We start from the raw sequence: 106,877 nt of genomic DNA, 5'->3' as shown, positions 1-106,877 counted from the left end.
CATTTTGCGCGGTGGCTGTGAATTAGAGTTTCAGTGAAAAGCTGGGCCCACAGCGCTGGCATTAGCGGATATGTGCTTCGAGATCCTCGACCAGGCTTTTGCCGTAAAACGTGATCTTGCGAACGCCTCCGCTTGCCTTGTCCTTGACATCGATCTGAAGTCCGGTTGCGAGCAGCAGGTTGCGCCTGCGGGCATCGGCAATGGCGTTCCAAGGGATCAGGATCGGATCATGACCGATTCTGAAGACAAGAACCGGCACCATATGAAGGCCGGTCTGGGACAGCGTCAGATTCAGGCAAGTCCGATAGTTGCAAAGCAGGCCGAATGTTGCGCTTCGCCAATGCCTGGTGTCTCCCGTCGCCGGGCCCGCGGCGGGATACTGGCGGGCCAACCGGGCCCAGCCACCCAGCCGGGACACCAAAAAGATAACGACGGACCAGAACAGTCCGAAGGCGACCAGGAAGCCGGGAACAATCAAGACGGCAAGGTTGATATTGGACACGGATTATCCCCTGTGAAAGGCGTTGCGGACCGTGGCCGGACAAGAAGGAGACAGGAACCTTCGGCATCCTTCAATTCATACGGCAACGGCGGTTAGCGTCAGGATTGCCAGAATAATCACGGGCAGAGCTGCAATTGAAGCAATTGTTCCCAACATCGGTCTTTCCTTCTTTGGAGTTCGACACGACTAACATGGTAAACAACTCATCATATTCGAGTGATGAAAGTCACTAATCTGCGGAAGATACCGGTTGGTTGTGTATTTATTATTTGCAATTTACGCAAAAATCACAATACCGATAGTATATTTTATGTCTATATTTTTGTAGAGATAGTTAGCGCTATTTTTTTATTTATATTACTTGCCTTGAAAATCTTTGGTTGCTTTCGGGTGCGCCGGAATGGTTGGAGTGTCTGGAAACCGTTCCCGCGCATCGCGGGCTTTCGCCGCTCTCCTCCCGGTCTGGCAGCCCTTTCGGCCTAGCCATCCGGTGCGGGCCGGATTTCCGGATTGATGTGATAGCCGGGGCCGATGGTGAGCGCCTTTTTCGGCAGGACCTTGGGAGCGACAGTGCTTTTCAGGCCCTTTTCGTGGCGCTCGATTTCCTCGCCCGACTGTGCGTCGATGACGTGCAGAACGGCTAAATAGGTGTGCTCAGCCTCGACACCGGTAAGCGACGGCGTCTCGAAGCTGTAGTTCCGCTTACCCTCGGACACGGTGTCTTCAATCTCGATTTTACCGCCTTCCGGATTTTCGAACTCGGCAATCAGCCGGGTGCCGGCTGGCAGCGGCTTGACCAACCCGACAGTGATCCCGCTTTTGATGTCGGCAATCCTGTAATTGTAGATGAAACCGCCGCCGGTGATCTCTGCGTAGCTGGCATTTTTAAGAACGGACTGATTGTAGAAATAGACCGTGCCGAAGACGGCAACGCAGTAAACGGCGGCTGCCGCACCTGCCAGCTTTACCCACACGGGTATGGCTTGTGTCGATCCGGAGTGTCTCATCACGCGCCCCCACGCTGCTGATGACCTCCTTAAAAATGACAGGTATGTTGTGGATTAACAAGTCAAAGTTGTCCGGGGCTGCGCGGCCTCTGCTCCGGAAAACCAAGGTTGCCGCCGATCAGAAGTTGCCGGCCTTCCGGCAACGGGCCAGGGTCGTTTGGTTGCGTTAAACGCCAAATGTGAACGTGAACTGCCTGCCGTTCAGGTTGCCGGTTCCCGTACCCTTGGTGCCGGTCGACACAAAGCGGAAGGGACCGCTTGCGCCGTCGTTGCAAGTGAAGGTGCCCTCGCCGTCGCGGTAGGTCACATAAACGAATGTCCCCGTGCATGTGCGACCGCGGTTGCTCTTGATTTCCAGTGTTCCGGAACCGTCGGCATATCCGGTGGCCGTGCCCTCGAACTTTTCACGGCCGTCGGTGGACTGGCCCTTGACGGCAGCGGTGACAGAACAACCGGAGCAAAGGGCGCTCAACAATGTTATGGAAATGAACTTGCGAACAGAAATCATGGTTTTTCTCTTAAGTCACCGGAATCATTTCAGAATTCATTGCTTGTGTCGCATGGAAATCTTTTCGCGATCAAGTGGAAATATGTTCCGGTTAAAACCTCCGGGGGAAGTTTGCAGCGTACATCAAATGGGTGCGATGTGGATCCCGCAACCGGAAAAGGCGTGAACAAAACTCATTCAAAACTGTCGTAACATGCCCCGTTGTCCGCCAAGAGGCTTTGCAGGATGCCGAGGCCCTTGGCGGTTTCTTCCCGTGTCAGCGGGTTGGTAACGCCGATGCGTACCCGGTGGTAGACCGTGCCGGAGCGGCCGGACTTGAACTCGTCCTCGTCGTCGATCAATACGCCTGCGGACGCAGCGGCCGCCTTGAACGTGCCGGAAAGCCAGGGTTCGGGAACCTTCAGCCACAGGAAGGGCGAATCCGGAGATGCGATCAGGTCGTGGCCGCGGAGATAATGGCGGACGAGTTCATGGCGGGCCGCGATTTCATCGCGGATCTTGCCTCGGAACTCGTCGGCAGCGCCGGATAACACCAGCCGGGCGGAGAGTTCCGAGAGAAGAAAGGACACGCCGCCTGTCAGCATCTTGTGGGCGGTATAGACCCGCTGTGCGTGGGAGAGCGGGCTGGAGACCCAGCCGCCGCGTACGCCCGCAGTCACCGATTTCGACAGCGAGCCGACATGAAACGTCCGCTCCGGCACAAGGAACGCGAACGGTGCGAGATCCGTGTCCCGGAGCGAGCCGTAGACCTCGTCCTCTATGATCCAGAGGTTGTTCTGCCGCGCGACCGCCGCGATTTCCTCGCGCCGCCGCTGGCCCATCAGTCCAAGGGTCGGGTTGTGCATGGTCGGCATCACGAACAGCACCTTGGGATGCTTCTGGGCGCAGACGCGCGCAAGGTCGTCCGGCAGCGGTCCCTCGTCATCCCGGGCCACCTGAACCGGTCGGCGGCCGGTCAGGGCGGACCCGCGGGAAATCGAGCTGTAGGTGAGATCCTCAAAGGCGATCTGGTCTCCCGGGGCGGTCGTGGCGGCAATGATCGACATGATTGCCGCCTGGGCGCCGGTCGTGGGAACAATGCTGCCTTCCGGCGGCTGCCAGCCGCTGCGTGCGAGCCATTTCCGGCCCGCCTGGCGCCAGCTGTCCGGCACGGAGCGGGTGTAGCTGGCAATCTCGTGGGGTTTTTCCTGCGAGATCTCGGCAACCAGCGGGCCGATCACGGCCGCCTGACCGATCTCCGGTGCGGAGGTGCTGTCGAACCGGATGGCTTCCGGCGCGGGAACGGAGATCCGGGTTCCCGAAAAAGCGATGTCCTTCGGCACCATCATGGCCGCCTGTACCCAGGAGGGGCCTTCGCTGCCTGAGGGGGGAGCTGCGGCCGGCTGGCTGGAATCGCGGTCCAGATCGGGCTTGCTGTCTTCGGCAAGAGGCGCGGTGGGCGCGCTGCCAAGCACGAATGTGCCCCGTCCGACCTCGCCGCTGACGAGGCCGCGCTGGCGGATCGTCGCGTAGGCGCGGCCGATCGTGCCGACAGTCACGCCAAGGTCATAGGCCAGGTCGCGCTGCGGCGGCAGCTTGGAGCCTGCGGCAAGTGTGCCGGTGGCGATGTCTTCGGAAATGCGGTCCGCCAGCCGGAGGTAAAGCGGGCCCTGTCCTTCGGGAATCTCTGGGTGCCAATTTGTCATGGTGACAATTTTGTATATTGCATCTCAAAAGGAGTCAATTCATATGATTGTCACGCTACAATGCGTTTGATTGTGGCGATTGTGACCCAAATGAGGTGTTGATATGAGTTCAATAGAGACAATAGGCGGGCGTCCGGTTTCCCGGTTGAGTTTCCGTGGCCCGCTGTGGAGGACCATCTTCGCAAGACTGGGTTTGTGGATGCAAACCGCACGGACGCGCAGGCAGCTTCTGGAACTGAGCCCGGCGGAGCTGAAAGACCTGGGGTTGACCAGTGAAGCGGCGCGCGCGGAAGCCTGCCGGCCCTTCTGGGACACCTGCGTCTATAACCGGAGTGGCCGCTGATGGAGGGAACTGACAGCTGCCGTGCTTTTGGCGAACTGTTTGCCCTCAAGGGTCGCTGAACGTGCGTTGCGGGGGAGGCAAGGCCGCGGTCTCATGAATGGCGACTTCGCCGTCTGCATTCATGAGGCCGTGACCTGGACACCGGATCCCGGATTTGCCGCCAAGGGCGGACAGACCGGGTGAGAGCAGGTTCACGAATGAACCTGGACCTATGCCGGACACGATGCAGCCCGTGTCCGGCATTTTTCATTGTTTCAGGCCAGCCGCGAGGGTGGTCAGACAGCGCCGGTGTATTCGCCGCGCGCCGGATAATCGTTCTTCTGCACGAAGTCGAGCGCGCCGATCATTTCGGAAAAATGCGGGCGGACGAAGGGCATGGTCTGGACGGAAGCGAAATAGAGCGTGCCGTCGGGCTTAACCAGAAAGACGCCCGGCTCGGAGAAGAGTGCCGGCTCCTCGATGCCGATGGAGGTGGTGCCGCGGCTGGTCGAGATGAAAAGACCCCACTCCCGGGCTTTTTCCAGGGACAGGCCATAGCCGAAGCGCAGCTCCGGATAACCGACCTTGTCGGCCATTTGGCGGGCACGGTCCTGATCATCCGAGGAAATGGCAATGGTCTTGACGCCCTTGGCGGCAAAATCCGGGGTCAATCGGCCGAGTTCTTTCAGATAAGTGGCGCAGATCGGGCAATGCAGGCCCCGGTAGAAGACGACGAGCGTAGCGAATTCGGCGCCGTCCGTTGAAAGGTCGAAGGGGCCTGCGTCGAGGGTGTCGACCGTCAGGCCGGGAACCGGCTGGCGTGGGATGAGCATTGTTATCCTCATTCAGGGTCAAGGTAGGGGCTGGGCAACGGATTGCCTTGCGGATGATCTTAATGTAGTGAACTTCTGCTGAAGAAAGGTCCTGAAAAGATGATCGGGAGTACGGAAATGCTGGCGCCATATCGAACAACCTTCAATGGCAAGCTCGACCGTTTGTCTTCGCTGATCGACCGCCTGCGGGTGGATGTCTCCTTTGCCGCGGTTGACGACACGGGAGTGGGAGATTCAAATTTCCGGATCTATTCGGATCAGGACCGGGCCCTGCGGCTGGTGTTCTATCCGGGCAACGAGAACGGTAGCGCCGATCTTGCGACAATCGCAGCCGAGCCAAACGAGAAAACGCTGGTCGCAGCGCGCATATCCGTTTCCGGGATCGGCAAGCAGCTGATCAACGCGCTGCCGCGCTGCATTTCCGTGCCTTTGGCGCAGGAGCCATTTCTGACGGCGGTGGCCGATCCGCTGATCGAGGAAGCGGCCCATCCGAGATGCGGCGGCCAGGCGGCCTTCCAGCGTCTTTGTGAAGTGGTGGTGATCCGGTTGCTGCGGCGGGCCATGGAGGAGGGGACGGCCGATGCCGGACTCCTGAACGGTCTCGCTCATCCGCGCATCGCCGCCGCCCTGGTCGCTATCCACGAAGCGCCCGGAGAAGCCTGGACGCTGGAAAGGCTGGCCGATACGGCGGGAATGTCGCGCACTCAGTTCGCCGTGACCTTCAGGGATGTCGTGGGCGTGACGCCGATCGGCTACCTGGCTTCCTGGCGTCTGGAGATTGCCCGGTCCGAGCTCGAAGCCGGGCAGCAGGTCAAGTCGGTCGCAACCCTCTGCGGTTTTTCAAGTCCGGCGGCTTTTTCCAGGGCCTTTTCCAAGCGGTTCGGCGCGCCGCCGAAACAGGCCCGTATCGAACCCCGGTGGCTGGAGACCTGAACACCGGCGGGTGCGCCGAGCGTCACCGATGCGACAGGTATCAAGCCGCCGCGACGTCTTTCAGGAAGGCGTCAATGCGCGCGTTCAGCCGGGCATTGATGCTGTTGATCCCGGACGACGCTTCGTGGATGTCATCGGCGGACTGACGGGCTTCGGCGGCGGTGGACAGCAGGTCTGAAACATTCTCGGCCACTTGTTGGGTGCGCGTCGCCGCCTCGTTGATGTTGTGGCTGATTTCGTTGGTGGCTGCCGTCTGCTCTTCCACGGCCCCGGCGATCATCGATGTGCTGGTCTGTACGTCCGTGATGATGCGGGAGATATCGGCCATGGCTCTGACGGTCGTCTGGCTGGACGACTGGATGGCCTTGATCTGGCCGGAAATTTCCTCCGTCGCCCTGGCCGTCTGATTTGCAAGCGATTTTACCTCGCTCGCGACAACGGAGAAGCCTCTGCCGTGCTCGCCCGCGCGGGCTGCCTCGATGGTCGCATTCAGGGCCAGCAGATTGGTTTGTTCCGCAATCGCCTGGATCAGCGCGATGATTTCGTCGATCTTGGCACTTGCCTTCGCCAGTTGGTCGACATCCTCGTTGGTGTGCCGCGCGCTTTCGCTGACCAGTTTGATCTGGTCCGATGTCATGTTCACCTGTTCGGAGATTTCATTGATCGAACTGCTGAGCTGATGCGTGGCGGAGGCAACGGTCTGGACATTTTCCGACGACAGGACCGAGGCGTTGTTGGCCGCCTCGGCCTGCGCGCTGTTACGGACATTCACATCCCGCAGTTTTTCGGCGGTGTCCCGGGCGCAATTGATCGTTCCGTTGGCCGTCTCCAGAAGACCGACAATGTCCTGTCTAAATGCTGCAATGGTTTTCTCGATGCCTGCCTGCCGTTCGGCCTTGATCGTGTTTTCCGTCTCCACGTCCGCCTCGAGCTGGTGGCGGGCCTGGGCATTGTCCTTGAAAACCAGCAAGGCACGGGCAAGCTCGCCGACTTCCGTCTTGACTTCGGTGAATGGTATCTCGCGGTCATAGAGGCCACGGGCCAGATCGCCGGTCGCACGCGTAATGGCGCCGAGATTGCGGGCAATGCTGCGGGTTATCAGGAAACTGGCAACCGCCAGGATCAACAGAGTTGCCAGGACTGCAGCAAGGATCAGCCCGGAAATGAGCGATTGGGTTGAAGCCAGGGACGACTTGATCGCCTGGGCGTTGGCGGTGGTTTCCTCCAATTGCGCGGTGAGGGCCGCCTCCAACTGCGTGTAACTTGCGTTTACGCCTTCCTCGAACCCGGTCAGCGTGCTTTCGGCTTCGGCCAGAAGCACGATCCTGTCTTGAAGTTCCTGCAACAGGTTTCCGGTTGCCGTGCTGAAATCCGGATCGAGATCTGCGTCGCCCAAAAGACCGTGAAGCTGGGACAGGCCCTGGTCGATCGAAGTCAGATAGGAGACATCGGAAAGCGAAAGCAGCTTTTGGATGTCCCTGCGGGCATCTTCAAAGGCCAGTGCGACCTGAAAGACGGCGGTCTGATCGTCGAATTCCAGTTCCTCGGAAATTCTGGAGGCCGTTTTCGAAATGGCGTTGCTGACATCGACAATGTGTCCGGACGGACTGTCGATACCGGCCTTGCCTTCTTCTCCAACTTCAACGGAAAGGCGGTCCCTGTAGCCGAGTTCCCGAAGTGCGGAATTGTATCCCTCGATGGCCTCAAGATAATCGGTGTAGGCGCTGCGTACGGGCTTGGGAGCATCGACGCCTGAAAATACATCCTGAGCGTCGGTGATCCTGTCGCCGAGCACCGGCAGCGCGCTGGCCTTGCGTTCCGCCCGAAGGGCCTGCTCGGCAACGCGCAGGGCAAGCGTACGCCGCTGGAAACCGGCAAGCCTTGCGTAGGATTCATTGGCTTTCTGATAATCCGACGTGGCGGTTTCAATCACCCGGCCGGAAACAAGGTTGGCAGCACCGATGAAGGTCAGGCCTGCGACCGCTCCCAGGGCCAGTATCGTGACCCTCAGTTTCAACGTCATGCGGTCGAGCAGCTTTGTCCTGTTCATTATGAACCCCCATCAGTCGGAACAAGCCGGATCAATGATGGTGATTTTTGACAGGAGGTGTGAAGAACCAATTAAAACATATGAATAAGCATATGAGTTTGCTGGTTGCGGGCCTTTGATACTGCAATCCAGTGCTGGAGGCCCACAACGGCGTGTTTTTTGCCACTTGTGTCGCGGCCCTAGTTGCCCGTTACGGATTTCTCCAGTGCGGAAAGTTCGCTGGAAATGTCCTCGGCCTTGCGCTCTACCAGGGTCTGCGCGTCCTGAAGACCAAGATTGTAGCAGTGGTTGCCGGCAGTCTTGAGCAAAAACTCCACAAGTTGCTCGGCATCCATGTTGCCGATGTCCAGGTCCAGTTCTTCGCGGACGAATTTCTGAACCTGGCGCCCCAGTGCGGCACGGTCCTGATGGGAAAGTTCAATCTCGGACATGCCGTTCTCACCTTCCTGTGTCAGTCGAGGGGATATTCGCTTTTGCCGGCTTTGTGGCAGCGAGTTGCCCTCAGGCAGCAATCTCGGTCAGGCTTTCGAACAGCAGACGGCCGTCAAGACCGCCGTTGAGCGGTTCGATCAGGTTTTCCGGATGCGGCATCATGCCGAGAACGTTGCCCCGGGCATTCGTGATGCCTGCAATGTTGTTGATCGAGCCGTTGGGGTTGGTGCCGTTGGCATAGCGGAAGACAACCTGACCGTTGTCCTCGATGGACTTCAAGGTGTTCTCGTCGGCAAAATAGTTGCCGTCGTGATGAGCAACCGGGCAGCGCCACACCTGGCCTTTTTCGAACTTCGAGGAGAAACGGGTCGCGTTGTTCGTGGTTTCCATCATCACCTCCTTGCAGACGAAGGTGAGGCCTGCGTTGCGCATCAGGGCGCCCGGCAGGAGGCCGGTTTCGGTCAGGATCTGGAAGCCGTTGCAGACACCCAGAACCGAAACGCCGCTATCGGCCTTGGCGACCAGATCCTTCAGGATCGGCGAGCGTGCCGCGATTGCACCGGCGCGCAGATAATCGCCATAGGAAAACCCGCCGGGAATGACGACCAGATCCACCTCGGGAAGCGTGCTTTCCGTATGCCAGACGCTTTGCGGACGCGTGCCGGTGATCATCTCCAGGGCATGGAACATGTCCCGGTCGCGGTTGGAGCCTGGGAAAACGATGACGGCGGTTTTCATGAGAACAATCTCGCAGGTTCAGAGCAGAACAAGAACAGCGGCAGCGGCCGCAAGAGCTGGCACCAGGATGAAGACCACGGCCTTGACCGCCATGAAGGTGATTGCCTTGCGTGTGTCTTCGTCCATGGCCTTAGACCGTCTTACGCGATCTCGATTGCGTAATTCTCGATCACGGTGTTGGCGAGCAGCTTTTCGCACATCTGCTCCAGTTCCGCCCGGGCCGCGTTCTTGTCGGAGCCGGTCAGTTCGACGTCGAACACCTTGCCCTGGCGGACGGAGCCGACATCGCCAAATCCGAGGCCGCCGAGCGCGCCTTCAATGGCTTTTCCCTGGGGATCGAGAACACCGTTTTTCAGGGTGACGATCACGCGTGCTTTCATGAGTTGGGTCCCCGCACCAGTTTGCAGATTCTTCGGTGACAAACAGTTTGGGGCCCCCCATACACGAGGAGCCCCGAATGTGAAAGTGCTGTGTGCAGAAATGCCGCGAATTATCGCAGCCGGCGGACCGTTGTCCGGTTCAGGAAACGCTTGAGGTTCGCTTTTGCCTTTGCGCGGGACTTGGCAAACGAGGCGACCATCGACCCGCGGTCGTTCTGTATGAGGAGACGCATGGAGCCGTAGACATAGCCCTTGTCCGTCTTGAAGCGGGTGGCAAGGTCAAATCCGGAATAGGTCTTGGTGACAATACGGCGCTCCGTCGTGAAACGCACCTCGCCCTTGGAGGCAACGTTGATCACGTTTTCAAGGGCGTTCATCAGTTCCTTGGAGAGCAGGCCCTGGCGAATGGCTGTTTCAACGTCCCCGTTGATTTTCATCGGGCCGACAATCACCGCTTCAGGCGATTTGCAGACCGAAGGTGAGCAAAAATAGATGGCCTTGGTGCCGTTTTGCCTGGCGACCCAGCCTTTGGGTGCAAAGCTGGAAGTGAGACTGCCCGGCTTCAGTCCGGTGGACTGACAGGCTGCCAGGAGACCGCAGATCAAAATGACCGATGCGGCCTTTGCAATGGAATTGAGCTTAAAAGACATAACGCCCCCTTGTGGTACAAGAGGGCGTGATAATTGGTAGTTTTAACGATATCAATCGTGACGTTGCGGCCGGTCTGGCCGATTGTGTCCCGTCTGTGTCGTTATTGCACCAGCTTGGGGCCGGTGCCCTGAGGACGCTCCGGGGCGACCATGATGCCGAGCCGCCTGGCGACTTCCTGGTAGGCTTCCAGCAGGCCGCCCATGTCGCGGCGGAAGCGGTCCTTGTCCATCTTGTCGTTGGTCTCGATGTCCCACAGGCGGCAGCTGTCCGGCGAGATCTCGTCGGCAACGACGATGCGCATCATGTCGCCTTCGAAGAGGCGGCCGCATTCGATCTTGAAGTCCACCAGGCGGATGCCGACGCCGAGAAACAGGCCGGAGAGGAAGTCGTTGACGCGAATGGCAAGCGCCATGATGTCGTCGAGTTCCTGAGGGGCCGCCCAACCGAAGGCGGTGATGTGCTCCTCGGCGACCAGCGGATCGTTGAGCTCGTCGTTCTTGTAGTAGAACTCGATGATCGAGCGCGGCAGCTGGGTGCCTTCTTCCAGGCCCAGACGCTTTGCGATTGACCCGGCGGCAACGTTACGCACGACGACTTCGAGCGGAATGATCTCCACTTCGCGGATCAGCTGCTCGCGCATGTTCAGGCGGCGGATGAAATGCGTCGGAATGCCCATGGCATTCAGATGATTGAAGATATATTCGGAAATCCGGTTGTTGAGCACGCCCTTGCCGTCAACAATCTCGTGTTTCTTGTTGTTGAAGGCGGTCGCATCGTCCTTGAAGTGCTGGACCAGGGTTCCCGGTTCCGGACCTTCATAAAGAATCTTGGCTTTACCTTCGTAAATGCGACGGCGGCGGTTCATGTGCAATACCGTAATGTTTAGAGAAGCGTCCAACGGGGTCCAGCTTACCTTAGTGTGATTTTCAGCGAGGTCCGGTGCTGTCGACCGGCCTAGGCTATCAGGCTGCAGGCCCTCGTGTTGCGGCGCGGAACTTACCCGAAGCGGACAAAAAGTACAATCGTCTGTTTTTCGACCTGCCGGGAGCCTGTTATGCTTTTGACGCAGGGGCGCAGTATCTGCGTTGATTTGCGTCGCACTCGGGGATATGCAAGAGACCAAATCAACCCCATATGGGGAATGTTGCATTAGCGCAGTTCAGGAGACGATGAGTATGAGCACATTCGACAAGCGCGAACAGGGATTTGAAAACAAGTTCGCGCATGACGAGGAGCTGCGGTTCAAGGCGACCGCACGGCGCAACAAATTGCTGGGTTTGTGGGCTGCCGGTTTTCTGGGCCATGAAGGCGATGCGGCAGAAGACTATGCCAAGCAGGTGGTGCGCGCCGATTTCGACGAGCCGGGCGATGAAGATGTCTTCCGCAAGATCCGCGGCGATTTCGACGCCAACAACGTCGACCAGTCCGACCACCAGATCCGCCGCACCATGGACGAATTGATGCACAAGGCTGTCGAGCAGGTCCAGAATGAAGGCTGAGCGGGTTAATCCGCGCCGGAATTCAGAACGCCCGCCGGAAACGGCGGGCGTTTTTTGTTTTTGAGCGTCGTCTCAGTCGAGCCGTTTCATGAAATAGGCGAAGGACATCATGCCCTCCGGCCAGGGGCCGTGGCCGCTTTCCAGGTTGATGTGACCGGCTTCGCCCGCATCCTGAAAGGTCGTGCCCCAGATTTTGGCAAGTTCCTGTGCGCGTTCGTAATCGCAATAAGGGTCATTCCGGCTGGCGACCAGATGGGCATGGAAGGGCAGGGGATCATGGGGGATCGGCTTGAAGTCGCCGCCGTTAAACTCCTTCACCAGTCCATCCCGGTCCCAGTCCGACGGGGCGACCAGATAAGCTCCCTTGATCTTGCCCTTCAGGGCATGGGCGCCATGCGCGACCAGGATGCAGCCGAGGGAATGGGCGACGAGAACCACGGGCCTCGTTGCTGCGTCCACTTCTTTAACGAGCGTTTCCAGCCATTCCTTCTTGCTCGGGCGGTGGAGTTCGGCCTGCTTGACCACGCGCGCGGTCGGCATCTTGTCGCGCCAGCGCAGCAGCCAGTGGCCCGGCAGCGTCTTGCCGTAGCCGGGAATGAGCAGGATGTCCGTTTCTGAGATCTTCATGCTGCGACCTTAACCGATCTGTTTCCATTGGTCATGAAAGCGGGCCGTAAAATCCGTGTTTCAGGGAGCGCGCCCAGCCGGGCCGGCCGTTTTTCTCCGCCTCGCGGCTGGCCGCGTCCCAGTCGTAAGCAAGGATCTTTTCCAGGAAGTTCCAGGCGCCCCGGTTGTTGGTCATGAGCGCATAGCGCGCATGCGGGCTGCCGGCTTCCATGACGTGGCGGTGCGGATGATCGTCTTCGTAGGAGGGCAGGCCGACGCTGCCCGGATTGAGGATGATCTGTCCTGTTGCCTGAAGCCGGATGACCCTGGGAATATGGGTGTGGCCGCAACAGACGACGGGCGCGCCTTCGCCCTTGAGCTCGGCCAACAGGGTCTCTTCATCCGGCAGGTGTCCCTTCGGCCCCTCGACCTTCTCCGTCAGGTAGCGGTCATCGTTGTCCGGCGTGCCGTGGCACAGGAACACTTCGTCGCTGAGGCGGATGGTGGCCTGGCTGGTCTTCAGCCAGTCGAGGCTTTGCGCCGACAGGCGCCCGGACGCGAAGGCATCCGTCGGTCCCATCTTCTCCGCCGGGCTTTCAATCAGGATGCGGTCATGATTGCCACGCACGGTCGGCCAGTTCGTCTCGCGCAGGATCGCGGCGGTTTCCTCTGGCCAGAGCGGACCGGAAAGGCAATCGCCGAGATTGACGATGACGTCGGGGGCTTCCAGCTTGAGATCCGCGAGCACGGCCTCAAGCGCCAGGACATTGCCGTGAATGTCCGAAACGACAGCAATTTTCATGGTTTAAAACACTTTTTTGATCTAGCTATCCTGCCGGCCTATGCGGCCGAGGTGGGTGATCTTGAAGCCTTCCGGGCTCTTCAGGCCGTAGCCCAGAACCCGGTCGAAGGCAATGTGGGAAGCCCAGATGACCGCGATGGGTGAAATCTTCTGAAAGGCAGCGGGAGACTGGCCGAACCTGTCGAGACAAAGGCCAAGGACCATCAGCAGTACCGGGCCGATGTAGGCGTGGCCAAGGTTGTAGACGAGTGCGCCGGTTCGCGGTCCCGCCAGATAACCGAACATCGACAAGTCGGGGGCCAGGAAGAGCAGAAGGAACAGCCACCAGGAAGCACCGGTCCAGGCATAGAGGGCGAGCGTTGCGAGGAAGATGAACGACGCTTCCGCCTTCAGCCATCCAACAAGAGACTTTTCGCCGGTCATCAGAGGATCTCCTGCTCAGGAAAGTCGGGAGGCCTGGTCTTCCGCAAATTGTTGGTGAAACCCAACAAACAACCTCACCCTGAGGATGGCCGAAGGCCCGTCTCGAAGGGGGGGCAGCAAACTCTCTGAGTTGCCGCCCATCTTTCGAGGCTTCGCTGCGCTTCGCACCTCAAGATGAGGTGTGAAATTGCAAAGTCAGCATTGGTCCAAGCCGGAAGGCTTAGGCCTCCCCGAAGACCCGGTTGAAGATCACGTCGACATTCTTGGTGTGGTAGCCGAGGTCGAAACGGTCGCGGATCTCTTCTTCGGAGAGATACTTGCGCACGTCCTCGTCTCCCAGAAGTTCGGTCAGGAAGTCGACGGAGGCGGCGCCCGCCACCTGGTAGCTGTCCCAGACCTTCATGGCATTGCGCTGCACGAGGCGGTAGGCGTCCTCTCGGGAGGAGCCTGCCTGGGTGAGGGCCAGCAGAATGCGCTGGGAATGCACCAGGCCGCCGAGGCGGTCCATGTTGCCGATCATGCGCTCCGGATAGACCATCAGCTTGTCGATGACACCGGTGAGGCGCACGAGAGCGAAGTCCAGGGTAACCGTCGCATCCGGTCCGATCATGCGCTCGACGGAAGAATGCGAAATATCGCGTTCGTGCCACAGCGCTACGTTTTCCATGGCCGGAATGGAATAGCCGCGAACGAGGCGTGCAAGGCCGGTCAGGTTTTCCGTCAATACCGGGTTGCGCTTGTGCGGCATGGCTGAAGAGCCCTTCTGGCCCTTGGAGAAGAATTCCTCGGCTTCCAGAACTTCCGTGCGCTGCAGGTGACGGACTTCGGTGGCAACGCGCTCGATGGAAGAGGCGATGACACCGAGGGTCGCGAAATACATGGCGTGACGGTCGCGCGGGATCACCTGGGTGGACACCGGCTCGGCTTGAAGGCCCATCGCCTTGGCGACATGTTCCTCGACGCGCGGGTCGATGTTGGCGAAGGTGCCGACGGCGCCGGAAATGGCGCAGGTGGCGATTTCCTCGCGGGCGGCCAGAAGGCGCGTCTTGCAGCGGTCGAACTCGGCATAGGCCTCGGCCATCTTCAGACCGAAGGTGACGGGTTCTGCGTGAATGCCGTGGGAGCGGCCGATGCAGACCGTGTCCTTGTGCTCGAAAGCGCGGCGCTTGATGGCGGCCAGCAGCGCGTCCATGTCGGCGAGCAGGAGATCGGTCGCCTTGACGAGCTGCACGTTGAAGCAGGTGTCCAGAACATCCGACGAGGTCATGCCCTGGTGGACAAAGCGGGCATCCGGGCCGACGATTTCGGCCAGATGGGTCAGGAAGGCGATGACGTCGTGCTTGGTCTCGCGCTCGATCTCGTCGATGCGGTCGATGTCGAAGGTGGCGCTGCCGCCTTTTTCCCAGATCGTCTTGGCGGCTTCCTTCGGAATGACGCCGAGTTCGGCCAGCGCATCGCAGGCATGGGCCTCGATCTCGAACCAGATGCGGAATTTCGATTCCGGCGACCAAATGGAGACCATGTCAGGGCGGGAGTAGCGCGGGATCATCTGAGAAAGGACCTCGTGATGTTGGAGAATCTGGCTGCGGAATAGCAGAGGGGGGCGGTCCCTTCAATGCGGCAGTGCGGTTTTTGCTTGCGAGCACGCGCGACAAGGTGAATTTTACGGATCTTCGCAGGTGGGACTCTTGAGGACCTGGAGGCAGAAATGACGATCTGGCGTCCGGCCAATTCGATCACGGTGAAAGCGCTTGCCCTCATCTGGCAGGACGACGCGCTGCTTCTCAGAAATATCCATGACGACAGCGGACGGGTGACGGGAATGCGCCCGATCGGAGGGACGGTCGAATTCGGCGAACCGTGGCGCGACGCCTTGTTGCGGGAATTCCTGGATGAGCTCGGCGCGCGGATCACGCTGCTCGACGATTATTTCGTGATGGAAAACATCTTTGAACATCACGGCGTCACCGGGCATGAGGTCGTGTTCCTGTGCCCGGCGCATTTTCAGGACAACAGCTACTATCGCATGGACACGATCGTCTATGACCTGAGCGAAGGCGGGACCGGAACCGCCAAATGGGTCACGCTGGACGAACTGGCCGCCAAGCAGCTCGAGCTTTACCCGTCAGGGCTTGAGGCACGGCTCAGGCGTGTGAGCAGCCGTCACCGCACCGGCCGCTTCGTCAGCTGACGCCGTCACGACCCGTCATCGTTCATCTTTTCTTGAGAACCGCCATGCAGGGATGGCTGCGCAAGCATGAACCCTATCGAGGTTTTGAGGTAAAGAATGAACTTTAAGTCTGTTTGTTGTGCGGTTTTTCTGATTTCGGCATCCGGCGTTCTGCCGGCTCATGCAACGGAAGTGGATTTTCAAAGGTTCATGGCGTCGCCGTCTGGTGCCGCAGGGCTGAGCGCCGCCATTTCTAGCCTTGGCGCCTGCGCAACGACGCCGGCCTGGTCGCTCAGCTACGACCCGGACATCGGCGCCGACAATCCCAACCACGTCTACGTGGGGTGCCAGTACGACCCTGAATGGGAAGAAGGGGACGATCTTTACGACAAGGGCATCCTGGCGAAGTTCGTGGATTACGAAGGCGTTCTTTTCCTGCAGAGCCTGACGCAACTTCCCTAGGGTCAGGACCCATTAATTTGGATGAAATGGTAGGGATGAATTTGGTCGGATACGAGGCGCAAAGCTGCAGGAAACCGTCCGGTTTCCAAAGGTTTGCAACGATGTTGCCGGGCGAATTCACCCTATCCCGAAGGGACGCAAAAACGGCTTCGATCTGCGGCGTCAAACCGCTCAACCGGGCAAGAAGCCCGCTTTTCGCGCTTTTCCTTGCAGTTCATTGCCGCTTGTTGCGCCATTTCAGTCAAATTAATGAGTCCTGACCCTAGTCCGTTTCGCCGTACTCCATCCGCTCGTCCGCCTTTTCCTCGGCCATGTAGAGGTCGAACTTGTCCTGGTCGAGGCGCAGGCGGACGGCAAGGATGTAGACAGCCGTTGCCATCGCTCCGACGACAAGGATGTCCGGTCCGACGTCGATCAGACCCGCGCCGCCGCCGAAGGAGCCGAGATAGGACAGGAGCACCAGTCCGGCGAGATAGGGGACGAGCCAGGCCGCTTCGCGCCAGTCGAGGCGGTCGAAGCCACCCTGCATGCTGCGGAAGAGCATCAGCGCGAAACCGATGGCAAGGCAGATGCCGAGATGCAGCATCGTGTTCCAGCCGCTCCAGTAGATGATCAGGCTGGCGACGACAAAGGCCAGCGTGCCGGTGACCGGGGCTGCGGGCAGCACGAAGGCACGGGGCGCATCCGGCAGCAGGCTGCGGAAGGCCAGAACCGCCACCGGGCCAACGACAAAGGACAGCACGATCGAGGAGGTGTTGAGCGAAACCACTTCCCGGAACGGCAACAGCACGAAGAACAGCGCGGCGACGAAGAAGTTCACCAGCAGCGAGAACAGCGGCACGCCCCGGTTTGACAGCGCTTCCATGAATTTCGGGAAGAGGCCGTTCTGCGCCATTGCCAGGCCCAGGCGGGCGTTGGAGCCGACGGAGACAAGTCCGGAGGCAAAGCTGGAAATGCGGGCGCTGGTGTCCAGGATGCTGACGATCCAGAGCGCCCCGACAGCCGTTGCCAGTGCCGCCATGGGCCCGAGTTCGCCCGGAAAGCTCAAGGCGGCCCAGCCGTTTTCGAGTTGCGTTTCCTTCAGGGCTCCAAGGAAGGCGAGCTGCAATCCGCCATAGATCAGCAGGCAGACAACCAGGCTGACGACAAGCGCGATGGGCACGTTGACCTTGGGATTGCGGGCTTCGCCGGCCATGTCGATCACATGGCGGAAGCCGATCAGCGCGAAGATGACGCCGCCGGTGGAAATGGCCGACAGGATGCCTTTCAGCCCCTCGGGCGCAAATCCGCCATAGGCGCTGAAATTGTCGTAGCGAAAGTCGGACGTCAGGATGACGGCGGCAAGCAGTCCCGGAACCACGATCTTGAGCCAGGTGAGCGCCGTGTTGATGCGTGCGAAAAACTGGACGCCAAAGGCGTTCAGCACCGTGAACAGGAACAAAAGCAGGCAGGCAACCGCCAGCCCGGCCACGCTCAGAAGTCCGTCCGAACCGTAAAGCCAGGGGGCGAGGCTCTTGGAATAGCGCAGCACGGCTTCGACCTCGATGGTCGCGGTGGTGTTGTAGCCGACCCAGGCGGTCCAGCTCATGGTCATGGAGACGACAGAGCCATGCGAGAAATGCGGCACCCTTCCGATGCCGCCGGCAACGGGCAGGATGGTGGCGATTTCGGCGAAGGTGGCGGCCAGCAGCAGCATGGCAAGACCGCCGATGCCCCAGGCGATCAGCGACGAGGGGCCGGCTTCCTGGGCGGCCAGCAAGGGCGCGAACAGCCAGCCGGACCCCAGAATGCCGCTGATGGCGATGAAGGTGAGACTGAGCAGCCCGATGCTGCGTTGCATATGCGCCAAGACGATTCCCCCCGGTCAAGTCGGAGGAAGCTTAGCCGAGGGAGTGTCTCAACGGGAAGACGTATGTGGCGGAGTTTCCCCTGTTCCAGGCGTTCTGGGGTGAACGGGGAGCAAGGAGCCCAGCCTTAGGCATGCCGCTCGCGCGGCTCCTCCGGATGAGGCGTGGGTTTGACGCGCACCAGGCGGACTATCAACTCGCTCTTCCACATCCTGAGGAGCGCACTTGTGCGCGTCCCGAAGGATGGGCCGCGAGCGAGTAATCAAGCCTCTTCCGCTGCCTTCCTTATCGCGGAAATGTTCCCCGCGTAGCTATCAACCGTGCCGCCCTTGAAGACCGCGGAACCGGCCACCAGAACGTTGGCACCGGCAGCCGCCACCAGCGGGGCCGTTTCCGGGGTGACGCCGCCGTCGATTTCCAGGTCGATCGGCCGGTCGCCGATCATGGCCTTGAGGCGGCGGGTCTTTTCGACTTGCGAATGGATGAATTTCTGCCCGCCGAAGCCCGGGTTGACCGTCATGACGAGGATCAGGTCCAGCCGGTCGAGCACATATTCAAGAACGCTTTCCGGCGTCGCCGGGTTCAGGGAAACACCGGCCTTCTTGCCGAGGTTGCGAATGGCCTGCAGCGAGCGGTCGAGATGGGTCGTTGCTTCCGCGTGCACGGTGATGATGTCCGAACCCGCCTTGGCGAAGGCTTCCAGATAGGGGTCGACCGGCTCGATCATCAGGTGGGTGTCGAAGACCTTGTCGGTGTGCGGGCGGAGCTTGGCGATCACGTCCGGGCCGAAGGTGATGTTCGGCACGAAGTGACCGTCCATGACGTCCAGATGGATCCAGTCGGCGCCGGCCTCCACCACGTCGCGGACTTCCTGGCCGAGTTTGGAAAAATCGGAGGCGAGGATCGAAGGGGCGATTTTGATGTCGCGCGGCATGGCGTTCTCCCGGACAGGCCTGAACGGTTAAAGAAGGACCGTTCCTGATAGTTCAGCCGCGCTAACACTTCTCAACAGCGAGAGCAAGATGCCGCATAGCCTCTCAATCGGTTTAGGGTGTCAGAGCCGCCCGGTTATTGCCAGATATCGGCGGTCCGCTCCTTCGAAGCCGAAGCTCTCCATCTGGATCAGGATGGCGAAGACCGGCGGCGCGTCGTCCGGGAAATGGGTGAGGACACGCTCGATCCGGTAACCGAGCGGGCAGTTTCGGCTGTTCGGGAGGCTCTTGTCATCGTTGAGAAGGCGGGTGACGCCGCCACGGACCATGGTCAGCCGGAAGCCTTTTGTGTCGGCGCCATAGCTCTCGCATCTGCCCCCGGGGAGCGGATATTCGGAGAGGGCAAGTTCAAACGGTTCATCGCCGGACAGGAAGGGCAGGCGGGGTGCAACGTTCATCCTGTGCGGATCGGAGCCCAGTTCCGTCGGCGGGTTCATTCCGACGATCCGCCCCTTTCCGGCAATAGCCCTGGCCTGGAGCAGCGGCTGGGCCGCCGACCGGTTCTCGGCACGCGTTGCCGCCAGTGCCCTGTCGCCCTGTTCCCCCAAACCGGCTTCGGCGTCGGTCCGGAACCGGAAAGGCGAGGGGGCAACCCAGGTGTCGCCGATCACGTCGACAACGAAGATCTCCGAATAGGGAAAACCCGACCCGTCCTGAATGCCGTACTGCTCGAAGGCGAAGGTGGTGCCGTCCCTGGAAAAGCCGAGGACCTGAAGGTCCGCCGTGTCCGCTGCCTGCGCAATCGGAGCGAACCACAGGATAGCCAGAAACGTGGCGAAGCTCCGTGTGGCAATCCTTGGCAGCTTTGCGAGACGGGAAGGGATTACTGACATATTCTTCCTCCGACTGAGTTCGGGACCGACCAAGACAAGCATAACGGGAAACAAAATTCAGGTCTGCGGCGTCACAGATTTCACGTTTTGCCGGCAGAAGACGCGCACAAAGGGTTTCAGCATCATCGGCAGCATGTAGATCGGAAACTGGCCGACAGCAAACCAGAGCCAGGTGAACTCCGGCAGGGTGCCCCCGAAGGCGGCTACCATCAGTCCCATGTTCCTTGTGCCGCAGGTATGGGCAATCGCATAGGCGTCTTCCCGGCTGGCAGGGGCAAAAATCAGGAGGGACAGGGTTATCTGGAGGAGTGCGAGGCAGAAGGTGAGCGCGGTCAGGCCAAGGGTGAAGAACGGTTTGTCCGCGAAACTTGCCGCCACGCCGTCCATGGCGGCGATGGCAAAGAAGAGCAGCAGCAGCACGTTCAGCCCGCTGATATGAAGCGTGCCGCGCGACAGGCGCTCCTGACCGGCCAGCTTGCGGAACAGGGTAGAGACCAGAAACGCGCCGGCGAGCAGTAGCGAGAGCTGGGCCGCCAGGCCGCCGACGCTGAGCGGCAGGGACGGCCCCAGCATCAGTTCGCCGATGAAGGGGGCCGTCAGCGGCGTGATGATGAGGGCCGCCACGGAGAGGGCCAGGCTCAGCGTTCCGTCGAGGCCCAGCAGGTAGATGAAGGCGGGCGCGGCCATCACCGGCGGCGCGGCGGTCGCGATGAAGAGAGCCAGGACCACGTCGGGGCCGAAGGCATGCAGGTCGGTGACTTCTATCGCAAGCCAGGTCAGGAGCGGCGCGCCGAGCATCATCCAGACGAGGGCGGCGACCAGCAGCGCGGGACGTCTCAGCCGCATGCGGATGGCATTCTGGTCGACACGCAGAAAGGCGAGCGTCAACAGGCTGAAAACGGCCAACGTCAGATAGGGGCGCAGGAAGGCGGACAGGGCCGGTAGTGCCATGCCGATGAAGATACTCACAGCCAGGGCAGCGGTGCCGTGGCGTCCCGTCCATGCCAAACCTGCCCCGATCACTCGAATCATCTAAAGTTGTCTCCTGAAAAATTCATTCGGCAGCAGGCGTTGCGTTTCGATCGCGGGACGGCGTCCGGCCGCGCTTCAAGGTTTCACATCCCATGGCTGACCCGGCTTCGACTGGAATGGGCAAGACGGCGGAGACTAGCCCGCTTTTCTCGTTGCCGCCAAGCCTTTCAGTCTCCGTTTCGATGGCCGGCAACTGGCTGGTCACGCAAATGTGGTCACAGGCGGGATTTCACGGGCGAGGGAGCTGAGGGCTTGGCAGGCAGGCAGGTTCACGCTTTCGATGTCATGGTTCTCGGTGCCGGGATCGTCGGCGTTTGCACGGCGCTTCACTTGCGCCGCCTTGGCCTCGACGTTGCCCTGATCGACCGGAAGCATCCGGGGGCGGAGGCATCCTTCGGCAACGCCGGGATCGTGCAGCGCAACGGCTTTGTGCCGTACGCGGTGCCAAACCGTCTTCAGGATCTGGTTCCCATTCTTTTGAAACAGTCGAGTGCCGTCTCCTATGACCTCGGAACGGTGCTGCGCCTGCTTCCCTGGATCCGGCGGTATCATGCCTGCAACAGCGGGCGTGGAATTGAGGCCTATTCCCGGACGATCGCACCTTTGAGGGCCTTTGCCGTCGAAGAGCACCTGGAACTTGCCAGAACGACCAACGCCGACCGGTTCTACCGCCAGGGCGGCTGGCTGCATCTTTTCCGCTCGGAAACCTCCTTTCGCCATAGCGAAACGGAACGGCTTTATGCGCGCGTTTTCGGAGTGTCCTATGACGAGTTGAGCGGCGGCGACCTCGCCAAGCTCGAGCCTGGGCTGAAGCTGCCGTCCCTGAAAGCGGTGCATTGGCCCGAGAGCTGTTCGGTGAGCAATCCCGGGGCCGTCGTCGATGCCTTCTGGCGGGGGTATGTGCAGGAGGGTGGTGGTTATTTCCGCGGCGATGCCGGCAAGCTCCGGCGTGAGCGCGGTGGATTCTCGCTTGAGGGCGAGCGCGGAGAGGTCTTTGCCAGGAACGCCGTCATTGCCCTGGGGGCCTGGTCAGCCGACGTGATGAAGGGGTTTGGGGAGAGCTATCCGCTGGCCGTTCAGCGCGGCTATCACATGCATTACCGGGCCCTGTCCGGCGCGTCGTTATCCCGCCCGGTTGTCGATGTCGAAAACGGCTTCACGCTGACGCCGACAGACAACGGTATCCGCCTGACGACCGGGGTGGAACTGGCCGGGCGCGACCTGCCGCCCAATCCGGGGGTGGTCAAGCTGGCCAGGCGGCGAGCGGAAGAGCTCTTTCCCCTCGGCCGGCCATTGCAGGACACGCCGTGGATGGGGTGCCGGCCCTGCCTGCCCGATTCCCTTCCCGTTGTCGGTGCTTCGCCGTCCGTTCCCGGGCTGTGGCTCAATTTCGGGCATGCCCACGACGGCTTTACCCTCGGGCCGGTGACGGGCCGTCTGCTGGCCGAAAGGATCGCCGGAAAGACACCGCTTCTGGATATCGCCGGTCTGGCGCCAGCGCGCTTCATGGCGTGAGGGCGGGGCGAGAGCCCGGCCTTTCAGCTTTCACGCAGGGGCAGGGCGACCGTGTCCTTGACCGTGTTGACCACAATGCGCGACTGCACGTCGGACACCAGGGTGTTGTCCAGAAGCTTTAACCGGAGAAAATTGTCGTAGGTTTTGATATCATCGGTGACGACCTTGATCAGGTAGTCGACGGCACCCGTGATACGCTCGCAGGTGACGACCTCAGGCCAGTGATGGACCAGCTTGTCGAAGGTTTCCATGTTTTCCCGGCTGGGAACCGCAAGCTTGACGAAGGAATAGGCGACGAAGCCGAGGCCGACGGATTCCCGGTCTATGATGGCGGTAATCTGGCGGATTATGCCCTGTTCCTTGAGGCGTTTGATCCTCCGCCAGCACGGGGTCTGGCTCATGCCCGCTTCCTTGGCCACCTCGGCGATGGAGAGCGAAGCGTCCCGCTGCAGAACGCGCAGAACGCGGATGTCGGACGGGTCGAGAAGATATTTATCGGTCATCGGTAATTTTAGGAATTTTTATGCTGCCTCTGGGTGATTGGGGGTGACGATAGCACAGAAATTGCCGGAGAAAAGGATGATATTTATCTGACGTACTAGGTTGCCCTGAGGCGCGGCCGCACCAAGTGCCTTATGAGGAGGAAATCGGATGAATGTGCATATGCCAACAGTGACCCTGGAGGACAAATATGTCGCGACAGAAGGACGGGTCTATCTGACCGGCATACAAGCGCTTGTCCGCCTGCTGCTGGACCGGGCCCGGCTCGACCGGCAAGCCGGCTTGAAGACCGGCGGTTTCGTGTCCGGTTACCGCGGTTCGCCCCTGGCGGGCTACGATACGGAACTGATGCGCGCGCGCAGGCATCTTCGCGGCTACGATATCGTCTTCAAGCCGGGCGTGAACGAGGAGCTTGGCGCCACCGCCGTCTGGGGCAGCCAGAAACTGCGCGGCGAAGGCGGCGTCGGTCGGCCGACCGAATATGACGGCGTTTTCGGCGTGTGGTACGGCAAGGCGCCGGGAGTCGACCGGGCAGGCGATGCCCTGCGGCAGGCCAATGCCTCCGGTACCGACCGCAATGGCGGCGTGCTCGCCCTTGCCGGCGACGACCATCTTGCCAAGTCCTCCATCCTGCCGGCGCAGAGCGAATTCTATTTCGAACACGCGGAAATCCCGGTACTCAACCCGGCCGATATTCAGGACGTGTTGGACTTCGGCCTGCACGGGCTGGAAATGTCGCGGTTCACCAGTCTGTGGACAGCACTGATCTGTATCGCCGACACGATGGATGCGTCTGCGACCATCAACGTTTCACCCGACCGGCTGCGTCTGGTGCGGCCGCTCGACGATGATCCGCGCAAGGACTACCACCAGAACCGCGACCTGCTGCTCGGCAACCGTCTTGAAACGGAACGTCTTGTTCGCGAACTGCGTATCCCGGCGGCGCAGAATTATGTGCGCACCAACGGGCTCGACCGGGTGACCTTCGGCACGCGCCAGAATGTGAAACTCGGGATTGTCACGTCCGGCAAGGCCTATCGCGACCTGCTGCAGGCACTGGATCTGATGGGGATCTCCGAGGACTTTGCCAAGTCTCTTGGACTGGCCGTCTACAAAGTCGCCCTGACCTGGCCGATGGAACCGCTGGGCCTCAGGGATTTCGCCCGCGGCGCGGAACGTCTCCTGGTCGTTGAGCACAAGCGGGCCTTCATGGAACCGCAGATCAAGAATATTTCCTACCACTGGCCGGAAATGAGCCGTCCGGAAATCTGGGGCAAGCGCCGTCCCGACGGCACGCCCTTCCTGTCGGACCTCCTGGAAATCTCGGTCGCGGAGCTGATCGAGGGGCTGATGGCCTGGCTGCCGGCCGAAGTCGTTTCGGAGGAAATGCGGGCCGTCGCCAGCCGGATGACCCGTCAGTCCATGTGGGCGCAGGGCCATGCGGAGCGGGCCGCGCGCATTCCCTACTTCTGTTCCGGCTGTCCGCATTCGACGTCCACAGTAACGCCGGAAGGCTCGCGCTCCATGCCGGGCATCGGCTGCCACGCCATGACCGAAATGGCAGGCCGCACCACGGAAGGCCAGATCGCCATGGGCGGTGAGGGCGTGCTCTGGGTCGGCCAGCAGCCCTTTTCCGGCGACAGCCACGTCTTCGCCAATGTCGGCGACGGCACCTACTTCCATTCCGGCATTCTGGCGATCCGGCAGGCTCTGGCCTCCAACGTGCCGATCACCTACAAGATCCTCTACAACGACGCCGTCGCGATGACCGGCGGCCAGAAGGTCGATGGTCACTTGTCGGTGCCGCGGATCACCCGCCAGCTCGAGGCTGAAGGGGTGGAGCGGATCGCGATCGTTTCGGAAAACCCGGAGAGCTACGGCAGCTGGGCACCGATCGCGCCGGGCACGAAGGTTCACCATCGTGACGAGCTGATGGACGTGCAGGAGGAACTGCAGTCCTTCAACGGTGTTTCCGTCATCGTCTATGACCAGACCTGCGCCGCTGAAAAGCGCCGACGCCGCAAGCGCGGCCAGTTCCCGGATCCGGACATGCGCCTGTTCATCAATGACCGGGTCTGCGAAGGCTGCGGTGATTGTTCGGTCCAGTCCAACTGCCTGTCGGTGGAACCGCTCGCGACGCCCTTCGGTGAAAAGCGGGTGATCAACCAGTCGAGCTGCAACAAGGACTTCTCCTGCATCAAGGGCTTCTGCCCGTCCTTCGTCGAGATCGATGGTGCCGCCCTGAAGAAGCCGAAGAAGGCCGATGTCGATGTCGATACCCTGGTCCGGGAGCTGCCTCAGCCGGCCCTGGCGCCGCTTGATCGCACCTGGAACACGCTGGTCGCCGGCATCGGCGGGATGGGCGTGACCACGATCAGCGCCGTGCTGGCGATGGCTGCCCATATCGACGGCAAGCAGGCCTCGACCCTGGACATGACGGGTCTTGCCCAGAAGGGCGGTCCGGTGACCTCCCATGTCCGTTTCGCCGCCAGCGACCGGTCGATCGAAGGCCCGCGCGTTCCGGCCGCCAGCCTCGATCTGCTGATTGCCAGCGACATGGTTGTTGCCACCAACGCAGACCAGCTTGCGCTTGCCCACCGCGGCAAGATGCTGACTGTCGCGAATACCAAGGTTGCTCCGACCGCCGAATTTGTTCTGAAGCAGACGCTGTCCTTCGACGAAAAGCGGATGGACGCAGCGCTGCGCGAAGCGTCCGGCACCTACCTGGCCATGAACGCGGCCGACATTGCCGAGAAACTGCTGGGCGATGCCATCTATGCCAACATGCTGCTGGTCGGCATGGCGTTCCAGAGCGGGGCGCTGCCGATTTCCGACTATGCGCTTGAGACGGCTCTGGAGCTGAACGGGGCAGCGGTCGCAAACAACATCAAGGCCTTCAGGGCCGGCCGGGTTCTTGCGGCCAATCCCGAAAGGCTGCTGAACTCCCTGCCGGTGGAAGAAAAGCCCCGTTCGTTCAGCCTGGACGAGAAGATCGCCTTCAATGCGGACGAACTGACGGCCTACCAGAATTCCGCCTATGCAGACAGGTATCTCGATCTGGTTGCCAGGGTGAAGGCCGCCGACGAGGCGCACGGGTCTGGCACCATGCGGCTTACGCAGACCGTTGCCGATATGCTTTTCAAGGTCATGGCATACAAGGACGAGTATGAGGTCGCACGGCTTTATTCCGATCCGGCCTTCAAGCAGAAGATCGCGCAGCGCTTTGAAAACCCGCGCAAACTCAAGGTCTATCTGGCACCGCCGTTCCTTGCCCACCGCAAGGACCCGAAGACGGGCCGTCCGGAAAAGATCGCCTTCGGCCCCTGGGTGTTCAACGTCTTCAAGGTGCTGGCCGGCTTCAAGGGCGCGCGCGGCAAATGGTACGATCCGTTCGGCCGGACGGCCGAGCGCAAGGCAGAACGCGCGCTGATTTCGCAATACGAGGGCGATATCGCGGAGATCCTGAACCGCCTGCCGGATGGCAACTACGGCCTGTTGGTGGAACTGGCCCGTGTGCCGGACCTCGTGCGCGGCTTCGGACCGGTGAAGGAAACCAATCTGGAGAAGGCGGCCGACAAGCGCCAGCAGCTGCTCGATCAGCTGACCAAGCGCGACGACGGCGGCAGCGACGATGCCGATGCCTCCAAGGATTTCCTGGCCGCTGCCGAGTAAGCCGCACCGGGACAAGTCAGAAACAAGAAAACCGGCGCGTTTCGCGCCGGTTTTTCTTTCACCAAAAGACTTTGCTTCAGCAGGGGGAGCCGCTGATATAGCGATGGCGGCGCTGCTGTTCACGAGCTCTCAGGCCATTGTCCGCCAGAACATCGCATAGGAGGCAGTGCGGCAGCTGCTTCAGGCTTCCGTGGCGCTTCCACGCAGCCAGGACCGTGTAGATGGCGGCGAAGAGTTTCGGTTTTTGCGGTGCGGGCGTGTGACGGGAGGGCAGGGGAATCACCTGATGGGACATGACATTCTCCAATAAAAAAATAATCCGCTTTCTTTATTTGGGGAAAAAGAGACGGAGTTCAATATAGAAAGAGAATTATTTTTTTATCTGGAATATGGCTGTTTGCTTGATGTTTCTTGCACTTAGCGGCAATGAGCGAAGGACACAAATAACGGGAAACGCAATCCTCCCACTCGCCTTGCCGATGAAAAGTCATCAAATTCGGCCATTTTCCAATCACCGGAATCTGCCGGAATGACGATTGATGACGGGGCTGGGCATGGCGTCCGGTGGAAAACTTTTTTGGGAAATTTGTCCGAAATTTCCGGAGCGGAAGGCGACCTGCCGGAAAAGGCTCTTTCTGAAATAAATTATTGTTTTCAGTGCCTTGTGGTGATTTTTGGGCAATTAAATACAATTGTCGGCAAGTTTTAGAAAAAGACGAATACATTCTGAAAAAACGCGTTTCGCTCTTCTTTAATTCTGCGGTCCATTCTCGCTAGCACTGCCGGATCGGCACAAATTGAGAGCTGGTATCGAATATGACAGAAGCGTTGAAAACAGAACTGGTGAACTTCTCGGAGCTGAACGGCGAAGCCGGAAATGCCCGGAAGGCTGAGCTGGCGCGTCATGTTGCAACGTTGTTCGCTCTGACTTCCGATCGCTGCTCGGACGAACAGGTCGATATCTACGACTCGGTTCTGCTGCGTCTCGTCGACATGGTCGAGGCGGAAGTGCGCAGATATGTGGCCGAGCAGATGTCGAGCCTGCGCCGGGGACCGGAGGAAACCATCCGCCGTCTTGCGGATGATGACATCGAGGTTGCCGAGCCGATCCTTCTCCGATCCACTGTCCTGCGCGATGCGGACCTGACCAGGCTTGCCGAGAAACACGGAAACGCGCATCGATTTGCGATTGCGCAGAGGGAAGTGCTTTCCGAGGAAGTGACGGATGTTCTGGTCAAGCGCGGCGACCTCAAGGTCAAGCGAAAGGTTGCCGGCAATGACGGCGCCAAGCTTTCCGAAGCATCGGTCTCCACGCTGATCAGCGATGCTGCCTCGGATGCGACCCTGCAGCTCTTCTTGAGTGACCGTTCCGACCTGGCGGAAACGCAAATTGCCAGCCTTGTCGCGGTCGCCAGCGAGGAAGTGCGAAAAAAGCTCCTTGCGGCGGGTCAGAAACAGGAAGCTGAACGCGTCGTCGAGGCTGCGGATATCGCGGCTCAGCGCATGTCGAATCAGTACTGGCTCGGCCGCTATGATTTCGAGACAGCGCGCAGCCGCGTGCTGCTTCTCGCCAAGCGGGGCATGGTCAATGAAGCCGCGTTGCGCCGCTTTGCCTCGGAGGACAGATTTGCCGAGGCGGTCGCCACCTTCGCCTGGCTGGTCCGCTGCGGTGTGGAAGAAGTCAGCCATTGGATGGTGCGCCCGGACCCCGAACCCTTCGTGGTTCTGGCAAAGGCATCCGGCCTGACCTCAATCACCGTCGGCTCTCTGCTGGCCATCGGCCCCTGGCGCCATCGACTTACACCGGAAACCCGCAGTGATGCGATGAGCCTTTTCGAGCGCATGACCGTCGCCGAAGCCCGGCGCAAGATGGCCCACTGGAACAACACCGCCGTGAACTGAGGTGCAGCCTCTGTCCAGATTAACAAGTTGACCCGGCTTCAAGGCCGGGTCTTTTTGCGTTGAGCTGAAATCAGCCGGAGCGATCGCAGTTTCCGGACCGCAAACCGCTGCTTCTTTCCATCTCGCCCGATCCATGCTTAAGACATGCGCGGAGATTTGTCGCGACAGCGGTGGGGCAGATATGAGCTTTTCGCAAAACATTTTTTGCCGTCTCTTGCCGGGGGGGGGACACGCCCGGGCGGTATTCATAGTAGTTGCAGTTGCCTTCGCATTTTCCTTTTCATCGCTCGAAATGACATCCCCGGTCCAGGCTCAGGGAATTTCGGGTTTGTTTTCCTTCGGTGGGGATGGGGGAGAAACCGCAGCCGAGCAGCAGGGGAGCAGTCAATCCGCGGAAGACACCGACCCGGAACAAGGCGACGACGAGGCGGAAGCGGTGGAAACGCTCGACGCCTTCTTTCTGGACGCACTGAAAGCCCGCGACACCTTCAAGTCGATCGTCAGGGAAATTCCGACCATCCACGAGACCGTGCTTTCCGTCCTGAAGATGCACGGCGAGGATGAAGGCCTAGGCTGGATGCCGGCCGCGCTGGTCAATATTGCGCTGGCGGTCGTGGCAGGGCTGGCGGCGATGTCGTTGCTTCAACGTTGGGGGCGCCATCAGTTCGCGGCCCTGTTCCGGCCCGATGCCGACACCCGGGCCGACAAGATCATCTATCTTTTCTCGCGCGCGTTCCTGATGCTCGCCGGTGTGGCGGCATTCGCCATCTTCTCGGCACTGGTTTATCTTTCTGTCGATACCGGATTGCAGGCGGCCAGTCAGACCGCGCTTGTGGTGTTGAGCGTCATTTCCGTATTTCTCGTTCTGCGGATCATCTGGCTCAACGTGCTTGCCCCCGACGCGGAAAGCCACCGGTTGGTCGCGCTTCAGACACAGGAAGCCCGCAGCCTTTACCGTGCGCTGCTCCTCGGAGGCGGCATCTCTCTGACGGCGATCGGTTTCTGCCTGTGGATGGAGCGCCTCGGACTGTCGGACAAGGCGCACAAGATTGCGCTTATCGCCGCCTCCGCGATCGGCATGCTGATCCTGATCGCCATCGCCATTGCCTTCCGCAAGACCGTTGCCCGTCTGATCCGCGGCAAAAAAGGCGAGAACGCATCCTCATGGCGCCTCGTGCTGGCAAGCCTTTGGCACTTCATTGCGATTGTCTACTTCGTGTTCGCCTGGGCCATTTCCTCGGTCCGGATCCTGCTGGACCTTCCCGATGCGACCGGACTGGTGGGCGCCCCGCTTCAGGTTCTGCTGATGGCGGCGGTCGCTTATGGCGTGCTCATTCTGATTATCGACAAACTGTTGCTGCCGCGCATCGACACGGAGGATTCCAAGACCAGGATCGCGGAAGACATACGCCGGGCGGAAGAGCGTGAAGGCAGCGAGGAAGACCCGGAAAGCGCAATGGCGCAGGCGCATGCGGAGGCCGCAGAACGGGAAGCAAGACGGTCCCCCTTCCGGGATCTGCTGGATCGCGGCGCAGCGATCCTGGTCGTCTTTGCCTCCCTCGGGGTTCTGGCATCGTTGTGGGGCATTTCATTGGGCCGCAGTTCGCTTGCCGGTTCCTTCGCCGATATCTTCCTGGTCCTGTTCCTTGCCTATATGGCCTACGACGCAGTGAAGATCGTCATCGACCGTCAGATCGCCCGCGAGGCGCCTGCGGAAAAGGACGAGGAAGCCGAGGTCGGCGGAACGGGCGAGAGCCGGATTGCGACGTTGCTGCCGATCTTCCGGAACTTCCTGCTGATCACCATTGTAGTGATCGCATCCATGGTGGTTCTGTCCGAGCTGGGCGTGAACATCGCCCCGCTCTTCGCCGGAGCCGGCGTGGTCGGCCTTGCGGTCGGCTTCGGCGCGCAAACGCTGATCCGGGACATCTTTTCCGGCGCGTTCTACCTGATCGACGATGCCTTCCGGAAAGGCGAATACATCGACATCGGCAGTGCCAAAGGGGTCGTGGAGAAAATCTCGATCCGGTCGATGCAGCTGCGCCACCATCGCGGTGCCCTGACGACTGTGCCCTTCGGGGAGATCCAGCACGTGGAGAATTTCTCCCGTGACTGGGCAGTGATGAAACTTGCCTTCCGCGTCACTTACGACACGGACGTGGAAAAGATGCGCAAACTCATCAAGAACTTCGGCAAGGAGCTTTTGGAAGACGAATATTACGGTCCGATGTTCCTGGCGCCGCTGAAGTCGCAGGGCATCATGTCGATGGAAGACTCGGCCATGATCGCCCGGGTCAAGTTCACCACCAAGCCGGGCAAGCAGTTCGAGTTGCGCAAGGTGGTCTATGCCGGGCTCAGGGATCTGTTCGAGAAAAACGGCATCAGGTTCGCCCATCGCCAGGTGACTGTCCGGGTTGCCGGTGCCGAAGACGAGAACGGGGGGATTTCTCCTGCGGTGGCGCAGGCAGCGGCCGGGGCGGCTGCTTCCGCGGGAGCATTTGACGATATGGATGGCAACGGCGGCGGTCCGGAAGAGCAGATCTGACCGGCCGTTGCTGCTACAGTAACCTCCCTGGGTCTCCGGAACAGCGGCGAGCATGCGTTGTTCCGACGCGGCAAGGGAGGAACCGATGCTGAAGACGTTCGTTGTTGGGGCCAGCCTGTTGACAGGACTGCCGGGTGTGGCGCTCGCCGGTCCGATGCAGGACAAGGCGCAGCAGGCTGAGGCGGCCCTGGGCAAGAAAGACGGCGGTCTTGCGATCAAACTGATGCGTGAGGCACTGTTTCAAACCTGGAAAGAAGCTCCGCTTGCCATTCCGACCGCCGTTTTCGTGACCGCACCGGCTGACGGTTATGGCATCTACACGGCACGCGCCGACAGCGTGTTTGCCATCGGCGAGCCGTTGCTGGTCTACCTTGAGCCGGTCGGCTTCGACTGGAAGCAGGAGAACGGGCTTTTCAGGTCCCTGCTCACCGTCGATTTCGACCTGTCGTCGCCAGACGGCACGGTTCTGGCGGGACAAAAGGAATTCGGCCGTTTCGATTTCAAGAGCCATGTTCCGAACACCGAATATATGGCCAACCTGACACTCCGTGTGAATGGTGCACCAGCCGGCGACTATGTGCTCGACCTGACGGTGAACGACCAGATCGGCGGCGGTTCGGCCAGGGTGAAGATACCGTTTTCGTTTCAATGAGGCGTGCGGCCGGGTTGGCCGGCTCTGCCGACAGTCAGTAATCGGCCCAAAAATCCGGTTGCGGACCATGGACCTGCTGCCGGAAATCCGATATCGCTCCTGCCGATCAATCGGAACGGGTAGCGGATGCGGATCGGATTTGAGGCTGGGGCCATCAACGAGCGCGGCATGAGTGTCGCGCTTTACGACTATGCGCTCGGCGCGCAGGCGTTACTCGGCCACGAGGTTTTTGTCTTCTACAGTGAGGCCAGCAGCGTACCCGCGGTTGTCGACAAGTTCAGGCAGAACCTCACTCTGGTTCCCGTGCCGCCCTCAGCAGGCGGCCTTGCCGTCAGCGCCCCGCTGAAGCTCGATTTCTGTTACTACATCCGGGACGGGCGTGTCCGGCCGACCAGTATTGCGGCCGACCGCACGGGCATTCACGCCGTGTTCCGGCACTTCGAGCCTCACGGCGATGTCTATGCCTATGTGTCGGACTGGCTGGCCGGCTGGATGACAGGGGGCAAGGCCCCGGCGGTGCCGCATATCGTGGACCTGCCGGAGGCGGCCGGATCATTCCGGCAGGAGTTGGGCATTCCCGGTGATGCGTTCGTCGTCGGCCGCTACGGCGGCTACGACCAGTTCAACCTCGAATTCGCCCATGAAGCAGTCGGTGAAGCGCTGACGAAAAGGTCGAACCTCCATTTCCTGTTCGTGAACACGGAAAAATTCATCGACCATCCGCGCGCCCTGTTTCTGCCGCCGGTCGTTGCCCCGCAAGACAAGGCGCGCTTCATCGCAAGCTGCGACGCCGGGCTCAACGCGAAAAAGATAGGTGAGAGCTTCGGTCTCGCGATTGCGGAATTCCTGATGTTCGGGAAACCGGTGTTCAGCTGGGCGGGCGGCATGGACCAGAACCACGTGGCCATGAGCCCGAAAAGGGAATGGATCTACCGCACCCGGCGCGAGCTGGTCCGGTTGCTGACGGGCTATGCGCCTTCGGTGGCAGACAGCGATCTGGCGCGGGCATCCGTTGCCTGCTACCGGCCCGAGCCGGTCATGAAGCGGTTCGAGGAGGTGTTCCTGTCCGGCACCTATTCGACTGACGGGCTGCAGTTGTCGGAGTTGTTCAAGGCAAAGCGGTTTTTGCAGGAAAAAGCGATGCGGGCGAAATTCCGGCTCTGGAAGAGCCTATGAGGATCAGGACGACATGAAGCTTTACGACTGCTTTGTCTTTCACAAGGAATTCGATCTCCTGGAAATCCGACTGCGGGAAATGGGCGATCATGTGGACCGCTTCGTTCTGGTGGAGGCCAACCAGACCCAGAGAGGCGGGCCCAAGCCCTACTATTTCGACGAGAACCGGGAACGGTTCGCCCCTTGGGCGGACAAGATCATCGATCTGCAGATTGCCTTTCCGGAAGAACTGCCGCCGGCGCTGGGCGTCTACAAGAATCGGCGCAAGAAGGACTGGGAACGGGAGAACTACCAGCGCAACTGCATTGCACGGGCACTGGAGGGGCTTGATGGCGACGACCTGGTCCTCCTGTCGGACGTCGACGAAATCGTGCGCTCAAGCGTTCTTGAAAAGGTGCTGAAGGAACGGCTCTACAGGGGCAGGATGCTGGTCTTCGAACAAAGCCTTCACAAGCATCATCTCAACCGCGTCGTGCCGGGCAAGACCTGGCTGCTGGGCTCGCGGATGATCGAGAAGAAGTATTTCACGACACCGCAGCAGCTGCGCCGCACCAAGGCCAGGATGACCAAGAAGTCCTACATTCCGGACTTCCTGACACAGCCGTTCCTGAGAATCCGCAACAACAACCTTTCCGGGATCAGCCGGCCGGTGAAGATCATCCCCGATGCCGGCTGGCACTTTTCTTCCATGGGCGGTCTTGAAGCTTTCAGGACCAAGCTGGATTCGGTGGTGCACGGCCAGACGGTCGACACCAGCGACATCGCCCGGCTCTACGAGCGGGAACTGCAGGGAACGGAGCTTGTCCCGCTAAGTGGCCTGCCCGCCTGTGTGAGGGACGGGCGGTTCGATCACATGCTGGCAATGGAAACGGCGGAAGGCTGAGCACCTCCGCTACTGACCGTTCGTCAGTCCCGCCCGGATGAGTTCGTCCCGCTGCAGGCATCCGGGGCAGACGCAAAAGAGCCCGCAGTGATGCGGGCTCCAGGGTTTTCCGGTTGCTTAGTTTTCCAGGAACCTTTTTGCGTCAGGCAGCAGTTTCATCAGCAGGAAGTAGGCGACACCTGCAGGCAAGAGGCTGGCGTACCAGGACACGGCCGAGAAGGTGAGGGCTGCGGCAACGCCGATGCCCATTGCGATGACAGCGGCCCAGTTGATGCCCTTGTACGGTCCGTCCGGATCGTAAAGCTTGTCGAGATCGAGCTCCTGCTTGCGCAGGATGAAATAGTCGACGACGAGGATTGCGAAGATCGGGCCGAGGAAGGCGGAGTAGGTCTGGATGAAGAGATTCAGACCGGCCGCGGATTCGTCCTTCACCAGTTCCCAGGGGAAGGTCGCGAATGCCAGGAGACCCACGATCACCGCCGAAGTCCGGAACTTGATCTTGAAGACGTCCATCAGGGCATAGGCGGGCGGGACGACATTGTTCAGGATGTTGGTCGTGACCTGCGCAAAGGCGATGAACAGCAGGGTGATGACCAGAAGCGGCTTGTTGTCCACCGCGCTTGAGAACACCTTGATCGGATCCACTTCTCCGGTGGCGCCTGAAACCATCAGGCCGATCAGTCCCATGAACAGCGTTGCGGGCAGGATGGAGTTTGCATAGATCGCCACCTGACGCAGCGGCCCGACATTGCGACGCAATTCGCGTGAATAGTCGGACACATTGAGCATCATTGTGCTGTAGATGCCGAGAAAGAGCATGGTTGCTCCCCAGAACGGGGCACCCCAGGTGCCTTCGACGTCAACAAGGTTGGCCGTGATCTCCGCGCCGTATTTGTTGATGACGCTGAAGAACATGTAGACCAGCGAACCGATGATGAAGACCGAGCCGATGTTCTCCAGCCATTTGATGCCGTGGAACCCGAGCACGGACAGGCCGATCTGAAGCAACTGGAAGCCGATAAAGAAGACGACCATGTTGTCGTAACCGAACAGGGTTGCGGAGACGAGATTCAAGGCTCCGGCACCGATCCAGCTCTGAAATCCGAACCAGACGATCGCAGGCACCGAACGCACCAGCGCGGGAATTCTTGTTCCTGTGAATCCGAACGCGGAACGCGCCTGGACCATGAAGGGAATGCCGTATTTGTGGCCGGCCTGCCCGTTGATCATCAGTGCGATGCCGATAACGGTACAGCCAATGGCGATGGCAACGAATGTCTGCAGCAGGTTGAGGGTACCGACGAGGCCGGACCCGATCGTGAATGTGCCGATCGATACGCAGCCGCCAAGCCAGGCGAACAGATAGGACCACGGGTCCATGATCCGCGTTTCCTGCGGAGCAAGGCTTTCCTCCCCGATCGCCTTCTCCTCAATATGGGTGACATGGTCATCGTGCGGGATTGCCGCCATGTCGGTCAGGGTGTGGGACTCTGTCATTTTCTCCTCCCAGAGCTTAAGTCTACTTCACGTTGGGGAATGCGTATGCATTGATCTTGCTGGTCTTCAGGCCGCTGCCGACGAGGGCCTCGATCATGCGTGTGGCGACACTTACGCCGTCGATGACCGGAACCCCGGTCTCCTGGCTGAGCCACTCGGTGAGATCCGCCATGCCGGCGCAGCCGAGCACCACCGCTTCGCAATGGTCTTCATCGATGGCGCGCTGGACTTCAGCCAGAATCCTTGCGCGTGCGTTTGATCCGGGCTCCTCCAGCGCGAGGACCGGGATTTCCGCGGAGCGAACGCGCCGGCATTGATGCGACAGGCCGTAGCCGTGGATCAGGCGCTCGATCACGGGCACCGAGCGCGGCAGGGTTGTCACCACGGAAAAGGACGTTGCCAGCATGCTGGCGGCCTTCACCGCAGCTTCGCATATGCCGAGAACCGGTCCGGTCGCCGTCTCGCGGCAAGCGCCAATGCCGGGATCGTCGAAACACGCGACAACGATGCCGTCGACCCCCTTTTCCTCCGCTTCCCGGACGCAAGACAACAGTCCAGGCAGGCTCATTGCCTCGTCGAAATGGCCTTCGATGCTCGCCGGAGCTCCGCTCGCGGTTGCGCCCGAGATGACGACACCGGTGCTGGCAACCCTTTCTGCGGTCGCGACGATCTTGCGCGTCATCGATTCCGTAGAGTTCGGATTAACGATCAGGATTTCCATTTTGCTCCTCCTTGTCATCAAAAATTGTTAACAAACTTTGTTTACAAAATAAAGGAAATTTTTTTCCGAGGATTGTCAACATCTTATGACTTCACTAGATCAGGTTGGATCTGAGCGGCACGTGGAGGTTTTGATGAGCGACTCGCCGGAGCAGACGATCGTGTCCGCTATTGTCAGCGCGGTGTCGGAGCAGCGCCTTCCGCCAGGTGCCAAGCTTGGGGAGCAGGAGCTGAGTGAAGTCTTCTCCTGCAACCGGGCGAACGTGCGCCGGGCCCTGGCAACTCTTGCCGCGCTACGGATCGTGGAACTGCGCCCGAACCGCGGTGCCTTTGTCAGCTCGCCGACACCCAAGGAGGCGAAGGATGTGTTCCAGGCGCGGCGGGCGCTTGAGCGCACTATCGCCCGTCAGGCTGCCCTCAACGTAAAACCGGCTGATATCGAAGAGCTGCGCCGGGATGTTGCGGAAGAACACCGAGCCCATGCCGACGGCAACCAGCCGCTTGCGCTGCGCCTGTCTCGCGAATTTCATCTGAAGATTGCCCGCATTGCCGGAAATTCCGTGTTGGAGGAGTTTCTTCGGGAGCTCACGATGCGGACAACGCTGATCATCAGTCTCTATTCGAAGGATCAGAACAAGAGCTGCGCCGAAGACGAACATGCAGTGATTGTCGACACGCTCGAGGCCGGCGATGCCGAGCTTCTGGTGCAGCGCATGGACGAGCATCTCAGGCACATTGAGGCAGGCATCAGCTTCAAGACCAGAAAAGAGCCTGTCTCCAACTTGCGGAACCAGCTTCTGGCGTGAGGCCTTGCGCAGCCCGTTGTCTGCATCGGAAGGTCGCGAGGGTGCTGGTGTAATCTGAGGCGGATGCAGCCTGCCTCTGTACTTTGGGCCTGGCTCTTTCATGAATATCACTGGCCGAAGGATTTCACGCTCAAGCACAAGCTGATGCTTGGTGACGTTATGTCGACGCTTTTGTCCTGGGGCATTGCGGTCTTGTCGGTGATTGGGGGCGCGATTGCCGCAACACGCAAATTTTTCGTTGGCGGCCGCGCTGCCGCCGTCGTGTTCTGGTTGACGGTCAGCATTGTGCTGACGCTGACAACGCCATATGTCCCGAAAACTTGTTTTCAGGATATCGCTGGCGGTTATTCGTGCGACACGCGGGATTTGGTTTTCAAGTTCCTGGTCATGCTCGTATCGCTGGGCTATCTCGCGATACCGGGACTGGTGATCGGAACCAGATTTTCACGCAAGCGGTATCGGCCGTTGATCAGGTAATCACCCTGTCGACGTTTCCAAAGGCAAAGTTTCAAGCCCGTTTCTGCTTCTCTGCCGCTCGATGGGCTCTGCCAAATTCATTCCAACAAACCGCCTGCTCTGTACAAGAGCGGCGTATCCGGACAAATCCGTGTCGGATTTGAACTCCGCTCTTGCCAATGGCTGCGAAACCATATAAAGATATCTTTATATCGACATCGATGGTTGAGCGCATGACAGACGAACCGATCCTTTCCGTTGACGAAACCCTTGCCGCCCTCAGGGCGGTTGGCGAGGCGACCCGTCTGCGGCTGATTGCCCTGCTGGCTGAGAGCGAGCTGACGGTGAAGGATGCGACGGCCATTCTGGGCCAGAGCCAGCCGCGCATTTCCCGCCATCTGAAACTCCTTGCCGAAGCTGATCTCATCCAGAGGTTTCCGGAAGGTTCCTGGGTCTACTATCGTCTGGCCGACGGTCCGGAAGGGGAACTTGCCCGCGCGCTTGTCGACCGCATCTCGAAGGACGATCCGGTCCTGGCGGCCGATCAGGAGCGCTTCCGGGCGATCCGCAAGGCCAAGGCTGAAGAAGCTGCCGCCTATTTCGCCGCCCGCGCTCTGACATGGGACCAGGAGCGGTCGCTGCATGTGTCCGAAGAGGATGTCGAAGCGGCCATGCGCAAGGCGCTGGGGGGCAAACCGTTCCATTCCTTCCTTGACCTTGGAACGGGAACCGGCAGGCTTCTGGAGGTCTTCGCAAGCCAGTACACTTCCGCGCTCGGCATCGATGCCTCGCACGACATGCTCGCGGTCGCCCGCGCCAACCTTGCCAAGTCCGGTCTTGCCAATGCGCAGGTCCGTCATGGCGACGTCTATGCGCTCAATGTGCCACCGCGCTCCTTCGATTTGGTCGCCATTCACCAGGTGCTGCACTTCCTGGAAGAACCGGCCCGCGCATTGGCGGAAGCCGCCCGGGCGCTGCGCCCCGGCGGACGCCTGCTGGTGATCGACTTTGCTCCGCATGAGCTGGAATTCCTGCGCGACAAGCATGCGCACCGCCGGCTCGGATTTTCCCATGACCAGATGGAACGCTGGCTGGAAGCTCTTGATCTCGATCTGGAACAGGTCACCGACCTGGTTCCGTCCGAAGACACCGACAACAACCTAACCGTTACGCTGTGGCTTGCCCGTGACCGCCGGATTGTTACCGATCTGCCGGCACGCGACACGTCCCGAGAGGTCGCCTGACATGACTGCCAATTCCTCCCGCCGGTCCCATTCCGCCGCTTCCTCGCCGATCACGGCCTCTTTCGAGTTCTTCCCGCCGAAATCCGACAAGATGGCGGAAACGCTCTGGAACACCGTGCAGCGCCTGGAGCCTTTGAGCCCCTCCATGGTCTCAGTGACCTATGGCGCGGGCGGGTCGACCCGCGAGCGGACGCACAGGACCGTTGAACGGATCCTGAAGGAAACCGATCTGGCTCCGGCTGCGCATCTGACCTGCGTCGGGGCGTCCACGGATGAAGTCGATGCGATCGTGAAAGACTACTGGGATCTGGGCGTGCGCCATCTGGTGGCGCTGCGCGGTGATCCGCTCACCGGCATCGGTTCGCGCTACGTGCCGCATGAAAACGGCTATGCCTATGCCTCCGACCTTGTGGCGGGTGTGAAGAACATCGCCAATTTCGACATTTCCGTTTCCGGCTATCCGGAAAAGCATCCGGAAAGCGGAAGCTGGCAGAGCGAGATCGACAACCTGAAACGCAAAGTGGACGCGGGCGCGGACCGGATCATCACCCAGTACTTCTTCGACAACGACCTGTTCGATGACTACCTGGACCGGATCGCTGCTGCCGGGATCAATATCCCGGTCATTCCCGGCATCCTGCCGATCCACAATTTCGAACAGACGATGGTGTTTTCGGCCAAATGCGGCACATCGATCCCGCAGTGGCTCGCCCGGCGCTTCGCGGGCCTGACAAACGATCCGGAAACGCGCAAACTGGTCGGTGTCTCGATCGCCTGCGAACAGGTCATGGATCTGGTGGACCGTGGGATCAACGATTTCCACTTCTACACCATGAACCGTGCGGACCTGACCTATGCCATCTGCCACATGCTCGGCATGGGCCGGCCCCAGCCGGAAGATCTGGCTGCCTGACCGGGTGATTGGATGAAGTCTGTTGCCGAGCTGCCCGGCCGATGACGCCTGGCCTCGGCAACGGTTTCACCCGGAAGAAAAGGAAGGGTGTTAGACATGGCAAGTATCAGCACGACCAACAACGTGGTCTCGGCCGCGCATTCCCTGTTAAGGCAACTGGGTTTCAACCTGCGTGCCATCGACAGGGGCGAGGGCAGGATCGTGCTCGTCGCGCAGAACGACGAACACGAAATCCAGGGCAGCTCGGCAATAGAGATCCTCGGCCTTCTCACCGTCTATCAGGCGCGGGATGGCGATTTCAGCAGCAGCGGCGACGCGGATAGCGAGCGCATCAAGGTATGGGATGCCTTCGACGAGATCGCCGGCTCCGAAAGCTGAGACACCCCTGTTCCGAACCAAACGAATTTGCACCGGCGTCAGCCTGCTCAACCACAAAAGACATTTCCGGAAGGACCCTCCCGTGATCAAGTCAGACGCTTTCGAGCGCCTTCGCGACCTCGCCAAGACCCGCATCCTCGTGCTCGACGGGGCCATGGGTACAGAGATCCAGCTGCTCAGGCTGGATGAGGCCGCCTATCGCGGGGCGCGGTTCGCCGATTGGCCGCGTGACGTCAAGGGCAACAACGACCTCCTTAGCCTGACCCAGCCGGACGCCATCCGGAAGATCCATGTCGACTACCTGAAGGCAGGCGCCGACATTATCGAGACCAACACCTTCTCCTCCACCACCATTGCCCAGGCCGATTACGGCATGGAGGAACTGGCCTATGAGCTGAACTTCGAAAGTGCGAAGCTCGCCCGAGAGGCCTGCGATCTGGTCACGGCCGAAGATCCGTCCCGCCCGCGCTTCGTGGCCGGCGCCCTCGGCCCGACCAACCGGACCGCGTCGATTTCCCCCGACGTGAACAATCCCGGCTACCGCGCTGTTTCCTTTGACGATCTGAGGATCTCCTACGCGGAAGCGGCGCGCGGACTGATCGTGGGTGGCGCCGATATTCTGCTGGTCGAGACCATCTTCGACACCCTCAACGCCAAGGCGGCGCTGTTTGCCATCGACGAAGTGTTCGAGGAAACCGGCAAGATCCTTCCCGTGATGATCTCCGGGACAATCACCGATCTCTCGGGCCGCACCCTTTCCGGCCAGACGCCGGAAGCCTTCTGGAATTCCGTCCGCCACACCAATCCGCTCACCATCGGCCTCAATTGCGCCCTTGGCGCCAAGGAAATGCGCGCCCATGTCGACGAGCTCGGCCGGGTTGCCGACACGCTTGTGTGCGCCTACCCGAACGCGGGCCTGCCGAACGAATTCGGGGAATATGACGAGAGCCCGGAACATATGGCGGGCCTCATCGAGGAATTTGCCTCCGCCGGACTGGTGAACATGGTCGGCGGCTGCTGCGGCACGACGCCTGCTCATATCCGGGCGATTGCCGAAGCTGTTGCGGACAAGAAACCGCGCGAGATCCCGGTGATCGAAACGCATATGCGTTTGTCCGGGCTTGAGCCGTTTGTGATCACCAGGGAAACCAACTTCGTCAACGTCGGCGAGCGTACCAACGTCACCGGTTCGGCCCGTTTCCGCAAGCTGATCAAGGAAGGCGATTACGGCACCGCACTGGACGTCGCCCGCCAGCAGGTGGAAAACGGTGCCCAGATCATCGACATCAACATGGACGAAGGCCTTCTGGATTCCGAAGAGGCCATGGTCACCTTCCTCAACCTTGTGGCTGCCGAGCCGGATATCGCCAGGGTTCCGGTGATGATCGACAGTTCCAAGTGGACCGTCATCGAGGCCGGCCTCAAGTGTATCCAGGGCAAGGGCGTGGTGAACTCCATTTCGATGAAGGAAGGCGAGGAAGAGTTCATCAAGCATGCCAGGCTCGTGCGCCGCTACGGCGCGGCGGTCGTGGTCATGGCGTTCGACGAAAAGGGGCAGGCGGACACTTTCGAGCGCAAGACCGAAATTTGCGCGCGCTCTTACAAGATTCTGACCGAGAAGGTGGGCTTCCCGCCGGAAGACATCATCTTCGATCCGAACATCTTTGCGGTCGCGACCGGCATCGAGGAACACAACAACTACGGTGTCGACTTCATTGAGGCGACGGGCTGGATCCGCGAAAACCTGCCGCACGCCCATGTTTCCGGCGGGGTATCGAACCTGTCGTTCTCCTTCCGCGGCAACGAGGCCGTGCGCGAGGCGATGCACTCGGTGTTCCTCTATCACGCCATCCAGCGCGGCATGGACATGGGCATCGTCAACGCCGGTCAGCTCGCCGTCTATCACGATCTCGACACGGAACTGCGCGAGCTTTGCGAGGACGTTGTGCTGAACCGCCGCGACGATGCGACGGACCGCATGCTGGAAGCCTCCGAACGCTGGAAAGGCGAGGGCGGAAAGAAACGGGAAGCCGATCTCACCTGGCGTACCTGGGGTGTCGCCAAGCGGCTGGAGCATGCGCTCGTCCACGGCATCGACGATTATGTCGTCGAGGATACGGAGGAAGCCCGTCAGGCCTTCGACCGACCACTGCACGTGATCGAAGGTCCGCTGATGGACGGCATGAATGTTGTCGGCGATCTCTTCGGCTCCGGCCAGATGTTCCTGCCGCAGGTGGTGAAGTCCGCCCGCGTCATGAAGAAGGCCGTCGCCTATCTGATGCCCTTCATGGAGAAGGAAAAGGAAGAGCAAGGCCTCACCGGCCAGTCGTCGGCCGGCAAGATCCTGATGGCGACGGTGAAGGGCGATGTGCACGACATCGGCAAGAACATCGTCGGCGTCGTGCTTCAGTGCAACAACTTCGAGGTGATCGACCTCGGCGTGATGGTGCCTGCCGCCAAGATCCTGGAAACGGCCAAGCAAGAAAAGGTGGACATGATCGGGCTTTCCGGCCTGATCACGCCGTCGCTCGATGAAATGTGCCATGTCGCTGCCGAACTGGAGCGTGAGGGCCTGGATGTGCCCTTGCTGATCGGCGGGGCAACCACGTCCAAGATCCACACGGCGGTCAAGATCCACCCGAACTACGAACGCGGGCAGGCGATCTATGTCACCGATGCCGGCCGGGCGGTCGGTGTGGCTTCCAAGCTGATGAGCGAAGGCGGCCGCACGCCCTATTTTGCCGAAGTCCGCTCCGAGTATGCCGATATTGCAGAAAAACATGCGGCAAGCCGGGGCAGCCAGCAGCGCACGCCGATTGCTGCGGCCCGTCAGAACGCCTTCAAGTGCGATTTTTCGGGTCACCCGCCGGTTGCGCCGAAAAAGCCGGGACGGACCGTCTTCGATGACTTCCCGCTGGAAGAGCTGGTGCCGGTGATCGACTGGACGCCGTTCTTCGCCACCTGGGAGATCAAGGGCCGGTATCCGCAGGTCCTGACGGACAACCGTTACGGCCCGGCGGCCAAGGCGCTCTACGACGACGCGCGGCGTATGCTCGACGAGATCGTGGAGAAAAAGCTCCTGACCGCGCGCGGCGTTGCCGCGCTCTGGCCGGCCAATGCCGTCGGCGACGACATCCGGCTCTTCACGGATGAAGGCCGGAGCGAAACGCTCGGCACGTTCCATACGCTGCGCCAGCAAATGGCAAGGACCACCGGTGGCCGCGCCAATGTTGCCCTCAGCGATTTCGTGGCGCCGCTGGAAAGCGGCCTCAGCGACTGGATCGGCGGATTTGCCGTGACCTCGGGCCATGGCGAGAACGAGCTGGCCGCTCGTTATGCGCGGGAAGGGGACGATTACAACAAGATCCTGTCCCAGGCCCTGGCCGACCGGCTGGCGGAGGCCTTTGCCGAAAAGCTGCATCAGATCGTACGCAAGGACCTGTGGGGCTATGCCGCCGACGAAACGCTGTCGGTCGAAGACCTGATCTCCGAAAGCTATCAGGGCATCCGGCCGGCGCCCGGCTATCCGGCCCAGCCGGACCACACGGAAAAGGATACGCTGTTCCGGCTTCTGGACGCGGAGCGCCTGACCGGCATTCAACTCACCGAAAGCCGGGCGATGCTGCCGGGGTCTTCGGTCTCCGGGCTTTATTTCGGTCATGCGGACAGCCACTATTTTGGCGTCGGCAAGATCGAAAAGGACCAGGTGGCGGATTACGCCGTCCGCAAGGGCTGGGATCTGGCCTATGCCGAACGCTGGCTCGCCCCGATCCTGAACTACGATCCGGCCCGGATGGAAGCGGCCGAATAAACCAGGCTTCGTCTTCGGACGTTCCGGAACAAAGGGCCTCCCGCCTTGTCATGGCGGGAGGCCCTTTATTTTTGCACGCATTAACCAAACCCGGAAGAATGAGATTAAATTTGCGATATGCACCCAGTGCGCTCTTGAAAAGTGCACAATGTGCGCTATCCTTCAATCATAAGGAGCGAGGCGCTGAAGTTTCTCTCTCGCCAAAGGAGAATTCGAATGACTGTGCACACGGCAAGGATTTTTCTCGTCAGGCACCGCCAGGACTACAACCGGGACCGGCTTCCCTGGCTCCCCGCAAGGCTGTACCGCAGCTTCAGGGAAGCTTTCCCGAGCCTTCAGGAACGCAATCGCGCTTTCTGAAATCCGGGCCAAGCCCGATACGGCCCCAACAAAAAGCAGATACCTTCAAATAGACGTGCGGAATGCCCCTAACGTCTACCCACTTCACTACAAAACCCGGCTTCGGCCGGGTTTTTTGCGTTTGTCCCTCTTGTGGGACCGCCCCCTGAGCTGGTGAACTCCGGCCGCACAGGAACCCGCCTTCGCGAATACCCTCATCCTGAGGAGGGCCAATGGCCCGTCTCGAAGGATGATGATGTCGGGACAAGGCAAATCGGCTTCAAGCGGCGGGGAAAAGCTTCTTCAGTTCGGCTTCCCCCATGGGCGAGATATGCACGATCCGGCTGTCCTTTTCCCGCCGGAGCCAGTTCCGTTCCATGAAGCTGTCAAGCAGCGCGGCGCCAAGGCCGCCGGCCAGATGGTTGCGCCGCTCGCTCCAGTCGAGACAGGGGCGGCATAGCGGACGGCGGCTCGACGAAAGGGCTTCCAGGTCGATGCCGATCCCGGTGACGAATTCGATGCCTTCTCCTGTCAGGGCAAGACCGCCCTTGTCCGAGGAGACCGTCAGAAAACCGCGAGCTTGCAGGCTGTCAAAGATCCTGACCGCCATGTCACCGGCCAGATGGTCATAGCAGACACGGGCGGCCCGCATTTGCGGATCCCTGGGGCCTGTGCGCGTGCGCAGGTGACCCTTGCGGGCGGCGAGACCCATGAGGGCTTCCAGCACCGCGCCTACCTCCGGACCGGCGAGCGTGAAATAGCGGTGACGGCCCTGCTTGGCCTGGGCCAGCAATCCGCCTTCCATGAGCTTTTTCAGATGTGAACTGGCTGTCGGACCGGTAATGCCCGCCTCGGTTGCCAGTTCGCTCGCCGTCAATGCCTTGCCGCTCAGGAGCGCACTCAGGATGTTGGCACGGGCCGGGTCGCCGATCAGCGATCCGATCCGCGCAATGTCTGGCCCGTCTTTCATTGGGTATCTTCCATCAGGTAACTTCCATGGTTCGATCTGCATCGAAGCATTGTTGTCGCGGAGCATGGCACAGAGAAGGCCGCAAGGCTACTGACAGACAGTTGACAAGGACCAGACATGATTACCTGTTTCATCCGATACCACATCGACCCGACAAAACGCGCGGCCTTCGAACAATATGCACGCAACTGGGGGCGGGCGATTCCCCGCTGCGGAGCGGATCTGATCGGTTATTTCGCACCACATGAAGGCTCCACGACCCTTGCCTATGGGGTTTATTCCATCGAAAACCTGGCCGCATACGAAGCTTACCGCGCGCGGCTCGCCGCCGATCCCATCGGGCAGGAGAACTATACTTTCGCCCAATCTGAGAAATTCATCTTGCGGGAAGACCGCACCTTCCTGAAACTGGCCTCCGCACCGCATGCCATGGGAGAAAGTGTCAGATGATTGCCGTGATTTTCGAAGTCATTCCGCATGCGGACAAGAAGCAGAACTATCTCGACATGGCCGCGGAAATGCGGCCTTTGGTCGAACAGATCGACGGCTTCATTTCCGTCGAGCGTTTCCAGAGCATCACCAATCCGGAAAAGCTGCTGTCCCTTTCCTTCTTCCGCGACGAGGACGCCCTGAACGAATGGCGCCGGCTGACACAGCACCGCAAGGCCCAAAAGGCGGGGCGGGGCAGCTATTTCAAGGACTACCGCCTGCGGGTCGCCCATGTGATGCGGGACTACGGCATGGACGAACGGGATGAGGCTCCGGACGACAGCCGTGAGCTGCACGGATAGGGCGCGATCTGATTTTTATGCAAAACCGGACATTCGAATTCGCGCTCCTGGGCTGCCTCGCTTTCCTGTGGGGCTCCTCCTACATGTGGATCGGCCTGGCGCTGCCGACCATTCCGCCCGCAACGCTGATTGCGATCCGGGTTGCATCGGCCTCCGCCGTGCTTCTGGCGGTCCTGGGGCTGCGGGGCATTTCCTTGCCAAAGGACGGCCACAGCTGGCGGCTGTTCTTCATCCAGTCACTCGTCAACAGCACCGGCCCCTGGCTGCTGCTGGCCTGGGGGCAGCAATACGCAGGGACAGCGGTTTCCAGCGTACTCAATTCCACCTCGCCGCTCTGGGTTTTCGTTATCTCGACGGTGTTTCTGGGCAGCGGTGAGCGTCCCGGCCCGCGGCAGCTGGCGGGGGCGCTTGCCGGGTTTGCAGGGATCGTGCTGATCGTCGGCGTCGGAGCTCTTCAGGATATCGGCCGGAACCTGGTGCCTCAGCTCGCGGTCTTTTTCAGTGCGGCGCTCTATGGAATTGCCGCTCTCAGGGGACGCCACCTGACCGAATACCCGCCGATCGTGACAGCCACCGGAACACTCATCTGTGCCAGCCTCGTGCTGGTGCCCCTGAGCCTGATCGCCGACCGGCCCTGGACCCTTTCTCCAAGCCTTGGAGGACTTGGGGCCGCGGTGGTGCTCGGGATCGTCTGTACGGCGCTGGCCTTCCTGATCTACTTCCGGCTGCTGACAACGCTCGGAGCCCTCGGAACGGCAAGCCAGGCATACCTCCGCTCCGGCGTCGGCGTGTTTCTCGGTGTGGTATTCCTGTCGGAACGGCTGGACCTTGAAACTTTTGCCGGGATTTGCCTTGCCATTTTCGGGGTGGTTCTGATCAACTGGCCACAGGCACGCAAGCCGCAAGCAAGTGTTCGAACAAGCGAGGAGAGGTCATGAGCGTTCTGACCGTCTATGAGGCAGGGTCCCGGCCCTCGAGGCGCGCCAATCCGGACTATTTCTCCGGCACGGTCTGGCAGGAACCCGTGATCGAGGCACCTCCGCCGGCCCGTGTCCGGGCGCTCAAGGTCACCTTCGAGCCGGGAGCGAGAACCCACTGGCATACGCACCCGCTCGGCCAGACCCTGCAGGTTCTGGACGGTGCGGGTTTTGTGCATGTGTGGGGGCAGGACAAACTTTCGATCCTTCCCGGCGATGTCGTCTGGATCCCGCCGGGCGTAAAGCATTGGCACGGGGCGGGACCGGACACCGCGCTCGTTCATCTGGCCATCCAGGAAGCGCTGAACGGTTCGGTTGCAGACTGGCTGGAGCCGGTGGATGAGGCGACCTATGCCGGGAAGCTGCAATCCCGGCGGTGAACCGGGGCCGGAAAACCTGCGGAGCGTTCAACCGCCGACCGGCAGGCGGACTTCCGCTTCGAGGCCATGATCGGGCAGGTTCTTCAGCGTGATCGTGCCGCCGTGAGCGTGGATGATGGAGCGGGTGATCGCCAACCCCAAACCGATGCCGCCCGTCTCCTCGTTTCGGGATTCCTCCAGCCGAACAAAAGGTTCGAAAACGTCCTTCAGGCGATCCTCGGGAATGCCCGGTCCCTTGTCGCGGATCCGGATGGCGACCTCGCCGGCGGAAAGGGCGGCGGATATGGAAACTGAATCGCCATAACGAATTGCGTTTTCGACGAGGTTTCTGAAGGCGCGCTTGAGCGCCACCGGACGGCAGGGCAACACGATCTTTTCATCGAGCTGCAGCGAACAGTCGTTCCCCATGTCCTGCTGATCGCTCGCAATTGCCTCCAGGATCGCGCCGAGATCGGCGTTTTCGGCCCGTTCCGCCTGAGATTCGTCGCGGGCAAAGCGCAGGGCGGCCTCTGTCATGGCCGCCATTTCCTCAAGCGTCTCGATCATCTTCTCGCGGTTTTCATCATCTTCGATAAACTCGGCGCGCAGCCGTAGCGATGTGATCGGCGTTCTGAGGTCGTGACTGATGGCGGCCAGCATGCGGGTGCGGTCGCGCACGAAGCGGGTCAGCCGATTCTGCATCTCGTTGAAGGCGGTCGTCAGTGCCCGCACTTCCCTGGGACCGCTGGGCTGGAGCGGTTCAAGATCCTCGCCCCGACCCAGTTTTTCGGCGGAAACGGCGAGGTTTTTCAAAGGGCGTGTCACCCGGCGGACGGCAAGCGCGATAATGGCCGCTGCCGCCAGCGCGGTCAGTGCCAGTTGCACCAGCAGCGGCAGAAACGCGCCGGGGGGCGGGCGGTAACTGGTGGCGACGTTCAGCCAGCGCCCGTCGGACATTGGGATCGACAGGGAGAGATCTTCCGCCCGGTTCAGGATCTTGCGCAGGTTCCTGGGCCGTTCATCCCTTGGGACGGAATGCCAGTGCCTGTCGTCGTCATGGTGTTCGGACCACTCGCGCGGACCCCGTCTTTCGTCCGAGTGAAGGTTTAGATGGGCTTTTTTGCCACCCCCGAGGCGGTCGTTGAGAAAACCCTGCAGACGGCGTTCGAATCGCGATTCTCCCGGTTCGGGCGCCAGCGGCGTGGTTCCCAGCCAGAAGACCGCGAAGCGGCTGCTGCTGGCTTCCAGAATACGGGTTTGCAGGGGAGGGGGCGTGTCCTCCAGAAGACCGGCCACCGACACCGCGCGCTGCAGAAGATTGTCGCGGGCAACGGCGACCAGCGCGATGCGACGTTCGTCGTGAAAAATCCAGATGCTGAAGGCCTGCGCCGCGATGATGGCCGCCAGCAGCAGCAGGATAAGCTGCGAGGCCAGCGATTGCGGCCAGAGGCGGCCAAGAACGGCTCGGGTGCGGTCGGCAAGCTTCATTCGGCCTGATCTTTCACATCGGCGGTAAACATGTAGCCGCCGCCCCAGACCGTCTTGATCATCTTCGGATCTTTCGGGTCCGCTTCGATCTTACGGCGCAGGCGCGAGACCTGGTTGTCGATGGACCGGTCGAAGACGGCAGGCGTCCGTCCGGTGGTCAGGTCCAGCAACTGATCCCGGTTCAGCACCATGTTCGGCCGCTTCAGAAAGGCGCACAGCAGCTGAAACTCGCCGCTGGAAAGGGCGACGGCGGTCCCGTCCGGATCAGTCAGATCGCGCCGGGATACATTCAGCGTCCAGCCGTCGAAATGCAGCATGTCCTGCTCAATCGGGTCACGCTCCTTCGGCACCTGCGACGTGCGGCGCAGGACCGCGCGGATACGGGCCAGCAGCTCGCGCGGATTGAACGGCTTGGTGACATAGTCGTCCGCGCCGATTTCCAGGCCGATCACCCGGTCGGTGTCATCTGCCATGGCTGTCAGGAGGATGACGGGCAGGGAGTCTGTTTCCACAAGATGGCGGCAGAGCGACAGACCGTCCTCGCCGGGCATCATGATGTCCAGCACGACGAGATCGACGGACGCCGCCTTCAGGGCCTTGCGGGCATGGGCGGCGCTTTCCGCCGTCGTCGCGCGCAGGCCGTTCTTGACGAGGTAGCGGGCGAGGGTCTCGCGGATGTCGCGGTGGTCATCCACCACCAGGATGTGCGGGCTCGGATCGCTCACGCCAGTCTCCACTCTTGCCGGCCGGGACTCGCATCGCCTGTAACAGCCGGGAACATTCTGTTTCGTTTACAAAAATAGTACCGGAGAGCAACCGGCGCGAACGGAACTTGTAACAAAGTGTGTCGGCAAGGCCCAGCGGGACACACAGTGACAATTCCGGCGCTGGCCACTGGTATTCCTGCGACAATTGCCACCTACCTTCATCTCATCAACGAACCAAGGAGTTGTTGGAATGAAACCGTTCAAGACAATTGCAATTGCCGCCCTGGCTGCCGGCGTCGCGGGAACCGCGCTGACGGCCGGCCTCACCGCCTCGGCCCAGGACGGGCCTGCAAACGGGGACGGGGGGCAACAAGTTCAACAGAAACCGGGCTTTCAGGTCGCGCAAATGGGCGGACCGGGTTTTGGCCCAGGCTTCGGACCAGGTGGCGGCCGTCACGCGGAGCGCCTTTTTGAACGTTTCGACGTCAATGAAGACGGTGTGATCACCGAAGCGGAAATGGACGAGGTCCGGACAACCCATTTTTCTGAGACCGACAAGGACGGCAACGGCGAGATCAGCCTGGAGGAGTTCAAGGCCGAATTCCTGACCCGCTCCAACGACCGAATGGTTCGCGCCTTTCAGTTTCTTGACCGGGACGGCGACGGAACCGTGACCGCCGAGGAAGCCGACTTTGCCGCGAACCGGATGTTCAACCGTCTGGACCGGGACGGCAACGGTACGGTTGAGCGTGTTCGCGGTCCGCGCGGCATGATGGGCCAGGGCAGTGACGACGAGCGTGGACCGCGCGGTATGATGCGCCACGGCGACGACGACGATGACCGTGGACCGCGCGGTATGATGCGCCAGGGCGACGACGACGATGACCGGGGACCGCGTGGCATGATGGGTCGGGGGCACGGTAATGACGATAACGACCGGGGACCGCGTGGTGGCCAGCGGGGTGAACGTGGTGGCCATGGTCCGCGCGGTTGGCAACACGCGGAACGCGGCGAGCACGGGCCGCATGGAATGCACCCCGGCCGGGGTGGCCACGGACGGATGTTCCTTGAAATGTTCGATACAGACGCTGACGGCAAAGTGACGCGCGAGGAATTCGACGCCAGGCGGACCGAGTTGTTCGCCCTGGCCGACACCGACGGCAGCGGCTCCTTCACGCTGGCGGACTTCGGCCCCCTTTGGCTGGCGGTCAATGAAAGCCGCATCGTTCATATGTTCCAGCGTGCCGACGCCGATGGCAGCCTTGGCATAACCGCGGAAGAAGCCGAAAAGCACATGGACCGGATGATGGACCACGCCGACCGCAACCGGGATGGAGTCATCACCGAGGCCGATTTCAAACACGGAAAACGTGGCTGGAAACACAAGGGCTGGGGCAAGCATCACCGCGGTTGATGGTCTGCCGATGCATATGAAGTGACAGTTGAAGCAGATTTCCGGTCCTGACCCACAGTTTGGGCCGGATAGAGAAAGGGAGCCGTGCCCGCTACGGCTCCCTTTTTGCGTCTGTAGCATGGCGCGGCAACGGATTTTTGCCGATACAACCGGAGAAACTGCCGTTACAGGAATCTCAAGATTTTCCGGCAATAGTCGCCATGGTAATTGTGAGGGGACTGTTATGGCCAAACCGGGATTGAAAGATTTTGTGTCCGCGAAGATCGTTGACGGTCGTGTCACTGAAGACGACGTCATCACTCTGCGCCGTTACATTTATGGCGACATGGCGGTTTCCCTCGAGGAGGGGGCAGCGCTTTTCCGGCTGAACAACGCCGACTTGAACTATGCGGACACCTGGTACGAACTGTTCCCCGAAGCGATCGGTGACATTCTGGTCCACCAGGCTGTTCCGGAAGGCTATGTATCGGAGGAAAACGCCGACTGGCTTATCGAGCAGGTGACCGCCGACGGTCACATCTGTACCCGCACCGAACTCGATGCAGTCCTGCATGTTCTGGAAAAAGCGAAACAGGCTCCGGAACGTCTGCAGCATTTCGCGCTTCGTGCTGTCGCGAATTCGGTTATTTCCGGTGAAGGCGCAACCCGGTCCGGCGCAGAGTTGAAACCCTGCGTCATCGCAGACGGCGAAGTCGAGCTGCTTCGCAGGGTCCTCTATGCAGGCTCCGGCAGCCGCGGTATCGCGATTTCCAAAGACGAGGCGGAAGTCCTGTTCGATCTGAACGATGCGACCGTCGAAGCTGAAAACGCCCCTTCCTGGTCGGAGCTGTTTGCCAAGGCGGTTGCGAACTACCTGATGGCGATGTCCGGTTTCACACCGCCTTCCCGCGACGTGGCGCTTGCCCGCGAGGACTGGCTGAACCAGCCGGGTGGCTTTGACGGTGGGCTTGGCGGCTTCTTCAGGAAGATGTTCAGCGGTGGTATCGGTGGGGTGCGCGATGTTTATGAGGAACGGGATCCGTTTGCCGAACGGGGAGCGGCCATGGCCGCTGAAATTGCCGCCAATGAGGTGGTGACGGAAGACGAAGCCAGCTGGCTGGTGAACCGGATCGGCCGAGACGGCATTCTTCACGAAAACGAAAAGGCACTGCTTCGTTTCATCCGCGAGGAAAGCCCGAACATCCATCCCGCGCTTCAGCCACTGATGGAAAAGATCGGCTGACGGGAACCTCCGTCCATCCGGTCCAGCCAACGGTAATCCGCCGGCGATTGTCAGTACAAGTCTGCAGCTTTTCGCATGCCCCGTTGAATCGTCATCGCACATCGTTAAATGAAACAGGGTTTCAGTCCCGAAAAGCGATTGCGAAAGGAGCATCTCCATGGGCATCGGAGTTTTCCGGTTGAGGGTGCCTGCCGTTGCGGGAACACCCGTTTCGAGATCTCGTCCGCTCCGCTGATCACGAGCGCCTGCCATTGCCGTGGCTGCCAGCGCATGAGCTCAAGCGCCTATTCCCTGACGGCGATCATGCCGGCACCGGCGTTCAAGGTGGTGGCTGGAAATCCGGTGAAGGGCGGGGCGCAAGGACCGGATGCGAACCATTATTTCTGCCCCGACTGCAAGACCTGGATGTTCACGCGCATTCCGGGCTTCGACCAGATCGTCAATGTGCGTTCCACGCTGCTCGACGATCTGAGCTGGACCGAGCCGTACATGGAGACCATGACCTCGGAAAAACTGCCCTGGGCGCGGACACCGGCCAAACGCAGTTACGAGAAGTTTCCGGAAATGGATGAATTCCAGGGGCTTATGGCCGACTTCGCCAAAGAGGAAAGCGCCTAGGTTTTATCTCGTGCCTGCGCGGTTGACCCGGTAATTGCGCAAAAACTGCACAAGTCCTGACATGGGTCTGCGCTTGTGCACGTCATCAAGGGGCCATGAAACGTCAGGCCCCTTTTTCCTTGTCCGCGGCGGGTTTTGCGCTTGCCTCTCTCATATTGGCCTATGAACCGCTTTGCTGGCTCATCGGCTCCTGGATCGATCCGTCCTACGCCTCGACCGGTGCGGTCTATCTCTTTGCCATTGCGGCATTGCTGGTCTGGTCGCTGACCAGTTCCGCTGAACGCTCTTCTTGCCACAGCAGTACGCTGGCTGTCCTGCTGTTGGCCACTTCCGCCCTGATGCGTCTTGCGGCCCAGGTGCTGGCGGTCAATGTGATCGGCGGGGTTGCGCTCGCGCTCGACGTCTTCGCACTTGCAACGCTGCTTCGAACCGGCGAGCGGAAGCGCCCGGTGTCGCCTTTCTGGCTGTCGGTCCTGTTCCTGTTCACGCTGCCGGTCGAGCGTATCGTACAGCGGCTGCTCGGATACCCGCTGCAGGAAATTTCAGCCAAGCTTTCCTGCGCCGGGCTCGGTCTTGTTTTTCCAGACCTGTCCTGTTCCGGCATTCGGATCGAATTGTCCGGCCGCGATGTTCTGGTGGACTTGCCCTGTTCCGGAACGTCCGGGTTGATGCTGGCGCTCGCCTTCACGGTGATCCTGAGCGCGGTCTATCGGCCGAGGTTTTCAACGGCAACGCTCTGGATATTCCTGACACTCGTTTTTGGCATCCTGGGAAACGCTCTGCGCATCGGCCTCATCGCCATCGGGCTTGCGCATCCCGATTATGCGTTCGGCACCGATGTCATGGCGGAGCCGGTCCACAGCCTCATAGGGTACCTGACGCTTTTCTTTTCCCTGTTGCCGGTGCTTGTTTTCTACCGCCCGAACTCCGCCCGGAAGCGCCTGGAAGTGAGGTATCTTTCCTTTCGGCAGGTCTCGCGGCGCGACCGGAACATGGCGGCACTGGTTTTTGTATCTCTGGCGCTGATCATCGTCACGCTGCCACGGCAGGCACTTGACGTGTCCTCTGCCGCCGAACCGGCACCATTACCCCTTTCACTGGCCGGCGAGGCAGGCGTCAAGGAAGAGCTGCTGCCGATCGAAGAGCGCTACTTCCGGCAGTTTGGCGGGCATGCCCGCAAGCGGCGCTACGGGCCCATGGCGCTGACACTGGTCCAGACCACATCCCCCCTGCGCCATCTCCATGCACCGGACGATTGCCTGCGCGGCCTCGGCTATGACGTCGACTTCCTCGGAACGCGCTTCACCCCGGTGCCGACAGCGCTCTATCGCGCTCGCGCAAAGACCGGCGAAGCCTGGCAGGTAGCCGTCACGTTCGTTTCAGACCGGGGAGACGTCACCCACAATATCGCCGAAGCGATCTGGCTGTGGCTGCGAATGCCGGGAACCTCCTGGACCAGCATTCAGCGCATCACTCCATGGAGCCTTGCGGAGCACGACCGGACGGCTTTCGAAGCCGCCACGCTGGCCGCGCTCGACCTTTCACCAAACCCAGCACCGGAAGGAGAAATCCGATGAAAGTCCTTGTCCGTCTGCCCGCAGTCTGTTTGTCAGCGGCAATAACCGCCGCCGCCACGTTAATGGTTCCCGCGCAGGCCAAAACACCGGATGTGGAGGATCTGTCCGGCACAGTCCTGGCCAGGGTTGATGGCCGCGATATTCGCCTGCCGCTTCTGAAGGCCGACTATGAAGTCGCGATCGAAGGCGATGTTGCCCATGTCTCCGTGACCCAGACGTTTTTCAATCCGGCGCCCGATCCCCTGCACGCCACATATCTGTTTCCCCTGAACCAGAAAGCAGCGGTCCACGCCATGCGCATGGATCTGGCAGGAAGGACAATCGTTGCCCGTATCAGGGAGAAAAGCGAGGCCAAGGCGGTTTTCGAGAAAGCGAAATCCGAAGGCAAGGCTGCCTCGCTTCTGACCCAGCATCGGCCGAACATGTTCACACAGGATATTGCCAACCTGCTGCCGGGACAGAAGGTGAAAATCACGCTCGACTACGTGCAGAACGTACCGAAGATCGATGGTGCCTACGAACTGGTCGTGCCGATGGTGGTCGGCCCCCGCTATGACGGCCCCCAAAAACAAGACGGCGGGGTTGTTGTTGCTCAGGCTCGCGGGGAGGATCCTGAAACCGGTGCTACCGCACGGATTGCACCGGATGCGGATGCCGTCTCGGGATCGCTGGTAGACAGGCTTCCGGACTACCCGAAAGTCATCGGCCAGGACGCTCCGGCCGGGATCGACGAGAACCGGGTGTCGCTTGCCTTGTCGCTTCAGTCTCCCATCCCGGTTTCAGCCGTCTGGAGCGACACCCATTCCCTCGCCATCGACGGCAACGAGAGAAAAAAGTCCATACGGTTCCGGGAAGGCCGGGAGGTCGACAATCGCGATTTCGTGCTGCGCTATGAACTGGCCTCGGAAAAACATGTTGCCGCAGGCGTGACCTCTTTTTTCGATGTCGAGAATGGTGGTTACCTGTCGTTGATGATCGAGCCGCCGAAGCTGCCCGCCGAGGACATGATCGGCCAAAGGGAAATGGTCTTCGTTCTCGACACCTCCGGCTCCATGAGCGGATTACCGATGGCAGCTAGCAAAACCTTTATGAAGGCGGCCATCAAGGCGCTGAGGCCGGACGATTATGTCCGCATCCTGCGCTTCTCCGACAATTCCTCCCAGTTCGCCTCACGTCCGGTTCTGGCAACGGAAAAGAACAAGAGGGCCGCCCTCGACTTTGTTGCCGGACTGAGTGCCGGCGGGGGCACGGAAATGAATGATGCCATAAACGCCGCCTTTGACATGCCGCAGCCAGACAACACCACCCGGATCGTGGTCTTTCTCACCGACGGTTATATCGGCTTTGAACGGACAGTTATCCAGACCGTCAATCAGCGTATCGGCAATGCCCGCATCTACGCTTTCGGCGTCGGCGATGCCGTCAACAGGTTCCTGCTCGACGCAATTGCCAAGGAGGGAAGAGGGTATGCCCGGTACGTGCCGGTGGGTGGGGATGCGCATGAGGTCGCAGAGAGTCTGGCGGCGAAGCTGAAATCACCGCTTCTGACCGATATTTCCATCGACTGGAACGGTCTTGCGGTGACGGACCCGGCGCCGGCAAGAATTCCGGATCTCTTTGAGGGCGGTGCCGTGCGGGTTCTGGGCCGCTACCGGACTGGCGGCAAGCACCGGATTCATGTTGTCGGCAAGGTCAATGGACGGACAGCCAGGATGCCGCTGGATATCGATCTTGCTGCCGAGAAACAGGATCTTGCAGAAGCGCCGAATGCCCTTCCGCTGATCTGGGCCAGGGAGCAGATCTTCGACAAGAACCGGGCCTATACGATCGGCGGCAGCGAAGATGAAACCCTACGCCGGGAGATCACGCAGCTTGGCCTGGCCTATTCGCTGCAATCGCGGTTCACCTCCTTCGTGGCGGTATCGGAAAGCCGGGTGAACGACGACCCGGCCTCGACAAGGCACAGGAACATTCCCCTGCCGCAGGTCTCCAACGTTTCCGGCAACGCCTATCCTTCGCTCAACCTCAGCGGCAGTTCCGCACCGGAACCTGAAGGTATTTTCGGACTTTTGATGGTTCTCATGGCTCTGGCTGCGCGGTTCCGCAGGGCCATTGCCGGGTATGTCCGTCTTGTCCGGACGAGGATTGCCGGGTTCTTCGCGGTTTCGACGGCAAGCAGGACGGTTGAGACCGACCGCTCGCTGCCTAAAGCCCTGCGCAAGGACGGCTGGTGGCTGGAAACGTGATGCGGCCTCAGTTAAAGCTTACCCTTTCACGATCAGGACTTTCAGGAATATGCCCTTGCAGAACAAAACCATTCTTGTCGTTGACGACGATCCGCATATTCGGGACGTGATCTGTTTCGCCCTCCAAAAGGCCTCCTATCCTTTCGAGACCGCGACCAACGGCAAGGAGGCGATCGACAAGGCGCATCTGTTTCAGCCCGCCCTGATCGTGCTCGACATAGGCCTGCCGGAGATGGACGGTCTCGATGTATGCCGGTATCTGCGCCGGTCTTCCGACGTGCCGATCCTGTTCCTGTCGGCACGTGACGACGAGATCGACCGGATTGTCGGCCTGGAGCTCGGGGCGGACGATTATGTGACCAAACCCTTCAGCCCGCGCGAGCTGATCGCGCGGGTGGGGGCCATTCTCAAACGCTTTGGGGCTTTGCAGGCGCCTGCCGCTCAAACCGAGCCATCGGCTTTGAGTTTTGGCGTTCTGACCCTGGAAAAGGACCAGCGTTTGGTGTCCGTCAAGGACGATGCCGTGACACTGACCGCAATTGAATTCGACATTCTGGCGACGCTTCTGGCGCGCCCGAAAATCGTCTTCACCCGTGAGAAGATCCTGGACAGCGCCTACAAGGACAACATCCACGTGTCCGACCGCACTATCGACAGCCACATCCGCAACATCCGCGCCAAGCTCGGGGCGGCCGGTTGCATTGATGCCATCGAAACCGTGCACGGCGTGGGGTTCCGGCTGGGGGCCTGCGAAGGCGATATCAATTGAAACTGTTGTCCCGTTCCTTCCGTGACCGATGGCGCCCGCCGCTCAGCCTTGTGGTGGCGCTGGTGCTTGGCATCATGCTGCTGGTGCCGCTGGCCGGGATTGCCTTCTTCCGGGTTTACGAGAACCAGTTGATCGAGACGACCGAGGCCGAGCTGATTGCCCAGTCGGCCGCGATTGCCGCCATTGCAGCGGAGAGGCTTGAGGAGGCCGGCGTCCGAAGTCTGCCCCTTGGAAACACGATCGACGGACCTTTGCAACGGTCCTACAACGGCAGCCCGGCGGATCGATATGTGACGGGCAACTGGACCCCGATCCTGACCACGCTGGATCTCAACAAAACGCCCATCCTGCCCGGGCGTCCGGCGGCTGAAGCTGCGCAGATCGAACCGCACCCTGCCTATTTCGACGTTGGCAGGCAACTCGATCCTATTCTTCTGAAGACCCAGAAGCTTACGCTGGCGGGGTTCCGGATTCTTGATTTCAATGGCGCGGTGATTGCCGGCAGGCAGGACGTCGGTCTGTCTCTTGCACATGTCAATGAGGTTCGGGAAGCTCTGGCGGGGCACTATGCCAGCGCCTTGCGGGAACGGGTGATCGACAATCCCCAGCCGATCTATTCGATCAGCCGCGGTACAAGCGTTCGCGTTTTTGTCGCCTTGCCGATTATCGTGGGCGACAGGGTCGCGGGCGTCGTTTACGCTTCGCGCACACCCAGCAACATCCTGAAGGAGCTTTTTCTCAAAAGGGAAGCCTTGTTCTGGGTGGTTGCCTTTGTGCTCGGGGCAACCTTTGTCGTCGGGCTGATCTTCGTCCGTGCCATTTCCGGGCCGATCAGGGCGCTGACGCAGCGCTCGCTCAAGATCGGGAACGGGGATCGCGAAGCCCTGAAACCACTTGCCATTCACGGCAACAGGGAAATTCACGCGCTTTCGGAAAGCATGCTGGAGATGTCGCGCAAGCTGTTTGAGCGCAACGATTACATCTCAACCTTCGCCAATCACGTCACCCATGAGCTGAAGACGCCGCTGACAGCGATCCAGGGTGCAGCGGAACTGCTCAAGGACAGCGATGGCGAACTGACGCGGGATGAGAGTGCGCGGTTCCTGGAAAACATTCTGAAGGACACGGAGCGGGCCTCGCTGCTCCTCAACCGGCTGCGGGATCTTGCCCGGGCCGATAGTGTCGAGATCGGCGGCAGTTGCCGCTTGTCGGAGGTCGTCGGAAGCCTGCGTGGCCGCCACGAGATCCTGGACCTGGACTGCCCGGACGATTGCAGGTTGCCGCTCTCGGCGGAAAACGCGCGGATCGTTTTTGAAAACCTGATCGACAATGCGCAAAAGCATGGAGCGGACCGGGTGGTCGTGACCGTAGCACGGCCGGAAGACGCGCTGGCCATCCGGGTGACCGACAACGGCGAAGGCGTTTCGACAGGCAATGCGGATCAGATTTTCGATCTTTTTTTCACCACCCGGCGGGAAAACGGCGGCACCGGCATGGGACTCGGGATCGTGCAGGCACTGCTCAAGGCCCACAAGGGCCGGTTACGGCTGGTTCGGGAGGTCGAAACCGGTGCCTGCTTTGAGCTGGTTTTTCCGTCCTCAGGGGCAGAGGAGTAGGGGGCTTTGCCGCCTTCATCTGCCGAATTCTCCCGCCAGGTGATCGATCAGGGCCCGGACCTTTCGGGTCAGATGACGGTTAGGCGGGTAGAGGGCATAGACGGCAAAAACGTCTGTCTGATAATCCGGCAGAACCCGTTCGAGCCGGCCGTTTTCCAGCGCCTCTTCAACGGCATAGAAGGGGGACCGGGTAATGCCGAGGCCTCCGATGGCGAGTTGGGTGAGAGCACCGGGAGAATTCGTCTGGACGGCGCCGTTCAGGCGGATGACATGTTCTTCGTCGTTAGACCTGAACCGCCAGACATTGACTTCCAACTGGTTGCTGTCGGTGAGGCAGACATGGGTGGTGAGCGCGCGGGGATGCTGTGGGCGGCCATGCCCCTCCAGATAATCCGGCGATGCGCAAAGGACGAGCGGCATGTCGACAAGCTTGCGGGCGATCAGCGTGGAATCCCGCAGGGCACCGATGCGGATCGCCAGATCGAAACCCTCCTCGACCAGCGCCACGCGGTTGTCGGTCAGCTTCATGTCGAGTTCGAGTTCCTGATGTTGCCGCAGGAACGGGGCGAGCGCCTGGGAAAGCCGCGTGCTGCCGAAACCTGTCGGTGCGGTGAGACGGATCGGGCCTGCCAGGGCGCCCTGGCGTTCGCGCACCAGCGAGTCCAGTTCATCCAGCTGCTCCAGCACCGGCCGGCAACGCTCCAGGTAGGCGGAGCCGACATCGGTCAGCGAAACGCTGCGGGTGGTGCGGTTGAAGAGCTGGGTCTGCAACTCGCTCTCCAGGTGCCGGACATATTTGCTGACGAGTTTCGTCGAGATACCGAGCCGCCGCCCCGCCGCGGTGAAGGAATTTTCCTGAGCAACGGCCATAAAGGCGCGGATGGTTTCAATCTTGTCCATGGGCGTGTGCCTTGAGAATATTTTGTCTTCAATTTGTACATAATAATTGAATGAATTGGGCGATTATTTCCAGATCGAGTTGATGACACATTGCGGGACATGGGCCGGGAACAAGAGTTCCGGTGCCACAGGAAATTTGGATCTAGAGGAAACCGCAATGTCCAAGGCCATCCGCATTCACAGCTTCCCGCTCTCCGGTCACTGCCACCGGGTCGAGCTTTTCGCCAAACTAGCCGGCATCGACCACGAAACGGTATTCGTCGATCTGGCGGCGGGCGAGCACAAGCAGGCGCCTTTCCTGAAGCTGAACCCGGCGGGCAAGGTGCCGGTGATCGAGGATGATGGAGCGGTTATTGCCGATTCCAATGCGATCCTTGTCTATCTGGCTCGCAAATACGCCCCCGACTGGCTGCCGGCCGATCCACTGGCGGAGGCCGGGGTGCAGCGGTTCCTGTCGCTTGCGGCCGGAGAAATCGCCAATGGTCCGGCTGCTGCCCGTCTCGTGACTGTCTTCGGGGCGGAGCTCGATGCGGAGCGGGCGAAGCAGACCGCAAAATCAGCATTCGATCTGCTGGAAGGGCATCTGGAAGGGCGCGACTGGCTGGTCGGCGGCAAGCCGTCCATCGCCGATGTTGCTATCTACACCTATACGGCCCATGCGCCGGAAGGAAATGTTTCCCTCGAGCCCTATCCCAACATCGTTGCGTTCCTGAAGCGCGTTGAGGGTCTTCCGGGTTTTGCGCCGATGCAGGCAACCAAGGTGGGCCTTGCCGCCTGACGAGAAACTGGCCACGGACCTGGCGAGTGCCGGTCCGTGGCTTCTTTTGTCCTGCCACATGGGAGATCACGATGCCTGAGACTGATGCCAACGTTCGTGAGAGGGACAACCTGTCACCGTTTCACGCCGGCGAACGTCAGGCACAGGAGCGCCTTGGTGACCGGGGCGTTGAACGCTGGGCTCGCGGCGCCATCCGCAGCTTCATGCCCGACCAGCACCGCATCTTCTTTGAGGAACAGCCTTTTCTGATTGCGGCTGCTCGTGATGCCGAGGGGCGGACCTGGGCTACATTTCTCGAGGGCGGGCCTGGTTTTGTGCGCTCGCCGGACTCCGTTTCTCTTGAAATCTCGGCGCGGCCGGTGCCGGGCGACGCACTTGACGGTGCACTCGCCGCAGGTTCCGATATCGGCCTGATCGGCATTGAGCCCGCCACCCGCCGCCGCAACCGGGTCAATGGCACGGTCGCGGCAGGAGACGAAGGTGGCATCCGCTTTGCGGTCAGCCAGTCCTTCGGCAATTGTCCGCAATATATCCGTGCGCGCAGATGCTGGTGGAGCCCGGAGCAACCAACGGGTACCGCGGTTCGGGGCACATATCTCACCGCCTCCCAGCAGGAGTGGATCACATCCGCCGATACCTTCTTCATCGCGACCGGCTACCGGGGCGAGGGCGACAATCCGGCCTATGGCATGGATATTTCCCACCGCGGCGGTGAGCGGGGTTTTATCGAGGTCCTGGACGACCGCACGATTTGTTTTCCCGATTATGCCGGGAACCGTTTCTACAACACGCTCGGCAACATCCTGAGCGACCCGCGCGCCGGGCTCCTGTTTGTCGACTTTGCCTCAGGTAGCTTGCTGCAACTGACAGGTCGGGCCAGCATCGACTGGGACTCCGAAGCGGTCGCCCGTGTGCCAGGCGCCCGGCAGCTCGTGACGCTGGAAATTGACGCGATCGTGGAGCTGTCCTCTGTGCTGCGCCTGCGCTGGCAGGAAGATGCGGCACCTGCCCGCTCGCTGCGTCTTGTGGAGCGCGTTCAGGAAAGCGCCGATGTCACCTCCTTCATCTTCGAAGCACGTGACGGTGGACCGCTCAAGACCTTCGCGGCCGGACAGCATCTTCCCATCGAGCTGAACCTCAGCGGCGGTATGGGCAAGGTGCAACGCAGCTATTCACTCTCCGGGGCGCCCAGGGATGGGCGTTACCGGATATCCGTGAAGCGGGATCCGCAAGGGCTGGTATCCCGCATTCTGCATGACGGGCTGCACGTTGGCGCCATGATCGACGCAGGAATGCCGGCGGGAACGTTCGGGCTGTCCAACACGCGGGATCCGATTGTTCTCGTCAGCGCAGGCATCGGCATCACGCCGCTTCTGTCCATGCTGCATGCGGTGGCCGGGGAGGGGGATAGCCGGCCGGTCTGGTTCGTCCACGGTGCCCGGGACGGTGCTCATCATCCGTTCCGGGACGAAGTTCGCGCGCTGGCCGCAGGCAAGCCGTCCATCCGCCTGCTGACTCACTACAGCCACCCGTTGGAGACGGATGTCAGAAGCCGGGACTACGACCATGCGGGACGCATCACGGCGGAGGGCCTCGTCGCCCTGACAGGCGCGGCAAACGCCCGCTTCTACCTCTGCGGACCTGCCGGGTTCCTGGCGGAATTGAAGGCGGGCCTGGAACGGGAAGGCATCCCGGACAGCAGGATTCTCGAGGAGAGTTTTTGAATTTGAGTTGCTGCAAAGAAATCTGATTGGAGCATCGGAATCGGAATAGTGAAACCCGAACCCGTTAACTGGTACCCCTCTCCATCTCGGGTGGGGAGAGGGCAAGTCGGTGTTTCCTTTGACGCAAAGTTGAGCCTGGAAATGTGCAGCCACGTGAGTTCACGTGCCAGGGGCAAAGTCGACGTGGATGTGGTTGCCGTCCGGATCCCAGACATTGATCGCGATGGCGCCGGTGCCGGGCTGCACCGAGCGGCGGTAGTGCTCGCCGCGGGCGATCAGACGCTGTTCGAACTCCTCTGCACCGGTCGCCGTGAAGGCGAAATGTTCGAGCTTGAGCTTACTTTCCGAGCCGACGGCCGGGTCGCCCTCAATGCCGACCAGATGGATTGCGGCAGCCTCACCCGCATAAAGCCAAGCTCCGGGGAAAGGGAAGTCCGGCCTCGGGCCGGGTTGCATGCCCAGGATATCGCCGTACCAGGCGATGAGAATATCGAGCTGCGTCGTTCTCAGATTGACGTGGTCGAGTTTTTCGATATGCATCCAGTCCCTTTCCGCAGGAAATTGGCGTTGGACCGGTCAGCGATGCGGACCGGTGTGCGAGGTCCCTCATCTTGACCTCATCCGGCGTGTTTTCCGATGGTAGCCAGGCTTCACCGGCGGCCAGCATCCACCGATGGGTGCCAGTCGGCGAGGCGTTAATTTCTCTCCAATTGTTAAAGCACGGCAAAGCCTTCCGCGAAAAGGTCCCGGGATCTGGACCCTCTCAAAAAAAGTTTCGGCAACCGGATTTTTCCTATTGCATCGAAAAGCGAACGGGCGCATATACGCCTCGCCCAAATTCGCACGTGCCCGAGGTCGTTCATGGGGTGTTTGTAAGACATCTCTTAAGGGGCCGCTGCCAGTAAATCCGCCAAGGGGCGGGGCAGCATGATCCGGACGGCTTAAAGCAACGACGTAAGAGGGCTTTTTTGGTCTCTGCCGGGGTATCCAACCTCCGGCGTCACTGAAGAGGCACTTGTTACATCATTGCCCGACGTGCGGTTCGGTTTTTCCCGATCCAATCAACGGCATTCCCGACGCGGGAAAGCTCTGCGCCTGGTCTTCAGCCGCATTGCCCAACCGTCGCTGCAGTCAACCCGGCCTCCGGTTCCATCCCGGGGGAGGCCCGGTGCGTATTGCAGCACCCTGCGACGCGAACTGCAGCGCGCGAGCCGATATTGAGGCGCGTCTGCGGCCAGATTGAGAAAGGGGACATCCCCATGAGCGAGCGTATCCGCGAGTTCCTCCGACGACGCGATGACGACGGCCCCTGCGTCGTTGTCGATCTCGACATCGTGCGCGAGAATTTCCACGCCTTTGCCCGGTCCCTGCCGGACACTTCCGTCTATTACGCCGTGAAAGCCAACCCGGCGCCTGAAATCCTGTCCCTCCTGGAAAGCCTCGGATCTTCCTTCGATTGCGCTTCTGTCGGCGAAATCGAAATGGTTCTGGCAACAGGGGCTTCCGCCGACCGCATTTCCTACGGCAATACCATCAAGAAGGAGAAGGACATTGCGCGTGCCTTTGAATTTGGCGTCCGGCTTTTCGCCGTCGACTGCATCGAAGAAGTTGAAAAAATCGCCCGCGTCGCCCCTGGCTCCAAAGTCTTCTGCCGGGTCCTGTGCGACGGCGCCGGAGCCGAATGGCCGCTCTCCAGAAAATTCGGTTGCGACCCCGACATGGCACCTGATGTCCTGGAACACGCCCACCGGCTCGGACTCGAAGCCTATGGCGTCTCCTTCCATGTCGGCTCCCAGCAAGCCAATCTCGAAGCCTGGGATTTCGCTCTCGCCATGGCGGCAGGCGTCTTCCAGGAAATGGCGCTCCGGGGCATCCAGCTGAAAATGGTCAACATGGGTGGGGGCTTCCCGACCCGTTACCTGAAGGACGTTCCGGGCGTGCCGAGCTATGGCGACGCGATCTTCCAGGCGCTTTCCAAGCATTTCGGCAACCGGTTGCCGTCCACGATCATCGAACCGGGCCGCGGCATGGTCGGAAACGCGGGTATGATCGAAGCCGAAGTGGTGCTGATCTCCAGAAAATCCAACAAGGAAGACGAGATCCGCTGGGTCTACCTCGACATCGGCAAGTTCCATGGCCTGGCCGAGACCATGGACGAAGCGATCCGTTATCCGATCCGTACACCGCGCGATGGCGACATGACCGCACCCTGCGTGCTGGCCGGCCCGACCTGCGACAGCGTCGACGTTCTTTACGAGAAGACGCCGTACGAACTGCCGGTGAGCCTGTCGATTGGCGACAAGGTGCTGATCGAGGCCTGCGGTGCCTACACCACGACCTATTCGACGGTCGGTTTCAACGGCTTCGCGCCGCTGGCCTCCTTCGTCATCTAAGCGTTGAAGCCATGATCGACATTGTGGAGGAGGGGCCGGCATATGTCGGTGCCCGCGAGGCGTTGCTCGACCTCTGCTTCGGCGAGGCGCGTTTCGCCAAGACGTCCGAGCGCCTGCGGGAAGGCCGCCTGCCGGTGTTTGCGTTTGTCGCGCTCGACGATACCGGCAAGCTGGTGGGGACGGTGCGTCTGTGGTCCGTGGCGGACCGCAACGGGTTTCAAAGCCTGTTGCTCGGACCACTGGCCGTCGCCCCCGATTGCCGTGGCTTGAAGGTCGGCGACCGGCTGATGCGTCATGCACTCAACCAGGCGGCGGTTCACGGCCACGGCTCGGTGATCCTGGTCGGGGATCTGCCTTACTATTCCCGTTTCGGGTTTTCAGCCGGGCTGCTGGACAAGGTCATGCTGCCGGGGCCGGTGGAGTATCACCGGTTTCTCGGGACCGAATTCGAAACGGGCTCCCTGTCCCGGCTCGATGGCCTTATGTCCGGAACCGGAGCTTCGGATCCGACGTTGGCCGTTGCAAGGGCAGAAGACAGTTTCTTCTTTTCCAAAGCTGCATGAATGCGCCATCTTGAAGGGGCGGTGGTCTTCCATCGCCCTTTTTTGGAATTTTGCCCGGAGCCTTGTTCATTCAACCAGCGCTCTTACCTGCCACATCATGGGCCGCTGCAGAATAAACGTACGGCCGACTTGAATTTCCGGGTAAAACCGGTCACAGCTGAAGCGCAATATGTGCGCTTTCTTTTTGAGGGTATTCACCGCAAGCCGGACCCGCTGACGCAATTCGGGCGGCACAGACGGAAACGATTGGAGTTTTGAAATGACCGACGAAACCAACGGCGGCGCGCCGAAGAAACCGGCAGCAAAAACGGCCTCCAGACCCGCGGCCCGGCGCCGTCCCGCCGCAAAGCCGTCGGTCACCAATCCGGAGCCAGCCGGAACCAGTGCAGCGGCAAAACCGGCAAGCTCCAGCAAGGCGTCTACCACGAAGGCTTCCTCCAACAGGGCGGCAGCGAAACCCGCAACGGCCCGGCAAGCCGGGGCATCCCGAAAACCGGCAACGACAAGGCGTTCCGCCGCGAAACCTGCGACAGCGAAACCGGCGGTGGCCAAACCGGCAGCTGCCGCTTCAGTTGCACCCAAGGCTCCAGCAAGAAAAGCTCCCGCGCGCAAGGCGCCTGCCAGACGGGCAGCCAGACCGGCAGCTGCAGCCAGGAAGTGGCCGGTTCACGGCACGATCACCGGACCTCTGGTGATGATCGGTCTCGGCTCCATCGGCAAGGGCACGCTGCCGCTGATCGAGCGGCATTTCAATTTCGACAAGAACCGTTTCACCGTCATCGATCCGGTCGATAACGATGCCAAGCTGGTGACGGACAAAGGCTACAAGTTCCTGAAAGTCGGGCTGACGCCGGAGAACTACAAGGACGTCCTGACGCCGCTTTTGAGCGAAGGCGAAGGGCAGGGCTTCGTGGTGAACCTTTCGGTCGACACGTCCTCACTCGACCTGATGAAACTCTGCCGCAAGCTCGGCGTCCTTTACATCGATACGGTCGTCGAGCCGTGGCCGGGGTTTTACTTCGACGAAAAGGCCTCTGCCGCCGACCGCACAAACTATGCCCTGCGTGAAACCGTGCGCAAGGAAAAGAAGAGGAAACCGGGCGGAACCACGGCAGTCTCGTGCTGCGGCGCCAATCCGGGAATGGTCTCCTGGTTCGTCAAGAAGGCATTGATCGACATCGCCACCGACACTGGCGTGAAGTTCAAGGAACCGGCCAGCCAGAAGGGCTGGGCGAAGCTGATGAAGAAAACGGGCGTCAAGGGTGTCCACATCGCCGAGCGCGACACCCAGCGGGCCAAGGAGCCGAAACCGGCGAACGAGTTCTGGAACACCTGGTCCGTGGAAGGTTTCCTGTCCGAAGGGTTCCAGCCGGCGGAACTCGGCTGGGGCACGCATGAGACCTGGAAGCCCGCCAACGCCAGGAAACACAAGAAGGGCTGCAAGGCCGCGATCTATCTGGAGCAGCCGGGCGCCAATACGCGCGTCAGGACCTGGTGCCCGACCCCCGGTGCCCAGTACGGCTTCCTGGTGACGCACAACGAGGCGATTTCCATCGCTGACTATTTCACGGTCTCAGACAGCAAGAAGGTCAGCTACAGGCCGACATGCCACTATGCGTACCATCCGGCAAACGTGGCGGTTCTCTCCCTGCACGAACTCTTCGGCTCCGCCGGAAAGGTCCAGGAAAAGCTGCATGTCCTGGAAGAAAACGAACTCCAGGACGGTATCGACGAGCTGGGTGTCCTGCTCTATGGCCACAAGAAGAACGCCTACTGGTACGGCTCACAGCTGTCGGTCGAAGAGACGCGCAAGCTTGCCCCCTATCAGAACGCCACCGGCCTGCAGGTGACCTCCGCCGTGCTTGCCGGCATGGTCTGGGCACTTGAGAACCCGGAAGCGGGCATCGTTGAGACCGACGAGATGGACTACAAGCGTTGCCTGGAGATCCAGTTGCCCTATCTCGGTCCGGTCAAGGGCTATTACACCGAATGGACCCCGCTTGAGAACCGCCCCGGCTTCTTCCCGGAAGACATCGACAAGACGGACCCCTGGCAGTTCCGCAACATTCTGGTGCGGTAACGTCGTGAGGCAGAAAAATTCCGGGGCCTCGGAGAACAATCTCCGGGGCCTCCTTTTTGATCCGACACCTAATTGTTGAAGTTTGTCCTCCATTCGAAGATGCTCGATGGACGAATTAGGTGGGAGGTGGAAGGAAAAGGTGACGCCTGGATTGTTCTCTCAAGCGGTTAGCGAATTCCAAAACGGAAATTTCGCAGCGGCCCAGCAGGCCGCTTCCGAATATCTGCACGGTCTCCACGAGCGGATCCACGCATGTTGTCTCAAGGAGAACACCCGCAATATTTACGACGTGAAGGTATCGGTCATCGTCGTCTCTCATCGAAATTGGCTTTCTGCCTGTGAAGCCGCCGCCGGATTAGCTGACTTCCTCAAGACGCCCGGCGTTGAACTGATCTTCGTTGCAAACGGGCTGGAGACCAGCGGGGCGGCGTCTGAAGATTACCGCTTCGACGCGAGACTCTTCGCTCTGCCTGAAAACATCGGGGGCGCTGCGGCACGCAATATCGGCGCCTATGTGGCGCGCGGTACCTATCTGCTCTTCCTCGACGACGACGGCGAAACGGGGCCGGAAGATCTCCTCCGGCTCGTTCAGACCTGCGCCGAGAAGAACGCCATTGCCGTTCGTGGCCGGGTGGTGCCCAGATCCGAAAAAGGGCAGGGAGCTGAGCACTACGACCTGGGCGACAATTTGCATGCCGCGCCTCCCGTAACGGAGGGAATTTGCGTCTGGGAAGGCGACCAATTCAAGAAATACGGCGGTTTCGATCCGCTTCTTCCCGCTCACGAGGGACTTGATCTTTGCTGCCGGATGCTGCGGGAACTTGCGCCCGGCCGTTTCCTTTATGAACCCGGGGCGACCTTGCGCCACGATTACGCCGGCAGCGATGAGGACAGGAAGAAAAAGGTGGAACGGCTTTCGATCGCAGACCGATACCTTGATTACAAGGGAACACAGAAGATGCTGACCAGAACCGCGTTCCGGGAATATGCGAAACACCAGTCCGGCTGATGTCGGCGTCACGCATCTCTGTCGAAGAGTGTCGATAGTTGGTTGCGTAACGGCTTATATCGGCTGGCTTTTTATGCTTTGTTGAGGACCTTGCCCCTCCAGATGCCGGAGCGCCATTCAGACGATGGACAGGATGGACTTGTTTGACGACCTTTTACGGCAAGGAGATGCCCGGCAATCCGCCTATGCGGCTGCGTGCCTTGATCCGGCGGGTTCGTCGCATCGCGCCGCCGACATTGTCGAGGAGCTCGCGGGCGAGCTTTCCGCGGAATGGACCGAAGAGCGGGCCAACTCGCTCATTGGCGATCTGAAGCAGGGAAAAAAGCGGCTTGCGAGCTGTACGTTGCTTGCCCTGGCGCTTGTTTCCGTCCGGCAGGGCCTGTGGCAGGTGGCCCGGGACCTTCTGGCTTTTCTTCCGCCGCAGGACGGACGGTGGCTCTTTGTCGAGCGGCTTGCCGAGGCTGCAGAACACGAGCGGCAGGATCTGGGCGATCCGGCAGATGAATGGCTGAAGGACCGGTTCTGCCCGATGCCGTTCGATCAGATTGATACCGCAGCAGATCAATCGGTCCATTTTTGCCCGGCGGCATGGCAACCGGTTCCGATCGGTGATCTGTCCGAGGATCCGGGGAGCATCTGGAATGGGCCGGCCGCGCAGGAAATCCGGCGTTCGATCCTGGATGGCGACTTCTCCCACTGCAGCCGCCGTCATTGCCCGCACATCAGAGACCGCCGTCTCCGGTCCCGTGACTTCTATCTCGCCGCAGACCCCGCGTCGCCCGCCATGGAGCGCTATGGCAGGATCATCGCCGGCAAGGAAATCCGGCTGGACACGAAACCTTTCCGGGCGAACCTGTCTCATGACCGCAGTTGCAACCAGTCCTGCCCGTCTTGCAGGCCGGGACGGATCACGCTTCGCAAATATGACAGGGACCGGCTCGACCGGCTCGTGAACGACAATTATGCGGACTTTCTTTCCTCCGCGGCCAGGGTCACCCTTGCCAGGGATGGCGAACCGTTTGCCAGCAGGCACTACCTGAATTTCCTGCAAGCCTATTGCGCACGGACGGAGCGGACCGGAACCCTGCAGATCCAGACCAGCGGCCTGCTGCTGACGGAGGCGCTCTGGAACCGGCTGGACCTGTGGGGACATGTGTCGAGCGTGCGCGTGTCCGTCGATGCCGCCACCCCGGGCACCTACGCACGGGTCCGGCAGGGAGGGCGGTTCGACCGGCTGCTCCCCAATCTCCATTTTCTCGGCCACTTGCGCAGGCTTCAGATGATTGACGTGTTTCGAATGGATTTTCTGGTGCAGAGGGACAATTACGCCGAAATGCCCGACTTCGTTCGGCTGGCGCGGCAGGTCGGGGCAGACAGTGTGTTTTTCCAGCGGCTCAGGAACTGGGGAACGTTCACAGAGGAGGAGTTTCTTAATCGGGATATCGCCAATCCGGAGCATCCGGATCATGACCGCCTGCGGACCGTGTTGGAGGATCCGGTCCTCTCCTCTCCCGAGGTTGACAAGACTGCGCTGGAGGTCATGTGATGCCTCGCCATCTCATTCTGGTGTCGGCCCCGCGCAGCGGTTCCAATTTCCATCAGGCGATCCTGCAGCAGGGCCTGGGCAATGCGGCGGTTTTCCGGGAAATGTTCAATCCGGCGGCTCCCTACGGACTTGAGAGCAACGGCAAGGATTTTAGGAAACTTTTTGAAGAGGAAACCGGCTTCGAGGTCTCCCGGGAAAAACGGGCGCAGCTGGCGGCGTTCTTCAGGGAAAACCCGCTTTACATTCTGGAGGTTCTGTCCGGTATCTGCGATCGGCTGGGGTTTGAGTTTCTGTCCTACACGCTGTTTCCGGGGCATGTTTCAGCCGAGGTTCTTCAGTCCGTGCTTTACGGCAACGAATGCTCCTGCATCTTTCTCACCCGCAGGCGGCTTCAGCGCTATGTCTCGCTGCTCAAGGCAGAGCAACTGGGTGCCTGGCGGCTGGTCGACACGACGGCTGAGCAGGTGAGCGTCGACTTGGCTTCGTTTCTGGAAGACTCCGAGCAGACCGACGGCTGGTTTCAGGCGGTTTCGGAGACCGCCGTGGCCGCGGGCGCAAAGACCCGACGGGTGTCCTACGATGCGGTGCTCAACCAGTCGCCACCAACCGTTCAATTTGGCTTGCAGCGGGCCCTTTCCGGAATTTGCGGGCTCCCCGCGATGGACCTTGGATCGATAAAGGAATTCAAGCAGGACCGGCAGAAGGACGTTTACAAGTCGATTTCGAATGCCGGGGAGGTAAGGACTGCCCTGACGGAAGCATCGTTGCGCGGTTATGCCTTTGACGAACCGCAGGTTTTTTCGTCAGACGGCTACGTTTGAAGCGATTGCCGGAAGTCCCTGCAGTAGACTTCCGGCGGCCGGCCGACCGTGAACTCGAAGTCGGGGGCCCAGTTCTCCCGTATGCGCGCTACCCGGCGTTTCAGGTAGAGGTCCCAGTTGGTCGTAACCCCGCTGAGGGCCCGGTCGGCGGGTACCGGCAGACATTCGAAAAACAAACCCCGGCTGCGAAGAGTGCCAAAATACCGCGGCGGGCAAACCACGACGACCGTGTCAAAGCCCTCCAGCTTTTCCAATTGCAGGCTTGCCTCATCGGACAGGGCATCGTCATGCTGGTCGAGGGCCCAGACCAACGCGACATTTCCGGCCTTTCTGAAATCCGACAGCAGGACGGCACCGGACTTGTCCGACGTCCTGAAGGCGCGAAGACTGCGAAGGGCGAAGCGCAGACCGGCGTTTTCCAGATGCTCCTTGATCAATTCCGTCCACCTTTCGATTCATCAGCGCCGCCGCAAGTCAGTAAACAGCAAGGACCCGAGTTACCAAATTCGACCCCGTCAGTGTTCCGGCAACAGGTTTTCTGGCAGCTGCGCCAGGACCTGCAGTTGCCGGGCAATCTGCCAGGCGCCGTCCCAGCAGCCGGTCTTGCGCAGACAGGCTGCTGACAGGTCCTGCCGAAGGTCCGGATCGAGCATCTGTTCCAGGGCCGTTTCAAAGGCGAAGGGGTCGTCCGCAGAACAGGTGAGGCTCCAGCCCGAACGGGCACCATAGTCCGCCCGTGCTTCCTGAACATCCATTTCCGGAGCGCTGTTGGGAACGAAAAGCGACGGCAGCCCGGCTGCGATGTTTTCATGAAACGTGTTGTAACCGGCGGCGCAGACCGCGAAGTCGAATGCCTTCAGGGCCTGTCCGAGCGGATACATCTTCCGCATGATCAGACGCTCGTGCAGACCCGCGGAATTGCCGGCATGCAGGGGGGAGCGGACTTCGACCGCTATGACATGCGGGTGTCGTTCAAGGAATTCCAGCAACAGCTGTCTGGGCAGCGACATATCGAAATTGGCTTCCGAGCCAAGCTGGACGAGGCAGAGCGTGGCGTCTTCCGGCAGATCGAGTGCGCGCCTGGCGGTGTTCCGGCTAAAGAGGTGTCGGGGTTGCGTCATCAGCACGGGATTGACCCGGGCGACGCCGTCCGGGTCGGGTCGCGAATAGCCGGGGTCGAGAGCTTCACAAAGTTCGCCGGGTTCGAAGACGGCATCGAAAACCCGTTCGCGGGCGATGCTTTGGGGTTGCGGTGTTCGCCAGAGGCCCCGCCGGATCCAGGCCGTGGTGCACTTCCCGTAGGATTCGAGCGCGTCCACCAGGCCTCCATAGGGGAGATTGCCATCAAACAGGGTCAGTGCGGGATTGTAATGGCCCAGGGCCTCGCGCAGTTCCTGGAAGAAATAGGCGTTCCACGCCTCGATATCCGCCTGCAGTTTTCGGTGGAATGGCCGGTACTCCGCGGCGTAACCCATCGAACGGGCGATTTCGATGGCTTCCGAAAGTGAGAAGAAGACGACATTGACCCTTGGCCCGAGCGCTTTTGCGATGGCAAGCTGGCGGGACAGATGTCCGAGCCCGATACCGTTGGATGTGACCGTCAGAACAACCGGGGCGGAGGTTTTTGCCGGTGCCGGGCTGCCGGCGCGCTTCCGGCGCAGCGGGCCCGGTCTTCCGGCAACCGCGCCGAATTTCGTCTTGAAACCGTCGAGCCCGAAGCGGGCCTCCACGTGCGCGCGGGCTCTTTGGGACGCCTTTTCCATCAAGGAGCGGTTGGACCGCAGGCGCTCGTAGACCTGTGGTGCCTGGGTGGGATCGGCATAAAAGCAGGCGTCGGCATAGATCTCTTCCATGCCATGGGGAACAACGCAGGGCAGTCCGGTAGCCAGGGCTTCGAGCACGCTATAACCGAAGGCCTCAATCCAGGTGTCGGAATGAAAGTAGCTGTAGATGTCGAGACCCTGGAGGAAGCCGGAAACGGGTTCGTGCGAAAATGGCAGGACATGCCAGTTCCAGGGAAGCGTTTCGAATTGGTCGAGATACTCCTGCGGCGCTCCCAGCATGCGGAAGGAATAGACCGGTGATTCCGGATAACACGAGAGAGCGATCTCCGGAGACGGCCATTTGTCCAGGCTGGGGCGGCTGTGACGGCCGATGACCAGCGGCAATCCTGCTTCCCGGGGAGGCTTTTGCGGGAAATCGGACGGATCGATCAGGTTCGGCCAGTTGGCTTCGTGGAGCATGGCCGACAGGCCGTTGGCGACCAGATCATTTCGAACGACATTGCTGACAGGCAACAGATGCAAGTCATGTCCGAACCAGTCGGCGGCCAGATCCGGCCATTGGTCTGCCTTGTAGTAGGGTTGTCCCCTGCGGTTCCGGGTCGGCTGATGAACGACCATGCAGCAGGTTTCTGCGTCGAAACCGGTCCGGGTCCGGACGCTGTTTTCCAGAATGGAGGGATGATTGAGCAGCGCGATTTTCGCTTTCGGCCGTTCATCGCGCGGCACGATTACGGTTCCGGTCGCCCGGATTTCCGCAAGCAGGGTCTGGTTGAGAACACGGTTTCTGGCAAATATCGGCGAGGATACGGGAATGATTCCGGCCTTCAGCCCGGCCGTCCGGCAGGCGCGCAGATCGTACCGAAGTGAGGTAGACGTACCGCCGGGAAAGCGCAGATCGGCGAGGTAAAGGACATCAAATTCCATGGTTCGATCCGCGGGTCCTGAACGGGGCTGGCTCCATAATGCCGGGTAAGGCCACGGAAAAGAAGAACAAATTCAGATCGTGGATGCAAGGTTCAGGAAGGAGAGCCGCCGTAGAGACGCCATTGTTCCAGACCGCGACTGAAGCGCGGTCCAGGAAGGCCGTCCAGGGCGCCGTCATAGTAACCCGCCGTCTTCATTCTGGACTGGAGCTCGGTAATCGTGTCCTTCGACCAGCTGCGTGCCTCGCCCGTGACCTTGGCCAGGGTCTCGCCGCTGTCGGCGGTCAGGGCCGACAGCAACAGGTCGGACGCCTTGGCAGGCGACTTCTCGGTATGAAATCCTTCGTCATAAATGGCGGCGGCGGCAAGCGCTCCTTCCGCATAGCCCTGCCGGGCGGCGCGCTCGAAGAAGCCGACCGCGCTTTCGGGGGTTTCGTAGATGCCTTCCTTGGCGAAGACGCCGAGATTGTAGGTTGCCCGGGCCGCGCCTTCCGAGGACGCGAATTCCAGCAAGGTGATCGCGCGCGGGACGTCGCGCTGCCCCCCGGCGCCGGAATAGAGCGAAACGGCCAGGTTGATCGCTCCGTCGGCACTGCCGTGAGCATAGGCCTGTTCGAAAAGTTCTCTGGCCTTTTCAAGGTTCTTGGGCAGGCCCTGGCCAAGCTCGTAAAGTAGACCAAGGCTGACGAGCGCCCGCGTGTCTCCGGCCGCTGCCGCCTTCCTGTAAAGCTCGACGGCTTCGTCGGTCTTTCCGTTGGCCGCATAGGCGCGGGCGAGCAGCGCCTGGTAATGCGCGTCTTCCGGAAATTTCGCGACCGCCTTTTCGCAGGCGTTGACCGCCGCACCCGCATTCTTGGCCAAACGGTTGAGTGACACGCCCTGATAGATCACGGTGGAATCATTGGGGTGTGTGGCAAATTTCCTGCAAAGCTCCGCCGAGGTCAGGCTGTCCGGGTTGTCGGGAACCATTTGCGTGACGAGTTTGTGCGCCTGTTCCACGTTCCGGCCGTTCGGGAAGCGCTCGATGTAATATTCGAGCAGCGGACGGTTGCGGGCATCCAGCGCGCTCGACCAGATTTCCTCTTCCAGGCTGGCAAGGTTGACGGGCAAATCCGCGAGTGCTCCTTCGGGATCCTGTTCATGCCGCCTGAGCAGGGTTTTTGCCTCGCTGACAAAACGTCCCTCCGGATAGCGTTGAAGATAGAGGGTAAGGAGTTGCGGATCCATCTGCCGGGCGGCCAGCTTCCACATCCGTCTTTCCAGATCCCCGTCCGGTTCGGCGCCGGGGTTGAAGAAAAATTCGGGTTTGACCGAGAACTGGACATAGGGAACCTGGGCGCCGCCCGTTTCCTTGCGCACGTTCTGATTGACTTTCGCCAGCACGGACAGGACTTCCTTGCCGGGCGTGCGTAAATTCGACAGCAGTGCGGTCGCATAGGGGCTGTTGTTGCCGGCACCGTCGAAGGCCACCTTGCCCGGCTGCGTTGCAAAGCCGATCAGGAACCCGCTGACGTCAGGTGGCGGTGCAAGGCCGGCCTGAAGGTTGTCGATCTGCTCGTGAAACGGATTGTTCTGGCAGGCATCCAGAAACACCATCTTGAAGGCCTCACTGCTTCCCACTTTCTTCAGCAGGTCGTCGAAATGAAGGCTTTCGCTGACGAGGGTTTCGACGCCCTCGATGTCTGCGTCGACAGGTATGAGATAATTCTTCCCCTGCAACTGGACGCCGTGCCCGGCATAATAGACGAGTACGGCACTGGCGTTGTTCTGGACGGTCTCGGCCGAGAATGTTTCCAGCTCTTGTCGAAATGTCTCCCGCGTCGCGTCCAGCACGAGCCGGACGTCAAATTTGAGCGTTTGCAATGTCGCTGCAATGCTCTCCGCGTCGTTGCGAGCATTGGGAAGTTTCTGGAAATTGTAGTCGGAGTTGCCGATGACAAGCGCCATTCGCGCTCCGGACGAAAGCCCTTGCGCAGGTGCATTGCCGGGAACAAGGACAAGACAGACGGCAAAAAGGCCCACCAGGAAAAGCAGACCTTCCCGCAGTCGGCCTTGTTCGTCTCTCAGCCAGTTGCTCACGTATTGCAATCCACTCAAATCGATACAGATTTCGCGAGGCTGATTTCCACGGCCTGCAGGGTTTCTGCGAGCACGGCGCGTTGTTGCTGCTGAAGGTTCACGATTACCGTGTCCTGTGAGCGGACAAGACTGATCTGCTGGACCTTGCCGATGCCTCTTTGCACCGCTGCGATCGCCGCCTGACCGCTCTGGGCATTGCGGACTTCCTCAGCCATCTGGCGAACGACCGGAAGCGCCTGCTTGGCGACCGTGCTGCCGCGGTCGGCCTCCCGGGCCAGACGGCGCTCCAGTTGATCCAGTACCTCGGCATAGCAGATGTAGGGGCTGACACCCTTCTTGACCCTGCGTTCACAGTTGTTCGCTTGTTTTACGACGCCTGCCTTGCTGTTGAGGAACTGCTGGAGAAACCGGCGTTCCTGCGGAGCGGTAAAGACGAGCTCTCCATAGGTCCTCGGGACGAACGGGTTCAGTTCGATGATGGGTTTGCCCGAGCCTTTCGTCGCACTTGGCGACTCTCCACCGTAGGAGGCGACCACAATCGCGTCGTCTGCCTGGGCGCGTTCCAGGACGGCTGAGGAACTGGACGGGTCCAGGGATTCGTCGAGAGGCAAAAGATAGCTTGTCGTGGATTTGAGGCCGCTTCGGGAATATTGCCAAGAGCTGCTTTCGACCGGAGAGGTCACTTCCTGGCCGGAATCTCGTGCGATGCTCGTAGCTCCTGTAAGCCAGGCAATCATCAATGATGCCAGGTATGAAAACAAATTCAAAAGCTTACGTTTGGTAACTTTGGCCATAAGACACCGTAAAACATAAAAAACAGGGAGTTAAGGGAGTGTTTCGCTTTGAACCATATAGCATTTTTTGCCGTAGTCCACAAATTAGCAGAAGTGGCACTTGCGTGAGCCAGGGCGTCGTGATCCGCGATTTTTACAGTGTCCGCCCTTTTGGAGTGGAGTGATTTCGGGGCCGGAAAAAGCGGCTGGAAGCCAGTTTGGCACAGCGTCGGGCGCGCCGGATGTCAGGTCTCCAGCCGAACCACCTCCAACTGTTCCTTGCGGCCCTTGACCGAGTGGACGCCGATAGACTTCCGGCGGATGTCGGGGGGCAGTCTTTCTCCGATCTCGCTGGAGGCGAGTATGATCACTTCGGCGTTGGCATCGATTTCCTTGCCGAGGCTCTCCAGCCGGGAGGCCGCATTCACGGTGTCGCCGATGACCGTGTAATTGACGCGCTCCGGCGCGCCGATATCGCCAACGACGAGCGGGCCCATGTGGAGGCCTATCCTGACGCGTACGGGCGCCACTGCCCGGGCTGTGCGCAGCTTGTTGTCTTCGTGGATGGCCTTCGCCATTCCAAGGGCGGCGCGCGCGGCCGGCTCTGCCGGGTTTTCCAGGCGTTCCGGTGCGCCCCAGAAGGCCATGACGCTGTCGCCGATGTATTTGTCGATCGTCCCGCCCTGCCGGGTGATTTCCGCTCCAAGTATCGAAAGGTGCCGGTTGACGAAGGCGGCGGTTTCCGTCGCCGACATGCCTTCGGAAGCGGAGGTGAAGCCGGCGATGTCGGTGAAAAGCACAGCCACGTCCCGTTCTTCGGGTGGCGCCTCGGCCCGGCCTTCACGCAGAAGCTTCTGCACCAGCGTCTTTGGAACATATCTGCTGAAAGCGGTCAGGCCACCGACCATGGAATTGAACCCGCTTGCCAGGTCGTCGAGTTCGCGCACGAAGCTTGGCGGCAAAAGCTTGACCTTGTCCAGATCGAGGTTGGCAACCGCCCGCGCGCCCATGGCAGCCCTGCGGATGGGTTGTCCTATCCGGTAAGCCAGCAGACCGGCGCCGACAAGAGACAGGCCGAGCAGGGCAAGGGCGATGAGGACAGCATCGGTGAGCTGTTCCAGAGGCTGCTCCAGAATCTTTCCCGGAAAATGCGCGCCGATGGAGATCGGCAATCCTGTCGGGCCGAATTCGGGACCCTGCAGGACGATAAACCGTTTCTTGCCGAGAGAATCGAAACCGGCCCGCAGCTCCATTCCGCTCGCGAGGCCATAGCCATCTTCCTCGACAATGCTGGTTTCCTTGAGGGTTTTCAAAAAATCGTCCGGAACGTGTTCCAACCCGATCAGGGGGGAGGTGGGGGACAACTGGTCGAACACCTCCTCAAGCTGGGGGTGGGCGATCAGTTCGTGGCTCTCCGGATTGATGATGAAGACCTTCACCAGGTCCGTGGAGATCTCGCGTGTGATTTCGGAAAGACGTTCCATCGACATCGCCACGATGACGAGGCCTTCGTATATTCCGCCGGTGGCAACCGGCTGCACGTGGGCGATGTATGTGTGCTGACGCTGGGGATAGTAGTCCGGGCCGATCCAGAAGGCATCCGTCTTGCCGGCTGTTTCCGCAATCAGGCCGGTCAGCAGGTGGGTGTTGTCGGTCACGGGAACGAACTGCGGAATCAGAATGCTGTTGTCCGTTGACCTGTTGATCTGGACAAAATTCCCGTTTTTGTCCGCGATGATGACGAAGGAAACAAATTCGAGCGGCGCAAGCATGCCGTAGAGATAGTCGGCGACCTCCTGCGGATGCCGCATCAGGATGCTGCCGCTTTGCAAGGCAGAAGCGGTGTATTTTCCGGCTTCCTCCACGGCCTCGATCTGTGAGCTGAAGGCCCGGTCGAGCGACTGCATGCCGACATTGATCAGGGACCCGCCCAGCTTGCGAACGATCTTCTCGGACGTGGAGGCCTGCACGAGCAGCACCAGTGCGGCAGTCACGAAGACGAAACCGCCGATCACTGTTGTCAGCGTTGGCGTGATGTGAAGGCGCCGTCTGAGGGACACGTTCCTGCCTGAATATCTGAATCGGTCAAATTACCAATAACGGGTTCACCGATTGAGAGCAAAGCAATCCGTATCTCGTCAGGATGTCCGGCGAGCCGGACGAGGACGGCAAGGCGGTTCAAAAAAAGTCCCGCAAGATCAATCGCCTTGCGGGACTTCCTGAAAGCCTGATTCCGGTTGTGGCCCGAGGGGCCGCTGACCTCAAGCCGTCTTTTCCGGCTCCGCTTCCTCGAATGTGTGGCCGTAGTCGACGGCAATTTCGTAGTCCGGGTCTTCCAGGACCGAGACTTCGACAAGGTTTCCGGCCTTGGCGAGGAGCCTGGTGCAGTCCGGAGAAAGGTGGCGCAGATGAAGCCGCTTGCCGGCAGCCTCGTATTTGGAGGCGAGCGCATCGATGGCCTCCAGGCCGGAGTGGTCGACAACCCGGCTGTCGATGAAGTCGACCACAACATCCTCCGGATCGCTCTGCGGGTCGAACAGGTCGGTGAAGCCGGTTGTGGACCCGAAGAACAGGGGGCCGGAAAGCCGGTAAACCTTCCAGCCTTCCTTGCTGGTTCCGATACGGGCGTTGATGCGGCTGGCCGCGTTCCAGGCATAGGCAAGCGCGGAGATGATCACGCCGACGACGACCGCGACCGCAAGGTCTGAATAGACGGTCACGCAGGTGACCACCACCATGACAAGGGCGTCGGTAAGCGGGATCTTGTGTACGATCTTCAGGCTGGCCCAGGCAAAGGTGCCGATCACCACCATGAACATGACACCGACCAGGGCGGCGACGGGGATCTGCTCGATCAACCCGGATGCGACCACGATAAAGGAGAGCAGGAACAGGGCAGCGGCGATGCCCGAGATGCGCGTGCGTGCGCCGGATTTCACGTTGATCATCGACTGGCCGATCATGGCGCAGCCGCCCATGCCGCCGAAGAAGCCGGTGACGACGTTGGCCGTACCCTGGGCGATGCATTCCTTGGAGGCGCCCCCCTTGGTGTTGGTAAGGTCGGCCACAAGATTGAGCGTCAAAAGAGATTCGATCAGGCCGATCGCCGACAGGATGATCGCGTACGGAAGGATGATTTCCAGGGTTTCCCAGGTCAGGGGCACCATGGGAATGTGAAAGGCGGGCAGGCCGCCGGAAATGGACGCCAGATCGCCGACGGAACGCGTGTCGAGGTCAAAGCCGAGCACCAGGGCCGTGACGACGAGAATACCGGCCAGCGGCGCCGGGAAAGCGCGGGTGATTCTCGGCAGGAACCAGATAACGGCCATGGTGACGGCGACAAGGCCCAGCATCAGGTAAAGCTGGGACCCGCTCATCCAGGTGAGACCGCCGGCTCCGTCCGGCACCTTGAACTGGCCGAGCTGGGCCATGAAAATCACGATAGCCAGACCGTTCACGAAACCCAGCATGACCGGGTGAGGGACCATTCTGATGAACTTGCCCCATTTCAGAAGACCGACACCGATCTGGATCAGCCCCATCAGCACGACTGTTGCAAAGAGATATTCTACACCGTGGCGCGCAACCAGTGTCACCATGACGACCGCAAGTGCCCCGGTCGCGCCTGAGATCATGCCGGGCCGGCCACCGATGCAGGCGGTGATCAGTCCGACAAAGAAGGCGGCGTAAAGGCCGACCAGCGGGTTGACACCGGCAACAAAGGCAAAAGCGACAGCTTCCGGCACGAGGGCCAGAGCAACGGTCAAACCGGCCAGAAGCTCCGTCTTGATGCGCGAGGCATCCAGTTTAATCGATTTTGCAGGCGCAGAGGCCGCGGCTCTTGCAGACAAGTCAAGCTCCAGAATTTGTATTGAGTTGCAACGGTCAGCGCCACGTCTGCCCGGACCGGCTGTTTGACCTGGATCAATTTGCTGGGTTTCTAAAGTATTTTTTGCAATGCAGCAAGCCGTGTACCGGATGGCAGCCATGCGAATTCCGAAAGAAATCAGTCATTCGTGATTGATTCTTCAGGCTGCGTCCGGGGGCGTGCGTGAAGTAAAGAAATATTTTCAGCTCAAAGTTGCGCTCGGGAGCGAGATTTACGAAATAAAATAACGTATTCAATCAACTTCGTTTCTTGGGAAAAGTGACGATATTGATTATGAAAACATGATACTATTTGATGCTTGCGTGTAGCAACTTTCAGTCTCTTCTTAATTTGGGGTTGTTGTTGTGTTTTATGCTCGCTTCAGGCTCCTCGTCCTGCTTCCTGCCCTTTTTCTGGCCGCTCCCACGGCGGATGCCGGAGAAATGGTCCTGGCCACCGATGACTGGCCTCCGTTCCGGATCACCCAAAAGGGCGCGCTTGTGGGGTTGGATCTCGATCTGATCGATGAAATCGCCCGCAGGGCGAAGGCGGACCTGCAGGTCGTCAAGATGCCCTGGGGACGTGGACTGACCTCCATGCAAAGTGGCGCCGTCGATGTCATGACGGGGTTGGCATACCGGGACGAGCGGGCCAAATACATCACCTATACGCAAACGCCCTATTTCAAGTGCACGACGGCCTTCTACATGCTCAACGGCGAAGCAGGTTCCATCAAAACCTACGAAGATCTCGCAGATCGGGAAATCGGGTTTGTCCTGCATTCGGCCTATTTTGAACGCTTCGACAAGGACGAAACGTTGACAAAGGTCGGCGTTGCGCAGGAAGACGCCCTGATCGACATGCTGATCAAGCAGCACATCAGTGTCATGATTGGCACGGACTGCCAGGTCGATTATTTCATCAAGCGGCAAGGGCTCACGTCCAAGATCGAAAAAACGCCATATAACCCGGGAAATTCCGTCGATCTTTACCTCGGCATTTCAAAGAAATCGCCTTGGTCAAAGCAAGTCGAAACCTTGAACAGGATCGTCAAGGAACTCGTTGACGAGGGGTTCGTGGACAGGATCGCCCGCGAGTATTACGGCGCCCAGACCTGACACCAAGCGCGTGGACTTGCAATTCCGGCTTCAACTTCACGTTTCTCGCTGGAGGCGTTGCCTTGTGGCTGCGTCACGGGCACTTCTCCGTTCCCAAGAGCCGTTCAAGTTGCTTCCTCCGATGGTCCACGAAATTCAATTCCCCGTTATCGCCGTGCATTTTGGCCGATTGGTTGCGAAACGGGGTTAACTTTACGTAAAGTTGCTTCTACTATTGCGATGTGATTCCAAGTTTTTCTCGGCAAGGCTGTGATTTCTATAAATTCTGTGCGCCGAATTGACTGAAGAGGAAAAGATGGGCCGGCTTACCGTCTGTGCTCTTCTCGCACTTATGCTTTCTGTTGCCGGCGCATCCGCGCAGCAGCAACTTCGTTTCTCGGCTTTCGAAGCGCCGAACTTGACACCTATTGCCAGGAAGATCCTTGTCAGAGCCTATGCGGAACTGGGAATACGGATTGAAACGGTTGTCGAAAATCCGCAGAGGGCGCTTCTGGATTCCGCCTCCGGCGTGACCGACGGTGAACTGGTCCGCGTAAGCAGTGTCGCCGACAAATATCAGACGCTCATACGGGTCGATGTTCCCTTGGTCGTTGCGCGCATATTCGCCTATACGAACAAGCAGCCTCTCAGAGGAAAGGCGCTGGCTGAACTCAAGCATCTGCGGGTGGGACACGTTGCAGGTGCCAGATTCGCGAGCGAAGCCGCCGTCGGGTTTGCAGAAATCTGGGAGGCGGATACGCCCGAGCAATTGTTCGAGATGCTGCACCATGACCGGATCGATCTTGTCATCGTGGGGGAAGAAACCGGCCGCCGGATCATCCGGGACGCGGAGTTGAAGGGTGTTTTTCCGCTGTTGCCGTCCTTGCGCGAGGTTGCCTTCTATCACCTGCTGCACGAACGGCATGCAGATCTCGTGCCCAGGATCGAAGCGGTTCTGAGGCGCCTGATGGTTGACCCGGATATCGATTTCTCAACCGGCAAGAAACAATCCCGGTTGGAGCGGAGACCAGAAAGGCCTGTCCGGCCTGACTGGCAATCGTCTCTGCCCGCCTTCTACCCGACAGGTGCTCTTGAACAGGTTTGAGGAAAACAGGCCCGGGGGAAAGAGGCGACACAGCATGCGGATGAACCGTAGCGGGGAGTGCCCGCCACGGTTTGTCCTGAAGGGCCTTGTTACTGACCGCCTGTTGTCCGGCCTTGCGACCCGGATTGCCCCTGGATTCCGCCGAGGCTGGCGCCGAGGAGGGCAGCGGCGCCTGCAAAGCCGGTGTCGCCGCCGACAACGGTGTTGGGGACCAGCTTGCCGACAAGTCCGACGAGTTCGGGCTTGCGTTCCAGGGAATTCAGAAGCTTCTCGAGCGCCTGCAAAAGGGCAACCCTGTCCTGGCCGAGTACGTCGACCTGCGCCCGCTGGCCGCGCGCCAACTCTTCCAGGTACTGACGTTCCGCGCGCCCGAGAGCCGCGCGTTCCTGCTCGCGCTGGTTGGCCACCTGCACGGCGATCTGGGCTTCGACGAGCCGGGGCTGTTCATCGGCGGTGGAGCGGGCCTGTTCGGTTTCGATGCGCTTCTGCTGGGCGTCCGTTTCCCGTTCATAGGCGATGGAAAGCTGGTCGGCCAGCTGGACGCGGAGGCGCGAGACCAGCAACTCAGGCGGAATGGCCGGTTCGCCGAGTCTGATTTCGCGAATGTCGACACCGGCCTTGTTGCCTTCCACCTTGATCTGCTGCTCGATGGTCTGCTCAAGGGCATCGCGGTTTTCGATGAGGTCCAGCACGCGGGTCGGGCGCACGGTGAAACTAGCCGGTTGAACCAGCGTTCCGTCGGGGTTCTTGTCCGGAACCCGGATCGAGGCTCCGGCGACATTCCTGACGATGGACCGGATGGCCGGGGTCAGGATCCGGTTCTCGATTTCCTCAAGCCCGCCGACAGAGCCGACAACCACGGGGGCGTTGTCCGGGTCGACCTGGACCAGGGCCCTGAGTTCCAGAGGGATGTCCCAGCCCTCGACTTTCACATAGACCGCCCGGTCGGCCGCATCATCGGGGATTTTCTCCTGAACGGACCGTTCGTTTTGCTGGATGTTGCCCTGCTGGTCCACGGACAGGTCGATAATACGCTTGGTGTAGCCACCCTTGTATTCCCAGGTCTGGACCCGCGTGTCGACGAGGGTCACCTCATAGGCCTGCCGGTTGAGGTAGTAGGCGCCTGGAAACAGCGGTTCCTTCCAGATGCCGACACAGCCGCGCGGCACCAGCGGGACCGTCAATGCCTCTCGGGAGACGTTGGAGGCGGAGACCTCCTCCTCGACGCAGTTGATGCCGGGCTGGCTGACATTCGATTTGACCACGCCGACGTGCCCGGCGGGGATGATGGTGGCATTGGTGTTTTCGTTCAGGGTCACGTCGAAAAGATAGCGGTTGAGCCGGTATTGACCGGGCTTGAGAACGGTTTCCTGTGGGCCGCGCAAGCCGCCCTTGGTCAGGAAACTGTCCGCATTCAGCATGTCCGCCACCCGGTCGTCCGGAATGGAGGGCGCCATGAACATGCCGGAGGGCATCGCCTGGCCGTCGAGAGTGGTCAGCTGGCCGTAGTAGCCTTCCGGAATGGTTACGATTTCCCATTCTTCGAAATCATAAAGAACGCGGACAAGCGGAATGAAATGGAAACCGGGACCGAGGATCTGCGCCTGCGGGCCTTTTTCGCCATCCAGTGCCAGTATCCGCCCCTGGGGAAGTTCCTTGAAGGCGTAGATGCGCTTCAGATGGCCGACATAATTGGCATCGACAAAAATGAAGGAAGTGGACAGCAGCAGGAAGACGCCGACCACGGTCAGGAAGATTCCCATGATCCTGCTGCCGAAAACCCGCACGATGCGGTGACTGCCGACGGGCGCCCCCGTGCGCCGCAGGATAATGCTGACACCCAAAGCGATTGCCACAATTCCGATGATTACGCCGATCATGGTCTGCCCTCCCGGATAGTCCTGAAAACATCAGAACTTCACGGGCGGAGAGAGTCAAACGAAGGTTCTGCAAAAACGCATGGTGTCCGGTTCCCCGGCCGCCGCCGCGGAAGTGGAAAATGCTCGACGGACCGGAAGAGGAGGATTAGAACTCGCAAAAAGCTCGCGGGAGAGACAATGAAACCGACCAATCCGGTTTTTACCGGCATCGACACCACCGTTTTCGAAACCATGTCGCGTCTGGCGAAAGCGCATTACGCGGTGAACCTGGGGCAGGGGTTTCCGGACGTGGACGGGCCGGAAGATATCCGCAAGGTTGCGGCGGAAGCCTTGATCGATGGGCCGAACCAGTATCCGCCAATGCTCGGTTTGCCGGAGCTTCGCGAGGCGGTCGCTGAAGCAAACTTGCGCTTCTACGGTCTTGATGTCGATCCTCAGACCGAGGTGCTGGTGACATCCGGGGCGACCGAGGCGCTGGCCGACTGCATTCTTTCGCTGATTTCGCCCGGCGACGAAGTGGTGCTGATCGAGCCGCTTTACGACTGCTACCTGCCGCTCGTCAGGCGCGCCGGGGGCATTCCGGTGCGAGTGCGGGTCACACCGCCGCAGTGGGCTCTGGACAGGGAGGCGCTGGCGGATGCCTTTTCGGACAAGACAAAGGCGATCCTCCTCAACAATCCGATGAACCCGACAGCGAAGGTGTTTTCGGAGGATGAGCTGCAGTTCATCGCCGATCTTTGCGTCCGGCATGATGCCTATGCGATCTGCGACGAGGTATACGAGCATCTCGTTTTCGACGGCAAGGTTCACCGGCCGCTGATGACCTTCGAGGGCATGCGCGAGCGCAGCGTCAGGATCGGATCGGCCGGCAAGACATTTTCGCTCACAGGCTGGAAGGTCGGTTATGTCACAGGTCCGGCGCATCTCATGGATCCGATTGCCAAGGCCCACCAGTGGGTGACCTTTACCACGCCTCCGAACCTGCAGAAGGCGGTTGCCTATGGCCTGAAGAAGGGGAACGACTACTACGATGGCCTGGTGCAGGACCTGACGGCAAAACGCGACAGGATGGCAAGGGGGCTGGAAGGTCTCGGCTTTTCGGTTCTGCCCTGCGCGGCGACCTATTTCCTGACTTGCGGAATTGACGGGCTCGGTCTTGGCGAGACCGATGTCGAAGCTTGCGAGACCCTGGTCAAGGAGGCCGGGGTCGCCGCCGTTCCCGTTTCGGCGTTTTACGGTGCGGACGCGCCGACCGGCTACATCCGCTTCTGCTTCTGCAAACAGGACGCTGTCATCGACGAGGCGCGGGCGCGTCTGTCCGCTTTTTTGACTGCCGAGCGGGCCGAATCCGCATAGCCTGACAGGACACTCAACGGAAATGAGAAACGACATGGACAACCCGGTTCTGGTGGACGTCACCCGTGGCGCCGTGACCGAGAGCCGCCATCGCGGCAGCGTGGCGATTGCCGACACGTCCGGAAAACTCGTCTGCAGCATCGGCAATGTCGACATGCGAGTCTTTCCGAGATCTGCCATCAAGGCGCTACAGGCCCTGCCGCTGGTGGAATCGGGTGCCGCCGACGCGCTCGACCTCACCGACGCGGAACTGTCCCTTGCCTGTGCGTCTCACAACGGCGAGGAAATCCACGCCAATGCTGCCCGGGTGATGCTGCTGAAAGCGGGGCTGAGTGAAGACGACCTGGAATGCGGTCCGCAGTGGCCCAATCGCATGGAGGATGCGGCCAAACTGATTCTGGCGGACGAGACGCCTTGCGGTCTCCACAACAACTGTTCGGGCAAGCATGCCGGGTTCCTGGGTCTTGCCAAGGTGATGGGCGTCGATACCCGTGGTTATGTCGAGGCCGGCCATCCGGTGCAGCGCGAAGTTCGCCTGGTGATGGAGCAATTGACCGGCGACACGCTGTCGGAGGATGTCTGCGGTACCGACGGCTGTTCCATTCCGACCTATGCGTCACCGCTGCAAAGCTTCGCGACGGCCTTCGCCCGCTTCGGAACCGGCGACGGGCTGGAGCCGCTGCGGGCGGAATCTGCCGAGAGGATCTTTGACGCCTGCATCAACGAACCCTACATGGTCGCCGGCGCCGGCCGGTTCTGCACCAGGGTGATGGAAGGCTTCCGGGGAAGGGTGTTTGTCAAGACGGGCGCGGAAGGGGTCTTCTGCGCTTCCATTCCGGAGCTCGGCTTCGGTGTCGCCCTCAAATGCGACGACGGTGCGACCCGTGCCTCCGAGGTGATGATGGCAACGGTGCTGGAAGCAATGCTGGAGCTCAACGACGACGAAGCCAGGCTGCTGGACAGCCTTGTCAACCCGCCGATCCTGACCCGGCGTGGCGTCGAGGCCGGGCAGGTGAAGCCGCAGAGCGACTTTGTATCGCTCCTGAAAGAGCAACTAGGGTAAGAGCTCTTGAAAAGGTCAAAGTTTCTTTTTCATAAGGATCTTGTTGCCGTTTCTTGAAGTTTCATGCCAGCCGAGATGAGTGTAAAGGCCAACGTTTTCCGGCATGCGGATGTGAGTCGCCAGGTGGATTTCCCTGGCGCCGTTGTTCCTGGCATGGGTTTCGGCAGTCCCGATAAGCGCCTTGCCCAAGCCTAGGCCCTTGAAGGCAGGATCGACGGCGACGTTTGAAAGATGAGCCGAGCCGCTGGCGAGGCCCAGAATGGCGCAGCCGGCAATCCCGGCTCCGGTCTCGGCGACAAACACAACGTTCGAGGCAATGTCCTCTTCCACGCCTGCCGAGACGTCGGGCAGGTCGTCGATCTTCGATTTTACCGGTGCATAGGCGCGGTCGATACAGGATTTCACGGCAGCGGCATCTTGCATTTCCGCACGGCGGATGGCTGGTTGGTCGCTTGTCGTTTTCATTGGAGTTCCACCATGGCGCACCACAAAGGTCTGTCTTTCCGTTTCACACACGCGATCACGAGAACGCCCGCCGATAGCGTTGCCGGTGGCATCCGGGCGGTGGATACCGGAGATCCGAGCGGTGCAAAGTTCCGGGAAGAACATGAGCTTTACGTGAAGGCTCTTCAAGAGGCAGGTCTCACCGTCGAGGTTCTGCCGGCGCTGGAAGCCTTTCCGGACAGCTGCTTTGTCGAGGATCCCGCCTTCTGCCTGCCGGAAGGGGCGATCCAGCTTCGGCCAGGCACCGACAGCCGCGAAGGCGAGGGCAGGGAAATTCGCCCGGCGCTGGACAAGGTCTTCGGCAAGGTTGTCGAACTTCCCGGCAATGGGCATGTAGACGGCGGCGATGTCCTGATGCTGGACGATGTCATTCTGATCGGCCTGTCCGCGCGTACCGACAGGGATGGCGCCGAAGCCTTCGCTCAGGTTCTCGGGGACTGGGGCTACAACGCGGAAATCTGCGAAACGCCGGAAGGCGTGCTGCATTTCAAGACCGCCTGTTCCACGCTCGGCGACGGCGTGATCCTGGCGACGAAAGTAATGGCCGACAGTGGCTTCTTCGGCGAGCGGCCCCTGGTGGTGGTGCCGGAAGGCGAAGATTATGCGGCCAATGTCATCCGGGTGAACGATGTCGTTCTGGTGCCGGAAGGCTATCCGAAGACGCTGGCAGCCATCGAGGCCGCGGGCTTCAAGACCGTCGTGGTGCCGACCCATGAGGCGCGGAAGGTCGACGGCGGGCTGTCTTGCCTGTCCCTGCGGTTCGCTCCCGCGGCGTAACAAAGACAGGGAAGGGGGCAATCAGGCCATGACCTGATTGCCCTGAACCGTCAGATTGGCGAAGTCGGAGGCGTTGTTGAGTTCTCCGGTGGCTTTTTCCAGCCATCGGAAGCCGTTGATCGCGCCGGATTTCGCGCCTTGCACGATATTGTTGGTGATGATGGCCGGTCCTGCGCCATCCACCACGGTCACCGCGATGCCGGTGCCGCATTCCCTGAGCACGTTCTGGGAGGCCGCAATGTTGCGCATGTAAGGACCCCAGCCGAGCAGCAGGCCGAACTTCGGTGCGCCCTCGATCACATTGCCGGTGAGTGCCGTGTCGGCTTCGGCGGCAATGCCGATGCCGAATCCGGCGACTTCCGGAGGGTAAGGGCCGTCTTCGGAAATGTTGCGGATCAGGTTGCCGGAACAGACTGCCATGCGGCCGCCGTTCATGAAATTGGCGATCGAGATGCCGGTGGTGGCGCCGTCCACGATGTTGTTGGAAATCACCGCCCCCTGAAAACCGAATTCGGAATAGATGGCCGTTTCGCCCGACCGCATGCAGGAATTGCCCAGGATCTGCACGTTCGAACCGCTGTTGGAGCGGATTGCGGAAAAGGCGCAATCGGCAACGCGGTTGTTCGACACAATGACGCCATGTGCCCGGAAGACGTTGATGCCGTTGCCGAACTGTCCCGTGCCGCCGTAGCGGGCGCCAATGCGCTCCACCCGGTTGCCGGAGACGATGGTCCCGTCCTCGCCCTCGCGCCAGCGGTGCACCCAGATGCCGCCATTGGCGCAATCGGTGACAGTATTGCCGGTAATCGCCAGCCCGTCCGCTTCGTTCGAGCGCATCCCGGCTTCTGCCGACCCCGATATCAGGCAGTTTTCCACGCGGCCGGAACAGCGGTCCAGCACGAGGCCGGTCTTTGCCGAGCCGGCAATCTGGCAGTTGTCGAGGGAAAGGTTCCTGACACCGATGAAATGCAGCAATCCTTCGGTGAAATCGCCGATGGACCTGTTGGCGCCGTCGAAAGTGATGCCGGTCAGACCGACGTTGCTGACGCCCTCCGCGCGGATCAATTGGCCGCCACCGCCCTGATAGACCAGTCGGGTACGACCCGGAACTCCGACTATCAGGGTTCCCGACGGCAGGCGCAGATTGGCAACTGGATAGGTCCCGGCGGGCAGGAACAGCGCCCGGCCGCGCTCGACCGCCCGGTTCACCGCATTCTGGAATTGGGTGGTCTGATCGTTCGCGGCGTTCGGAACAAGGCCGAGATCGGCGGAATCGATGGATCCCCTCAGGTCGGCCACCTTCATCTGCGCGGAGGCAACTGTCCCGGAAAGGCACAGGGCTGTCCCGGCAAGAAACGCACGTCGGTTCAGATTTGCGAGATTTAATGTCATGAGCCGTGCCAATTGCTTGAATGCGTCCCGGATCGGGATGCGTCTCCAGTGTCTGGCCTGGAAGGAGCAAGTGGCGTGCCGACATGCCTGCGGAGGGGTTTTGCAACAAAAAACCGGCCGGGGCAGAGGTCCCGGCCGGTCTGGTGGAACGGGACAGGCTTCCCGTTCCTATCGGTCTTCAGGGGCGTAAGACCGATTAGAGTTCGTTCGGATCGACGTTTTCCAGTTTCACCCAGTTTTCGTCAGCCGTTGCGATGAAGCCGTTAACATCCTTGCTCCAGCGTTCCTGAACGGACGGAGCCAGGTTCAGGTAGAGCTTGTTGTCGACGATTTTCCAAAGGTCCGGATCGCCATCAACCTTCACGCCCATGGCGGCGCCGAAGGCGCAGAAACCGCCGTACTGGGGCAGGTACTTGTCCGGGTTCTGCTTGAAGAGGTCGCGGTTTTCTTCGGAAGCGAAGCGGTAGGTGGCACCGTTGTGAACCGCGGTGATGGAAATGTCGCCGTCTTGCGGTGCTCCCTTGGTGAAGTAGGAGACCGGATCGACGCCGCGAAGAGCGAGGCCGGTGATGGTGGCGTTGACGTCGAAGCCCGCACCAAAGGCGTTGGAAACAAGGCCGGTGACAACAACAAGAGCGGCAACGGAACCGCGGATCAGATTTTTCAGCATATGGAAACACTCCCAGTAAGTCGGAATAGCGCTATGAACTTCTTGCCGGCGGGGTGGTGATTGCTCTTGCCTGTTTTTTTCGGTACCATTCGGTTCCAAACAAATCAGACGAGTGCTCTCTCCCGCCGGTGCACAGAAGATATGGTTAGGAACCAATCGGTACAAAACACAAGCGCGTGAGGGAAACGTGATGCGGCTGTGATGTGACGCAGTCCCCGGAGCAGAAATGGCAAGACCGCGCGAATTCGACACTGAAGAAGCCATGGACAAGGCCATGGGCCTTTTCTGGGATGTTGGTTACGAAGAGGCATCGCTGGCAGAATTGCTGGCGGCGATGGAGATTACCAAGGGCTCGTTCTACAAGGCCTTTCACGACAAGCACTCGGTCTATCTGGCCGCGCTCGACCGCTACAACGAAAAGGTCATCTCGGCGACGGTTGCGTATCTGGGCGACAGGACCCAGGGCAACGGCCCCGATCGCATCCTCGGTCTCTTCAACCGGGTCGCGGACGCTGTGCGGCAGGACGGCGACAGGCTGGGCTGCTTCCTGTGCAATGCGCTGGTCGACAAGGCGGCGGAAGGCGGGGAAGCGGAGGCAAAGCTCCAGGTCATGGTGCTGCGGCTGGAGACCGCCTTTTTCAAGGCGCTTCGGGAAGACCCGCATTTGAAGGAGGCGGCGGCCCGCGAAACGGCACGGGGCGTCCTCTCGGCCTATTTCGGCCTGAGAGTCCTGGGCCGGGCGGGGCTGGCTTCACAGATGGCGGACGACTGCATCCGGCAGGTCGCGTGGCTTCTGGAGAAGGTCAAAACGAGCTGACGGCGTAGTCCGCAATCGGATCGGGCAGTCCTTTGGCTTCAGCGCAGCCGTCGCGCTGCCTCCTTGAGCAGCCTGACGGCAGCTTCCTCGATGACGGGGTATCCCGGCCGCGTGTCTTTCCGCCCTTTGGGAAGGGCTGGTACATGAATGAAGATGCTTGGAATGCCCGAGCCGATGGAATCCCACAGCGTCGCGTTGCACAGATACGTCCCGGCATCGTGGGAGAGCCTTGCCGGAGCGCCGCCGGTCCGGGCCGCCGCGCGCAAGGGCTCCGCGGGCAGGGTGGCGGATCGGGTCCGCTCGTTCGATTTCGCAAGTTCGGGCCGATCCGGGGAAAGCCCGGCGGCATCCGGGCGCACGCGAACGGCCCGGTTGACCGCTCTTGTCTCCACATTGATCGTGCGGCGCGTGCCGTCGACGCCAAAATGCACGATGGCGTCGGGCCTGAGGGCGTCGCGCAGTTTCGCGGTCACCTCCTGGCGTCCCGCCCAGGTAGTCGGCAGGACCTCAAAGACGAAACGGACACCGGATTGATGATGCCCAAGCCGTTGCGGCAGGCGGCGCATCAGGCGTTCGGTCGGGTTGACCGGCGCGCCGGGGAAGGGGGAAAAACCGGTGACCAGAATGGTTTTGGGCCGTTCAGCCGTCATTCCTTCAACCCCATCAGGTCTGCCAGTTCGTCGACGGCCAGCGACACGGCCGTCCGGCCGTCCCTGACTTCCGCTTCGAGGGCCTGCAGGCGCTCGGCTGTCCTGGAACTCGATTTCAAGGTCATCATCATCCGCTGTTGCAGCATGTCCCACATCCAGGCAACCTGCTGACGGCTGCGCTTTTCCTTCCATTCGCCGCTTGCCTGCATGCGCTCGCGGTAGATCCCGATCTGCTCCCAGAGATGATCGAGACCTTCATTGGCAAGTCCCGAGATGGTGATTACCGGTGGCGTCCACGTTGGGGACCTGGGGGCGAGGATATGCAAGGCGGCACGGTAGTCGGAGGCGGCGGATCTCGCGCGCATCGCGCCTTCGCCTTCCGCCTTGTTGACCGCAATCATGTCGGCGATTTCCAGAACGCCCTTCTTGATCCCCTGAAGTTCGTCCCCGGCGCCCGGCAGCATCAGGACAAGGAAGAAGTCGACCATGTCGGCAACCGTTGTCTCCGACTGACCGATGCCGACGGTTTCAACGAGGATGACGTCAAAGCCGGCAGCTTCGCACAAAAGCATGGTTTCCCGGGTCTTCGCAGCAACGCCGCCGAGCGTTCCGGCGGAGGGCGAGGGGCGGATGAAGGCGTTCGGATCGACGGCCAGTTGTGCCATGCGTGTCTTGTCGCCGAGGATCGATCCGCCGGTGCGGGTGGAGGAGGGATCGACCGCCAGAACCGCCACCTTGTGGCCGGCAGCCGTCAGGTTGGACCCCAGCATGTCGATGGTGGTCGACTTGCCGACACCCGGCACACCGGTGATGCCGACACGCAAGGCCTTTCCGGTCAAGGGCAGGACGGACTGGATCAGCCTGTGCGCCTGATGCCTGTGATCCGCCTTTCTGGATTCAACCAGCGTGATCGCGCGCGCAAGCGCCGCGCGTTTGCCTGCCTTCAGGTCCTCGGCAAGTTTGTCCGGATCGATTGGTCGTGCCCTGGTCATCATGCTTCAAGGCTTTACCTGAGGATTCGGCAAAGGTCACTGCCGCAAAAGGGTGAAGGCCTTTCGAGAAGCCTTCAGCCCTTCGGCGTCCAGAGGATGCGCTGGAGTTGGGCGTCGAAGAGGTCGTTTTCCGCCGGCAGGCGGTCGAACGGGCCCTGGTAGCCCGGAATGGAATAGACAAGCTGCACGTTCGGATGACCGTCTGACTTGCAGATCGCCATGCCACGCCACAGGTTCTTGCCCACGCGGCAATCGGCGCGGGAGGTGCCGATGTCAGACAGGCTCATGCCGACGCGTTCGCCGTTCGGGCCCTGCACATGATAGGTCACGCCGTGGACGGTGCGGATCTTGCCCTTTCCGCCCTTGAAGACCTGCAGGACCTGAAAGCCGCTGCTGTCGAAGACCGCGAGAGCCCATTCGGTGCTGTTTTCACCGGCCGACTGGATGCCTTCGGTGGTGAAGCCGGGAAGGGCGGCTTCGATCGCCTTTTCGCTATAGGGGGTGCTGGAGTTTATGCCGCCGATGCTGTCCTCGGTGATCTGGAGGAAGGTCGGCTCCGCAGCCAGCGACATGCGCGCCGACGTTCCGTCGAGGTCGGCCGTGGGCGAACAGGCGGCGGCGCCAAGCGCAAGAAGACAGGCAAATCCGAAGGCAGAAAGACGCATGTAAAATCTCAGAAAAGTCCCCGCCGCGCAGGAAACGCGGCTGCGCAGTGGGGTGTAGCAAGGAACGGGAAGTTTGCATAGGGACGGCGGAACACTGTGAACAGGTCGTTTGGCATTCCGTAACGGCGTCAAGAGCTTATGTGTGGAGCCGTCAGGTCTCGTCCCTGCCGATCCATTTCGGCGCCGAGGGCGGGACATAGGCCTCGAACTGCGCGATCAGATCGTCGGGCGTTGATGCGATCTGGGCCATGTCGCGCATGACCTTCTTGGTGAACCCTTGCCCTGTCTGATGATCCAGAAAGGCAATCAGCTGGTCGTAATAACCTTCGATGTTGAGGAAGCCGCAGGGCTTGCTGTGATAGCCGAGCTGGCCCCAGGTCCAGACTTCGAAGATTTCCTCAAGCGTGCCGACGCCGCCAGGAAGGGCGATGAAGGCGTCTGAAAGGTCCGCCATCAGCGCCTTGCGTTCATGCATGGAGCCGACCAGATGCAGTTCGGTAAGGCCTTCGTGGGCGAGTTCCTTTTCCTCAAGGGACTTCGGCAGGACGCCGATGACTTCGCCGCCGGCTGCCAGTGCCGCATCCGCAACCATGCCCATCAGGCCAACCTTGGCACCGCCATAGACAAGCCGGAGACCTTTTCCGGCAATGGCCTCGCCGGTTGCAGTCGCAGCCTCGCCATAAGCCTCAAGCGTTCCGTAGCTGGAGCCGCAAAAGACGCAGATGGATTTCATTCCCATGTCTCCCGAACACTGGGCCGGGCGGAAAGGTCCGCCTGGCCGGTTGTGAGTTTCTCTCAGCCTTTTGCAAGCTCGTCCAGGACACGTGCCCAGGAGCGGATGCCCTTGTGGAAGCTGGTCAGGTTGTACTTCTCGTTCGGAGAATGGATCTGGTCGTCCTCGAGGCCGAAACCGATCAGGAGGGAATCCATACCCAGCATGCGCTTGAAATCGCCGACGATCGGAATGGAACCGCCCATTCCGATGAGGGCGGCTTCCTTGCCCCATTCGTCCTTCAGCGCCTTCTTGCCCTTTTCCAGCGCCGGCATGGCGAAGTCGAGCCTCAGGGCCGGGCTGCCTTCCTTTGCGATGAAATCCACCGTGCAGTCGGCCGGAATTTTCGAACGCACATAGGCGCGGAAGGCCTCCTGGATCTTGTCCGGGTCCTGATCGCCGACAAGACGGAAGGTGAACTTGGCATGGGCCTCGGCCGGGATCACGGTCTTGGAGCCGGCACCCTGGTAGCCGCCCCACATGCCGTTCACTTCCACCGTCGGCCGGGTCCACAGGTGCTCCAGCGGCATGCGGTCCTTTTCGCCGCGCGGGTGTTTCAGGCCGACCTCGCCGAGGAATTCCTCGACGGAAAAGCCGAGCTCGTCCCACATGTTCGTGACGTCTTCCGGCATGTCGATGACGCCGTCATAGAAGCCGGGCAGGGTGACCTTGCCGTTTTCGTCGTGCAGGCCGGCGATGATGTCCGCGACGATGTGGTTCGGGTTCTGGGCCGAACCGCCGTAGGACCCGGAATGCAGGTCGCGGCTGGCCGCCTTGACGATGATTTCATCGCCGACCATGCCGCGCAGCATGATGGAGATGGCCGGGGTTTCCGCGTCCCACATGCCGGTGTCGCAGACCAGGGCCAGGTCGCAGCTGAGCTCGTCCTTGTTGGCTTCCAGGAACGGGTGCAGCGATGGCGAACCGGACTCTTCTTCCCCTTCGAAAAGGATGGTGACATCAAGCGGCAGGTCGCCGGTTTCTTCCAGATAGGCGCGGGCCGCTTCGACGAAAGTCATCAACTGGCCCTTGTCGTCGGCCGAGCCGCGCGCAACGATGATCTTGCTGCCGTCCGGCTTCGTTTCGATGACCGGATCGAACGGATCGCGCTTCCACAGGTTCAGCGGATCGACGGGTTGGACGTCATAATGGCCATAGAACAGGACATGCGGTCCCGGCTTGCCGGATTTCTTGTGGCCGACAACCATGGGATGCCCTGAGGTGTCGCGGACGGAGGCTTCGATGCCGATGTCGTTCAGCTCCCGCGCCAGCCATTCGGCGGCTTCCCGGCAGGGGGCCTTGAAGGCGGGGTCGGTGGAAATGCTCTTGATCTTGAGAAGGTCGAACAGGCGGTCGAGGCTGGAGTCGAGATTGGCATCGACGCGCGCCAAGACCTTGTCTATGGAACTCATGACGGATCCTTGAATTTCATAAAGATTGGCTCAGGCCTGATGGACTCAGGTCTTTTCAGAAGGCCTAACAGGCCACATCCGGGCCAAGAGCGCAAATCGTTTTGGTCAACCGGCCGAACCGCCGTTCTTTGCCGTAAGCCCATTCCCCGCCGTAACAATGATCTCGACACGTGTCGGTCCGATCAGCTTTTCCAGCCTGTCGGACAGAAGGTCTCGGAAACCGTCAATGTCCTCCGCCCGGATTGCTTCCACCGGATCCAGATAAACCGCCGCATAGTGCATGCGACCCGCCTGCAGAACGGCGGCCCGGTGAAAAAGGTAACCTCTTTCCCGGGCAAGATCGCGGGCTGCGCGAGAGACCTTGCTGAATGTGCCGCTGGGCGCGCTGACGCCTGCGAGATCGGCCAGCGTCGTGCGAAAGGCGGCGAGCGGTTGCCAGATGATGGCGAGAATCAGGAGCAGCACGATCACCGCATCGCCGATCGGCACATATGGGCCGAGCGGCGTGTCTTGCAGAAACGGCAGGGACAAAAGGGCGGCACCGGAACCCAGGCTCAAGGCTCCGTCGATGAGTGCCGCGCGGGCCTCGGTTTTCAGGACAGCGCTGCGCTTGCCTGTCTTGCGGAAGGCACGGCGGTAGTTGACGGCAAGGGCCAGGCAGATCGCGACGATCACCACCGCGTAGACGGCAATCGGACCGAATATGAGTTCGGGAACGGTGCCGCCGGTGAAGAAGGTCCAGATCTTGGCGCCCGACACATAAGCCGCAAACACCAGAATGCCGATCAGGATGAGGCTGCGGAAGGTGACATAGAGAACTTCGTCGAAGTCGTGTCCCCAGGGGCGGCTTCTTGTCGGCGGCAGGCCGACACGGGATCCGATCCGGGCCGCTGCGATGGCGGAAACAAAATTGACGGCGGAGTAGAGGCCGTCCACCAGCATGGCGTCGGACCGCGACAGCCAGGCCGCAAGCAGTCCTGCAAAGGCCATAAACAGATTGGCCCACTTTCCGATAGTCAGAGCCCTGCGCTCGAGGACCAGATGCTGTTCGCGTTTTTCACCCATGGGCCGTCAGTTACCGCGTTTGAGGGATCCCAGGAGTCCGCGTACCAGTGCACGTCCGAGCGAGGACCCGAGACTGCGGGCCGCCGACTTGAGACCGGCTTCCAGGACCGTGTCCCGCTGGCTGCGGCGGTTGGAGCGGCGCTTCATGCTTTCCGAGCGGGGCCGGTCGTCCCGGCCGAAATCCGGCAGCTGGAACCCGGAGCGCGTGCGGCGCGGTTCACCGTGCTTGCGGGAATAGGTTTCTTCCTTGTCGCGCCGCTTCTGTTCCTGGCGCTGGGTTTCCTCCGCGCGGCCCATCAGCACTTCATAGGCGGACGTCCGGTCTTTCGAGCGGTCATAGACGCCGAACACCGGGCTCGACTGGATGAGCGCGCGCCGTTCGGCCTGGGTAACCGGGCCCAGCCTCGAGGAGGGCGGGCGGATCAGGGTTCGCTGGACGATCGAGGGAATACCCTTGCCTTCCAGGGTCGAGACAAGAGCCTCCCCGACGCCGAGTTCAGTGATCACACGTTCGGTGTTGAGGTCCGGGTTGGGCCGGAAAGTTTCGGCCGCCGCCCGGACGGCCTTCTGGTCGCGCGGAGTGAAGGCGCGCAAGGCGTGCTGAATGCGATTGCCGAGCTGCGACAGGACGGTTTCGGGAACATCAAGCGGGTTCTGCGTGACGAAATAGACACCGACGCCCTTGGATCGGATCAGGCGCACCACCTGTTCGACCTTCTCGATCAGCGCCTTGGGGGCATCGGAGAAGAGCAGGTGAGCTTCATCGAAGAAGAAGACCAGCCTCGGCTTGTCCGGGTCGCCGACTTCCGGAAGTTCCTCGAAAAGTTCCGACAGCATCCACAGCAGAAACACCGCATAGAGCCGTGGCGCCGTCATGAGCTTTTCTGCGGAAAGAATGTTGACGACGCCGCGGCCGTCCGGCGCGGTGCGGATGAAGTCGCGGATATCGAGGGCCGGTTCGCCGAAGAAATGCTCGCCGCCCTGACGCTCGAGGACCAGAAGCCGGCGCTGGATTGCCCCGATGGAGGATTTGGAAACGTTGCCGTAGATGGTGGAGAGTTCGGAAGCGCGCTCGGCCACATGCGTCAGCATGGCTCTGAGGTCCTTCAGATCGAGCAGAAGCAGGCCTTCGTCGTCCGCCAGCTCGAACAACACATTGAGCACGCCTTCCTGGGTGTCGTTCAGCTCCAGAAGCCGGGCAAGCAGAAGGGGGCCGATTTCGGACACCGTAGTGCGGATGGGGTGTCCCTGTTCGCCCAGGAGATCCCAGAAAACGGCAGGGGTTGCCTCGTAGGTATAGGTTTTGGCCAGTCCGACGTCTTTGGCGCGTTTTTCCAGAAAGACCTTTTCTTCGCCAGCGGCGGCAAGTCCGGACAGATCGCCCTTGATGTCCGCGCAGAACACCGGAACGCCGGCCTTTGAAAAGCCTTCGGCGAGAATTTGAAGGGAAACGGTCTTGCCCGTGCCGGTTGCACCTGCGATCAGGCCGTGCCTGTTGGCGAGTTTCAGTGCCAGATTTTCGTCCCTGGTGCTGGCGCCGATAAAGATACTGTCTTTCCCCGTCACGGTTTCCCCCGAATTGCACCGAATCCTTGTGGCATACCCTAACCCAGCCTTTTCAAAATTGCGCGCCTGCGATGCGCTGCCCCATCGACGGCGCTGCAGTCAGGCTTTAATAGAAGCCGCCAGAGGGCCCGGCAGCGCGGGTCTACGTTTTGATATTAGGAGAACAGAATGGACGAACTCGTCAGCCGCATCATGTCGGCAGCCGGTATCGAAGAAGGCGTTGCGAAGAATGCCGTCGGAATCATTCTCGGCTTTCTCGACAAGGAGGGCCCGAAAGACAAGATGCAGTTGGTCTTCGACGCCTTGCCGGGGTCGGCCGAATTGGTGGCCGCGCGCGCGGCGCAAGGCGGCGGCGGACTTCTGGGCGGTATGGCCGGCCTGATGGGCGGCGGCATGGGAGCGGCCATGGCCGCCTTGAACGAATTGACGAAGGCCGGTCTCGACATGGGCGGTGTGCAGACCGTCGTCAAGGAACTCGTTGCCTGTGCCAAGGAAAAGGCCGGCGACGAGGTTGTCGACGACGTGATCTCGCAGATCCCGGGACTGTCTCAGTTCGTTTGAGCGAATTGACGGCTTGGCTTGCGGAAAGCAGGCAGGGGTCGGTTGCCGGATTGTCCCGCAAAAAAAGGCGCGCCAGTGGCGCGCCCTATTTTTCCTCCCCAGAACTGCAGGTCGGCCAAGCGGCCGGCTTCAAACGCTGATCTGGCCGTAACGAAGCGCTTCAACGACCGTGTGGGTCTTGTTCGAAGCGTTCAGCTTCACGCTGGCATTTTGCAGATGCGCATGGACGGTCCGCTGGGAAATATCGAGCACGTTCGCGATTTCGCCGGCGGTCTTGCCGAAAGCGGTCAGTTCGAGAACCTTGCGCTCGCGGGTCGACAGGGCACCCGGGCGCTGGCCGGAAATGACGCCAAGTTCGCGCAGGCGCGAGAAGGCGGCGGCCGACAGGGCCTCGAGGTTCGACAGATCGTACTTGTTCACCTGCAGGGACGGACCACTTGCAAAGACAAATGCCTGGAACGGATAGAGTTCTGTCACCGGAACCACGACGATCTGGCTGCCTTCGCCGGCAGAGGCCAGAAGATCGGAATGTTCCATGTCGCCTGCGCTGATCGTCCAGACGCGAGCCCGGTTGGACCCCAGGCCGAGCATCAGGGCGCTGTCGTTTGCGGACAGGGACGTGCTCTCAATTCCGTCGTTACGCTGATCGGGCCACCGGAACCGCTGAACGAGATTATCGATCGGACGATTGGGCATCGGCAGGCCGGTAATGAGGATATGCGTCGCCCCCATGCGCCGGAGATTTGATTCCAAAATATCGAGAACGTGGTGGGCTGCGGTTGCTTCCGAGATTGCTCTCAGTTTGCTCTTCAATTCCGTTTGATCAAGCATCGTGCACATCCTTTGCGGCTTAAGGCGCCGCTATTTTGCGAAGCGCCGGGAGCACCGGCAGCATCCGCTGATGGGTTAATAACGTGTCCCGACTTTACCGTTGAAGGCAGACCGGACCCGAATGCCGCGCAATTATTATGAGGGTAATATTTCCCATGCGTCAGCAACTTTACGCTACAATACAATTGTTGATCGTACCAATAGGGAAAAGTGGCAAATTTGGCAAAATCCGCCAAAAATTTGACAGAGTCTCGTCGTGATCCACATATTGTCAGTTATACGGGATTTTTCCGGGTTCGCGCCCGGCAGGTCATCGGCCGGTTGAGGCGGCAGACCCTGATCGACGGCAAATAGTTATTTCTTTAATTTGGCTTAATTAAGTTATCCGGCAAAAGATCACCCGTTGGCCGCGATTTGAAGTCGTGGTCCAGAGCGACCCCACTGGCAAGAATTGACAATAGCAGCTTTCAGGCGAGACCGTGGCCGTAAGCTTACCCTTTCTGCTGAGTTGTCAAGCCTCTGCGTCAGGGACTAAAACCTTAACAAGGCGAAGATCAGCCTGCCTTCCTGCGTGGCCGCAAGAAGGCAGAGGGAGACTTAAGAGAATGCCGCTCAGCTTTACCGGACCCGACAGTTTCTATTCCGCCGGCGAGGAGACGTGGTGGGCGTCCGTCGACAAAGCGCTCAAGGGCACGTCCAGGCAGAGGCTATACGGTAACACCGAGGACGGCCTGGAAATCGCACCGCTTTATGAACGGCGGACAGATGTTCCTGCCAGGGCCTTGCGAAGTGCCGTGGGAGACTGGGGTGTCGTGCAGCGCGTGGATATTCCCGATCCGGAAGCCGCAAACAGACAGATCCTCAGGGATCTGGAAAACGGCGCTGGCGGGCTGGAGCTCGTCTTCCCGGGAGCCTTGGCGTGCCATGGGGGAGGCATTGCGGCAGGAGATCTCGCCGCTTTCGAAACGCTTTTGAAGAACGTCCAGCTGGATCTCATCAGCCTGCGGATCGATGCCGGGCCGGTCAATGCGGAAGTTCTGGCCCTTGTTATGGCCGTCGCCCGCAAGAACGGGATCGATCCGGCCGTGCTCGACGTAACCTGCGCGAGTGATCCTTACGGCTGGCTGGCGGCGCGCGGCGCATCCGCGGGTGAGCCGGAAACCGCTGTCAACCGGATCAGGGAGCTTGCCGATTCCCTTTCCGATCTTGGCAATCCCGCCCGGGTCGTGGCGGCGGATGGGGAGGTCTGGCACAACGCAGGGGCAACGCCGGCGCAGGAGCTTGCCCTCGTTCTGGCTTCCGCGACGGCTTACCTGCGCCTGCTTGAAGGCACGAAGCTGGCGCCGGATGACTGGGCGGGCAGGATATCGATGAAACTTGTCGCAGATGCCGACCAGTTCGGAACCATCGCCAAGGCGCGGGCGATCCGCGCCCTCTGGTCTTCGGTGCTGGACGGGGCAGGGCTTGCACAGGCACCGGCCAGCCTGCACGTGACGACTTCGAACCGGATGCTCACGCGCCGGGATCCCTGGGTCAACTTGCTCAGAAACACGGTCGCCGTCTTTGCGGCCGGGGTCGGTGGCGCCGACAGCATCTGCGTGCTGCCGCACACCCTGGCTGTCGGCTTGCCGGACGGCTTTGCACGCAGGCTGGCGCGCAACACCCAGTCCATCCTTCTGGAGGAAAGCAATCTGGCAAAGGTCTTGGATCCGGCCGCAGGTTCGGGTGCCATCGAGGACCGGACCGAAAAGCTTTGTGGAGCCGCCTGGGCGTTTTTCCAGGAAATCGAGGCTGCCGGCGGTCTTCCCAGGGCCCTGGAACAGGGGCTGGTTCAGGACCGGATCGAAGCGGCCAGGAGCGATCTGGCGCAAAACGTTGCCAGCAGGAAACGGCCGATCACGGGCGTCAGCGAATTTCCGAACCTCACCGAGACCGAGGTCGATGTCCTTCCCGGTGACTGGAGTGAAAACGCAGGACTGTCAGCGCAGCTGACGGACCTTCCGAGCGCGGGCACGGGAGAATGGTTCCCGGCGCTGCTGCAGGCCGCGCTTGACGGCAAGCCCCTGCTGCGAACCGTCGATGTGGAAAGCAATGCTCCGGGCATCGCCGCCTTGAAGCTTCTTTCCAGCGGGCGGATCGCCGAACCATTCGAAGAATTGCGGTCCAGAGCGGAAACGCTGGAAGCCGGTGCGCCGAAGGTGTTCCTGGCGAGCCTTGGCACGCTGGCGCAGTTCACGGCGCGCGCGACCTGGACGGCAAACGCCTTTGCCGCCGGCGGCCTTCAGGCGGTTGGGCCTGCCGTCTACGGCTCGCTTGAAGAACTCGTTTCCGCCTTCACGGAAAGCGGGGCGATGCTTGCCTGCATCGTATCCTCCGACGAGGTCTATGAGAGCCAGGCCGAGGATGCCGCCCGCGCCCTGAAAGAGGCCGGTGCGCGTGCCCTTTATCTGGCCGGAAAGCCGGGCGAGCGGGAAACGATCTTGAGAGATGCCGGTGTCGACACGTTCCTCTTTGCGGGCTGCGATCTGCTTGGCCTCTTGAGCGAAGCCCATGGCCGGCTACAGGGCGCTGGCGGCGCTGAAAAATCGGAGCAGGAGATCCGGAAATGAGCAGGATCCCGAATTATTCAGACAAACCGTTCCGTAATCTCCTCGAAGCGGCGAAACCCGGAACGGCAGAGAGCTGGCAGACGCCTGAAGATATCGAGGTGCCGCCCGTCTATGGTGCCGCCGACCTCGCCGGGTTGAAGCATATCGACACATGGCCGGGCCTGCCGCCGTTCCTGCGCGGTCCCTATCCGACCATGTATGTCCAGCAGCCCTGGACGGTGCGCCAGTATGCGGGGTTCTCGACGGCGGAAGATTCCAACGCCTTCTACCGGCGCAATCTGGCGGCCGGACAAAAGGGGCTTTCAGTTGCCTTCGACCTGGCGACGCACCGGGGCTATGACAGCGATCATCCGCGCGTTTCCGGCGATGTCGGCATGGCAGGCGTTGCCATCGACAGCATCTATGACATGCGCACGCTCTTCTCCGGCATTCCGCTGGACAAGATGAGCGTGTCCATGACCATGAACGGCGCTGTCTTGCCGGTTCTGGCGCTTTACATCGTGGCGGCGGAAGAACAGGGCGTTGCCCAGAAGGACCTGTCGGGCACCATTCAGAACGATATTCTGAAGGAGTTCATGGTCCGCAACACCTATATCTATCCGCCCAACCATTCCATGCGGATCATCTCGGACATCTTCAAATACACGTCCCAGAACATGCCGCGTTTCAACTCGATTTCCATTTCCGGCTATCACATGCAGGAAGCGGGCGCCACGGCCGATCTGGAACTGGCCTATACGATTGCCGACGGCATCGAATATGCCCGCGCAGGTGTTGCCGCCGGCATGGATATCGACCAGTTCGCGCCGCGTCTGTCCTTCTTCTGGGCCATTGGCATGAACTTCTTCATGGAAGTCGCCAAACTCCGGGCTGCGCGCCTGATCTGGGCGACGCTGATGGAAGAGAATTTCCAGCCGAAGAACGCGAAGTCCCTTTCGCTGAGGACCCATTCCCAGACCTCCGGCTGGTCGCTGACCGCGCAGGATGTCTTCAATAACGTCATCCGGACCTGTGTGGAGGCCATGGCGGCGACGCAGGGCCATACCCAGTCGCTGCATACCAATGCGCTCGACGAAGCATTGGCGCTGCCGACGGATTTCTCCGCCCGCATTGCCCGCAACACCCAGTTGTTCCTGCAGCAGGAAAGCGGTACCACCAAGGTGATCGACCCCTGGGGCGGCTCCTACTACGTGGAGAAGCTGACGGCGGACCTCGCCGAAAAGGCGATGGCCCATATCCGCGAGGTGGAAGAACTCGGCGGCATGGCGAAAGCCATCGAGAAAGGAATTCCGAAACTTCGGATCGAGGAAGCGGCCGCCAAGACGCAGGCGCGGATCGACGGCGGCGCCCAGACCGTGGTCGGCGTCAACAAGTACAAGCCGGAAGCCGAACAGGCGATCGACGTTCTGAAGGTCGACAATGCCCAGGTGCGCGCGGCCCAGATCGACAAGCTGCAGCGGCTCAGGGCCGAACGCAATGAGGCCGAGACCCAGGCGGCACTGGACGCGCTGACCAAATGCTCCGAAACTGGAGACGGCAATCTGCTGGATCTCTCCGTCAAGGCGGCGCGGGCCAAGGCGACGGTCGGCGAGATCTCGCTTGCCATGGAAAAGGTCTTCGGTCGCCACAAGGCCGAGATCAAGTCGATATCCGGGGTCTACAAACGGGAGGCGGGAGCCATGTCCGGGGCCATCGAGAAGGTCCAGAAACTGGTCGAGACCTTTGAGGACAATGACGGCCGGCGGCCACGCATTCTCATCGCCAAGATGGGCCAGGACGGCCATGACCGCGGCCAGAAGGTGATTGCCTCTGCCTTTGCCGACCTCGGCTTCGACGTCGATATCGGGCCACTGTTCCAGACACCGGAAGAAGCCGCCCGCCAGGCGGTGGAAAACGACGTCCACGTGGTGGGAGTCTCATCGCTGGCGGCCGGTCACCTGACGCTGGTTCCGGCACTGAAGAAGGCGCTGGCCGAAGAGGGCCGGGAAGACATCATGATCGTGGTTGGCGGGGTGGTGCCGCCGCAGGATTACGATGCGCTTTACAAGTCCGGTGCCGCGGCGATCTTCCCGCCCGGAACCGTCATCGCGGAAGCGGCCATCGGCCTGATCGGCAAGCTGAACGAGCAGCTTGGCTACGGCTCGGCGGAGGCGGCCGAATAGGACGGAAGGCGCTGCTTCTTCCAGGAGATAGGGCATGAGCCAGAAACTGACCGGCGGGTGTCTCTGTGAAGCGGTGCGCTATGTCTGCGAAGCGCCGCCGAAGCTGACGGTTCACTGCTATTGCGGGGACTGCCGGAAGCTCGGGGGAACCGGCCATGCGACGCACACGGTCTTTGATGAAACGGCTTTCTCACTGTCCGGAGAAGTGACGGATTACGTCAAGATCGCCGACAGCGGGCGGTCGATCAACCGGCGCTTCTGCCCCGTCTGCGGCAGTGCGATCTTCCACACGCGGGACGGTATGGAGGGCCTGGTCGTCGTCAGAACGTCCTCGCTGGACGAGCCGGAAAAGGTTACGCCAGAAAAGGCGATCTACGTCTCGCGGGCGGTTTCCTGGGATCCGGTCGACAGGGACCTGGCCTGCTTCGACGAGATGGTACCGTCGTCCCGGTGACTGCGGTGTCCTGCGGCACGAAGGACGGGTGAATGAACTGGGACCTTCGCAAATGGGCCGGTCTCGTGAAGCGGGACATCCACGCGCTTTACCTTGCCGCTCGCGATCCGCGCGTGCCCTGGTTCGTCAAGGGGCTGGCACTGGTCGTGGCGGCCTATGCCGTCTCGCCGGTAGATCTCATTCCGGACTTCATTCCCGTGATCGGCTACCTGGACGATCTGGTGCTGCTGCCGCTCGGCATATACGCGGTGGTGAAACTGGTCCCGCCCGAGGTCATGGCAGATTGCCGGAGGCGGGCGGAAAAGGCGGCCGACAAGCCGGTTAGCCGGGGCGCCGCTTTTGCGGTTGTTGTCCTTTGGGGCGCGCTTGCGACGGCCGGTCTTTACTGGCTCGCCGGCATGGTCCGGGATTAGCCGTTCGTGTCCTTTTCCGGTTCATAGACGAGAATGTCTCCGGGCTGGCAGTCCAGAACCTCGCAGATTTTCTCAAGGGTCTCGAAGCGCACGCCTTTCACCTTGCCGGACTTCAGCAGGGAGACGTTCTGCTCCGTGATGCCGATGCGTTCCGCCAGTTCCTTGGACCGCATCTTGCGGCGGGCCAGCATGACGTCCAGTTCGATGATGATGGGCATGATGGGGTCCCCGGTTCGCCGCAGCTAGATTATTTGTCTGTTTTCTTCCGCGAGCACGGCGGCTTCACGCAGGATCCAGCCGAACAGCAGCATGAATGCCCCGAGAATCATGAAGATAACTTCCGTTCCGTCGAGCGCAATGTCCAGCACCCACTGCTCCTGGGGATAGTCCAGCGACGCAAGCAGGGTGGTGAGCGGATCGCTTGCGATTTCGAAGACCGCTACGGAAATGAACCAGACACCCAGCGCAATCACGGCCTGCAGGGTTCTTTGCACGAAGAACTCGGACTTTTGAAACTGGCAGAAGAGTCTGCGCAAACTCAGGATCAGTCCCAGTTGCAGGGACGCCGAAACAACAAACCAAACCGTGAAAGCGGCCCGCTGATTGAATTGCAGATCGGCGATGACCCTGTCCGTGCTGCCGACGGTAATCGTTTCCTCGCCACCGAACGGGACGTAGCCCGGAACCAGGAAGGAAACGGCGATATTGACGGCAAGAACGAGAAAGACCGCAACAAACAGGTTCATGACCCATTTCATGACCGTGGCGCAATAATAGATATAGCGCAGCCTTTTGGGGCGGGAATCGGCTCCATGTTCAGTCATTTCCAGGTGTCCTATTCCCGCTGTTAGATGAATTGCCGGTTTTCATCCGCTATCAGTGCTGCTTCGCGCAAGATCCAGCCGAACAACAGCATCAACGAACCCAGGATCAGGAACGAAAACTCGCCCCCGTCGATCGAGATGTCCAGAGCCCGCTTCCCGGGAGGATAGTCGTAGGTAAGAACCAGTGATCCAATCGGATCGCTGAAGAGGTCGTAGACCCCGAAGGCGATGAGCCAGACGCCGAAGGCGATGACGTTTGCCAAGGTCTTCGGTGCGAAGAACTCCATGTCCTGAAAGCGTTTGAAAACCTGGCGCATGTTCCAGCCCGCCACCAGAAGGATGCCGATGGCAATCGCCGTCAGGACAGACAGGCCGACGCGTTGCATTTGCGGGATTTCGGCAAGCAGGCGCTCGGTCTCGCCAAAGTCAATCGTTTCGTCGGCGCCGATCAGCATTTCGGCCGGGAGGGTAATGCCGACGGTGATGACCACGCCCAGCACAAGACTTATCAGCAGAATGAACGTTACGGCCCATTTCATGAACGCTGAAACTCTGCGGATCCGAGTCAGCTGCTTGCCCCTGTCCGCCGCTTCTGAAGCCGTCATGTGAAATTCTCCAGTCCTGACCTCAAACGAACCGCCGTTCGGGAAGCCGCCGGCCAGCCTCTCGCGCTTCCGGTAACCGATGGCTTTCCAGCGGGCCAACGACGCGTCCGCGTATAGCGCCCGTTCAATCCTGATGAAAACGGACTTCCAGCTGACTACTCCGGAGAGCGTCCAGATTCAAGGGAAAACAAAGTGGTTGACAAAAAAATTATTGTAGCCATTTTGTAAATTATCGTTTAGCGATAATAAATAAATGTCGCTGAGCGTGGAAATAGCCGAAACTCAAGTGAGACCTGTGATGGTAAGTTCTTTTGCCAATTATGATTTTTCCACCATGCAACGCTCCGGGACCGGAAGGCGCGGTAAGCACCCGAACCTTCTGCGGTGCATCCTGCGCAGCCATTGGCTGCTGGAGCCGCTGGTATTGCTCGCCGTTCTCGGAGTGCTGGTGGTCGGTGCGAGTGCCGCGGACCTGGACACTTACGGCGAGCCGGTCTATGCGTCCGACCCCCAATCACTCTGGGCCGGGCCGTATCTGGGGCTGGAATCCGGGATTTCCCAGACTGTCACGGACGTAAAGTCGGGTGGCAGGTCGAAGGATTTTTCAAGGGTGGATGCCGCCTTTGGGGTCTTTGGCGGTTACAACTGGGAAGTCTCCCGCTTCGTCCTCGGTGTCGAGGGAAGCGCGACCTATCTCGGCAATCTGGAGAAGGGCAGGCACCCGACACTCGGAGCCGTAGAGACCGGGTCGAAATGGAGCGTGGGGGCCAAGGCCAGGGTCGGTCTGCCGATCAACACCTTCATGCCGTACCTGAGCGCCGGGATCGTGGCGGCGGATCACACCCTGAAGGCGAATGGCAAGGAGAACTATTCCGTCTCGATCAACCCTGTCGTAGGGGCGGGTCTGGAAGTGGCGGTGACCG

102 protein-coding genes (1 of these 102 cut by a window edge) are annotated in these 106,877 nt (G+C 60.6%); 51 read left to right on the top strand and 51 right to left on the bottom strand.

Annotation, left to right across the window (positions count from 1 at the left end):
- Positions 1-61: 61 nt before the first annotated feature.
- From ACQY7U_RS23660 to ACQY7U_RS23645, 4 genes are all read right to left on the bottom strand, one after another.
- A complete protein-coding gene (locus ACQY7U_RS23660; protein WP_428650228.1) occupies positions 62-502 on the bottom strand; it encodes a hypothetical protein in 441 nt (146 codons plus the stop codon).
- A 479-nt stretch (positions 503-981) separates the two neighbouring features.
- A complete protein-coding gene (locus ACQY7U_RS23655) occupies positions 982-1,509 on the bottom strand; it encodes a hypothetical protein (RefSeq protein WP_428650226.1) in 528 nt (175 codons plus the stop codon).
- Between the two features lie 166 nt (positions 1,510-1,675).
- Positions 1,676-2,017, bottom strand: coding sequence for a hypothetical protein (locus ACQY7U_RS23650; RefSeq protein WP_428650224.1), 342 nt, complete (start codon positions 2,015-2,017; stop codon positions 1,676-1,678).
- A gap of 173 nt (positions 2,018-2,190) precedes the next feature.
- On the bottom strand, positions 2,191-3,702 hold the full coding sequence (locus tag ACQY7U_RS23645) for a PLP-dependent aminotransferase family protein (protein WP_428650222.1): 1,512 nt from the start codon (positions 3,700-3,702) through the stop codon (positions 2,191-2,193).
- Positions 3,703-3,805: 103 nt separating this feature from the next.
- Between ACQY7U_RS23645 and ACQY7U_RS23640 the strand changes: the two genes are divergently transcribed.
- Positions 3,806-4,045 carry a DUF1127 domain-containing protein gene (locus ACQY7U_RS23640; RefSeq protein ID WP_428650219.1) on the top strand — a complete coding sequence of 80 codons (240 nt, stop codon included), beginning with the start codon at positions 3,806-3,808 and terminating at the stop codon, positions 4,043-4,045.
- 275 nt (positions 4,046-4,320) lie between these two features.
- Here ACQY7U_RS23640 and ACQY7U_RS23635 read toward each other — a convergent pair whose 3' ends face one another.
- Complete coding sequence (locus ACQY7U_RS23635) at positions 4,321-4,857, bottom strand: peroxiredoxin-like family protein (protein ID WP_428650216.1); 537 nt, start codon at positions 4,855-4,857, stop codon at positions 4,321-4,323.
- 117 nt (positions 4,858-4,974) lie between these two features.
- Between ACQY7U_RS23635 and ACQY7U_RS23630 the strand changes: the two genes are divergently transcribed.
- Positions 4,975-5,790 (top strand): AraC family transcriptional regulator, encoded by an 816-nt coding sequence (locus ACQY7U_RS23630; RefSeq protein WP_428650213.1) that lies wholly within the window; start codon positions 4,975-4,977, stop codon positions 5,788-5,790.
- Between the two features lie 40 nt (positions 5,791-5,830).
- On the opposite strand, the gene ACQY7U_RS23625 is transcribed toward ACQY7U_RS23630, so the two are convergent.
- The 7 genes from ACQY7U_RS23625 to purC all read right to left on the bottom strand — a co-directional run bounded on the left by ACQY7U_RS23625 (position 5,831) and on the right by purC (position 10,906).
- The gene (locus tag ACQY7U_RS23625; protein WP_428650210.1) at positions 5,831-7,840 is read right to left on the bottom strand and encodes a methyl-accepting chemotaxis protein; all 2,010 of its coding nucleotides are present in this window, start codon (positions 7,838-7,840) and stop codon (positions 5,831-5,833) included.
- A 179-nt stretch (positions 7,841-8,019) separates the two neighbouring features.
- Positions 8,020-8,271 carry a DUF2164 domain-containing protein gene (locus tag ACQY7U_RS23620; RefSeq protein ID WP_428650207.1) on the bottom strand — a complete coding sequence of 84 codons (252 nt, stop codon included), beginning with the start codon at positions 8,269-8,271 and terminating at the stop codon, positions 8,020-8,022.
- Between the two features lie 70 nt (positions 8,272-8,341).
- On the bottom strand, positions 8,342-9,010 hold the full coding sequence (gene purQ / locus ACQY7U_RS23615; RefSeq protein WP_428650205.1) for a phosphoribosylformylglycinamidine synthase subunit PurQ: 669 nt from the start codon (positions 9,008-9,010) through the stop codon (positions 8,342-8,344).
- An 18-nt stretch (positions 9,011-9,028) separates the two neighbouring features.
- Entirely contained in the window at positions 9,029-9,136 is a 108-nt protein-coding gene (locus ACQY7U_RS23610; RefSeq protein WP_428650202.1) for a phosphoribosylformylglycinamidine synthase-associated small membrane protein, read from the bottom strand.
- A 14-nt stretch (positions 9,137-9,150) separates the two neighbouring features.
- Positions 9,151-9,390: a phosphoribosylformylglycinamidine synthase subunit PurS gene (gene purS, locus ACQY7U_RS23605; protein WP_428650199.1), complete on the bottom strand. Its 240-nt coding sequence runs from the start codon at positions 9,388-9,390 to the stop codon at positions 9,151-9,153.
- 110 nt (positions 9,391-9,500) lie between these two features.
- Positions 9,501-10,040 carry a hypothetical protein gene (locus ACQY7U_RS23600; RefSeq protein ID WP_428650196.1) on the bottom strand — a complete coding sequence of 180 codons (540 nt, stop codon included), beginning with the start codon at positions 10,038-10,040 and terminating at the stop codon, positions 9,501-9,503.
- 101 nt (positions 10,041-10,141) lie between these two features.
- Positions 10,142-10,906: a phosphoribosylaminoimidazolesuccinocarboxamide synthase gene (gene purC, locus ACQY7U_RS23595; RefSeq protein WP_428650193.1), complete on the bottom strand. Its 765-nt coding sequence runs from the start codon at positions 10,904-10,906 to the stop codon at positions 10,142-10,144.
- Positions 10,907-11,216: 310 nt separating this feature from the next.
- Here purC and ACQY7U_RS23590 point away from each other — a divergent pair, with 310 nt between their 5' ends.
- The gene (locus ACQY7U_RS23590) at positions 11,217-11,540 is read left to right on the top strand and encodes a DUF1476 domain-containing protein (protein ID WP_428650190.1); all 324 of its coding nucleotides are present in this window, start codon (positions 11,217-11,219) and stop codon (positions 11,538-11,540) included.
- 72 nt (positions 11,541-11,612) lie between these two features.
- Here the strand turns inward: ACQY7U_RS23590 and ACQY7U_RS23585 are convergent, their stop codons facing one another.
- From ACQY7U_RS23585 to purB, 4 genes are all read right to left on the bottom strand, one after another.
- The gene (locus tag ACQY7U_RS23585) at positions 11,613-12,167 is read right to left on the bottom strand and encodes an RBBP9/YdeN family alpha/beta hydrolase (RefSeq protein WP_428650188.1); all 555 of its coding nucleotides are present in this window, start codon (positions 12,165-12,167) and stop codon (positions 11,613-11,615) included.
- A 31-nt stretch (positions 12,168-12,198) separates the two neighbouring features.
- The gene (locus tag ACQY7U_RS23580) at positions 12,199-12,948 is read right to left on the bottom strand and encodes a metallophosphoesterase family protein (RefSeq protein ID WP_428650186.1); all 750 of its coding nucleotides are present in this window, start codon (positions 12,946-12,948) and stop codon (positions 12,199-12,201) included.
- Between the two features lie 21 nt (positions 12,949-12,969).
- On the bottom strand, positions 12,970-13,371 hold the full coding sequence (locus ACQY7U_RS23575; protein WP_428650184.1) for a DUF4260 domain-containing protein: 402 nt from the start codon (positions 13,369-13,371) through the stop codon (positions 12,970-12,972).
- A gap of 220 nt (positions 13,372-13,591) precedes the next feature.
- Complete coding sequence (gene purB, locus ACQY7U_RS23570; protein WP_428650181.1) at positions 13,592-14,920, bottom strand: adenylosuccinate lyase; 1,329 nt, start codon at positions 14,918-14,920, stop codon at positions 13,592-13,594.
- A 159-nt stretch (positions 14,921-15,079) separates the two neighbouring features.
- Here purB and ACQY7U_RS23565 point away from each other — a divergent pair, with 159 nt between their 5' ends.
- Positions 15,080-15,562: an NUDIX hydrolase gene (locus ACQY7U_RS23565; RefSeq protein ID WP_428650178.1), complete on the top strand. Its 483-nt coding sequence runs from the start codon at positions 15,080-15,082 to the stop codon at positions 15,560-15,562.
- Between the two features lie 189 nt (positions 15,563-15,751).
- Positions 15,752-16,003: a hypothetical protein gene (locus tag ACQY7U_RS23560; RefSeq protein WP_428650175.1), complete on the top strand. Its 252-nt coding sequence runs from the start codon at positions 15,752-15,754 to the stop codon at positions 16,001-16,003.
- Between the two features lie 262 nt (positions 16,004-16,265).
- Here the strand turns inward: ACQY7U_RS23560 and ACQY7U_RS23555 are convergent, their stop codons facing one another.
- From ACQY7U_RS23555 to ACQY7U_RS23540, 4 genes are all read right to left on the bottom strand, one after another.
- Positions 16,266-17,843, bottom strand: coding sequence for an APC family permease (locus ACQY7U_RS23555; protein ID WP_428650172.1), 1,578 nt, complete (start codon positions 17,841-17,843; stop codon positions 16,266-16,268).
- A gap of 269 nt (positions 17,844-18,112) precedes the next feature.
- Complete coding sequence (rpe, locus tag ACQY7U_RS23550; RefSeq protein ID WP_428650170.1) at positions 18,113-18,784, bottom strand: ribulose-phosphate 3-epimerase; 672 nt, start codon at positions 18,782-18,784, stop codon at positions 18,113-18,115.
- Positions 18,785-18,904: 120 nt separating this feature from the next.
- Positions 18,905-19,675, bottom strand: coding sequence for a DUF2259 domain-containing protein (locus ACQY7U_RS23545; RefSeq protein WP_428650167.1), 771 nt, complete (start codon positions 19,673-19,675; stop codon positions 18,905-18,907).
- Positions 19,676-19,732: 57 nt separating this feature from the next.
- The gene (locus tag ACQY7U_RS23540; RefSeq protein WP_428650164.1) at positions 19,733-20,707 is read right to left on the bottom strand and encodes a sodium:proton symporter; all 975 of its coding nucleotides are present in this window, start codon (positions 20,705-20,707) and stop codon (positions 19,733-19,735) included.
- 252 nt (positions 20,708-20,959) lie between these two features.
- Here ACQY7U_RS23540 and ACQY7U_RS23535 point away from each other — a divergent pair, with 252 nt between their 5' ends.
- Complete coding sequence (locus ACQY7U_RS23535; protein ID WP_428650161.1) at positions 20,960-22,222, top strand: NAD(P)/FAD-dependent oxidoreductase; 1,263 nt, start codon at positions 20,960-20,962, stop codon at positions 22,220-22,222.
- A gap of 23 nt (positions 22,223-22,245) precedes the next feature.
- Here the strand turns inward: ACQY7U_RS23535 and ACQY7U_RS23530 are convergent, their stop codons facing one another.
- Positions 22,246-22,725: an Lrp/AsnC family transcriptional regulator gene (locus ACQY7U_RS23530; protein WP_006939550.1), complete on the bottom strand. Its 480-nt coding sequence runs from the start codon at positions 22,723-22,725 to the stop codon at positions 22,246-22,248.
- A gap of 148 nt (positions 22,726-22,873) precedes the next feature.
- On the opposite strand from ACQY7U_RS23530, the gene ACQY7U_RS23525 reads away from it, so the two are divergent.
- The gene (locus ACQY7U_RS23525) at positions 22,874-26,395 is read left to right on the top strand and encodes an indolepyruvate ferredoxin oxidoreductase family protein (protein ID WP_428650159.1); all 3,522 of its coding nucleotides are present in this window, start codon (positions 22,874-22,876) and stop codon (positions 26,393-26,395) included.
- A 76-nt stretch (positions 26,396-26,471) separates the two neighbouring features.
- Here ACQY7U_RS23525 and ACQY7U_RS23520 read toward each other — a convergent pair whose 3' ends face one another.
- The gene (locus ACQY7U_RS23520; RefSeq protein WP_428650156.1) at positions 26,472-26,690 is read right to left on the bottom strand and encodes a hypothetical protein; all 219 of its coding nucleotides are present in this window, start codon (positions 26,688-26,690) and stop codon (positions 26,472-26,474) included.
- Between the two features lie 234 nt (positions 26,691-26,924).
- Here ACQY7U_RS23520 and ACQY7U_RS23515 point away from each other — a divergent pair, with 234 nt between their 5' ends.
- From ACQY7U_RS23515 to ACQY7U_RS23490, 6 genes are all read left to right on the top strand, one after another.
- On the top strand, positions 26,925-27,104 hold the full coding sequence (locus tag ACQY7U_RS23515; RefSeq protein ID WP_428650154.1) for a hypothetical protein: 180 nt from the start codon (positions 26,925-26,927) through the stop codon (positions 27,102-27,104).
- 107 nt (positions 27,105-27,211) lie between these two features.
- On the top strand, positions 27,212-28,297 hold the full coding sequence (locus ACQY7U_RS23510) for a DUF2336 domain-containing protein (RefSeq protein WP_428650151.1): 1,086 nt from the start codon (positions 27,212-27,214) through the stop codon (positions 28,295-28,297).
- Positions 28,298-28,625: 328 nt separating this feature from the next.
- Positions 28,626-30,842, top strand: coding sequence for a mechanosensitive ion channel family protein (locus ACQY7U_RS23505; protein WP_428650149.1), 2,217 nt, complete (start codon positions 28,626-28,628; stop codon positions 30,840-30,842).
- 85 nt (positions 30,843-30,927) lie between these two features.
- Positions 30,928-31,494, top strand: coding sequence for a hypothetical protein (locus ACQY7U_RS23500; RefSeq protein ID WP_428650146.1), 567 nt, complete (start codon positions 30,928-30,930; stop codon positions 31,492-31,494).
- A 126-nt stretch (positions 31,495-31,620) separates the two neighbouring features.
- Positions 31,621-32,670, top strand: a complete 1,050-nt coding sequence (locus tag ACQY7U_RS23495; RefSeq protein ID WP_428650144.1) for a hypothetical protein — start codon at positions 31,621-31,623, stop codon at positions 32,668-32,670.
- A gap of 13 nt (positions 32,671-32,683) precedes the next feature.
- The gene (locus tag ACQY7U_RS23490) at positions 32,684-33,553 is read left to right on the top strand and encodes a hypothetical protein (RefSeq protein ID WP_428650142.1); all 870 of its coding nucleotides are present in this window, start codon (positions 32,684-32,686) and stop codon (positions 33,551-33,553) included.
- A gap of 117 nt (positions 33,554-33,670) precedes the next feature.
- On the opposite strand, the gene ACQY7U_RS23485 is transcribed toward ACQY7U_RS23490, so the two are convergent.
- Together ACQY7U_RS23485 and ACQY7U_RS23480 are read right to left on the bottom strand one after the other, a co-directional pair.
- Entirely contained in the window at positions 33,671-35,050 is a 1,380-nt protein-coding gene (locus ACQY7U_RS23485; RefSeq protein WP_428650140.1) for an NCS1 family transporter, read from the bottom strand.
- 22 nt (positions 35,051-35,072) lie between these two features.
- A complete protein-coding gene (locus ACQY7U_RS23480; RefSeq protein WP_428650137.1) occupies positions 35,073-35,771 on the bottom strand; it encodes an aspartate/glutamate racemase family protein in 699 nt (232 codons plus the stop codon).
- A gap of 133 nt (positions 35,772-35,904) precedes the next feature.
- Between ACQY7U_RS23480 and ACQY7U_RS23475 the strand changes: the two genes are divergently transcribed.
- The 7 genes from ACQY7U_RS23475 (at position 35,905) to ACQY7U_RS23445 (ending at position 43,738) form a co-directional block, all read left to right on the top strand.
- The gene (locus ACQY7U_RS23475) at positions 35,905-36,576 is read left to right on the top strand and encodes a GntR family transcriptional regulator (protein ID WP_428650134.1); all 672 of its coding nucleotides are present in this window, start codon (positions 35,905-35,907) and stop codon (positions 36,574-36,576) included.
- 63 nt (positions 36,577-36,639) lie between these two features.
- Positions 36,640-37,053: a hypothetical protein gene (locus tag ACQY7U_RS23470; RefSeq protein ID WP_428650131.1), complete on the top strand. Its 414-nt coding sequence runs from the start codon at positions 36,640-36,642 to the stop codon at positions 37,051-37,053.
- Positions 37,054-37,265: 212 nt separating this feature from the next.
- Positions 37,266-38,276, top strand: coding sequence for an ArsR/SmtB family transcription factor (locus tag ACQY7U_RS23465; RefSeq protein ID WP_428650128.1), 1,011 nt, complete (start codon positions 37,266-37,268; stop codon positions 38,274-38,276).
- Position 38,277: 1 nt separating this feature from the next.
- On the top strand, positions 38,278-39,189 hold the full coding sequence (gene metF / locus ACQY7U_RS23460; RefSeq protein ID WP_428650126.1) for a methylenetetrahydrofolate reductase [NAD(P)H]: 912 nt from the start codon (positions 38,278-38,280) through the stop codon (positions 39,187-39,189).
- 96 nt (positions 39,190-39,285) lie between these two features.
- On the top strand, positions 39,286-39,567 hold the full coding sequence (locus ACQY7U_RS23455; protein WP_428650124.1) for a hypothetical protein: 282 nt from the start codon (positions 39,286-39,288) through the stop codon (positions 39,565-39,567).
- Positions 39,568-39,649: 82 nt separating this feature from the next.
- Positions 39,650-43,378 (top strand): methionine synthase, encoded by a 3,729-nt coding sequence (metH, locus tag ACQY7U_RS23450; protein ID WP_428650121.1) that lies wholly within the window; start codon positions 39,650-39,652, stop codon positions 43,376-43,378.
- A gap of 216 nt (positions 43,379-43,594) precedes the next feature.
- Positions 43,595-43,738: a hypothetical protein gene (locus ACQY7U_RS23445; protein WP_428650119.1), complete on the top strand. Its 144-nt coding sequence runs from the start codon at positions 43,595-43,597 to the stop codon at positions 43,736-43,738.
- Positions 43,739-43,997: 259 nt separating this feature from the next.
- Here ACQY7U_RS23445 and ACQY7U_RS23440 read toward each other — a convergent pair whose 3' ends face one another.
- Positions 43,998-44,687, bottom strand: a complete 690-nt coding sequence (locus ACQY7U_RS23440) for an ArsR/SmtB family transcription factor (RefSeq protein ID WP_428650117.1) — start codon at positions 44,685-44,687, stop codon at positions 43,998-44,000.
- 117 nt (positions 44,688-44,804) lie between these two features.
- Between ACQY7U_RS23440 and ACQY7U_RS23435 the strand changes: the two genes are divergently transcribed.
- From ACQY7U_RS23435 to ACQY7U_RS23420, 4 genes are read left to right on the top strand one after another with little or no spacing between them, the layout of a single operon-like run.
- On the top strand, positions 44,805-45,137 hold the full coding sequence (locus tag ACQY7U_RS23435; protein WP_428650114.1) for an NIPSNAP family protein: 333 nt from the start codon (positions 44,805-44,807) through the stop codon (positions 45,135-45,137).
- Complete coding sequence (locus tag ACQY7U_RS23430) at positions 45,134-45,478, top strand: antibiotic biosynthesis monooxygenase family protein (RefSeq protein WP_428650113.1); 345 nt, start codon at positions 45,134-45,136, stop codon at positions 45,476-45,478. Before ACQY7U_RS23435 ends, ACQY7U_RS23430 begins: the two co-directional genes overlap by 4 nt.
- A 17-nt stretch (positions 45,479-45,495) precedes the next feature.
- Positions 45,496-46,416, top strand: a complete 921-nt coding sequence (locus tag ACQY7U_RS23425; RefSeq protein ID WP_428650111.1) for a DMT family transporter — start codon at positions 45,496-45,498, stop codon at positions 46,414-46,416.
- Positions 46,413-46,835 (top strand): (R)-mandelonitrile lyase, encoded by a 423-nt coding sequence (locus ACQY7U_RS23420; RefSeq protein WP_428650108.1) that lies wholly within the window; start codon positions 46,413-46,415, stop codon positions 46,833-46,835. The genes ACQY7U_RS23425 and ACQY7U_RS23420 overlap by 4 nt, the downstream gene beginning before the upstream one ends.
- Before the next feature lie 27 nt (positions 46,836-46,862).
- Here ACQY7U_RS23420 and ACQY7U_RS23415 read toward each other — a convergent pair whose 3' ends face one another.
- Both ACQY7U_RS23415 and ACQY7U_RS23410 read right to left on the bottom strand, forming a co-directional pair.
- Complete coding sequence (locus ACQY7U_RS23415; protein WP_428650105.1) at positions 46,863-48,302, bottom strand: ATP-binding protein; 1,440 nt, start codon at positions 48,300-48,302, stop codon at positions 46,863-46,865.
- Positions 48,299-49,027: a response regulator gene (locus tag ACQY7U_RS23410; RefSeq protein WP_428650102.1), complete on the bottom strand. Its 729-nt coding sequence runs from the start codon at positions 49,025-49,027 to the stop codon at positions 48,299-48,301. The genes ACQY7U_RS23415 and ACQY7U_RS23410 overlap by 4 nt, the downstream gene beginning before the upstream one ends.
- A 232-nt stretch (positions 49,028-49,259) precedes the next feature.
- Here ACQY7U_RS23410 and ACQY7U_RS23405 point away from each other — a divergent pair, with 232 nt between their 5' ends.
- The 7 genes from ACQY7U_RS23405 (at position 49,260) to ACQY7U_RS23375 (ending at position 58,471) form a co-directional block, all read left to right on the top strand.
- Complete coding sequence (locus tag ACQY7U_RS23405) at positions 49,260-50,423, top strand: EF-hand domain-containing protein (RefSeq protein ID WP_428650099.1); 1,164 nt, start codon at positions 49,260-49,262, stop codon at positions 50,421-50,423.
- Between the two features lie 223 nt (positions 50,424-50,646).
- Positions 50,647-51,645, top strand: coding sequence for a hypothetical protein (locus ACQY7U_RS23400; RefSeq protein ID WP_428650097.1), 999 nt, complete (start codon positions 50,647-50,649; stop codon positions 51,643-51,645).
- A gap of 108 nt (positions 51,646-51,753) precedes the next feature.
- A complete protein-coding gene (locus tag ACQY7U_RS23395; RefSeq protein ID WP_428650095.1) occupies positions 51,754-52,263 on the top strand; it encodes a GFA family protein in 510 nt (169 codons plus the stop codon).
- A 95-nt stretch (positions 52,264-52,358) separates the two neighbouring features.
- Positions 52,359-53,840 carry an exosortase T gene (xrtT, locus tag ACQY7U_RS23390; protein WP_428650092.1) on the top strand — a complete coding sequence of 494 codons (1,482 nt, stop codon included), beginning with the start codon at positions 52,359-52,361 and terminating at the stop codon, positions 53,838-53,840.
- The gene (locus ACQY7U_RS23385; RefSeq protein WP_428650089.1) at positions 53,837-56,086 is read left to right on the top strand and encodes a VIT and vWA domain-containing protein; all 2,250 of its coding nucleotides are present in this window, start codon (positions 53,837-53,839) and stop codon (positions 56,084-56,086) included. The genes xrtT and ACQY7U_RS23385 overlap by 4 nt, the downstream gene beginning before the upstream one ends.
- Positions 56,087-56,141: 55 nt before the next feature.
- Positions 56,142-56,855 (top strand): response regulator, encoded by a 714-nt coding sequence (locus ACQY7U_RS23380; RefSeq protein ID WP_428650087.1) that lies wholly within the window; start codon positions 56,142-56,144, stop codon positions 56,853-56,855.
- Entirely contained in the window at positions 56,852-58,471 is a 1,620-nt protein-coding gene (locus ACQY7U_RS23375; RefSeq protein ID WP_428650084.1) for a HAMP domain-containing sensor histidine kinase, read from the top strand. The genes ACQY7U_RS23380 and ACQY7U_RS23375 overlap by 4 nt, the downstream gene beginning before the upstream one ends.
- A 15-nt stretch (positions 58,472-58,486) precedes the next feature.
- On the opposite strand, the gene ACQY7U_RS23370 is transcribed toward ACQY7U_RS23375, so the two are convergent.
- The gene (locus ACQY7U_RS23370) at positions 58,487-59,371 is read right to left on the bottom strand and encodes a LysR substrate-binding domain-containing protein (protein ID WP_428650081.1); all 885 of its coding nucleotides are present in this window, start codon (positions 59,369-59,371) and stop codon (positions 58,487-58,489) included.
- Positions 59,372-59,540: 169 nt separating this feature from the next.
- On the opposite strand from ACQY7U_RS23370, the gene ACQY7U_RS23365 reads away from it, so the two are divergent.
- Positions 59,541-60,149, top strand: a complete 609-nt coding sequence (locus ACQY7U_RS23365) for a glutathione S-transferase family protein (protein ID WP_428650237.1) — start codon at positions 59,541-59,543, stop codon at positions 60,147-60,149.
- Between the two features lie 71 nt (positions 60,150-60,220).
- Positions 60,221-61,873: a pyridoxamine 5'-phosphate oxidase family protein gene (locus ACQY7U_RS23360; protein ID WP_428650078.1), complete on the top strand. Its 1,653-nt coding sequence runs from the start codon at positions 60,221-60,223 to the stop codon at positions 61,871-61,873.
- A gap of 159 nt (positions 61,874-62,032) precedes the next feature.
- Here ACQY7U_RS23360 and ACQY7U_RS23355 read toward each other — a convergent pair whose 3' ends face one another.
- Positions 62,033-62,413: a VOC family protein gene (locus tag ACQY7U_RS23355; protein ID WP_428650076.1), complete on the bottom strand. Its 381-nt coding sequence runs from the start codon at positions 62,411-62,413 to the stop codon at positions 62,033-62,035.
- Between the two features lie 719 nt (positions 62,414-63,132).
- On the opposite strand from ACQY7U_RS23355, the gene ACQY7U_RS23350 reads away from it, so the two are divergent.
- Together ACQY7U_RS23350 and ACQY7U_RS23345 are read left to right on the top strand one after the other, a co-directional pair.
- Positions 63,133-64,266, top strand: a complete 1,134-nt coding sequence (locus tag ACQY7U_RS23350; protein WP_428650073.1) for a type III PLP-dependent enzyme — start codon at positions 63,133-63,135, stop codon at positions 64,264-64,266.
- A gap of 11 nt (positions 64,267-64,277) precedes the next feature.
- A complete protein-coding gene (locus tag ACQY7U_RS23345) occupies positions 64,278-64,829 on the top strand; it encodes a GNAT family N-acetyltransferase (RefSeq protein ID WP_428650070.1) in 552 nt (183 codons plus the stop codon).
- Positions 64,830-64,895: 66 nt separating this feature from the next.
- Here ACQY7U_RS23345 and ACQY7U_RS23340 read toward each other — a convergent pair whose 3' ends face one another.
- Positions 64,896-65,255, bottom strand: coding sequence for a hypothetical protein (locus ACQY7U_RS23340; protein ID WP_428650067.1), 360 nt, complete (start codon positions 65,253-65,255; stop codon positions 64,896-64,898).
- Positions 65,256-65,523: 268 nt separating this feature from the next.
- On the opposite strand from ACQY7U_RS23340, the gene ACQY7U_RS23335 reads away from it, so the two are divergent.
- The 4 genes from ACQY7U_RS23335 (at position 65,524) to ACQY7U_RS23320 (ending at position 70,285) form a co-directional block, all read left to right on the top strand.
- Positions 65,524-66,909, top strand: a complete 1,386-nt coding sequence (locus tag ACQY7U_RS23335) for a homospermidine synthase (protein WP_428650234.1) — start codon at positions 65,524-65,526, stop codon at positions 66,907-66,909.
- Positions 66,910-67,048: 139 nt separating this feature from the next.
- Positions 67,049-67,918 (top strand): glycosyltransferase family 2 protein, encoded by an 870-nt coding sequence (locus tag ACQY7U_RS23330; RefSeq protein ID WP_428650065.1) that lies wholly within the window; start codon positions 67,049-67,051, stop codon positions 67,916-67,918.
- Positions 67,919-68,057: 139 nt separating this feature from the next.
- Positions 68,058-69,464 (top strand): hypothetical protein, encoded by a 1,407-nt coding sequence (locus ACQY7U_RS23325; protein WP_428650063.1) that lies wholly within the window; start codon positions 68,058-68,060, stop codon positions 69,462-69,464.
- Positions 69,464-70,285 (top strand): hypothetical protein, encoded by an 822-nt coding sequence (locus ACQY7U_RS23320; RefSeq protein WP_428650061.1) that lies wholly within the window; start codon positions 69,464-69,466, stop codon positions 70,283-70,285. The genes ACQY7U_RS23325 and ACQY7U_RS23320 overlap by 1 nt, the downstream gene beginning before the upstream one ends.
- Here ACQY7U_RS23320 and ACQY7U_RS23315 read toward each other — a convergent pair.
- From ACQY7U_RS23315 to ACQY7U_RS23290, 6 genes are all read right to left on the bottom strand, one after another.
- On the bottom strand, positions 70,276-70,722 hold the full coding sequence (locus tag ACQY7U_RS23315; RefSeq protein WP_428650058.1) for a hypothetical protein: 447 nt from the start codon (positions 70,720-70,722) through the stop codon (positions 70,276-70,278). The two genes, ACQY7U_RS23320 and ACQY7U_RS23315, sit on opposite strands and share 10 nt — an antisense overlap.
- A 78-nt stretch (positions 70,723-70,800) precedes the next feature.
- Positions 70,801-72,993: a hypothetical protein gene (locus ACQY7U_RS23310; RefSeq protein ID WP_428650055.1), complete on the bottom strand. Its 2,193-nt coding sequence runs from the start codon at positions 72,991-72,993 to the stop codon at positions 70,801-70,803.
- 92 nt (positions 72,994-73,085) lie between these two features.
- Positions 73,086-75,071: a caspase family protein gene (locus tag ACQY7U_RS23305; RefSeq protein WP_428650053.1), complete on the bottom strand. Its 1,986-nt coding sequence runs from the start codon at positions 75,069-75,071 to the stop codon at positions 73,086-73,088.
- A gap of 14 nt (positions 75,072-75,085) precedes the next feature.
- Complete coding sequence (locus ACQY7U_RS23300; protein WP_428650050.1) at positions 75,086-75,865, bottom strand: hypothetical protein; 780 nt, start codon at positions 75,863-75,865, stop codon at positions 75,086-75,088.
- A gap of 224 nt (positions 75,866-76,089) precedes the next feature.
- Positions 76,090-77,904: an adenylate/guanylate cyclase domain-containing protein gene (locus tag ACQY7U_RS23295; RefSeq protein ID WP_428650047.1), complete on the bottom strand. Its 1,815-nt coding sequence runs from the start codon at positions 77,902-77,904 to the stop codon at positions 76,090-76,092.
- A 201-nt stretch (positions 77,905-78,105) separates the two neighbouring features.
- Complete coding sequence (locus ACQY7U_RS23290; protein WP_428650044.1) at positions 78,106-79,695, bottom strand: SulP family inorganic anion transporter; 1,590 nt, start codon at positions 79,693-79,695, stop codon at positions 78,106-78,108.
- Positions 79,696-80,155: 460 nt separating this feature from the next.
- On the opposite strand from ACQY7U_RS23290, the gene ACQY7U_RS23285 reads away from it, so the two are divergent.
- Both ACQY7U_RS23285 and ACQY7U_RS23280 read left to right on the top strand, forming a co-directional pair.
- Positions 80,156-80,830 carry a substrate-binding periplasmic protein gene (locus tag ACQY7U_RS23285; protein WP_428650041.1) on the top strand — a complete coding sequence of 225 codons (675 nt, stop codon included), beginning with the start codon at positions 80,156-80,158 and terminating at the stop codon, positions 80,828-80,830.
- A 295-nt stretch (positions 80,831-81,125) separates the two neighbouring features.
- Positions 81,126-81,914, top strand: a complete 789-nt coding sequence (locus tag ACQY7U_RS23280) for a hypothetical protein (protein WP_428650038.1) — start codon at positions 81,126-81,128, stop codon at positions 81,912-81,914.
- 89 nt (positions 81,915-82,003) lie between these two features.
- Here the strand turns inward: ACQY7U_RS23280 and ACQY7U_RS23275 are convergent, their stop codons facing one another.
- A complete protein-coding gene (locus ACQY7U_RS23275; protein WP_428650035.1) occupies positions 82,004-83,794 on the bottom strand; it encodes an SPFH domain-containing protein in 1,791 nt (596 codons plus the stop codon).
- Between the two features lie 177 nt (positions 83,795-83,971).
- Between ACQY7U_RS23275 and ACQY7U_RS23270 the strand changes: the two genes are divergently transcribed.
- Positions 83,972-85,150 carry an aminotransferase gene (locus ACQY7U_RS23270; RefSeq protein ID WP_428650033.1) on the top strand — a complete coding sequence of 393 codons (1,179 nt, stop codon included), beginning with the start codon at positions 83,972-83,974 and terminating at the stop codon, positions 85,148-85,150.
- 34 nt (positions 85,151-85,184) lie between these two features.
- Positions 85,185-86,213, top strand: a complete 1,029-nt coding sequence (locus tag ACQY7U_RS23265; protein WP_428650231.1) for an asparaginase — start codon at positions 85,185-85,187, stop codon at positions 86,211-86,213.
- A gap of 15 nt (positions 86,214-86,228) precedes the next feature.
- On the opposite strand, the gene ACQY7U_RS23260 is transcribed toward ACQY7U_RS23265, so the two are convergent.
- Complete coding sequence (locus ACQY7U_RS23260) at positions 86,229-86,678, bottom strand: GNAT family N-acetyltransferase (protein WP_428650030.1); 450 nt, start codon at positions 86,676-86,678, stop codon at positions 86,229-86,231.
- Positions 86,679-86,690: 12 nt separating this feature from the next.
- On the opposite strand from ACQY7U_RS23260, the gene ACQY7U_RS23255 reads away from it, so the two are divergent.
- On the top strand, positions 86,691-87,494 hold the full coding sequence (locus ACQY7U_RS23255; protein WP_428650027.1) for a dimethylarginine dimethylaminohydrolase family protein: 804 nt from the start codon (positions 86,691-86,693) through the stop codon (positions 87,492-87,494).
- 21 nt (positions 87,495-87,515) lie between these two features.
- On the opposite strand, the gene ACQY7U_RS23250 is transcribed toward ACQY7U_RS23255, so the two are convergent.
- Both ACQY7U_RS23250 and ACQY7U_RS23245 read right to left on the bottom strand, forming a co-directional pair.
- Positions 87,516-88,886, bottom strand: a complete 1,371-nt coding sequence (locus ACQY7U_RS23250; protein ID WP_428650025.1) for a TIGR03808 family TAT-translocated repetitive protein — start codon at positions 88,884-88,886, stop codon at positions 87,516-87,518.
- A 196-nt stretch (positions 88,887-89,082) separates the two neighbouring features.
- Positions 89,083-89,556 (bottom strand): YHS domain-containing (seleno)protein, encoded by a 474-nt coding sequence (locus ACQY7U_RS23245; protein ID WP_428650022.1) that lies wholly within the window; start codon positions 89,554-89,556, stop codon positions 89,083-89,085.
- Between the two features lie 226 nt (positions 89,557-89,782).
- Here ACQY7U_RS23245 and ACQY7U_RS23240 point away from each other — a divergent pair, with 226 nt between their 5' ends.
- A complete protein-coding gene (locus tag ACQY7U_RS23240; protein ID WP_428650019.1) occupies positions 89,783-90,373 on the top strand; it encodes a TetR/AcrR family transcriptional regulator in 591 nt (196 codons plus the stop codon).
- 38 nt (positions 90,374-90,411) lie between these two features.
- On the opposite strand, the gene ACQY7U_RS23235 is transcribed toward ACQY7U_RS23240, so the two are convergent.
- From ACQY7U_RS23235 to ACQY7U_RS23205, 7 genes are all read right to left on the bottom strand, one after another.
- Positions 90,412-91,023, bottom strand: coding sequence for a peptidase C15 (locus tag ACQY7U_RS23235; protein WP_428650016.1), 612 nt, complete (start codon positions 91,021-91,023; stop codon positions 90,412-90,414).
- A complete protein-coding gene (meaB, locus tag ACQY7U_RS23230; RefSeq protein WP_428650014.1) occupies positions 91,020-92,018 on the bottom strand; it encodes a methylmalonyl Co-A mutase-associated GTPase MeaB in 999 nt (332 codons plus the stop codon). Before meaB ends, ACQY7U_RS23235 begins: the two co-directional genes overlap by 4 nt.
- Before the next feature lie 71 nt (positions 92,019-92,089).
- Positions 92,090-92,680: a DUF1131 family protein gene (locus tag ACQY7U_RS23225; protein ID WP_428650012.1), complete on the bottom strand. Its 591-nt coding sequence runs from the start codon at positions 92,678-92,680 to the stop codon at positions 92,090-92,092.
- Positions 92,681-92,831: 151 nt separating this feature from the next.
- On the bottom strand, positions 92,832-93,413 hold the full coding sequence (locus ACQY7U_RS23220; protein WP_428650009.1) for a TIGR00730 family Rossman fold protein: 582 nt from the start codon (positions 93,411-93,413) through the stop codon (positions 92,832-92,834).
- A 62-nt stretch (positions 93,414-93,475) separates the two neighbouring features.
- The gene (locus ACQY7U_RS23215) at positions 93,476-94,864 is read right to left on the bottom strand and encodes a dipeptidase (protein ID WP_428650007.1); all 1,389 of its coding nucleotides are present in this window, start codon (positions 94,862-94,864) and stop codon (positions 93,476-93,478) included.
- Between the two features lie 105 nt (positions 94,865-94,969).
- Positions 94,970-95,929 carry a cation transporter gene (locus ACQY7U_RS23210; RefSeq protein WP_428650004.1) on the bottom strand — a complete coding sequence of 320 codons (960 nt, stop codon included), beginning with the start codon at positions 95,927-95,929 and terminating at the stop codon, positions 94,970-94,972.
- 6 nt (positions 95,930-95,935) lie between these two features.
- Positions 95,936-97,495, bottom strand: a complete 1,560-nt coding sequence (locus tag ACQY7U_RS23205) for a helicase HerA-like domain-containing protein (RefSeq protein ID WP_428650002.1) — start codon at positions 97,493-97,495, stop codon at positions 95,936-95,938.
- Between the two features lie 168 nt (positions 97,496-97,663).
- Between ACQY7U_RS23205 and ACQY7U_RS23200 the strand changes: the two genes are divergently transcribed.
- Positions 97,664-98,056: a DUF2267 domain-containing protein gene (locus tag ACQY7U_RS23200; RefSeq protein ID WP_428650000.1), complete on the top strand. Its 393-nt coding sequence runs from the start codon at positions 97,664-97,666 to the stop codon at positions 98,054-98,056.
- A 129-nt stretch (positions 98,057-98,185) separates the two neighbouring features.
- Here ACQY7U_RS23200 and ACQY7U_RS23195 read toward each other — a convergent pair whose 3' ends face one another.
- Positions 98,186-98,887, bottom strand: a complete 702-nt coding sequence (locus tag ACQY7U_RS23195; protein WP_428649998.1) for a LuxR C-terminal-related transcriptional regulator — start codon at positions 98,885-98,887, stop codon at positions 98,186-98,188.
- Positions 98,888-99,492: 605 nt separating this feature from the next.
- Here ACQY7U_RS23195 and ACQY7U_RS23190 point away from each other — a divergent pair.
- From ACQY7U_RS23190 to ACQY7U_RS23175, 4 genes are read left to right on the top strand one after another with little or no spacing between them, the layout of a single operon-like run.
- Positions 99,493-101,496 (top strand): methylmalonyl-CoA mutase family protein, encoded by a 2,004-nt coding sequence (locus ACQY7U_RS23190; RefSeq protein WP_428649996.1) that lies wholly within the window; start codon positions 99,493-99,495, stop codon positions 101,494-101,496.
- A complete protein-coding gene (gene scpA / locus ACQY7U_RS23185) occupies positions 101,493-103,658 on the top strand; it encodes a methylmalonyl-CoA mutase (protein WP_428649994.1) in 2,166 nt (721 codons plus the stop codon). The genes ACQY7U_RS23190 and scpA overlap by 4 nt, the downstream gene beginning before the upstream one ends.
- Before the next feature lie 34 nt (positions 103,659-103,692).
- Positions 103,693-104,112, top strand: coding sequence for a GFA family protein (locus ACQY7U_RS23180; protein ID WP_428649992.1), 420 nt, complete (start codon positions 103,693-103,695; stop codon positions 104,110-104,112).
- Positions 104,113-104,144: 32 nt separating this feature from the next.
- The gene (locus ACQY7U_RS23175) at positions 104,145-104,525 is read left to right on the top strand and encodes a YkvA family protein (RefSeq protein ID WP_428649990.1); all 381 of its coding nucleotides are present in this window, start codon (positions 104,145-104,147) and stop codon (positions 104,523-104,525) included.
- On the opposite strand, the gene ACQY7U_RS23170 is transcribed toward ACQY7U_RS23175, so the two are convergent.
- Genes ACQY7U_RS23170 through ACQY7U_RS23160 form a run of 3 tightly spaced genes read right to left on the bottom strand, consistent with a single transcriptional unit; the run spans position 104,522 to position 106,053 of the window.
- Entirely contained in the window at positions 104,522-104,743 is a 222-nt protein-coding gene (locus ACQY7U_RS23170; RefSeq protein ID WP_428649988.1) for a helix-turn-helix domain-containing protein, read from the bottom strand. The two genes, ACQY7U_RS23175 and ACQY7U_RS23170, sit on opposite strands and share 4 nt — an antisense overlap.
- A 24-nt stretch (positions 104,744-104,767) precedes the next feature.
- Positions 104,768-105,349, bottom strand: a complete 582-nt coding sequence (locus tag ACQY7U_RS23165; RefSeq protein ID WP_428649986.1) for a hypothetical protein — start codon at positions 105,347-105,349, stop codon at positions 104,768-104,770.
- Positions 105,350-105,372: 23 nt separating this feature from the next.
- A complete protein-coding gene (locus ACQY7U_RS23160) occupies positions 105,373-106,053 on the bottom strand; it encodes a DUF2975 domain-containing protein (protein WP_428649985.1) in 681 nt (226 codons plus the stop codon).
- A 199-nt stretch (positions 106,054-106,252) separates the two neighbouring features.
- Here ACQY7U_RS23160 and ACQY7U_RS23155 point away from each other — a divergent pair, with 199 nt between their 5' ends.
- Positions 106,253-106,877 carry the 5' portion of an outer membrane protein gene (locus tag ACQY7U_RS23155; RefSeq protein WP_428649983.1) on the top strand. Its footprint extends 131 nt past the window's final position, so 625 of the gene's 756 nt are visible here — the first part of the coding sequence; it begins with the start codon at positions 106,253-106,255; its stop codon lies beyond the right edge, outside the window.

Origin of the sequence: Roseibium sp. (genome assembly GCF_050301095.1) — a bacterium.
GTDB lineage: Bacteria > Pseudomonadota > Alphaproteobacteria > Rhizobiales > Stappiaceae > Roseibium.
This window is presented reverse-complemented; position numbering and strand designations above follow the sequence as displayed.

Bases quoted from the DNA above. Each gene is read 5' to 3' on its own strand.
- ACQY7U_RS23655 (WP_428650226.1), bottom strand. From the start codon at position 1,509: ATGAGACACTCCGGATCGACACAAGCCATACCCGTGTGGGTAAAGCTG.
- ACQY7U_RS23650 (WP_428650224.1), bottom strand. From the start codon at position 2,017: ATGATTTCTGTTCGCAAGTTCATTTCCATAACATTGTTGAGCGCCCTT.
- ACQY7U_RS23645 (WP_428650222.1), bottom strand. From the start codon at position 3,702: ATGACAAATTGGCACCCAGAGATTCCCGAAGGACAGGGCCCGCTTTAC.
- ACQY7U_RS23640 (WP_428650219.1), top strand. From the start codon at position 3,806: ATGAGTTCAATAGAGACAATAGGCGGGCGTCCGGTTTCCCGGTTGAGT.
- ACQY7U_RS23635 (WP_428650216.1), bottom strand. From the start codon at position 4,857: ATGCTCATCCCACGCCAGCCGGTTCCCGGCCTGACGGTCGACACCCTC.
- ACQY7U_RS23630 (WP_428650213.1), top strand. From the start codon at position 4,975: ATGCTGGCGCCATATCGAACAACCTTCAATGGCAAGCTCGACCGTTTG.
- ACQY7U_RS23625 (WP_428650210.1), bottom strand. From the start codon at position 7,840: ATGAACAGGACAAAGCTGCTCGACCGCATGACGTTGAAACTGAGGGTC.
- ACQY7U_RS23620 (WP_428650207.1), bottom strand. From the start codon at position 8,271: ATGTCCGAGATTGAACTTTCCCATCAGGACCGTGCCGCACTGGGGCGC.
- purQ (WP_428650205.1), bottom strand. From the start codon at position 9,010: ATGAAAACCGCCGTCATCGTTTTCCCAGGCTCCAACCGCGACCGGGAC.
- ACQY7U_RS23610 (WP_428650202.1), bottom strand. From the start codon at position 9,136: ATGGACGAAGACACACGCAAGGCAATCACCTTCATGGCGGTCAAGGCC.
- purS (WP_428650199.1), bottom strand. From the start codon at position 9,390: ATGAAAGCACGCGTGATCGTCACCCTGAAAAACGGTGTTCTCGATCCC.
- ACQY7U_RS23600 (WP_428650196.1), bottom strand. From the start codon at position 10,040: ATGTCTTTTAAGCTCAATTCCATTGCAAAGGCCGCATCGGTCATTTTG.
- purC (WP_428650193.1), bottom strand. From the start codon at position 10,906: ATGAACCGCCGCCGTCGCATTTACGAAGGTAAAGCCAAGATTCTTTAT.
- ACQY7U_RS23590 (WP_428650190.1), top strand. From the start codon at position 11,217: ATGAGCACATTCGACAAGCGCGAACAGGGATTTGAAAACAAGTTCGCG.
- ACQY7U_RS23585 (WP_428650188.1), bottom strand. From the start codon at position 12,167: ATGAAGATCTCAGAAACGGACATCCTGCTCATTCCCGGCTACGGCAAG.
- ACQY7U_RS23580 (WP_428650186.1), bottom strand. From the start codon at position 12,948: ATGAAAATTGCTGTCGTTTCGGACATTCACGGCAATGTCCTGGCGCTT.
- ACQY7U_RS23575 (WP_428650184.1), bottom strand. From the start codon at position 13,371: ATGACCGGCGAAAAGTCTCTTGTTGGATGGCTGAAGGCGGAAGCGTCG.
- purB (WP_428650181.1), bottom strand. From the start codon at position 14,920: ATGATCCCGCGCTACTCCCGCCCTGACATGGTCTCCATTTGGTCGCCG.
- ACQY7U_RS23565 (WP_428650178.1), top strand. From the start codon at position 15,080: ATGACGATCTGGCGTCCGGCCAATTCGATCACGGTGAAAGCGCTTGCC.
- ACQY7U_RS23560 (WP_428650175.1), top strand. From the start codon at position 15,752: ATGGCGTCGCCGTCTGGTGCCGCAGGGCTGAGCGCCGCCATTTCTAGC.
- ACQY7U_RS23555 (WP_428650172.1), bottom strand. From the start codon at position 17,843: ATGCAACGCAGCATCGGGCTGCTCAGTCTCACCTTCATCGCCATCAGC.
- rpe (WP_428650170.1), bottom strand. From the start codon at position 18,784: ATGCCGCGCGACATCAAAATCGCCCCTTCGATCCTCGCCTCCGATTTT.
- ACQY7U_RS23545 (WP_428650167.1), bottom strand. From the start codon at position 19,675: ATGTCAGTAATCCCTTCCCGTCTCGCAAAGCTGCCAAGGATTGCCACA.
- ACQY7U_RS23540 (WP_428650164.1), bottom strand. From the start codon at position 20,707: ATGATTCGAGTGATCGGGGCAGGTTTGGCATGGACGGGACGCCACGGC.
- ACQY7U_RS23530 (WP_006939550.1), bottom strand. From the start codon at position 22,725: ATGACCGATAAATATCTTCTCGACCCGTCCGACATCCGCGTTCTGCGC.
- ACQY7U_RS23525 (WP_428650159.1), top strand. From the start codon at position 22,874: ATGAATGTGCATATGCCAACAGTGACCCTGGAGGACAAATATGTCGCG.
- ACQY7U_RS23520 (WP_428650156.1), bottom strand. From the start codon at position 26,690: ATGTCCCATCAGGTGATTCCCCTGCCCTCCCGTCACACGCCCGCACCG.
- ACQY7U_RS23515 (WP_428650154.1), top strand. From the start codon at position 26,925: ATGACGATTGATGACGGGGCTGGGCATGGCGTCCGGTGGAAAACTTTT.
- ACQY7U_RS23510 (WP_428650151.1), top strand. From the start codon at position 27,212: ATGACAGAAGCGTTGAAAACAGAACTGGTGAACTTCTCGGAGCTGAAC.
- ACQY7U_RS23500 (WP_428650146.1), top strand. From the start codon at position 30,928: ATGCTGAAGACGTTCGTTGTTGGGGCCAGCCTGTTGACAGGACTGCCG.
- ACQY7U_RS23495 (WP_428650144.1), top strand. From the start codon at position 31,621: ATGCGGATCGGATTTGAGGCTGGGGCCATCAACGAGCGCGGCATGAGT.
- ACQY7U_RS23490 (WP_428650142.1), top strand. From the start codon at position 32,684: ATGAAGCTTTACGACTGCTTTGTCTTTCACAAGGAATTCGATCTCCTG.
- ACQY7U_RS23485 (WP_428650140.1), bottom strand. From the start codon at position 35,050: ATGACAGAGTCCCACACCCTGACCGACATGGCGGCAATCCCGCACGAT.
- ACQY7U_RS23480 (WP_428650137.1), bottom strand. From the start codon at position 35,771: ATGGAAATCCTGATCGTTAATCCGAACTCTACGGAATCGATGACGCGC.
- ACQY7U_RS23475 (WP_428650134.1), top strand. From the start codon at position 35,905: ATGAGCGACTCGCCGGAGCAGACGATCGTGTCCGCTATTGTCAGCGCG.
- ACQY7U_RS23470 (WP_428650131.1), top strand. From the start codon at position 36,640: ATGCAGCCTGCCTCTGTACTTTGGGCCTGGCTCTTTCATGAATATCAC.
- ACQY7U_RS23465 (WP_428650128.1), top strand. From the start codon at position 37,266: ATGACAGACGAACCGATCCTTTCCGTTGACGAAACCCTTGCCGCCCTC.
- metF (WP_428650126.1), top strand. From the start codon at position 38,278: ATGACTGCCAATTCCTCCCGCCGGTCCCATTCCGCCGCTTCCTCGCCG.
- ACQY7U_RS23455 (WP_428650124.1), top strand. From the start codon at position 39,286: ATGGCAAGTATCAGCACGACCAACAACGTGGTCTCGGCCGCGCATTCC.
- ACQY7U_RS23445 (WP_428650119.1), top strand. From the start codon at position 43,595: ATGACTGTGCACACGGCAAGGATTTTTCTCGTCAGGCACCGCCAGGAC.
- ACQY7U_RS23440 (WP_428650117.1), bottom strand. From the start codon at position 44,687: ATGAAAGACGGGCCAGACATTGCGCGGATCGGATCGCTGATCGGCGAC.
- ACQY7U_RS23435 (WP_428650114.1), top strand. From the start codon at position 44,805: ATGATTACCTGTTTCATCCGATACCACATCGACCCGACAAAACGCGCG.
- ACQY7U_RS23430 (WP_428650113.1), top strand. From the start codon at position 45,134: ATGATTGCCGTGATTTTCGAAGTCATTCCGCATGCGGACAAGAAGCAG.
- ACQY7U_RS23425 (WP_428650111.1), top strand. From the start codon at position 45,496: ATGCAAAACCGGACATTCGAATTCGCGCTCCTGGGCTGCCTCGCTTTC.
- ACQY7U_RS23420 (WP_428650108.1), top strand. From the start codon at position 46,413: ATGAGCGTTCTGACCGTCTATGAGGCAGGGTCCCGGCCCTCGAGGCGC.
- ACQY7U_RS23415 (WP_428650105.1), bottom strand. From the start codon at position 48,302: ATGAAGCTTGCCGACCGCACCCGAGCCGTTCTTGGCCGCCTCTGGCCG.
- ACQY7U_RS23405 (WP_428650099.1), top strand. From the start codon at position 49,260: ATGAAACCGTTCAAGACAATTGCAATTGCCGCCCTGGCTGCCGGCGTC.
- ACQY7U_RS23400 (WP_428650097.1), top strand. From the start codon at position 50,647: ATGGCCAAACCGGGATTGAAAGATTTTGTGTCCGCGAAGATCGTTGAC.
- ACQY7U_RS23395 (WP_428650095.1), top strand. From the start codon at position 51,754: ATGAAACAGGGTTTCAGTCCCGAAAAGCGATTGCGAAAGGAGCATCTC.
- xrtT (WP_428650092.1), top strand. From the start codon at position 52,359: ATGAAACGTCAGGCCCCTTTTTCCTTGTCCGCGGCGGGTTTTGCGCTT.
- ACQY7U_RS23385 (WP_428650089.1), top strand. From the start codon at position 53,837: ATGAAAGTCCTTGTCCGTCTGCCCGCAGTCTGTTTGTCAGCGGCAATA.
- ACQY7U_RS23370 (WP_428650081.1), bottom strand. From the start codon at position 59,371: ATGGACAAGATTGAAACCATCCGCGCCTTTATGGCCGTTGCTCAGGAA.
- ACQY7U_RS23360 (WP_428650078.1), top strand. From the start codon at position 60,221: ATGCCTGAGACTGATGCCAACGTTCGTGAGAGGGACAACCTGTCACCG.
- ACQY7U_RS23355 (WP_428650076.1), bottom strand. From the start codon at position 62,413: ATGCATATCGAAAAACTCGACCACGTCAATCTGAGAACGACGCAGCTC.
- ACQY7U_RS23350 (WP_428650073.1), top strand. From the start codon at position 63,133: ATGAGCGAGCGTATCCGCGAGTTCCTCCGACGACGCGATGACGACGGC.
- ACQY7U_RS23345 (WP_428650070.1), top strand. From the start codon at position 64,278: ATGATCGACATTGTGGAGGAGGGGCCGGCATATGTCGGTGCCCGCGAG.
- ACQY7U_RS23335 (WP_428650234.1), top strand. From the start codon at position 65,524: ATGATCGGTCTCGGCTCCATCGGCAAGGGCACGCTGCCGCTGATCGAG.
- ACQY7U_RS23320 (WP_428650061.1), top strand. From the start codon at position 69,464: ATGCCTCGCCATCTCATTCTGGTGTCGGCCCCGCGCAGCGGTTCCAAT.
- ACQY7U_RS23310 (WP_428650055.1), bottom strand. From the start codon at position 72,993: ATGGAATTTGATGTCCTTTACCTCGCCGATCTGCGCTTTCCCGGCGGT.
- ACQY7U_RS23300 (WP_428650050.1), bottom strand. From the start codon at position 75,865: ATGGCCAAAGTTACCAAACGTAAGCTTTTGAATTTGTTTTCATACCTG.
- ACQY7U_RS23285 (WP_428650041.1), top strand. From the start codon at position 80,156: ATGGTCCTGGCCACCGATGACTGGCCTCCGTTCCGGATCACCCAAAAG.
- ACQY7U_RS23280 (WP_428650038.1), top strand. From the start codon at position 81,126: ATGGGCCGGCTTACCGTCTGTGCTCTTCTCGCACTTATGCTTTCTGTT.
- ACQY7U_RS23275 (WP_428650035.1), bottom strand. From the start codon at position 83,794: ATGATCGGCGTAATCATCGGAATTGTGGCAATCGCTTTGGGTGTCAGC.
- ACQY7U_RS23270 (WP_428650033.1), top strand. From the start codon at position 83,972: ATGAAACCGACCAATCCGGTTTTTACCGGCATCGACACCACCGTTTTC.
- ACQY7U_RS23265 (WP_428650231.1), top strand. From the start codon at position 85,185: ATGGACAACCCGGTTCTGGTGGACGTCACCCGTGGCGCCGTGACCGAG.
- ACQY7U_RS23260 (WP_428650030.1), bottom strand. From the start codon at position 86,678: ATGAAAACGACAAGCGACCAACCAGCCATCCGCCGTGCGGAAATGCAA.
- ACQY7U_RS23255 (WP_428650027.1), top strand. From the start codon at position 86,691: ATGGCGCACCACAAAGGTCTGTCTTTCCGTTTCACACACGCGATCACG.
- ACQY7U_RS23250 (WP_428650025.1), bottom strand. From the start codon at position 88,886: ATGACATTAAATCTCGCAAATCTGAACCGACGTGCGTTTCTTGCCGGG.
- ACQY7U_RS23245 (WP_428650022.1), bottom strand. From the start codon at position 89,556: ATGCTGAAAAATCTGATCCGCGGTTCCGTTGCCGCTCTTGTTGTTGTC.
- ACQY7U_RS23240 (WP_428650019.1), top strand. From the start codon at position 89,783: ATGGCAAGACCGCGCGAATTCGACACTGAAGAAGCCATGGACAAGGCC.
- ACQY7U_RS23235 (WP_428650016.1), bottom strand. From the start codon at position 91,023: ATGACGGCTGAACGGCCCAAAACCATTCTGGTCACCGGTTTTTCCCCC.
- meaB (WP_428650014.1), bottom strand. From the start codon at position 92,018: ATGATGACCAGGGCACGACCAATCGATCCGGACAAACTTGCCGAGGAC.
- ACQY7U_RS23225 (WP_428650012.1), bottom strand. From the start codon at position 92,680: ATGCGTCTTTCTGCCTTCGGATTTGCCTGTCTTCTTGCGCTTGGCGCC.
- ACQY7U_RS23220 (WP_428650009.1), bottom strand. From the start codon at position 93,413: ATGAAATCCATCTGCGTCTTTTGCGGCTCCAGCTACGGAACGCTTGAG.
- ACQY7U_RS23215 (WP_428650007.1), bottom strand. From the start codon at position 94,864: ATGAGTTCCATAGACAAGGTCTTGGCGCGCGTCGATGCCAATCTCGAC.
- ACQY7U_RS23210 (WP_428650004.1), bottom strand. From the start codon at position 95,929: ATGGGTGAAAAACGCGAACAGCATCTGGTCCTCGAGCGCAGGGCTCTG.
- ACQY7U_RS23200 (WP_428650000.1), top strand. From the start codon at position 97,664: ATGGACGAACTCGTCAGCCGCATCATGTCGGCAGCCGGTATCGAAGAA.
- ACQY7U_RS23195 (WP_428649998.1), bottom strand. From the start codon at position 98,887: ATGCTTGATCAAACGGAATTGAAGAGCAAACTGAGAGCAATCTCGGAA.
- ACQY7U_RS23190 (WP_428649996.1), top strand. From the start codon at position 99,493: ATGCCGCTCAGCTTTACCGGACCCGACAGTTTCTATTCCGCCGGCGAG.
- scpA (WP_428649994.1), top strand. From the start codon at position 101,493: ATGAGCAGGATCCCGAATTATTCAGACAAACCGTTCCGTAATCTCCTC.
- ACQY7U_RS23180 (WP_428649992.1), top strand. From the start codon at position 103,693: ATGAGCCAGAAACTGACCGGCGGGTGTCTCTGTGAAGCGGTGCGCTAT.
- ACQY7U_RS23175 (WP_428649990.1), top strand. From the start codon at position 104,145: ATGAACTGGGACCTTCGCAAATGGGCCGGTCTCGTGAAGCGGGACATC.
- ACQY7U_RS23170 (WP_428649988.1), bottom strand. From the start codon at position 104,743: ATGCCCATCATCATCGAACTGGACGTCATGCTGGCCCGCCGCAAGATG.
- ACQY7U_RS23165 (WP_428649986.1), bottom strand. From the start codon at position 105,349: ATGACTGAACATGGAGCCGATTCCCGCCCCAAAAGGCTGCGCTATATC.